The sequence below is a fragment of the uncultured Roseicyclus sp. genome (assembly GCF_937892565.1).
Taxonomy (GTDB): domain Bacteria; phylum Pseudomonadota; class Alphaproteobacteria; order Rhodobacterales; family Rhodobacteraceae; genus Roseicyclus.
Map to the genome: position 1 here is coordinate 112,234 of NZ_CALAHQ010000066.1, position 97,192 is coordinate 209,425.

Consider the following 97,192-nt stretch of genomic DNA (forward strand, 5'->3'; position numbering starts at 1 on the left):
ATCGCGTCGATGGTGGCTTCCAGCACCCCGTCGAGCGCACCGCGCCATCCGGCATGGGCCGCGCCGATCACCCCCGCCGCGCGGTCGGCAAACAGGACCGGCTGGCAATCGGCGGTCAGAACGGCGATGGCCAGCCCCGGTGTGGTCGTGACGATGGCATCGGCGCGCGGCCGATCCTCGGGCCGCTGTGACAGCGTCACGGCGGTCGCGGAATGGACCTGATGCACCGTCACCAGCCGTTCGGCGCTGACCCCCATCGCTTCGGCCACCCGGTCGCGGTTCATCGCCACGATCGCGGCCTGATCGGATGAGCCGCCGCCGCAGTTCAGACCTTCGAAGATCCCCGAGGATGCCCCCCCGCGCCGCCCGAAAAAGCCGTGCGTCACGCCGTCGAGCAGCGGCGAGGTCACGATGTCGAGGGTCGGGGTCATGGGCATGTCGGGCCGGGATCAAGGGCAGGGGGCGGCGGGCCAGCGGGTGGTGTCAGGGCCAGCACACGGAATAGGTGGCCCATCTCATCGGGGTGCGTCAACCGCTTGTGGGCAGCGATATGCAGATCAAGGGCCGCGCCGCTCAGCGATCGGGCCAGAGTTTGCGCCCGCGCGGTGATGCCCAGACGTTCCAGAAACACGCCTTGCGGGGTCAGCGCGCTGGCGCGTGCGGGCCGTGCCGCGCGGGCAAGCGGCCCAAAGGCCACATGTGCCGTCAGATCGGCCTGACCCGGCATGGCCAAGGGATCGACGGGCTGATGGGCGCGCAGCGCCTGAAACGTATCGCCAAGGCTGTCCCAATCGCCGTAATCCACGATCAGTGCCGCGCCGCCATGGGCCGCGATGCGCGCGCCGATGTCACCGGCGATGGCTTCGGCCGGGGCGCAGGTTTCCACGATCTGGCCCGGGGTCAAATGGGCTGCACGATCGGCAAGCGCCGCGATGGGGGCAGGGGGCGCCAAGCCCCAGATCAATCGATCGTTTTCCACGCCGATCATGCGTTCGCACCAATCGGCCCCGTCGGCTTTCCGGAACTGCCGGATCGGCAGGGCGTCAAAAAACTCGTTGGCAACCAAGAACAGCGGCCCCTCGGGAAGATCGGCAAGGCTGTCGTGGAACAGGGGCGCATGATCGGCCAGGGCGCGCGCCTGTGCCGCGCGCAGCGGTGCCGAGGCTTCGATCAGATGCAGCCGGGCGGCGGCGTGAAAGCCCGCCACCTTGCGCGTGGCGCGCAGCGCATCGGCCATCAGGCTGCCCCGTCCCGGCCCCAGTTCGGCCAGCACAAAGGGGGTGGGTGTGCCTTGATCGATCCAGACCTGTGCCAGCCAGAGCCCGATCAATTCCCCGAACATCTGGCTGATTTCCGGCGCGGTGATGAAATCGCCCGCGCGGCCCAGGGGATCGCGCGTGGTGTAATAGCCGTGAACAGGGTGCAGCAGCGATTCGGCCATGTAATCGGCCAGCGTGATCGGCCCCAGCCGCGCGATCCGCGCGATCAGCCCATCCCTCAGCGCCGTCATCGCGCCCGCCGTGCGTGCCACACCAGCCACAGCCCCAGCACGATCATGGGAAGCGACAGGATTTGCCCCATCGTCAGCCCCATCTGTGGCGACAGCACCAGCGCAAAGCCCACCGGATTGTCGGGTGTCACGAATTGCGCGTCAGGCTGGCGGACGAATTCCACCCCAAAGCGCGCAACCCCATAGAGCGTGAAAAACATGCCCGTCAGCGCGCCGGGTGTCTTGAGCCATCCCGCCCGCCATGCCAGCCCCAACAGCACCGCCCCCATCACCAGGCCTTCAAGCCCCGCCTGATAAAGCTGCGACGGGTGGCGCGCGCACATCTGCCCCAGTTCGGTCATCACGATGCCCACCGGGCCTGTGCAATCCTGTGCGGCCGCACCCGGAAAGATCACTGCCCAGGGCACATCCGACGGGCGCCCCCACAGTTCTGCATTGATGAAATTGGACAGCCGCCCAAGGCCAAGCCCGATGGCCACCACCATCGACATGGCATCCGCCACCGCCAGCGGCGCCACCGTGTTGGTCCGGCAAAACAGCCAGCCCGCCACCGCCACCCCGATCAGCCCGCCATGAAACGACATGCCGCCCTGCCAGATGGCCAGGATCTCGCCCGGGTTTTGCAGGTAATAGCCCGGCTGATAGAACAGCACAAAGCCCAGCCGCCCGCCAAGGATCACCCCCAGAACAACGGCGGTCAAAAGCCCTTCGACCTGTGCGGGCTGCATGGGGGCCGTGCCGTCGGGCCAAAGTGCCGGACGCTTCACCGCCTGCAAGATCAGCCACCACCCCGCCAGCAGCCCCGCGATATAGGCCAGTGCATACCAGCGCAACGCCAGCGTGACGCCGCCGATGGTGATCGAAAACAGATCGGGCGAGATATCGGGAAAGGGAATGGCGAAGGGCATCGGAACCGTCTTTCATGGGTCTGGCCATGGGTGGGCGGGGGCTGCGGCGAAGTCAACCTTGATCCGGCTGGCGTGCAGCGCCATATCGACCTTATCAGCCAAGGAGCACGCAGCATGCAGACCCGCAACAAGATCATGGAAGACATCAGCCAGCTGATGACCAACGCCATGGGTGTGGCTCAAGGCGCCAAGCAAGAGGCCGAGACGGCGATGAAATCGATGATGGATCGCTGGCTGGCCGACCGCGATTTCGTCACCCGCGAAGAATTCGACGCGGTCCGCGCCATGGCCCAGAAGGCCCGCGAAGAGAACGAAGCGCTCAAGGCCCGCATTGCGGCCCTGGAGGCCAAGGGCTGATCTTGCGCCTTTGGGGCGCGTCATCAGACGCACCGTTCGCCCGGCCTATCCTGAGAAGCACCCAACGGCACGGCCCACACTGTGCCACCCAGATCGCAGACCCCGCCCTTGCCAGTGGCGTGGCGGATGTGATGTTGCCGACAGCGCCCTTGAGCGCCCTTGCCACACGCCGCCTTCACGTCGGTTGATGTGCATGCCCCGCCACGCCACAAGCGGCACCCAACGACGCGCCCGACCCGATGCGGGTGCAAACAGCCCCCATCCCACATAATCTTGTGGATACCTCCGTCTTTCGTGGGGGCGCTCTCTGCGTCACAAAAATATTGCTTTACACAAGGGCGCAAGAATCGCACCATATCTGGTAGGCGCAGGCGCTTTGCCCGCACCTGATTGTAAAGACACCCAGCCAATAGCGGGCGTCTTGGACCCGAGGCCCAAGGCCCGAACGGCTGCAAAAACACGAGGCCTGGGCAATGTCGCATTCCGAGCAATATCTCGACATCGATGATCTGCATCCCATCGACATCGTGGAGACGCTGGCATCCCATCACGATTGGGATTTCGACCGCGTGACCGACGACCAGATCGCCATGGCGATCGAGGGACAATGGCGCACCTATTCGGTGACGCTGGCTTGGTCGGCCTATGACGAAACGCTGCGGATGATCTGCACCTTCGAGATGGAACCGCCCGCCGAGATGCTGCCCAATCTGTATGAAACGCTCAATCTGGCCAATGATCGCTGCTGGGCGGGGGCGTTCACCTATTGGCCGGCGCAAAAGCTGATGGCCTATCGCTATGGTCTGGTGCTGTCGGGTGAACAACTGGCCACCCCCGACCAGATCGCCTGCATGGTGGATACCGCCGTGCTGGCGGCCGAACGCTATTACCCGGCGTTTCAGCTGGCCTGCTGGGGCAATCGCAGCCCTGCCGATGCCTTGCAGGTCGCCATTGCACAGAGCTACGGCCGCGCCTAACCTCCGCCCCCGGAGCCAAGGGGGTGGACATGGATTTCAGCGGGATATCGCGCCGCGGGCTGGTGATGCTGGGCTGCGGCAAGATGGGGTCGGCCATGCTTCAGGGCTGGCTCAATGGCGGTCTGGCGGCATCGGCGGTCCATGTGATCGACCCCCAGCCCTCGGGCTGGCTGCAAGCGCAAGGGGTTTGGATCAACGCAGCCCTGCCCGATGCGCCTGCGGTCTTGGTGATCGCGGTCAAGCCGCAGATGATGCAGGCCGCCCTGCCGCATGTGGCACGCTTTGGTGGCGGCCGGACGTTGATCTTGTCGGTCGCGGCCGGCACGCCGATCTCTGCCTATGAGGCGGCCTTTGGCCCGGGCAGCCGCGTGATCCGGTCCATGCCCAACACGCCCGCCGCCATCGGCAAGGGGATCACCGCGATCATCGGCAACGCCATCGCCACGCCGGCCGATCTGGACATGGCCGAAGGCCTCTTGTCGGCCATCGGACAGGTGGTGCGCCTGACCGACGAGGATCAGATCGACGCCGTCACGGGCCTGTCGGGATCGGGGCCCGCCTATGTCTTTCACATGATCGACGCCCTTGCCGCCGCCGGGCAGGCCGAGGGGCTGCCGCCCGAAATGGCGATGCAACTGGCCAAGGCGACCGTAGCAGGCGCGGGTGCCCTGGCTGAACAGGCTTTGGAAACCCCTGAGCAATTGCGCATCAATGTGACCTCGCCCAATGGCACGACACAGGCCGGGCTTGGGGTGCTGATGGATGCGACCGCGGGGCTCATGCCCTTGATGCGCGCCACCGTCGGCGCCGCGACCGCCCGCAGCCGCGCGTTGAAGGGATGAGCAGCATGATCAGCTTTGACGATTTCGCGCGCGTCGACATTCGTGTGGGCACCGTCACCCATGCCGAAGCCTTTCCCGAGGCGCGCAAGCCCGCCATCAAGCTTTGGGTCGATTACGGCCCCGAGATCGGCATCAAGAAAAGCTCGGCCCAGATCACCGCCCATTACACCCCCGAGGCGCTGGTGGGCCGTCAGGTTCTGGGGGTGGTGAATTTCCCACCCCGCCAGATCGGCCCCTTCATGTCCGAGGCACTGGTGCTGGGCCTGCATGATACGGGGGGCAAGATCGTGCTGATCGCCCCGGACCAGCCTGTGCCCAACGGAGAAAAGATGTGCTGAAACTGCTTGTATCCCGCCGCCTGCCCGAGAGCGTGATGATGGCCGCCGCCGATCACTTTGATGTGACCTGCCGCCCGGTGACGACGCCGATGGATCACGCCGAATGCGTGGCAGCCTTGCGCGATTTCGACATCATCTTGCCGACCTTGGGTGATGCCTTTCGCGCCCCGGCCTTTGCCGAGGTCTCTCGGCCCCGCGCGCGGCTGCTTGCCAATTTCGGGGTGGGCTACAACCACATCGACGTGGCGGCCGCCCGCACCGCCGGGGTGGCCGTGACCAACACGCCCGGTGCCGTGACCGATGCCACCGCCGATATCGCGCTGACACTGATCTTGATGACCGCCCGCCGCGCGGGCGCGGGCGAACGGATGCTGCGCGCAGGCCAATGGGCGGGCTGGCACCCGACCCAGATGCTGGGCATGCATGTGTCAGGGCGCACGGTCTGCATCATCGGCATGGGCCGTATCGGTCAGGCCATCGCAAGGCGCTGTCATTTCGGCTTTGGCTGCAAGATCGTCTACGCCAACCGTTCGCCCAAGGCGGTCGATTTCCCCGCACGACAGATGGATATGCCGGCGGCACTGGCCGCCGCCGATATCGTCGTTCTCGCCACACCGGGCGGGGCCGCGACCCATCACCTGATGGGCGCGCCCGAATTCGCGGCGATGCAGCCCCATGCGATCTTCGTCAATATCAGCCGCGGTGATGTGGTGGATGAAACCGCGCTTGTTGCCGCCCTTCAGGCAGGCAAGATCGCGGGCGCGGGCCTTGATGTCTACGAATTCGAACCAAAGGTGCCGCAGGCGTTCATCGACATGGAAAACGTCACGCTTCTGCCGCATCTGGGCACCGCCGCGCTCGACGTGCGGGAGGATATGGGGCGCATGGCGCTGGACAACTGCATCGCTCTTGCCCAGGGGCGCGCCCTGCCCAATCCGGTCTGATCGCCCCTCTTTGTTTCTGAAGTACTCTGCGACCCGGGGGGCAAAGCCCCCCGGCGGGTCGCGGCCCGCAGGCGGCGAAACCCTCAGCCGGGGGGCTTCTCGCCGGTTGCCTCGCGGAAATGCCTGCGGCACAGGCTGACATAGCGGTCATTGCCGCCCACCTCGATCTGGGCGCCCTCGGTCAGGGCGTTTCCGTCGGCATCGATGCGGATCACCATCGTGGCCTTGCGCCCGCAATGACAGATCGTGCGCACCTCGCGCATCTCGTCGGCCAGCGCCAGCAGCGCGGCAGAGCCGGGGAACAGCTCGCCCCGGAAATCGACGCGCAGCCCGTAGCACATCACCGGCACGCCCAGATCATCGACCGCGCGCGCCAGTTGCCAGACCTGCGCGCGCGTCAGCCATTGCGCCTCGTCGATCAGCACACAGGCGCATGGGCCCATGGCAAGCCGGTCCTCGATCTTTTCGAACAGGTCGCAAGACTGGCTGTAGGTATCGGCCTCGGCCTCGATCCCGATGCGGCTTCCGATCCGGCCCCGGCCCGCGCGATCATCGAAATTCGCGGTCATCAGATAGGTCTGCATGCCCCGTTCGATGTAGTTGTAGGATGCCTGAAGCAGCAGGGTCGATTTCCCCGCATTCATGGTCGAGTAGTGGAAATAGAGCTTGGCCATGGGTTGCTTGTGCCTCAGGCGAGGGGATCGGGCAAGATGGGGGCGGCGGTGGCCTGCGCTTGACAGGGGCGGCAAACTGGCCACCTTGCCCGCAAGATCAAGGAGAGCCACGTGTCCCGCAACCCGCCGCCCTTTTCCCGGTTCGAATTTCTGATCGCGTGGCGCTATTTGCGCGCGCGCCGGGCCGAAGGCGGGGTCAGCACCATGACCATCATCAGCTTTCTGGGCATCACGCTGGCGGTGGCCGCCCTGATTGCGACCTTGGCGGTACGCTCGGGGTTTCGCCATGAATTCGTCGGCACGATCTTGGGCGCGAATGCGCATATCAGTGTCTATGACCGGGCGGAATTCGATGCTGCGGGTCGCGCGGATCGCCGGTTCGAAGATTATGGCGCCGCCGCTCTGGCCATTGCCGCATTGCCCGGCGTGGATCATGCGGCCGCGGTCATTCGCGGTCAGGTGATGGCCAGCCACGAGGGGCGCAATGCCGGGGTCGAAGTGATCGGGATCACGGCGGCGGATCTGGGCCGCGTGCCTTTGGTCGCCGCCCCCGAACGCGCGCTGGGCGATCTGGCGGGTTTCGGCACGGGCGAAGGGATCGCCATCGGCATGGGGGTGGCGCGCGAACTGGGCGTGCAGATCGGCGACAGGCTGCGGCTGATTTCGCCCGATGGTGCGCGCACCCCCTTTGGCACCAGCCCGCGGGTTTCGGCCCATGAGGTGGTCTATATCTTTCAGGTTGGTCGCTGGGATATCGACCGGGTGCGCGTCTACATGCCCTTTGAGCAAGCACAGCTTTATTTCAACCGCGACGGCGTCGCCGATGAGATCGAGGTGTTTCTCGACGACCCCGAAGCGGTCGATCAGATGGTGCTGCCGGTGATCATGGCTGGGGGCGATGTGTCGGTCTGGACATGGCGCGACAGCTCGGGGGCGTTCTTGCAGGCGCTGCAAATGGAGGACAACATCATGTTCATCATCCTGTCCATCCTGGTGTTGATCGCCACCATGAACATCGTGTCCGGCCTGATCATGCTGGTGAAGAACAAATCGCGCGACATCGGCATCTTGCGCACCATGGGCCTGTCCGAGGGGTCGGTCTTGCGGGTGTTCTTCTTGTGCGGATCCTCGATCGGGGTGGCGGGCACGCTGGCCGGTGTGGCCTTGGGCTGTGGCTTTGCGATCTGGATCGACCCGATTTTCAGCGCGGTCAACTGGATCGCGGGGGGCGGGGTCTGGGACCCGTCGGTGCGGTTGATATCCGCGCTGCCCGCGCGGCTGGAATGGGGCGATGTGGGATCAGCGGTGGCGCTGGCGCTGGGCTTGTCGTTTGTCGTGACCATTTTTCCGGCGCGGCGCGCGGCGCGGATGAACCCGGTCGAGGCGCTGCGCCATGACTGAGGCGGTGTTGCGGCTGTCGGGGGTCGAAAAGGGCTACAAGATCGGCCGCCCCGGCGAGGTGCGCGTGTTGCGCGGGGCCTGTGTCAGCATTGCAGCGGGCGAGGTGGTGGGGCTTGTCGCGCCGTCGGGCGCGGGAAAATCCACGCTGCTGCATATCGCGGGGCTGCTCGACACGCCTGATGCGGGACAGGTCGAGATTTGCGGTCAGGATCTGACGCGCGCCGCAGACAGCGCGCGCACGGCCGTCCGGCGGGGGCTGGTGGGGTTTGTCTATCAGTTTCATCATCTCTTGCCGGAATTCAGCGCGGCCGAAAACATCGTGCTGCCGCAACTGGCCAATGGCGTGAGCATGGCGGCGGCCTCGGCGCGGGCGGATGATCTTCTGGCGGCGGTGGGCCTGTCGGCGCGCAAGGCGCACAGACCGGCGGAATTGTCAGGCGGTGAACAGCAGCGCGTCGCCTTTTGCCGGGCGCTGGCCAACAGCCCGCGGCTTTTGCTGGCCGATGAGCCGACCGGAAACCTTGATCCCGACACATCCGACAGGGTGTTTGACACGCTGATGGGCTTGGTGCGCGACACGGGCATGGCCGCGCTGATCGCCACGCACAACCCGCTGCTGGCCGCGCGCATGGATCGGCGCGTCCGGCTCGAAAACGGGGTTCTGGTGCCTGCCTGAGGGCCGGCCCCCTGACGGACCGGCGTCCTCAGGTCACGACGACAGGCTCGGGGGGATATGCCCCGAAATGCGACAAGATTGCCGCAAGCACCTGTTGGCGGCGTTCGGGCGCCTCAAGCAACAGTTCATGTTCCGCGCCCTCGATGGTGCGCAGCCCGCCACCCGGCCATGCCGCCATGCGGCGTTCGATCGCCGCATTGACCACGATCTTTTCGCGGCTGGCCATCAGCGCCAGCGCCGGAACATCCGGGGCGGGGCGGTCGAGCAGCGCGGCGGTTTCGCGCAAGGCCGCGCGCAGCCACATGTTCGACGGCCCCCCCAACCGCAGTTCGCGATAGCGGGCCAGCTGGCGCGCCATGTAGTCGAATTGCGCGCGGTCGGTGGTCAGGGGGTTGTCGTCGAATTCCATCACCTTGTAGGGGCCGGTCGTGGCGGCAAAGGCCTTGCCCATGCCCATCGGCACGGCCAGTGTCAGAAGCGGGCCGCTGATCGCCCTGAGCGCGGGGTGCATCGCGATGCCCCACATCGGCGCGGAAAAGGCCGCCGCCTGCACCGGCAAGCCGTCATGAAGCGCGCGCAACCCGATGGCGCCCCCCATCGAATGGCCGATCAGGAACCACGGCTTTGGCGCGCCCAAACCTTCGAGCGCCGCGCGAAAGGCTGCGACATCGGCGCGGTAGTCATCGAAGCTGGTGACATGGCCCATGTCGGCGCGATGGGCCGGGCGGTCGGCCAGCCCCTGACCGCGCCAGTCGAAGGCCGCCATGCCATAGCCCGCAGCGGCCAGATCATCGGCCAGTCGGCCATATTTCTCGCAATATTCGGTGCGCCCGGGAAAAAGCAGGATCGTTGCCTTGGCCCCGCCCGGCCACAGCGCCATCCGAAGCCTTGTGCCATCGGCGGCCTGCACCCAAAAAGCGCGCGCATCCGCGGGCCCTTCTGCCACATCGTGGAAAAAGGGCGCGGGCTCAAGCAGGCTGGTCCGGGCGCTGCCCTTGGCCATCATCCCAGCGCCGAGCCAAGCCGCATGGCGGTGCCCATATCGCCCTCGAGCTTGAGTTTGCCCGACATGAAGGCCATCGCCGGGTTCACATTGCCCGCGAGGATGCCCTGAAAGGTATCGGCGCTGGCGGTCATGGTGACATCGGCCTCTTCGCCATCATCGGCTGCGCGCACGCCGCCGCCATCCACGATCAAGGCCCCCGCACCTTCGATCACGAATTTGGCCGATCCGTCGAACCCATCCGCCAGTTTCGCCGACAGCGCGGCAACCGCTTCATCGATCATGCTCATCTGTTTGGTCCCTTTCCGTTTCATCTGTGTCGCTCGCGCGGGATTGATATGGAATGGCTGCGCGAACATGCTACGTGATGCAGCATGCGGTCGATTGCGCGCCTTCACAATATTGCCCTTGCGGCAGCGCTTTGTGCGCTGTCGCTTCTGGCCTGTCCGAATGTGGCGCAAGCGCAGGTGCCGACCACGGCGGATGCGCTTCTGGATCGGCTTGCCACGCCTGATTTGCGCAATTGGGACGTGGTCGAGGATGAAATCATGATGGTCTGGTCGCGCTCGGGGTCGGCGGCGGGGGATTACCTGCTGGAACGCGGGCGCGCGGCCTTGGCCGATGGCGATCTGCAAGCGGCCCATGATCACTTGACCGCCTTGACCGATCACGTCCCCGATTTTGCCGAAGGCTGGAACGCGCGCGCGACGTTGTTTTTCGAACTGGATCGCTATGGACCCGCCATCGCCGATATCCAGCGGGTGCTGGCGCTGGAGCCACGCCATTTCGGGGCGCTGACCGGCCTTGGCTTCATTTTCGAAGAGATGGGCGATCTGGATGGCGCACTGGCTGCCTTTCGGGCGGCACAGGCTATACATCCCCACCGCGAGGAAATAAACGCATCCGTGGCGCGGGTTTCCCGCGCGCTGGAGGGTGCGGCGCTCTGACGCCCATCCGCCGCCGGGACAGCCACAGGGGCGCAACGCATGGATGCCAGCTTGACGGGCAAGGGCCGCATCGTGGCCGTTCTGGGCCCGACCAACACCGGCAAGACGCATTACGCCATCGAGCGGATGCTGGCCCATCGCACGGGCATCATCGGCCTGCCGCTGCGCTTGCTTGCGCGCGAGGTCTATGACCGCATCGTCGGCTTGCGCGGCCCGTCGGTGGTGGCCCTCGTCACGGGCGAAGAACGCATCGTGCCCGAACGCACGCAATACTGGGTCTGCACGGTCGAGGCGATGCCGGTGGGGCTTGGCGCCGATTTCGTGGCGATCGATGAAATCCAGCTTTGCGCCGATCCCGAACGCGGCCATGTGTTTACCGACCGGCTGCTGCATGCGCGCGGGCATCACGAAACGCTGTTTCTGGGCGCGGCCACCATGCGCGGCGCGATTGCTGCATTGGTACCACGCGCGCAATTCGTCGGGCGGGAACGGTTTTCTCAGCTGATCTACACCGGATCGAAAAAGGTCAGCCGCATGCCGCCGCGCAGTGCGATCGTCGGATTCTCGGTCGAGAATGTCTATGCCATGGCCGAGCTGTTGCGCCGTCAAAAGGGGGGCGCAGCGGTGGTGATGGGCGCGCTTTCCCCCCGCACGCGCAATGCACAGGTCGAGATGTATCAAAATGGCGATGTGGACCTGTTGGTGGCCACCGATGCCATCGGCATGGGGCTGAACCTTGATATCCGGCATGTCGCCTTTTCGGGGCTGCGCAAGTTCGACGGGCGGCGCATGCGCGACCTGTTGCCCAATGAGCTGGCGCAGATCGCGGGCCGCGCCGGGCGCTACACGCAAGACGGCAGCTTCGGCGTCACCGGCGAGGCGCCACCTTTGGACGACGAGCTTGCGCAAGCCATCCAAGATCACCGCTTTGCCCCTGTGCGCAAGCTGCATTGGCGCAATTCCGCGCTGGAATTCGGATCGGTCGAGCGGCTGATCGCCTCGCTCGAGGCGCCGGCCGAGGATGATTGGCTGACCCGCGCGCGCGAGGCGGATGACCTCATGGCGCTGAAAACCATCGTGCAGCGCGACGACATGCGCGCACGTCTGGGCACGGCGCGCGAGGTGCGCTTGCTGTGGGATGTGTGCCGCATTCCGGATTTTCGGGGCATCAGCCATGCCGAACATGCGGAATTGCTGGGACGAATCTATGATTTCCTGCATGATCTGGGCCGGGTGCCCGACGATTGGCTGGCCCGACAGGTCAAGCGGATCGATCGCGTCGAAGGCGATATCGACGCCTTGTCAAAGCGGCTCGCCTATATCCGCACCTGGACCTATGTGGCACAGCGTGATGGATGGGTGGACGATGTTGCCCATTGGCGCGGCGCCACCCGTGCCGTAGAAGACCGCCTGTCGGATGCGCTGCACGGCGCGTTGACGCAACGATTTGTCGATCGGCGGACGAGCGTGCTGCTCCGCCGGTTGAAGCAGAAGGAGAGCCTTGTGGCTGATGTGAACGACAAGGGTGAGGTAACGGTCGAGGGGCAGGTCCTGGGCCGGATCGAGGGCTTCCGCTTCCGTCAGGACCAGACCGCCGGACCCGATGAGGCCAAAACGCTGCGCCAGGCGGCGATAGCGGCCTTGCGCCCCGAGTTTCATCTGCGCGCCGACCGCTTTTACAACGCGCCCGATACCGAGTTTGACCTGACCGAACAGGGCGGGCTGATGTGGGGCGATCAGGCGATCGGCAAGCTGGTCCGCGGCGAAGAGGCGCTCAAGCCCGTGGCCGACGCCTTTGTCGACGACGAAGCCGGGCCAGAGGTGATGCAAAAGGTGCAGCGCCGCCTGCAACATTTCATCGACCGCCGCATCGCCGCCCAGTTCGAGCCGCTTCTGGCGCTTTCGCGCGATGAGGCGATCACCGGTCTGGCGCGTGGCGTGGCATTCCGCATGCTGGAAAGCTTCGGCATCGTGGCGCGCGCCGAGATCGGCGATGACATCAAATCGCTCGACCAGGATGCCCGTGGCATGCTGCGAAAGCATGGTGTGCGCTTTGGTCAGTTCACGATCTTCTTGCCGCTGTTGCTCAAGCCCGCGCCGACCCGGTTGCGGCTTGTGCTCTGGGGGCTGTGGCAGGGGCTGGACATGTTCCCCGAAAGCCCGCCGCCGGGTTTGGTGACCATCCCGCACGACACCCGCCAGCCGCAGGGCTATTACACCATGTCGGGCTACCGCCCGGCGGCCGCGCGCGCGATCCGCATCGACATGCTGGAACGGTTGGCCGATATGCTGCGCAGCAAGGACACGCGCGCAGGTTTTGAGGCGACGGCGGATATGCTGTCGATCACGGGGCTGACGCTGGAACAATTCGCCGAACTGATGGGCGGCTTGGGTTACCGTGCCGAACGCGGCGAACGGCCCAAGATCAGGGCCACGGCCACGGCCGCCGCAAGCGACACCCCCGATCCCGTGCCGACCGAGATCCCGGTCGAGCCGCCGGTGGAAACCCCGATGCCCACCCCGGTCGAGACCCCGACCGAGGCCCCCGTCGAAGTCCCGGTGCAACAGCCCGACGAAGCCCCGCAAGAGACCCCCACCGAAGTGCCGGGCGAGATCCCGGGCGAACAGGCCGCCACGGCTGTCGAAAGCGAAGTGTTTTACACCTTTACCTGGGCACCGCGGCGTCCGGCTGGCGCCGGTCGCGGTCCCCGCAAGAGCGATGCCGCCAAGCCCTCTGACGAAGGCCGCAAGCCGCGCGACGTGCAAGCCAAACCGCGCGAGGATAGCGGCAAACCCCGTTTCGACAGGGGTGAAAAACCCCGTGGCAAGGGTGGCAAACCCCCGCGCGGCAAGGGCGAAAAACCCCCGCGCGACGACGCGACCAAGACCTTTACCGCCCGGCCCGAACAGCGCGACCGGATTGACCCCGACAATCCCTTTGCTCAGGCCTTGGCCGGCCTCAAGGTCAAGCCCTGACAGGCCCCCGCCCCACCGAACGTTTGGACAAGTGGCTGTGGCAGGCGCGGTTTTTCAAGTCGCGCAGCCTTGCCACCAAATTGGTCGCTGACGGGCAGGTGCGGGTGAATGGCCAGCGGGTGAGCAAGCCCGCCACGCCTGTTGGCGCCGGCGATGTGCTGACATTCGCCCAAGGCGCCCGGGTGCGCGTGATCGCGGTTGTTGCGCTGGCCATCCGTCGTGGTCCCGCCCCCGAAGCACAGGCGCTCTATGAGGATCTGACGCCGCCGCCCGAACCGGGCATGCCCGAACCCACGCGGATCGGGCCACGCCCGACCAAGCGGGACCGCCGCGCAATTGATGCCCTGCAAGCCGAGGACGACCCTGACGGCTAAGATCAGCGCGCCGCAAGAAATCGCTTGAAAGGTGTAAACTCAAGTTTACACTCTGCCGCAGGCTGTGCAGCGTGCCCACCCTTGCAAAGGCGATTTCGCTGGCGTAGCAGACCAGACAGACAACCAGATGAGGATGTTCGATGACCTATGTCGTGACGGAAAATTGCATCGCCTGCAAATACACCGATTGCGTGGAGGTCTGCCCCGTGGATTGTTTCTACGAGGGCGCGAACATGCTGGTGATCCACCCCGATGAGTGCATCGATTGCGGTGTGTGCGAACCCGAATGCCCCGCCGACGCGATCCGCCCCGACACCGAACCAGACATGGAGCGCTGGGTGGAATTCAACCGCAAATATTCCGAGCTGTGGCCGGTCATCATCACCCGCAAGGATCCACTGCCCGACGCCGAGGCGATGGACGGCAAGGCGGGCAAGATGGATTTGCTGTCGCAAGCCCCCGGTGCGGGCGGTTGATACCCCGATTCGCGCCAGTCTTGGGGCTCAATGGCCCGATTGCATTGCCATAATTCCTGTATTTTCAGGGTTTATTCAGCCTTGCTGCGCGCTTCGCTGGAAATGTGGCCTGTGACGTGCTATGTTTCCATGCAGCAAGACGTGTCTATCCATAACCCATCGCAGGTCCGCAAACCTGTTCTGCCTTCCTCACGCATCACGACTGTCTATGGAAAGCCTCGGGTTTCCTAGGGCGTGTTGTCGCGTGATGCCGGAGGCGCAAAAGGAAACAAGAATGACGAAGGTCCGCAAGTCGCAAGAGTTCAGCCCCAATGATTTCGTCGTCTACCCCGCCCATGGGGTGGGCAAGATCGTGTCGATCGAGGAACAGGAAATCGCTGGTCTGCGGCTCGAATTGTTCGTGATTTCCTTTGCAAAGGACAAGATGACCCTGCGCGTGCCCACCGCCAAGGCGGCCGAGGTCGGCATGCGGTCCCTGTCTTCGCCCGATATCGTGTCCAAGGCGATGGATACCCTCAAGGGCAAGGCCCGCGTCAAGCGCGCCATGTGGTCGCGCCGCGCGCAGGAATACGAGCAAAAGATCAATTCGGGCGATCTGATCTCGATCGCCGAGGTGGTGCGCGATCTGCATCGCGCCGATGATCAGCGCGAACAATCCTATTCCGAACGTCAGCTCTACGAGGCAGCGCTTGAGCGGCTGACCCGCGAACTGGCCGCTGTCAAAGGCGTCGATGAGGCTGGCGCACAAAAGCAGGTGGATGCGGTCCTGACCGCCCGCGCCGCCTAAGCCGCAGCACCCGGTTTTCCTGAAACCCGCCGCATCCGAATGCGGCGGGTTTTTTCGTGTCACACGGGCATGGGTTCCTGTCTTGACGCTTGCGCGCAGGGGCTTGAGTTTCGACCGCCAAGGGCGCAGATCTGTCGCGCATCGGCACAGGGACACACGACATGAAGCGATCCACCATCAACGCCATCATGGCCGAGGCGGATGAATTCATCCGCTCGTTCGGTTTCGTCTTGCCGCCCTTTGCCTATTGGACCCCCGATCAGATGCGCGCCAACCGTGGCATCGCGCGGGCCATGATCGACGGGCGCATGGGCTGGGACATCACCGATTACGGGCAGGGCCGCTTTGACGAGATGGGCCTGTTCCTGTTCACGCTGCGCAATGGCCGTCTGGCGGATCTCCAGCGCGGTGGGGGCATGTGCTACGCGGAAAAGCTGTTGATCTCCCGGCAAGATCAGCTTTCGCCCATGCATCGCCATTATCTCAAGGCCGAGGATATCATCAACCGCGGCGGCGCGACGCTTGCGGTGCAGCTGTTCGGATCGGCCCCCGATGGGTCCTTTGATGCGGCCATGGGCGGGCGCGTGATGTGCGACGGGATCGCGCGCGATTACGCCCCGGGCGAGGTGTTGATGCTGGCACCGGGCGAAAGCGTCACGCTGATGCCGTGCGATTGGCATGCGTTCTGGGGCGAAGGCGGCGATGTGCTGATCGGAGAGGTCTCGACCGTCAATGATGACGTGACCGACAACTGGTTCCGCGAACCGATCGGCCGCTTCGCCGCCATAGACGAGGATGTGCCGCCCCTGCATCTGCTGGTATCCGATTACGCAAGCTGGCTGTGAGGGGGGCGGAAAACCCGGGTTTTCCGCACGGGAAATCCCGGGATTTCCCCGCGCGTTTTCCTTTGGGAAAACGCTACAGCGCGCGCCAGCCGATGTCGCGCCGGTAGACCCCATCGGGCCAGTCAATGCCCTCCACCATCCCGTAGGCGCGCGCGCGCGCCTCGGCCAGGGTGGCGCCGCGCGCCGTCACATTCAGCACCCGCCCTCCATCGGCCCGGATCGTGCCACCCTCGGCCCTTGTGCCGGCGTGAAACACCATGTGGTGCGAATCCTCTGCCAACTGGTCCAGCCCTGCGATCACGCTGCCCTTGGCATAGGCTCCCGGATAGCCACGGGCCGCCATCACCACGGTCATGGCGTGATCATTGGCCCAGATGACCTGCATCTCGGCCAGCCGCCCCTCGGCGCAAGCCAGCATCAGATCCAGCGCCTGTCCCCCCAGCCGCATCATCAGAACCTGTGTTTCGGGATCGCCGAAGCGGGCGTTGTATTCCACCAGACGCGGCTGGCCGTTTTCGATCATCAGCCCGGCATAAAGAACCCCGCGATAGGGGATGCCACGCCGGGCCATCTCGGCCACCGTGGGCTTGACGATCCGCTCCAGTGCCAGTTCTGCGACAGTATCCGACAGGATCGGGGCAGGGGAATAGGCGCCCATGCCGCCCGTGTTGGGCCCTGTGTCGCCCTCACCGATGCGCTTGTGATCTTGCGCCGTGCCGATGGGCAGAACCGTTTGTCCATCGCTCAGCACAAAGAATGATGCCTCTTGCCCCGTCATGAAGTCTTCGATCACCACCTCGGCGCCGGCTGCGCCAAAGGCGCCGCCCAGAATGTCGTCGATGGCCGCGTGCGCCTGTTGGACCGTTTCGGCCACGACCACCCCCTTGCCGGCCGCCAACCCGTCGGCCTTGACCACGATCGGGGCGCCGTGTGCGGCGACATAGGCACGCGCGGCCTGTGCATCGCGAAACCGCGCCCAAGCGGCCGTGGGTGCCCCGCAGGCGTCACAGATTTCCTTGGTAAAGCCCTTGGAGGCCTCGAGCCGCGCGGCCTCGGCCGAGGGGCCGAACACAAGAATACCCGCCGCCGTCAGCGCATCCGAGACACCGGCAGCCAGCGGTGCCTCGGGGCCGATGATCACGAAATCGATCGATTCCTCGACCGCGAACCCCACCACCGCCTCGGGGTCTTCGATGTCGAGTGCCGCGCATTCCGCGATGGCGTCGATGCCGGCATTGCCGGGCGCCACGACCAGCCGGTCGCATTTGGGATTTTGCAGCACCGCCCATGCCAGCGCATGCTCGCGCCCGCCCGCACCGAGGATCAGGATGTTCAACTCCGCAGCTCCGCTTGCTATGGTGGGGCTGCAATAGCGGGCCTTTCGGGGCGACACAACCAGCGGGGCGCAGGTGCGGCATGGATGATCTGATCGAGGATGCGGGCCCGGGCCCCGGCAACGCGCCGGAATTCACCGTCTCGGAGATTTCCGGCGCCGTGAAGCGTGCGGTCGAAGGCGGGTTCTCTCATATCCGCGTGCGCGGTGAGGTGGGCCGCCTGTCGCTGCCACGCTCGGGCCATGTCTATCTCGACCTCAAGGATGACCGCAGTGTGCTGGCCGCCGTGATCTGGAAAGGCACGGCCCAACGCTTGCCCCACCCCCCCGAAGAAGGCATGGAGGTCATCGCCACGGGCCGCCTGACCACATTTCCGGGTCAATCGAAATACCAGATGGTGATCGAGGATCTGCGCCCTGCCGGTGCGGGCGCCCTGATGGCGATGCTTGAAAAGCGCCGCATGGCCTTGGCGGCCGAGGGGCTCTTTGACCCCTCCCGCAAGAAGCCGCTGCCCTTCCTGCCCGAGGTGATCGGTGTCGTCACCTCGCCCTCGGGGGCGGTGATCCGCGATATCTTGCACCGGCTGCGCGACCGCTTTCCGCGGAGTGTGCTGATCTGGCCCGTGGCTGTGCAGGGCATCCATTGCGCCCCCGAGGTTGCCCGCGCCATCCGGGGGTTCAATGCGCTGCCTGTCGATGGCCCGATCCCGCGCCCCGATCTGATCATCGTGGCGCGCGGCGGCGGCAGTCTGGAAGATCTCTGGGGCTTCAACGAGGACATCGTGGTGCGGGCCGCCGCCGAAAGCGCGATTGCGCTGATTTCGGCGGTGGGCCATGAAACCGACACCACACTGATCGACCATGCCGCGGATCACCGCGCGCCCACACCCACGGCGGCGGCCGAACGCGCGGTGCCGGTGCGGATGGACCTGCTGGCATGGCTCAGCACCCAGGAAGGCATCCTGACCCGCAGCATGTCGGGCGCGCTGGCCAACCGGCGCCAGCGCCTGTCGGATCTGGCCCGCGCCCTGCCACGTCCCGAGAGCCTGCTTGACGCGGCGCGCCAACGCCTTGATCTGGCGGCCGCCGGGCTGGCCCCCGCGCTGCGTCACCGCGGGTTTCTGGCGCGCGCGCGGATCGAAGGGGCCGCGGCGCGGCTTGCGCCCGCGCTGGACCGTGCACTTGGCAAAAAGCAATTGGCGCTGGGCCAGACGGCCGCGCGCCTCAACCCTGCCACCTTGCAGGCACAGACCCGTCAAGCCCGCACCGATCTTGCGCGGCTGATCCGCGGCCTTGACCCTGCCCGCAAAATCCGCCGCCTGACCGAGGCGCGCACCCGCTTGAATGATCTGTCGCGCCGTCTTGATCGCGCAGCCACGATGGGCGTTGCCGCCAAGCGCGACAAGCTGGCAGCCCTTGACCGGTTGCACGGCACGCTTGGGCCCGCTCAGACGCTGCAACGCGGCTATGCCGTGGTGCGCGCAGGCAGCGCGGTCATCACCCGCCAGTCAGATGCCGCCCAGCACAGCGCGCTCGAGATCGAATTCGCCGATGGGCGTCTGGCGGTCACCCCCTTGGGAGCCCCGGCAAAACCCGCGTCAAGAGCCACACCGCCAAAACCCGGCCCCGATCAGGGCCGGCTTTTCTAGGCGTCTGGGCATCTTTGCCTTGACGATATTCAGCGGCGCTCTGCGCAGGCGCCACCTTCAGGTGCCGTAGGCCCGCGCGCTCCCCATGACGTCCTCGGCCGCAGCGAGCAGCGCCGCGGCAATGAAATCCAGCTCGGGCCGGGTCAAGCGCACTGGCAGGCGGACATCGCAGGCGCGCATCAGCATGCTGCGGGTGCGCGGCAGATCCGGCTGGGCGCCCGGAATGAACTGCCAGTTCCAGAAGGCGCGCGCATTGTCGGTCGACAGGCCAAAGATCTGCACCTTGACCCCGCGCGCTTCGGCGGCCGCGCCAAAGGCCTTGGCGTCCGCGTCGCTTTCAAAGCCCACCAGATTGAACTGGATGGAATCGGGGGCGCGGTCTTCGGGTGCCAAGGGTTGCGGCACGTCCAACCATGGCGAGGTGTTCAGCCGCGCGGCGACATAATCATGGTTTGCCAGCCCATCCCGCACCCGGCGCGCCAGTTCGGGAAGCTGCGGGCGGATCACGGCGGCGCTCAGGTTTTGCAGCCGCATGTTGTAGAGCGGCAACCGATTTTGCCACCGCGCAAAAGCCAGGGCCAGCTCGGGGTCGTTCTGACCTTCGGGGGCCTTGTGCTTTTTCCAGTTCTGCTCATAGGCGCCCGACATGATGACCGTGCGCGCCGCCAGATCGGCGTCATCGGTGATCAAGATGCCGCCTTCGCCCGCATTGATCATCTTGTAGGACTGAAAGGAAAAGCAGCCCATCTTGCCAAGGGTGCCGATCTTGCGGCCATGCCACAGCGTGCCCAGCGAATGGGCCGCGTCCTCGATCACCGGAATGCCGCGCGCATCGCAAAGCGCCATGATCGCATCCATGTCGGATGTGTGACCGCGCATGTGGCTGATGATGACAGCCTCGATCCCGTCATCGATCTTGGCTTCGAAATCGGCCATGTCGATGCGGTAATTCTCGCCCACCTCGACCAGAACCGGCTGGCAAAAGGCATGCACCACGGCCGAGGGCACGGCGGCAAATGTAAAGGCGGGCAACAACACCCGGGCGCCGGGTGCCAGATCGAGCGCGCGCAGGCACAAAAAGATGGCGGCCGAACAAGATGACACGGCGAGGGCGTATTTCACCCCCATCAGATCGGCGAATTCCCGCTCCAACAATGCCACCGGTGCATCCGAAGGGGCGGTATAGCGGAACAGATCTCCCGATTGCAGCAGACGGTCGATCTCGGCGCGGGCGGCCTCGGGGATCGGCTCGGCGTCGTAAACATTGGGTGCCAGCGCCATGATTTCACCTTTTTGAAAACTACTCTTTGAGAAATCTTATCCTGTCGCGCGGATGAAATCCAGTGTGGCGTGGTGGCGTCATGAAAGCTTCACAGACCCATCGCGCGCAACGGCTCGTGAAAACGCGCGTTTTCACGTGCGAAAAACTCGAGTTTTTCGCGCCCCCCGGTTGGTCTTGGGTCACATTCCCAATCGGTCGCGCAACGCGTACCATGTCATGGCCAGCGTCAGGAGCGGTGCGCGCAACCCCGCCCCGCCCGGAAAGCGTGGCACGGGCAGCGCCGACAGCGTGGTCAATCCATTTTCCTGGCCCATGACGGCTTCGGCCATCACACGGCCCGCCATGCCGGAAAGGGCCACGCCATGGCCGGAAAATCCTGCCCCTGACAAGATATTGGGCGCAACCTGCGCGATATGGGGCAGGCGCGACATGGTGATTCCCAAGGCGCCGCCCCAGACATGGGTTACACCCACGCCTGACAATTGCGGAAACAGCCGCGCCATGCGGGCCACCAGCGCCGTCTTGATGTCGCGCGGATAGGCCATGGAATAGCTTTCGCGCCCCCCGAACAAAAAGCGGCGGTCGGCGCTGAAGCGGTAGTAATTCACCACGAATTTCGAATCCGACACCGCGATGTCCTGGGCCAGAACGTCTTGCCAGCGATCAGGCAGCGGTTCGGTCGCGGCGATGAAGGAGTTGATTGGCATCACCCGCGCCGTCACCTCGGGCAAGATATCGGGCAAATAGCCGTTTCCGGCGATGATGGCATGGCTTGCGGTGACCTGACCCGTGGGGGTGGTCAAGATGATGCGCGGTTGCCGTGTGACAGACAGAACCTCTGTCATCTCGTGGATCACCACGCCTGCCGCCTCGGCGGTGCGCGCCAACGCCCGGGCATAGGCCAGCGGATGCAGATGCCCGCCCGACGCATCAAAGCCTCCGCCGACATAAAGCGGCGATTTCACCAGTGCTGCAAATTCGGCGCGCGCCATCACCGTGATGGTCTGATCGTAATGGCGCGCCATGTGATCGGCCTCGTGGCGCAGATGGTTCAAGGCGCTGGTGCTGTATTCACCATGCGCGAGCCCGGGGCGAAACGCCGCCTCGGGGGCATGGGCGTCGCAAAACGCGCGCAGTTGGGCCTTGGCCTCTTGCGACAGCGCCCAGACGGCGCGCGCCCGGTCGCGGCCTAGCTGCTGTTCCAGCCAGCTTTGGGGTTTGTTGTAGCCCGATTGCACCTGTCCGCCATTGCGCCCGGAGGCGCCAAAGCCCACGCGATGGGCCTCGAGCACCACAACCCGTCGGCCCGCGCGCGCCAGCGTCAGCGCGGCCCAAAGCCCGGTGTAACCCGCCCCAAGGATCACCACATCGGCGCTGATGGCCCCGCGCAGCGGTGCGCGCGCACCCTCAGGCGGCAGGCTTGCGGCATACCAGCTTGGCGCGTGTTCCCCTTGCCTGTCGTTGCGGTAGAGCGGGTTCATACGTTCATCAAGAGATGTTCCCGTTCCCAAGGCGAGATCACCTGCAGGAATTCGTTATGTTCCAGCTCTTTGACGGCCGAATAGACGCGGCAGAATTCCGCGCCCAACGTGTTTTGAATGGTGGTGTTCGTCCGCAAGAGCCCCAGCGCATCGCCCAGGCCGCGCGGCACGCCGCTGCGCATCTGATAGGCGTCGCCCTGAAACGGGTCCGAGGGGTCGGTTTTCTCGATCAACCCCACCAGCCCACAGGCCAGCGAGGCGGCGATGCCCAGATAGGGGTTGCAATCCATCCCCGGCAGCCGGTTTTCCACCCGTCGTGCCGCGGGTTCGCTGACCGGAACGCGCAGGCCCGTGGTGCGGTTGTCGCGCCCCCATTCCAGATTGATGGGTGCCGAGAAATCGGGAACGTAGCGGCGGTAGCTGTTCACATAGGGGGCCAAAAGCGCGATCACGGCGGGCAAATTGCGCTGCATCCCGCCGATGAAATGCAGAAATTCCGGGGTTTCCGAGCCGTCAGGGTTGGAAAAGATGTTCTCGCCCGTCGTCAGGCTGACGACCGAGTGATGGATGTGCATCGCCGATCCCGGCTCGCCTTCGATCGGCTTGGCCATGAAAGTGGCGTAGCAATTGTGCCTGAGGGCTGCCTCGCGGATCATGCGTTTGAAAAAGAACATCTCATCGGCCAGCTTGACCGGATCGCCATGGGCAAGGTTCAATTCGATCTGGCCCGCGCCGCCCTCTTGCAAGATGCCGTCGATCTCGAGCCCCATGATTTCCGCGAAATCATAGATATCGTCGATGACCTTGCCGTATTCATCGACCGCCGACATGGAATAGGCCTGTCGCGCGGCGGCGCGCCGGCCCGAGCGGCCCATCGGCGGTTCGATCTCGCGGGCGGGGTCGGTGTTGGGGGCCACAAGATAGAATTCCATCTCGGGTGCCACGATGGGGGTCAGGCCCAGATCGTTGTAAAGCCCGACCACACGTTTCAAGACATTGCGCGGCGCATAGGGGACTGGCTTGCCCATTTGGTCGGCGATGTCATGGATCACCTGCAAGGTGGTGTCGGCCGTCCAGGGCGCGGGGGTTGTGGTCGTGAAATCCGGCGTCAAGATCATGTCGGGCTCGGTAAAGCCGTCTGCCACCTCATCGGCCCAGTCGCCGGTTATGGTCTGGAAAAAGATCGAATTGGGCAGATAGAAAAAAGGCTGTCGGGCGAATTTGCTGCCCGGCATTGCCTTGCCGCGCGCGATGCCCGCCAAATCGGCCACGATGCATTCCACCTCGTCGATGGCGCGACCTTCCAGATAGGCGCGCGCGACCTCGGGCAGTTTTTCGAGCAACTCGTTGACGGAATTTGAACTCATGCACGCACCTGTTGGGCAAAGGGAATACGGGTTGCGGGCGCGCCTTGCAAAACATCGGCAAGCCAGTCGCCCATCATGGCGCTGTCGACGGGTTGGGTCAGATCGGCGCGCGCCTTGGTCAGCATCTCGCCCGGCACCGTGGTGGGGCGGTTCTCGATCAGCGCTTCGATGACTGTGGGGGGAAACTCGGGGTGGGGTTGCACGGTCAAGATACGATCGCCATGCGCCAGCACCGCATTGCGCGTAAACGCGTTGTCGCCCAGCACCGTGGCCCCCGGCGGCAGGTCGACCACCTGATCTTGATGCCATGCAAACAGCGCCACCTCGCGCCCGCCGATGCGGTAGCGCCGGTGACCGGCTGACCAGCCGTCGGCGAATTTCTCGACCCGGCCACCCAGCGCCTGCGCGATGATCTGATGACCAAAGCAGATGCCCACCATCGGCTTTTCGGCATCGCGGATGGCGCGGATCAACGCTTCGAGCGGGGGGATCCACGGGTGATCTTCATAGGCGCCATGGCGCGACCCGGTGACCAGCCATGCATCCGCATCGCCGGGGTCTTGCGGAAACTCCATGTCGACCACCGAAAAGGTCCGCAAGGTGAAGCCGCGCGCGCTGAAAAGCCGGCCAAACAGATCGGTATAGGTGCCGTCGCGCTGGGCGACTTGATCGGGAACATGGCCGGTCTGAAGAATGCCGAGGATCATGACAAAGCTCGCGATAAGGGATGACGCCAAGCTATGCCTGCCTGTGACAAGGGGCAAGGGGCGGCGGGTAGGGCTTTAGCGGATCACCTGCGGGCGAATGCGCAGGCGCTGGCGTTCGGCATTGGGCAAATGGCGGTTGAGCCGCCGGTTGATTACCGCAAAGCCCCAGATGATGCCCAGCGTCAGGATCACGAAGTAGATCGCGACGATCGGGTAGGGGACGAAGGGGTTAAAGGTGCGGTCGGCAAAGTAGTTGGCGTAATAAAGCGCGTCGCCACGTTGCTGAAACGCCGGGAAGGACGAAAAGAACACCAGCGCGGTGGCGTGGAACAAAAAGATCGCCTCATTGGTGTAGGCGGGCCATGCCAGCCGCATGGTTGTGGGAAAGGTGATGCGGCGGAATTTCTTCCAGCCCGACAGGCCAAAGGCGTCCGCGGCCTCCAGATCGCCCTTGGGCACGGCCCGCAGCGCGCCATAAAAGATTTCCGCCGTATAGGCCGAGGTGTTGAGAAACAGCACGATCAGCGCGCCCAGCCAAGCCCGCGCGAACCAGCGTGTCTCGGCCGCGATGTCCACCCCAAGCAGGGTGAATTCGAACCCGATACGCGGCAACATCACAAAGGCCTCATAGGCCATGAAGAACTGAATGAAGAGCGGCGAGCCGCGGAAGATGAAGATGAACCATTCGGCCGGCTTGCGCAGCGCACGGGTGGGGCTGGCCTTGGCCACCGCCAGCGCGACCGCGAAGACAAAGCCAAAACCAAGCGCCAGAATGCCGAAATAGACATTCCAGATCATCCCCGACCCGATCAGCACGACCTGTTGGCACAAGGTGATGTCAGCTTGCGGCAACAGCCGCTCACCGATCCCCAGCGCGCGCAGGCCATAGGCTTCAAGGGCTTGGGCGCAGATCATGCCGTGGCCTTTCTGAGCGCTTCGCCCGCCGCCGTCGCCTGTCCGCGGCTCAGCCGCTGCGTCAGCCACGCCAATGCGATCTCGGAAACCCGTGTGAGGCACAGGTAAAAGACCAACAGCCCCAGAAAATACCAAAACCGCCAGTCAGGGTGGGGATACTGATAGGATGAATTGCGCGATCCGCCCAATTCGCGCGCCCAATAGACGACGTCTTCGATCCCCAGCAAGAACAACAGCGGCGTGGCCTTGATCAGGATGAGCCAGATATTGCCAAGCCCCGGAAGCGCGTAGATCCACATTTGCGGCACCAGAACGCGCCAGAATACCTGTGCGCGCGACATGCCATAGGCTTCGGCGGTTTCAAGCTGGGCATGGGGCACGGCACGCATGGCCCCGTAAAGAACATTGCCGCAAAACGCGCCAAAGACGATGGCATAGGTGAACACCGCCAGTGCGAACCCATAGACCTCATGCACCCATTGCGGCGCATTGCTGGATGGGGTGCGCGCCTCGGGGCAGACAAGAAAATTCGCGCCTTGGCGGATCTCTTCGGGCCAGTCGGGGCAATTGATCTGGTGGCGCAGATATTCGATGGCCTGATCGAGCACGAGAATGAAAAACAGGAAAAACACGATGTCGGGCACGCCGCGCACCATCGCGGTGTAAAGCTTGCCCAGCCATGCGACCGGCAGCATCCGCGCCCGCGATGCGGCGGCGGCCCCAAACCCAAAGGCGAGGCTGACGGGCGCTGTCACGGCCAAAAGCGCAAATACCACAAGAAAGGACTGGTAGAACAGCGCATGCGCGCCATTGGTCAGGTAGCAGCTGAACCAGCGGAATGTGTCGAGCGTGGATGGATCGGTGCAGAATTCGAACATCGGGTCCCGTGGCGGGCGGCGTGCATGCGTATTTTTGGAAAGATGAAGGGCGGGGTGCGACGCTGCCCCCCGGTCGAGGAAAACGGGGGCCGGGCCCGAGGCCGGCCCCCGTCAGGTCGATCAGAAGGTTGCAGCCTCGGGGCCGAACCACTGCAAGATCAGCGCGTTGAGCGTGCCGTCTTGCTTCATCGAGGTGATCGCCGCGTCAAAACCCTCGCGGCGCGCGTCACCCTCGCGCAGCGCCATGCCGACGCCGCCACCAAGCTGCACGGGTTCGCCCACGATCATCAGATCGGCATCCTCGTTGGCGATGGGCAACAGGTAATCGCCATCGGCGAACACGGCGTCTGCCTCGCCGTTGCGGACGGCGGCGACGGTTTCATCGGGGGTGGCGAATTCGATCAGCGTGGCGCCCGACGCGGCGATATAGCCCGCCTGGATCGTGTTGGTCTGGGCCGCGACGACCGCGCCTTCGAGGGTGAAATCCTCGGACAGGGCCATGAACAGCGATTCCGCCGGCGGGAAATAGGGTTGCGTGAAATCGACGATCGCCTCGCGTTCCTCGGTGATCGACATGCCGGCGATGATGGTGTCGTAATTGCCCGAGGTCAGGTTGGGGATGATGCTGTCCCAATCATTCTTGACCCATGTGCAGGTCAGCTGGGCGCGGACGCACAATTCGTCGCCCAGATCCCGCTCGAAGCCGGCGATTTCGCCTTGGTCGTTGATGAAGTTGTACGGAGGATAGGCGCCCTCCGTGCCCATGCGCACGACGTCCTGGGCGCTTGCCGCACCCGCACAAAGTGCCAGAAGGCTGGCGGAAAGGATCAGGTGTTTCATCTTTTGGTCTCCCGGTTATGTGGTGGGTCGATCTTGCCTCAGGCCAGTGTCAGATGGCTGAGGAATTGTTGCAGGCGCCCGGATTTCGGGGCGCCAAACAGCGCGGCGGGCGGGCCTTGTTCCTCGATCCGGCCCTGATGCAGAAAGATCGTGTGGCTCGACAGGTCGCGTGCCATGCGCATGTCGTGGGTCACAAGGATCATGGTGCGGCCTTCTGCGGCCAGCGCGCGGATCACGCGCACCACCTCTTGCTCAAGCTCGGGATCAAGTGCGGATGTCGGTTCATCGAAGAGCAGCGCGCGCGGTTCCATGCACAGCGCCCGCGCGATGGCTGCGCGCTGCTGCTGGCCGCCGGACAGTTGCGCGGGCCAGGCGTCGGCCTTGTCGGCGATGCCCACTTTTTCCAGATAGCCGCGCGCGCGCGCCTCGACCTCGGCTCGGGGCTGGCCCAAGACGGTGACGGGGGCCTCCATCACGTTTTGCAGGATCGTCAGATGGGACCACAGGTTGAACTGCTGGAACACCATGGACAGGTTGGTGCGGATGCGGCGGATCTGTTCGGCGTCTGCGGGGCGGCGGCGGTGGCCCGTGCCTGTCCAGCGCACCGGTTCGCCTTCAAAGACAATCTCGCCCTCCTGGCTGTCTTCGAGCAGGTTGGCGCAGCGCAGTAGTGTGGATTTGCCCGAGCCGGACGATCCGATCAGCGCGATCACATCGCCGGCATGGGCGGTCAGATCAACACCGCGCAGCACCTCGAGCGGCCCGAAGCTTTTGTGCAGGCCGCTGATCCTTATGACCGGTTGTCTGGCCGCATCTGCCCCAGGCATGCAGGCTGTGTCCCCATGATGATCCGAGGATTTGCACCGAAGCCTTGCAGGAATGCAACTGCGATATCGGCATTGACCCTAGGGCAAGATGTCTGGCTGCCCCTTTTGCGTGCCCCTTGATCAGGGATTGGGCGGCACTGACATCGCAAGATAGGCGGCGGCATCGATCTGGACAAAGCCCCGCAGGTCAAGCGCGCTGAGGGTTTCCGCGGGCAACCCGGCCAGCGCCGCTGTCAAGGCGGCCCGGATCGGGGCCGGATCATGGGCCCTGGCGGTGATCAAGGGCAGGCCGGGCGTGGGTGAGGTGCGCGCGATTTCCAGCCCGGGATCGGTGCCCGCGTGGCGCACAAGCAAGCGCCATGTCTGGGCATCGATCGCGGCCAGATCGGCCTGCCCCTCGGCCACGGCACGCGCCGAGGCGGCATGAGCGCCCGTGACCGTCACCGCCCCAAGGTCCAGACGCTGCATGGCGGCCCATTCGTGCAGGGCGGCCCAGCCCGATTGGCTGAGCGGGTCGTTGATGGCGATGCGTGGGCGATGGGGCAGGCAGGCATCGCGCGCGATCAGAACCGAGTTGTAAAACCCCGGTGGACAGCCCGGCAGCCCATAGTCGGGCGTTGCCACCAGCCGGACATCGCGATGCAGCCCGGCACGGAACGGAAGGCCACAGGTCTGGGCCAGTATCAGTGTCGGATCGCGCCAGATCGCCCAGAGATCATCGGCGCGTGCCAGCCCCTCGGGGGCGTCGATGTCTTGGGCCCGCAGCGCATCGCGGATCGCCGCCCAAAGCGCATCTGTCGCGGCCCGCATTTCGGCGCGGTCATACATGGGCAGGGCAGCAATCATTGTGGCGTCAATCGCGGTAATGGGCGTCTTCAACGCGTTTGCGCGCCAGATTGCTGTCACGATCATTGATGCCCAGCATGGGCGCCACCATGCGCAACAGCGCGTCTTCGGCATGGTCGCGCGCGCCATCGGCCAGCACGATGAACCACATGGCCTCGATCACATGGACACGGTCCTCATAGGGGACGCAATCCTTGATCGCGCGGGTGAAGCGGACGGTATCGGGGGCGTCGGCCTCGAGCGTTTCGGCGTCATGGCGCAGCGCTTGGGCTTGGCGCGTGTCCAGCCGGTAGCGATGGGCCAATACGGCATCGATCTGGTCGCGCTCGATCTGGGCGTAATCGCCATCGGCACGCGCAATGCGCACCAAGAGCGCAGACAGCGCAAGGCGCGAGTCCTCAAAGGCAAGCGGGGCGGGGGCGGGGGCCGTCAAGCGGCGCAAGAGATCGGCGAACATGGCGCTTGGTATAGAATGCGCGGGCGAAATAGGAAAGTGCGGTGTCAGGGGATGCGGATGGTGCCTTCGGCGATCTTGACCGCCGCGCCCGCGACCCGGATCGCGCCAAGCGCGCCGCCGCTGACGTCGATGGCAAGGCGCAAGTCCGAAGGGCGGCCCATTTCGACGCCTTGCCGCAGGTGCAAGGTCGTGGTGCCCTCGGGCAGGGCGCCATTGGCCAAAAGCTGGCCGGCAAGGATCGCGGTGGCCGATCCCGTGGCCGGGTCCTCGGGGATGCCTGTGCCGGGGGAAAACATGCGCGCCCGCAGGCCGTCCGGGGTGGCGGCATAAAGATAGGCGCTGTCGACGCGAGCGGCTGCCATTGCCTCGGACCAGCCCGGCTCGATCGGGCGGGCTTTGGCCAGCGCCGCAAGGCCGGTGACGGGCACATAAAGAAAGGCAGGCCCCCCCTGCCAGACGCCGGGCGCATGAGGGCCGATATCGACAGGCCGCAGATCAAGCGCACGGGCGATCAGCGCATGCGGGGGGACGGGGGCGTGGCGCAGGGGAATTTTAGGGGCGGTGAATTCGGCCAGCATGCCGTCGCCATCGCGGGTGATGCGGACAGGGACAAGGCCCGCGACCTCTTCCAGCGTTACCAGCGAGGCGCCGCCGCTGGCCAGATGCAGGGCACAACCGATCGTGGGATGGCCGGCGAACGGGATTTCGGCGGTGGGAAAAAAGATCCGCACCTTGGCAGTATGGGCCGGGTCATCGGGGGGCTGGATGAAAAGGGTTTCCGACAGGTTGAACTGGCGGGCAAGGGTCTGCATCTGTGCGCCGGTCAGCCCGCCCGCGCCTTCGACAATGGCAAGCGGGTTGCCGCTGAAGGGTGTCGTGGTGAACACATCATAGATGTGAAAACGAAGCATGGCGGACCCCCTTGGTGGTTTGGCGCACAAGGGACCATTGCGGGGCGCCAGAGGCAAGGGGGGCGCGGTCGCGCCCGGCCAGCGCCACCCAAAGCGGCTGCATGCCGGACAAAGATCCATGGGATTGTCTGGCAAAGGCGCGAATCCTTTGACACCTTGGCCCTGTTGCAGTAGTGAATTGAACAAACGTTCAATTACCGAAGGGATTGGCGCCATGTTCCTTGGATCCATGCGGTTCGATCTGGGCGATGAGGTGAACGCCCTGCGCGAGATGGTGCACCGCTTTGCACAGGAACGCGTCAAGCCGCTGGCGGCCCAGACCGACCGCAGCAATGCCTTTCCAGATCATCTCTGGACCGAGATGGGCGCGCTTGGGCTTTTGGGCATCACCGTCGAAGAGGCGTTCGGCGGAGCGGGCATGGGCTATCTTGCCCATACCGTCGCGGTCGAGGAAATCAGCCGTGCATCGGCCTCGGTCGGGCTGAGCTACGGGGCGCATTCCAACCTGTGCGTGAACCAGATCCGGTTGAACGGGACAGAGCAGCAAAAGGCGCGCTATCTGCCGAAACTCGTCTCGGGCGAACATGTCGGCGCGCTGGCCATGTCCGAGGCAGGGGCGGGATCGGATGTGGTGGCAATGCAGCTGCGCGCCGACAAACGCCACGACCACTATGTGCTGAACGGCACGAAATACTGGATCACCAATGGTCCCGATGCCGATACGCTGGTGGTCTATGCCAAGACCGATCCGGGCGCTGGGTCCAAGGGGATCACCGCCTTCATCGTGGAAAAGACGATGCAAGGCTTCAGCACCTCGGGCCATTTCGACAAGCTGGGCATGCGCGGTTCCAACACCGCCGAACTGGTGTTCGACAATGTGGAGGTGCCCTTCGAGAATGTGCTGGGCGCACAGGGGCGTGGCGTGCGCGTCTTGATGTCGGGTCTCGACTATGAGCGCGTCGTGCTGTCGGGGGTGAACATCGGGATCATGGCGGGCTGTCTGGATGAGGTCATGCCCTACATGGCGACGCGCAAGCAGTTCGGCCAGCCGGTGGGCAGTTTTCAGCTGATGCAGGGCAAGATCGCCGACATGTATACCGCGCTCAACACCGCGCGCGCCTATGCCTATGAGGTGGCGCGCGCGTGCGACCGGGGCGAGGTCACGCGCCAGGATGCGGCGGCCTGTGTGCTCTATGCCTCGGAGGAGGGGATGAAGGTCGCCCATCAGGCCGTGCAGGCGATGGGGGGGGCGGGGTTTCTGGCCGACAGCCCGGTCGCGCGCATGTTCCGCGATGCCAAGCTGATGGAGATCGGCGCCGGCACCAGCGAGATCCGGCGCATGCTGATCGGGCGCGAGTTGATGGCGGCGATGGCATAGGCGGATGGGGCGGATGGGGCACGGGCTGATCCTTCCCTTGGTGGCGCTGGTGGCGATTGGGGCGGCCTTTGGGCTGTGGTTGGGGCTGCGCGCAGAACCGCCCGGCGAAACCGAGATCATCACGGCGCAGGCCGCGCGCTATGTGGCCGAAACGGGCGGTTCCGCCACCGATTGCGCGGCCCGACCCGCAGCTGTGCCGGGTGTGCGGCTGGTCGTGATCTGTGGGTCGGACTGGGCGGTGGCGGTCGACGACTGGGGCCGCCCCGTGGCGCCGCCCAAGCTGGGGTCTCAGCTGTGAGGGGCAGGGTGCAGCGGACAAAGCCCCGGCCCTGTCGTTTCGATCAGCTCAGCAAAAGGTGCAGGCGGCCATGAAACTTGCCACATCCCTGGTTCCCGGATCGCCCGATGCGCGCGCCAACCGTGCCGCCCATCTGGCGGCGCTGGCCGAGATCGCCCTGGCCGCGGCCTTGGCTGCGGCAGGCGGCGGCGATGTCGCGCGCGCGCGCCATCTGGCCCGCGGCAAGATGCTGCCGCGCGACCGGGTGGCCAATCTTCTTGATCCTGCGTCACCCTTTCTGGAGGTGGGGGCCACTGCGGGCCACGGGCGTCACGCGGGGGCGGCCCCCGGCGGTGGTGTGATCGCGGGTGTCGGTCTGGTCGAGGGGCGGCAGGTGATGGTCATCTGCAATGACGCCACCGTGAAGGGTGGCACCTATTTTCCGATCACGGTGAAAAAGCACCTTCGCGCCCAAGAGATCGCCGAGCAGTGCCGCCTGCCGTGCATTTATCTGGTCGATAGCGGGGGGGCGAACCTGCCCAATCAAGACGAGGTCTTTCCCGACCGCGACCATTTCGGGCGCATCTTTTTCAATCAGGCCAAGATGAGCGCCGCCGGCATCGCACAGATCGCGGTGGTGATGGGATCCTGTACCGCAGGTGGGGCCTATGTTCCGGCGATGTCGGATGTCTCGATCATCGTGAAGGGGCAGGGCACGATCTTTCTGGCAGGCCCCCCCTTGGTCAAGGCCGCAACCGGCGAGGTGGTGAGCGCCGAGGATCTGGGCGGCGGCGATGTGCATACGCGGCTGTCGGGGGTGGCAGACTATCTGGCCGAGGATGACGCCCATGCGCTGGCACTGGCGCGGCGCGCGGTGCGCTCGCTTGGGCCGGGGGGCGGGACAAGTCCCGCCCTACGGGGCCGTGACCCGGCCTATGACCCCGATGAGCTTTTGGATGTGGTGCCGGCGTCTTTGGCCACGCCCTATGACATCCGCGAGGTCATCGCGCGCATCGTTGATGACAGTTGGTTCGATGAATTCAAGCCGCGCTTCGGCGAGACCATCGTGACGGGTTTCGCGCAGGTGATGGGCATGGATGTGGGGATCGTGGCCAACAATGGCGTGCTGTTTTCCGAAAGCGCGCAGAAGGCCGCGCATTTCGTGCAGTTGTGTTCGCAGCGCAAGATCCCCTTGGTGTTCCTGCAGAACATCACCGGCTTCATGGTCGGGCGCAAATACGAGAACGAGGGCATCGCCCGGCACGGCGCCAAGATGGTGACAGCGGTCGCCACGACGGCCGTGCCCAAGATCACCATGCTGGTCGGCGGGTCGTTCGGGGCGGGCAATTACGGCATGGCGGGCCGGGCCTTTGATCCGCGCTTTTTGTGGTCTTGGCCAAATTCCCGCATTGCAGTGATGGGGGGGGCGCAGGCGGCGGGGGTTTTGGCCAGCGTCAAGCGCGACGCCTTGGAGCGGTCCGGGAAGGCATGGTCGGCGGAAGAGGAGGCCGAGTTCAGGCGCCCCACAATCGACATGTTCGAGCGGCAGTCGCATCCGCTTTATGCCAGCGCGCGGCTTTGGGATGACGGGGTGGTCGACCCGCGCAAGTCGCGCGAGGTTCTGGGCTTGAGCCTTGCGGCGGCACTCAACGCGCCCATCGAGGAGACGCGCTTTGGCGTGTTTCGGATGTAGAGGGGGCTTTGCCGTCGCGATTGTCACTCGGACCAATGGCGCGACCATGGCGACCCTTCGGCTTCCCCCGGAGTATTTGGAAAGCAAAGATGGCCCGATCGGCTGTGCGAGAAGGAGAGCGCTCATGGATGAAGCGGGGGCCCGGGCGATGGCGCAGGATTGGGTCGCGGCGTGGAATGCGCGCGATCTGGAGCGGGTGCTCGGCCATTACGCTGAGGACGTGGAGGTCTGTTCGCCCCTCGTCGTGGAGCGGCTGGGCCGGGCCGATGGCTGGCTCCGCGGCAAGGCGGAACTCCGGGCGTATTTCGCGCGCGGCATGGCAAACCCGGCACTGCGCTTCGCGCTGGTCGATGTGCGGCTGGGGGTGAATGCCGCTTGCGTGCTCTACGACCGGGAGGGGGGTGTGCGCGTGGCCGATACGGTGGAATTCGACGATGCGGGGCGGATCCGGCGGATGGTCGCCTGTTATGCGCGCGGGGCGGGGCAGGAGGGGTAAGCATGTTCGCAAAGATCCTGATCGCCAACCGGGGCGAGATCGCGTGCCGCGTGATCGACACCTGCGCGCGCATGGGGGTGGCTACGGTTGCGGTCTATTCCGATGCTGACGCGGGCGCGCGGCATGTGGCGATGGCCGATGAGGCGGTGTGGATTGGCGGGCCGCGCCCCGCCGACAGCTATCTGCGCGGCGATGCGATTATCGCCGCGGCGCTGTCGCGGGGGGCTGAGGCGATCCATCCGGGCTACGGTTTTCTGTCGGAAAACCCTGATTTCGCCGCAGCGGTCGGGGCGGCGGGGCTGGTGTTCATCGGACCCTCGGCAGATGCAATCCGCGCGATGGGGCTGAAGGATGCGGCCAAAACCTTGATGGAGCGGGCGGGCGTGCCGATCGTTCCGGGCTATCACGGGGCCAGTCAGCATCCCGAGCATCTGGCCGGTGCAGCCGATGCCATCGGCTATCCGGTCTTGATCAAGGCGGTGGCGGGCGGCGGTGGCAAGGGGATGCGCCGGGTCGCGTGCCCTGCGGATTTCCCACAGGCTTTGGACAGTGCCAGACGCGAGGCCTTGCATGCCTTTGGCAATGATGTGGTTCTTATAGAAAAATACGTCGAACAGCCGCGTCATATCGAGGTGCAGGTCTTTGGCGATGGCATGCGCGCGGTCCATCTGTTCGAGCGCGATTGCTCGTTGCAGCGCCGCCACCAGAAGGTGATCGAAGAGGCCCCCGCCCCCGGCATGACAGCCGCGATGCGCGCCGCGATGGGGCAAGCCGCCGTGCGCGCGGCGCAGGCGATCGGATATGCCGGTGCCGGGACGGTGGAATTCATCGTGGATGGGCGTGACGGGCTGCGGCCCGACCGGTTCTGGTTCATGGAGATGAACACCCGCCTGCAGGTCGAGCATCCGGTGACCGAGGCCATCACCGGCATCGATCTGGTGGAATGGCAGGTGCGCGTGGCCGCGGGAGAACCCTTGCCCTGCGCTCAGAAGGATCTGAGGATCACCGGTCATGCCGTCGAGGCGCGGCTTTATGCCGAAGATGTGGCAAAGGGGTTCTTGCCCGCGACGGGGCGGCTTGATCATCTGCGCTTTCCCGATGGGGTGCGTGTCGAAACCGGTGTGCGGGCGGGCGACGCGATTTCGCCATGGTATGATCCGATGATCGCCAAGATCATCGCGCAGGGGCCGACGCGGGCGCTGGCGCTGCGCAAGCTTTCCCGCGCCTTGGCGGGCACGCAGGTGGCGGGATCTGTCACGAACCTGGCGTTCCTGCGGCGGCTGTGTGAACATGCAGGCTTTGTCGCGGGCGAGGTGGACACCGGGCTGATTGCGCGCGATCTGTCCGGGTTGGTCGCGCTGCCCGAGCCTTGTGCACGCGTCAGGGTGGTGGCCGTGATGGCGGCGCTGGGGTTGACCGGGCCGCTGGGGCCGGTTGCGGGCTTTACGCTCTGGGCGCCTCTGCGCCGCACGGTGCGGCTGGCCTATGCGGGTGAGCCATTCGAAGCGGTGGCCGAGGTGATGACCGATGGCACCACCGGCGTCACGCTGGGCGACAGGGTGCATCGGGTTGCGCGCCGCGATGGGATATGGCGGGTCGATGATGCGTCCGTCGCGGCCGACTGCGTGGTGATCGGCTCTGTGGTCACGGTGTTCTGGGGCGATGGGTTCGCGTTTGATGTTCTTGATCCGCTTGCCGTAGACACGGCGCAAGGGGGCGGTGGCGACAGGATCGAGGCGCCGATGCCCGGATTGGTGCGCGCTGTCATGGTGTCGGTGGGCGATCTGGTGGCGACTGGCGACCGGCTTGCGGTGCTGGAAGCGATGAAGATGGAGCATGCGCTGATCGCGGGCCGCGACGGGGTGGTGGCCGAGGTGCGGGTGCAACCCGGCGCGCAAGTCGCCGCGGGCGCGGTTCTGATCGTGCTTGCGGATGTGGTGGGTGGAGCGGATGGGTGAGCACGTCGAGATCGTCGAGGTTGGGCCGCGCGATGGGCTGCAGAACGAGCCGCGGCTTATTGCGACGGCCGACAAGATCGCGCTGGTCGATGCGCTGTCGGCGGTGGGCTTTCGGCGCATCGAGGTGACGAGTTTCGTCAGCCCGAAATGGGTGCCGCAAATGGCCGACGGGGCGCAGGTTCTGGCGGGTATTCGCCGTGCGGCGGGGCTGCGCTATGGGGCGTTGGTGCCCAATCTGGCGGGTTTTGAGCGGGCCTGTGCCGCGGGGGTGGATGAAATCGCGATCTTCGCCTCGGCCTCGGAGGGGTTTTCGAAGGCCAATATCAATGTCAGCATCGCCGAAAGTCTTGCGCGTTTTGGCCCGGTTGTCGCAGCGGCGCGGGGGATCGGGATGCCGGTTCGTGGCTATGTCAGCTGCGTGGTGGCGTGCCCCTTTGACGGGGCCGTCGACCCTGTGCAGGTGGCGGATGTGGCGCATGCGCTGTTTGCGATGGGTTGCTACGAGATCTCGCTGGGCGACACCATCGGCGCAGGCCGGTCCGACAGCATCACGCGGATGCTCGATGCGGTGGCCCTGCGGGTGCCGGTTGGCCATCTGGCCGGGCATTATCATGACACGGGTGGGCGTGCGTTGGAAAACATCGACGCCTCGCTTGGCCGTGGGGTCCGGGTCTTTGACGCGGCCGTGGGCGGCCTTGGGGGATGCCCCTATGCGCCGGGCGCGCCGGGCAATGTGGCCACCGAAGCGGTGGCGCGCCATCTTGCGGCACGGGGGTATGTGACGGGGCTCGATCAGGGTGCGCTTGATGCGGCGGCGGCAATGGCACGGGGGGGGCGCGATGGACAGGCTTGATGTGCAGCTCGATGGGCGTGGGGTGGCATGGCTGCGGCTGAACCGGCCTGACAAGCACAATGCGCTGGATCAGGTGATGATCCGCGAGCTGACCGAGATGGCGGGCCGGTTGGGCGATGACCCCGCCGTGCGGGTGGTGGTGCTGACGGGTGCGGGGCGGTCGTTTTGTGCCGGTGGCGATCTGGGCTGGATGCGAGCGCAGATGGCGGCCGATGCGGTGGGCCGGGCGCGGGAGGCCCAACGCCTTGCCGATATGCTGGGGGCGCTCGACACCATGCCAAAGCCTCTGATCGGCCGGGTGCAGGGCCAAGCCTTTGGTGGCGGTTTGGGTCTGATGAGCGTGTGTGACGTGGCGATCGGGGTCGAGGGCGCGCGCTTTGGATTGACCGAGGTGCGGCTGGGGCTGATCCCGGCCACGATCGCGCCCTATGTGGTGGCCCGGATGGGGGCGGCGCGGGCGCGGCGGGTGTTTTTCTCGGGGCGGGTCTTCGATGCGGCCGAGGCGGTGGATCTGGGTCTTCTGGCGCGCGCGGTGCCTGAGGCAATGCTTGATGCCGCCATCGAGGCCGAGATCGCGCCCTATCTGGCGGCGGCCCCGGGTGCGGTCGCGGCAGGCAAGCGGCTGGTGGCGGATCTGGCATCGTCGATCGATGCGGATCAGATCGGCCTGACCGTCGCGGCCCTGATTGCGTGCTGGGAAAGCCCCGACAGCGCCGAGGGGATCGCGGCGTTCTTTGACAAGCGCAAGCCATGGTGGGAGGCTTGAGGGGGGCGCGCCGCTTGCGCGGCGCGGACGAATTTTCGTACGAAAATTCGGGTGAGGCTCTGCCTCTGTCCGTTCCGGGCAGGCCGGAGTGTTTGGAAAGCAAAGATGGTGAGGGACGCACAGGATGAAGGCGGTTTGGTATGAGCGGTTCGGGCCCGCGGATGCGGTGTTGCAGGCGGGCGAGATGGCCGATCCGGTTGCGGGTCCGGGCGAGGTCTTGGTGCGGCTGCACGCCTCGGGGGTGAACCCGTCGGATGTGAAGCTGCGCGCCGGCGCGCGGGTGGGTGCGGTCATGGCCTATCCGCGCATCGTGCCCCATTCCGACGGGGCGGGCGTGATCGCGGCGGTGGGTCCGGGCGTGGACCGGGCCCGGATCGGGCAGCGGGTCTGGGTCTGGAATGCCGGTTGGCAACGCGCCTGTGGCACGGCCGCCGAATATGTCGCCTTGCCCGCTGAACAGGCAGTGCTGCTGCCCGATCGGGTGGGGTTTGCGCAAGGCGCCTGTTTCGGCATTCCGGCGATGACGGCGTGGTATGGGGTGATGGGCGACGGGCCGGTGGAGGGTCAGACAATTCTTGTGACCGGGGGGGCGGGCAGTGTCGGGCGCTATGCCGTGCAGATGGCGCGCGCGGCAGGCGCGCGGGTGATCGCCACTGTGTCGTCGGCTCGGAAAGCCGCGCATTCCACAGCCGAGCAATGGGTCAATTACCGCGACACAGATGTCGTCGGCGCAGTGATGGAGATAACGGGTGGGGCCGGTGTGGATCGCATCGTTGATGTCGATTTTGCCGCCAATCAGGCCGCAAGCCTTGCGCTGATCAAGCCCGGCGGCACCATAGCGGCCTATGCCAGCGCCTCTGACATGGCGCCACAGCTGTCCTTTTATCCCTTCATGTTCAAGAATGTGCGGCTGCACATGCTGATCGTGTATCAATTGGCGGGTGCGCTGCGCCGCGCGGGCGAGCGGCAAGTGACCGATTGGCTTGAGGCGGGCGTGCTCAGCCATGCGGTGGTGCCCGGCGGGGGTCTGGCCGATTGCGCCGCGGCGCATGATCTTGTGGCGTCGGGTGACAAGCTGGGCACGGTTGTGCTGGACATCTGACCGGGCGGGCGTGCTAGCGTGGCGCGGGTGTCGCCGCGGCAAGCAGGCTGCCGTGCGCAAGCGGAGGGACAGGCAATGACCGGCTATCGCAACCTCAATGGCGCGATCGAGGTTGAAGACATCTCGATCACGCAAAAGCTGTTTCAGGGGCTTTTGGGGCGCGAGGATGCGATTGCCATCATCGACGGGCCGACCGGTGCCGCGCTGACGGCGGGGGTGCTGATCGACCGGATCCGGCGGCTGGCGGGCGGGCTGACCGAGCGCGGTGTGTTGCCCGGTGGCACGGTGGCGATCCTTGCGCCCAACATGCCCGACTATCCGGTGGTCTTTCATGCCGTGGCATGGGGTGGTGGAACGGTGACGACCATCAACCCCAGCTACACCGCCCCCGAGATCGCCCATCAACTGGCCGACGCGGGCGCTGTGATGCTGGTCACCACACCGGCCTTTGCCGCGGTCGCGCGCTTGGCCGCGCAGGGCACGGGCGTGCGCGATGTGGTGGTCATCGGCGGGCAGGACGGCCTGACGCTCGAGGATGTCATGGGGCGCCCCCTGATGGAACAAGCCCCCATCGACCCGACACGCCATGTTGTGGTCTTGCCCTATTCCTCGGGCACGACGGGGCGGCCCAAGGGTGTGATGCTCAGCCATCGCAATCTGGTCGCCAATGTCACACAAGCCGGGGCGGTGGCACAGATCACGCCCGAGGATGTGGCCATCGCCTTTTTGCCGTTCTTTCACATCTACGGCATGACGGTCTTGATGAACCTGTTCTTGCAGCAAAAGGCGCGGCTGGTGACGATGCCGCGCTTTGATCTGGAACAGTTCCTCGGGCTGATCGAGACGCATCGCGCCACGCGGCTCTACATCGTGCCGCCGGTGGCGCTGGCGCTTGCCAAGCACCCGCTGGTTGATCGGTTCGATGTCTCATCGGTGGTCGAGATCTTTTCGGGGGCCGCCCCCCTTGGGCCCGAGACGGAACAGGCCGTGGGCGCACGCTTTGGGGCGCGCGCGGTGCAGGGCTATGGCATGACCGAAATGAGCCCGATTTCGCACATGTCCGCGCCCGGTCACATGCGCCAGGGCAGCAGCGGGCGCGCCGTGCCCCTGACCGAGTGCCGCATCATCGACCCCGCCACGCTTGCCGATCTGCCGCCGGGCAGCGAGGGGGAATTGTGGGTGCGCGGGCCGCAAGTGATGTTGGGCTATCTCAACAACCCACACGCCACCTCCGAAAGCCTGACGCCCGAGGGATGGTTGCGCACGGGCGATCTGGCCGTCATCGATGAGGATGGCTTCATGTTCATCCGCGATCGGCTGAAGGAGCTGATCAAGGTCAAGGGCTTTCAGGTCGCCCCGGCCGAGGTGGAGGCGGCCCTTTGCGCCCATCCCGGGGTGGTCGATGCCGCCGTCGTGGGCCGACCCGACCCGGAGGCGGGCGAGCGGCCCGTGGCCTTTGTCGTGCGCGCGGCGGGGGCAGAACCGGGCGAGACAGAGTTGCAGGCCCATCTCGCAGGCTGCCTTGCGCATTACAAGCACCCCGCCGAATATCGCTTTGTCGCAAGCGTGCCCAAAAGCGCGTCGGGCAAGATCCTGAGGCGGGAGTTGCGGGCGGGGCTGTAAGGCTGACGTCAGGCGGGCCTGCACGCTTTTGCAATTATGTCTCTGCACACAATGGTGCGGCGCGTCCCGGCAGTCGGTTGACGCGGCGTGGCGGCGATGCTTTGCTATGCTCCGAAGCCAGAACCTTCCCCTCAAAAGAAAAGGCTGCAACCGCTTGAGGCAGAAATGAAACTGGATTTGCGCGAGCTTCCGGCGATGGTCGTGTCCCTGCCCGCGGAAACCCGCCGCCGCGCGCATGTCACCGATCATTTCGGAGCGCTGGGCATTTCGTTCGAGTTCATCGACGGCGTAGTGGGCGAGCGCAAGATCCGCAATGTCGCCATCGCCCATCGCAACGCTTTCGACGCCGCCAAGGGCCTGCCTTTCATGGTCTTCGAGGATGATGTGGTCTTTTGCGGCAAGGATCTGGTGCTTAGGGATGTGCCAGAAGACGCGGATATCGTCTATCTTGGCAAGAACGACGACGGCTGTCTGCCGAACGTACCGGAATATTCCGACAGATTCGGCCATCGCTCGCTGGCAAACCTAGCGCTGGCCAGCCGGCATGATGCCAGCTGGCTGCGGCTGCATTCAATGGTATCGGCCCATGCCATCCTGATCATCAGCGAGCGTGGAAACCGGGAATTCCGTGAGGCGCAGCGGATATCGAAGAACCGGATACGCCACTCGACGTGCGCTATGCCTATCTGATGCCAAGGTTGAACGTCTACACGCCGTACCTTCCGCTGTTCATCGAAAACCCGGCGCTGCAACCCGCGCAAAAGGCGACGGGGCGGCGCGTGAACATCACGCATGGTGCCTTGCCGCAGGCCAAGCTGGGCGATGTGCGCCATACGCACAAGCGTGGCGAACCCCTGAGCGTTCAGGTCGTAGAGACCGCGGCCGGACGGCTGGAATGGGATCTGATCGAGATCTGAGGCCGATCAGGCGATCAGCACCTCGAGCGGAAAGCGGTGTTCGCTCCGCAGCGCCTGTTCGACGGCCGCCTTGTCCGCCAGATCCGGGCTGGTGAAACGCAGGGTCCTTTTGTCGGGGAGCGCGGCGAGACTGGCCATGTGCCTGTCGACGTAAGGCGTTTGCCAGTCGTAATCAGCCCGTTTGCGGTGGCCGAGCGCCTTTTGCAGGTTTTTGGGATGAAAGGAGATATAGGCTGTTACATGCGGCTCTGCGAGGAGCTGGGCGATATGCGGCACAAGGTCGTATTCGCCACCCTCGATGTCGATCTTGAGAAATATTGGTTGGCCGGGGGTCGCGTGGGTTTTCAGCACGGTCTCGAGACGAGTTGTTTCCACCTCCCAACTTGTCCGTCGATCAGCGAAAAGCGCACTCGAGCGGCTGTCGCCCCCCGCCCGCTGACTGCCGAGGCGGAAGGGTTCGCCATTGGCTGAAATCGCGGTCTGGCAGATCTTCAGGCGGTGGGCCCAATCCGCGCCACGGTTCAGCTCAAGGTTTCGCGACAGACGTTCGAAGGCCACGGGGTCGGGTTCAAAGGCCACGACCTGCGCCGCGTTGTGCGCGGCATAAAGTGATGTCGGGCCGATCCAGGCGCCGATGTCGAGCATCAGCGTGTCGGGCGTGATATGGGCATCGAAGATATCGAAGGTTTCCGCTTCCCACGTGCCGCCGACGACCTTGGCCCAGAACTGTTCATATGGAGAAGGATCGACGGAAAACGTCGCACCGCGTATGGTCACCACCTGCATTCTTCACCTGCCCGCTGCCCTTGGCCCCGGCGCCCAGCATAGCATGGGGCGCCGGTCCGAGGAAGCCGCGGGGCCGCGCGTGTGCGCCTCACTGTACGCGGCGCGCCATCATCTCATGCACGGCCGCCATGCCGCGATCGACCATGGCTGTGACCTCGGCGGCATGGGTGTGCAGCGCCGCCACCAGCTCTGGGTCGTCCGTGGTCTGGATGACCACGACGCCCGCTTCGGTGATCTCGATGCTGGTGTTCAGCCTGTCGCCGCGCGCAAAGAAAATGTCGAGCGTGGGGCTTTGGATGAAGATCTGCGGGTCGCGCCCTTGTTCGACGCGTCCGATCATGCCGGCCACGTGCGAGATCAATGCCTCCATCACCTGTGGATCCTCGGACGCGGTCACGGTGCGGATACCATCGGGCAGGTTTTCGACCGTTCGGGTGATCGCCGTGAAGTTCTGGAACATCACCGCCAATTCCGCGCTTTCCTCGGGCGTGGCATCAAGCCCGCGCAGACCCGGCATATTGGCCATGTCATGCCCCATCATCCCGCCCGCGCCGTGCTGGTGCAGCCCATGGCCATGGCCCGCCATCTGGGCCAGCGCCCCGCCTTGCCAGGCCCAGACCACGGTCGCACCAAGGGCGGCGAGCAAGGAAAGCGCGAGACGTCCGGGGATCGGCATCGGTTAACCCACCTCATGATGATTGCCATTGTTATCTATCCCATGGCGGTGCCCCACGTCCATGACGGATCGGCCCGCTCCCCGATTTGCCGCACCCCGCCCGGTTGACCCCTTGCGGCATGGGGCGTAAATCAGCACCCAACGACCGGACCAACCGGGGGTCACCCCCCGCCTGAGCAGACCACCGCAAGGACGAGCCAAGGGATACCCATGACCGCGCTCATGTCAGATTATGCCCCGATCCTGATCTTTCTGGCGCTTGCCATCGGGCTGGGGCTTGTGCTGATTGTCGCCGCTCTGGTCGTCGCCGTGAACAACCCCGATCCCGAAAAGCTGTCGGCCTATGAATGCGGGTTCAATGCCTTTGACGACGCCCGGATGAAATTCGACGTGCGCTTTTACCTCGTGTCGATCCTGTTCATCATCTTTGATCTGGAAATCGCCTTTCTGTTCCCCTGGGCCGTGGCTTTTCCGGGCCTGAGCGATCTGGCGTTCTGGTCTATGATGGTGTTTCTCGGCGTGCTGACCGTGGGCTTTGCCTATGAATGGAAGAAAGGCGCGCTGGAATGGGAGTGATGACAGGCACCAATACCGCAGGTCCCGACCCCGAGGCCGCCACCGCCGCCTTGAACCGCAACCTGCAAGACAAGGGGTTCTTGCTGACCTCGACCGAGGACATCATCAATTGGGCGCGCACCGGCAGCCTGCATTGGATGACATTCGGGCTGGCCTGTTGTGCGGTCGAGATGATGCACACCTCGATGCCGCGCTATGACGCCGAACGCTTTGGCATCGCGCCCCGCGCCAGCCCGCGGCAGTCGGATGTCATGATCGTGGCGGGCACCTTGACCAACAAGATGGCACCCGCCTTGCGCAAGGTCTATGACCAGATGCCCGAGCCGCGCTATGTGATCTCGATGGGCTCCTGCGCCAATGGTGGCGGCTATTACCACTACAGCTATTCAGTGGTGCGCGGGTGTGACCGGATCGTGCCGGTGGACATCTACGTGCCGGGCTGCCCGCCGACAGCCGAGGCGCTGCTCTATGGCATATTGCAGTTGCAGCGAAAGATCCGCCGCACAGGCACCATCACGCGCTGACGCGCCGCGCGCCCTGCGCGAAGGAGACGACAGATGAGCGTCGAGGCTCTCAAGGAACTGGCCGCCCATATCGCCGAACGCAAACCCGATGCGGTGATCGCCACCCATGTCTCGGCCCATGGCGAGCTGAGCGTGCACATCACGCCCACAGCGGTGCTGGAGATGGTCGAATGGCTCAGGCAAGACCCGACTTGCCGGTTCGCCACCCTTCTGGACATCACCGCCGTCGATTGGCCCGAGCGTGATCACCGCTTCGATGTGGTGTGGCATTTCCTGAGCATGTATCAAAACCATCGCATCCGGGTGATCTGTGCCCTCCGCGAGGATCAGGTGCTGCCCTCGGTCACGTCGGTCTTTCCCGGGGCCGGCTGGTACGAGCGCGAGGTCTACGACATGTTCGGCATCCTTTTCACCGGGCATGCCGATCTGCGGCGCATCCTGACCGATTACGGCTTTCGCGGGCATCCCTTGCGCAAGGATTTCCCGACCTCGGGCTATACCGAAGTGCGCTATGACGAAAAACTCAAGCGCGTGGTCTATGAACCGGTCAAGCTGGTGCAGGAATACCGGCAGTTCGATTTCATGAGCCCTTGGGAAGGGGCCGATTACGTGCTTCCGGGGGACGAAAAGGCGAATGCCAAGAAGTGATGCAGACGGCAGCCGGACATGATAGCGTCCAGCCTGCGATGAGGTCGGTCGGAATTGTCTGGTCGACGGTGCCGGCGGGTCGCCGGGCAAAAGATGGCTTCAGGGAGCAGATGACATGAGCGGCAGCATCAAGGTCCACATGGAAATCCTCGAACAGGCGCGGGCCTATTGCGAGGCGGTGTGGTATGCGCGCACCGAGGTTTTCGAGCAGATGTGCCACGAGCGCTTTGCCATGAACCTGATCGAACCCGAAGGCCCGACCTATTGGGACAAGGCATCCTTCATCGAGCGCGTGCGCGCCCGCGCACCGGCCGAGGGGCCTGCCTCCTACGAGGTGCTCGACATCGACGTGATGGGCGACCAGATCGCGCGCGTGCATCTGACGGTCGATATTCCCGGCACGCGGTTCGAGGATCACCTGGGCTTCGTGAACATGGACGGCTCGTGGAAATTGCTGACCAAGGTCTTCCGCATCAAGGCCCGTCTGGGCTAGGGACAAGCTGACATGATGGACGGTGCCAAGGGATTTCAGGACGCTCTCACCGGCGAACAGAAGATCCGCAACTTCAACATCAACTTCGGGCCCCAGCACCCGGCGGCGCATGGCGTGCTGCGCCTTGTGCTGGAGCTTGACGGCGAGATCTGCGAACGTTGCGACCCGCATATCGGGCTGTTGCATCGCGGCACCGAAAAGCTGATGGAAAGCCGCACCTATCTGCAGAACCTGCCCTATTTCGACCGGCTCGACTATGTGGGCACGATGAACCAGGAACATGCCTGGGTTCTGGCGATCGAGCGGCTGACGGGCACCCCCGTGCCGCGCCGCGCACAGGTGATCCGTGTGCTGTATTGCGAGATCGGGCGCATCCTGAACCATCTGCTCAACGTCACCACACAGGCGATGGATGTGGGCGCGCTGACCCCGCCCTTGTGGGGGTTCGAGGAACGCGAAAAGCTGATGATCTTTTACGAACGCGCCTGCGGGGCGCGGCTGCATGCGGCCTATTTCCGCCCCGGCGGCGTGCATCAGGATCTGCCGCCTGCCTTGATCGACGACATCGACGCCTGGGCCGATGCCTTTCCCGGGGCGCTTGATGATATCGACACATTGCTGACGGAAAACCGCATCTTCAAGCAGCGCAATGTCGATATTGGCGTCGTGACCGAACAAGACATTCAAGATTGGGGCTTTACGGGCGTGATGGCGCGCGGATCGGGGCTCGCTTGGGATTTGCGGCGCGCGCAACCCTATGAATGCTATGATGAATTCGCCTTCCAAATCCCGGTCGGCACCAATGGCGACAATTTCGACCGCTATCTTTGCCGCATGGCCGAGATGCGGGAATCGACCTCGATCATCAAGCAGGCCTGCGCCAAGCTGCGCGCACCTGAAAATCAGGGCCCGGTGATGACGCGCGGCAAGATCAGCCCACCCAAGCGGTCCGAGATGAAAACCTCGATGGAGGCGCTCATCCATCACTTCAAGCTCTACACCGAAGGCTTCCACGTGCCCGCAGGTCAGATTTATGCCGCGGTCGAGGCGCCCAAGGGCGAGTTTGGCGTCTATCTGGTGGCCGACGGCACCAACAAACCCTACCGCGCGAAACTGCGCGCGCCGGGCTATGCGCATCTTCAGGCGATGGATCACCTGTGCCGCGGCCACCAGCTGGCGGATGTCTCGGCCATTCTGGGCTCGCTCGATATCGTGTTTGGCGAGGTGGACCGCTAACGCGATCTGCCATCTTTGCTTTGAAAATACTCCCGCCGGAGGCTCCGCAGGGTCAACCCGCGCCCCGGCAGACAGATCGAGGAACCGTTCCAGATGCTTCGCCGCCTTCACCCCGACCAGCCCGCCAGCTTTGCCTTCACGCCCGCCAATCAGGCCTGGGCCGAGGCGCAGATCACCAAATACCCCCAAGGGCGGCAGGCCAGCGCCATCATCCCGCTGTTGTGGCGCGCGCAGGAACAGGAAGGCTGGCTGACCCGTCCCGCGATCGAGCATGTGGCCGACATGCTGGGTCTTGCCCATATTCGCGCGCTCGAGGTGGCGACCTTCTACTTCATGTTCCAGCTTGCCCCCGTGGGCTCGGTCGCCCATGTCCAGATCTGTGGCACGCTGTCGTGCATGATCTGTGGCGCCGAGGATCTGATCGCGGTCTGCCGCGACAAGATCGCGCCCAAGGCGCATGCGCTGTCAGCCGATGGCAAGTTCAGCTGGGAAGAGGTCGAATGCCTTGGCGCTTGCGCGAATGCGCCGATGGCCCAGATCGGCAAGGACTACTACGAGGATCTGACCGCCGCGCGGTTGGCCGAGATCATCGACGAGATGGCGGCGGGCCGCGTGCCGACCCCCGGCCCCCAGAACGGGCGTTACGCCGCCGAACCCAAGGGCGGCCCCAGCACGCTCAGGGATCATGTGGCCGACCGCGATCCGCTCAATGCGTCGGCCCGGCGCGCGGTTGATCTAGGCGACACGATCAAGCGCATTGATGGCAGCGAATTGCCGCTTTTGGCGCCTTGGGGGCGGCAATCCGGTGGCTAAGCCGCCATCCTGACCGACACGCAAGCGGGACGGATCACGGGCCATGTCGTCTGACACCCCATAGCTTGCCCATCAGGCGCGAAAATGTCGCGCCCGATGGGCTCGAAACCCGGGCGTGCTCGTCTAGCTCGCCACCTGATAATCAGCATTGGAGCAGATAAGAATGGCTGAAATGACAACAAGCTACCGCTTGGGTGCGGTCATTGTCGTGTGGACGGTCGCCGCGATCCTTGGATTGACGGTGGCGTTGTTCGCGGTGGGTTTTCTGGGGCTTTGGGTGGCCGTGGGCGCCTTTGCGGGTCTGGGCACCGTGCTTGTCTCGGGCTGGATCGGCCAGATCGCTTTTGCAACCGATTTTGACGCGCTGATCGCAAAGCGCGCCGAACAGGCCCGCGCGCGCGACACCACGACCTGAAGAGGCACGCCAAACGCATCTCCCCGCGTTGAAATCACGACAGGTTTGACGATGAACGGGGGGATCGATCATGAACGCGACAACGGCGGGATCGATCAATCCTATGTTTGTCTGGGCCATGGCCTCGATGGCGGGGGTGCTTGCCATGGCCGCGCTCGTGATGCTGGGCGACAGGCGCGTGATGCAGGCGCTGTTTGCGGTGGCGGTCATCTTTCTGGCGCTGGGCCTGCCGTTGTCGATCTTGTTTCCGAACCCGTTGCCCGGCCCGCAAAGGCCGCGATCACCGGGCTGGGACATGGGCGCGCCAACGCCGCGCGCAGCAGCGCCCAAGACCGTGGCCACCAGCCCGGCGGCATCTGTCACGGTGCAACCGGCCGCGACGATTGCCAGCCAAGGCGCAACAGCGCCTGGCGCCTCGCCGGTTGCGGCTGGCCCGGGCACGCGCCCCTCTGGCCTTGATGCCCCGCGCGCGGGCGGGTCGGATGATCTTGCACGCATCAAGGGGGCGGGCCAAAACTGGAAAAACTGTGCCATTCCCTCGGGTTTTACCATTTCGACCAGATCGCGGTCTGGACCCCCGACGAAATCGCGTGGGTCGATCAGAACCTCGAAGGGTTCAAGCGCCGGGTCGTGCGCGATCACTGGGCCGCACTAGCCCGGCAATTGGCCAAAGGCGGCTGACGCGGCTTGGCCCGCAACAGGCACAAGCCACAAAGCGCGGGGCGCGTGCGGGGCCGGGGGATTGCCTTGGCGCCTCGTCTTCCGTTAGGGCTAGGTGCGCTCATGTCTTGCCGTTGGTCATCATGCCCCCGTCACCCGAACACAGCCAGATCGAACGCCGCCGCCGCGGTCAGATCCGGCTTGCCGCCAGTGTCATGGCTGCCACCATGGTGATCTGGATGGGCGCCAGTTTTCTGGGCGGCCGTCTTGGCCTGCATCCGCGCTTTGCCTTTCTGGTCGACCTTGCGGCGATTGCCGCACTGGTCTGGGCGCTGATTGTGACGTATTGGGTTTGGAAAGCGCGCCGCGACGACGCCGCAGAGCGCTGACGCCACAAGGCAGGCCCGCCAGACCCGGGTCAGGACAGATGTGAGAGACGCCAGATGCTTCAGGACAAGGACCGGATCTTTACCAATATCTACGGCATGCATGACCGTACGCTGAAGGGCGCGCGGGCGCGCGGTCATTGGGATGGCACCAAGGACATCATCGCCTTGGGCCGTGACAAGATCGTCGAGATCATGAAGGCAAGCGGTTTGCGCGGGCGCGGCGGGGCGGGCTTTCCCACCGGGCTCAAATGGTCCTTCATGCCAAAGGAAAGCGACGGGCGGCCGAGCTATCTGGTGGTCAATGCCGACGAAAGCGAACCGGGCACCTGCAAGGACCGGGAGATCATGCGCAATGATCCCCATACGCTGATCGAGGGCTGCCTGATCGCGGGCTTCGCGATGAACGCGCATGCCTGCTACATCTATATTCGCGGCGAATACATCCGCGAGCGCGAGGCGCTGCAGGCCGCCATCGACGAATGCTATGATGCGGGGCTTTTGGGCAAGAACGCCGCCCGATCGGGCTGGGATTTCGATCTGTACCTGCATCATGGGGCGGGCGCCTATATCTGTGGCGAAGAAACCGCGCTTCTGGAAAGCCTTGAGGGGCGCAAGGGCATGCCACGCATGAAGCCGCCCTTTCCCGCGGGTTCCGGGCTTTATGGCTGTCCCACCACGGTGAATAACGTCGAATCGATCGCCGTGGCCCCCACGATTTTGCGCCGGGGCGCGGAATGGTTCGCGGGCTTTGGCCGCCCGAACAACGCAGGCACCAAGCTTTTTGCCATTTCGGGCCATGTGAACGCCCCTTGCGTCGTCGAGGAAGCGATGAGCATCCCCTTTGACGAGTTGATCGAGCGGCATTGCGGCGGCATTCGCGGCGGTTGGGACAATCTCAAGGCGGTCATCCCCGGCGGCTCGTCGGTGCCGGTCTTGCCCGCGGCTGTCATGCGCGAAGGCGCGATCATGGATTTCGACTGGCTGCGCGAACAGCGATCGGGGCTGGGCACGGCGGCGGTGATCGTGATGGATCAGTCCACCGACATGATCAAGGCGATCTGGCGGCTGTCCAAGTTCTACAAGCATGAAAGCTGCGGCCAATGCACGCCCTGCCGCGAAGGCACGGGCTGGATGATGCGGGTCATGGGGCGTTTGGTAAAGGGCGAGGCGCAGGTCGCGGAAATCGACATGCTGCTTGATGTCACCAAACAGGTCGAGGGTCACACCATCTGTGCCTTGGGCGATGCGGCGGCCTGGCCCATTCAGGGGTTGATCCGCCATTTCCGCCACGAGATCGAAGACCGTATCCGCATTCGGCGCGATGGGTCGGTCGGGATCGCGGCGGAGTGACGGCGGGCGCCGGGCGGCAGGCGTCGGGTTTGGCGGCGGCATGCATGGCGGTTTTTCTGTCCGCCTGTGCGTCGGAGCCGCCGCTTTTCGTGGTGACGCAAACAGCCATGCCCGATGCCGCAGCCTTGCCCGCGTTGGTGGTGCGCCGCAGCACGGGTGCGCCATTGCTTCGCGAGGATTGGGTCGCGGCGGAAGCGGCCGCGCGCGCCCATTGTGCGGTGCAATCCATGACCTACGCCCGATTGCCGCCGTCACCGGACTACACGCAGATGCGGCTTGAAGGGGGCGCGTTCGCGTTCGTGGCGCGCTGCGTGTGACGTGCAGCCACCGCCTTGGGGCAGGTGCTTGACGCCTATCCCCGGATCGGCGAGACCAAAGCGGGCGGTGTTGCGTGATGCCCCTGCTGGCAAAGGGAACGGCCATGACACTCAAAAGCGTGCGCCCGGCGATTGCGGTCGGTTTGGTTCTCGGGCTCGCGGCCTGTGCGGCTTTGCCCGATCGCGGCCCGCGCGCCGCAGGTCTGCCCTATGACGCGCGCCTCGACACGGGCGAGTCCTGGCGCGATATCACCGTTCTGGTGCGCGCGCCCGGTGCCAGCTTGGCCGAGGCGCGTGAAAGCGCCCGTTACGAGGCCACGCGCCATTGCCTTGATCGCAGCGGCTTTTCGGCGGTCGATTGGGTGATCGATGCCGCGACAGGCGACTGGGCCGTTGCGCGCAGCCCGGCGGACGAGCCGATCGTGACAGGGCGCTGTGTCGGGCGGTAAGCGGGCCCCGCATTGATTGCACATCTTTTTCAAGATCGCTGATCTTGCAGGCCTGATATGCGCGGCAAAGCTGGGTGATTGGCCGCGCAAGCGTTGCCGCGCGTGACGATGACCTTGCGCTAGGGCAGGGTGCGGTCCCATCTGTAGAGGCAGATCACAGCCCCAAGGGTGTCACGATGATGAAGGCTACAGCACGGATCATTGCGGTTTTTCTCTGGGTGATGGCTTTTGGCCTGTTCATGTCGGTAGGCGCCGCGCGCGCGGATCGGTTTGACCCCCTGCGCGATGACGCGCGGCTGCACAATGGGCTGTTGGTGATCACCATCGGGCGCCATATCGAGCGCCGCTGCCCGACCATCGAGCGGCGCAAATTTGTCGCCAACGGCTATCTCCTGGGATTGGCCCGACATGCCATGTCGCTGGGCTTCAGCCGGGCCGAGGTTACCGCTTATGTCGAAGACGACACCGAACAAGAGCGCTACATCGCGCTGGCCCGCCGCTATTTCGCCGAACGCGGTGTTCTGAGCGATGGCGACGTCGAAGGGGCCTGTCGCGTGGGCCGCGACGAAATCGCCGCGGGATCGCCCATTGGCAGACTGCTTCGCGGGGGCTAAAAGCGGGCCAATCGCGACAGCGTCGGGTGGGATCGTCTGGACCCGATCCCAAAACCGCCCGCGCCCGAGGAAGGACCGCACCCCATGAGCGACCTGCGCAAGATCATCATCGACGGCCATGAAATCGCGGTCGATCCCGCGATGACGCTGATTCAGGCCTGTGAGCAGGCTGGGATCGAGATTCCACGCTTTTGCTATCACGAACGCCTGTCGATCGCGGGCAATTGCCGGATGTGTCTGGTCGAGGTGGTGGGCGGCCCGCCGAAACCCGCCGCGTCTTGCGCGATGCAGGTGCGCGATCTGCGCCCCGGCCCGGATGGTCAGCCGCCCGTCGTCAAGACCAATTCACCGATGGTGAAAAAGGCCCGCGAAGGCGTGATGGAGTTCTTGCTGATCAACCATCCGCTGGATTGTCCGATCTGCGATCAGGGCGGCGAATGCGATCTGCAAGATCAGGCGATGGCCTATGGCGTCGATTTTTCGCGCTACCGCGAACCCAAGCGCGCCTCGGACAACATGGATCTGGGCCCCTTGGTCAAGACCGAGATGACGCGCTGCATTTCCTGCACGCGCTGTGTGCGCTTCATCACCGAGGTGGGCGGCGTGCCCGAAATGGGCCAGACCGGCCGCGGCGAGGATGCCGAGATCACCAGCTATCTGGGCGCATCGCTGGTGTCCGAGTTGCAGGGCAATATCGTCGATCTGTGCCCTGTGGGCGCGCTGACATCGAAACCCTATGCCTTTACCGCCCGGCCGTGGGAGCTGACCAAGACCGAATCCATCGATGTGATGGACGCGCTGGGCAGCAATATCCGCATCGACACCAAGGGGCGCGAAGTCATGCGCATCTTGCCGCGCAACCATGACGGCGTGAACGAGGAATGGCTGAGCGACAAATCCCGCTATGTCTGGGATGGGCTTAGGCGTCAGCGCCTCGACAAGCCTTATATCCGCGACAACGGCAAGCTGCGCCCGGCCACCTGGCCCGAGGCGCTGAGCCTGGCCGCCGACAGGATCAAGGGCGCGCGAAAGCTGGCTGGTCTGGTGGGCGATCTGGCCCCGGTGGAAGCCGCCTTCGCGCTGAAGGCACTGGTCGAAGGGCGGGGCGGGGCGGTCGAATGCCGCATCGATGGCACCAAACTGCCCGCGGGCAACCGGGCGGCCTATGTCGGCACCGCCACGATCGAGGATATCGACACGGCAAAGGCGATCTTGCTCATCGGCACCAACCCCCGCGCCGAGGCGCCGGTTCTCAATGCCCGCATCCGCAAGGCATGGGCGCGCGGCGCGCGCGTTTCGCTGATCGGCGCGGCGGTGGACCTGACCTATGATTACGCCCATCTGGGCACCGACCGCGCGGCGCTGGCCGGCCAAATCGGTATGGCGCATACCACGGCCGCTGATCTGGACAGCATCGTGATCGTGGGTCAGGGCGCCCTGCGCGAGGCCGATGGTGCGGCCGTGCTGGCCCATGCGATGCAGATCGCGGCCGAAAGCCGGTCGGGCCTTCTCATCCTTCACACGGCCGCCGCCCGCGTGGGTGCGATGGATGTGGGGGCGGTGACCGAGGGCGGGCTTGCTGCGGCGGTCGACGGCGCGGATGTGATCTGGTCGCTCGGCGCCGACGAGGTCGACATCGCCCCGGGGCCCTTCGTGATCTATCAGGGCAGCCATGGCGACCGCGGCGCGCATCGTGCCGATCTGATCTTGCCCTGCGCCGCATGGACCGAGGAACAGGGTCTGTTCGTCAACACCGAAGGCCGCCCGCAACTGGCACAGCGCGCGGGTTTCCCGCCCGGCGAGGCCAAGGAAAACTGGGCCATCATCCGCGCCCTTTCGGCCCAGATCGGGGCCGCGCAACCTTGGAATTCGCTGGCCCAGTTGCGCCAGGCAATGGTCGCGGCCGCGCCACATCTTGCGCTGATCGACGCGGTGCCGGAAAACACAGGCGAGGCGCTGCCGCTGGGCACGTTGGGCGCTGCGGCTTTTGTCACCGCGGTGGCGGATCATTTCCTGACCAACCCGATCAGCCGCGCGTCGGCCTTGATGGCTGATTTGTCAGCCCGGGCCAAGGCACGGTCCGACAGCAAGATCGCGGCAGAGTAATAATGGGCAGGCAAGGCGGGTCTGGCGCGTTTGCCATGGGTGTCGCGGTGGTCTTTCTGGCGGGGTGCCAATCGGCCGATGACGCGGGCGCGCAAAACGCCCCGCCCCCCCGGTTCGACGGGGTGGCAACCCGATTGCTGGACAATGATCTGGTCAATTTTCAAGTGCGCCTGTCGAGGGCCGCCACCCGCGACGACGTGGCCGCTTACGCGCGGTGCGCGGCTGCGCAATACGCGCTGATCCGTGGCTTTGGCTTTGCGCGACATGTCCGCACAACCGTGCAGGAACAGGGTGGCGTTTGGGTCGGAGATGCGGTTTACACCATCTCGCCGGCGCTCCCGCGGGGGCTTTTGACACTCGACGCCGAAGTTGTGGCGGCCGCATGCGCCGAGCAGGGGATACCGACGGTTTAAGGGACGACCCATGGACGGCTTCTTTTCGACCACGCTGGGCCTGATGACGATCATGGCGGCACAAAGCCTGCTGGTGATCGGTTTTGTCATGGTCAGCCTGTTGTTCCTTGTCTACGGCGACCGCAAGATCTGGGCGGCCGTGATGATGCGGCGCGGCCCCAATGTGGTGGGCCCGTTTGGCCTGTTGCAGACGGTGGCCGACGCGCTGAAATACGTCGTCAAAGAGGTGGTGATCCCCGCCGGTGCCGACAGGCCCGTGTTCTTGATGGCGCCCATGACCAGCTTTGTTCTGGCCATCCTGGCTTGGGCGGTCATTCCCTTCAACGACACATGGGTTCTGGCCGATATCAATGTGGCCATCCTCTATGTGTTCGCGATGTCCTCGCTCGAGGTTTACGGCGTGATCATGGGGGGGTGGGCGTCGAACTCGAAATACCCGTTCCTTGGGTCGCTGCGGTCCGCGGCACAGATGATTTCCTATGAGGTGTCGATCGGCCTGATCATCATCGGGGTGATCATCTCGACCGGGTCGCTCAATTTCGGCGCGATCGTGGGCGCGCAGGATACCCAGTATGGCCTCTTTGGCTGGTATTGGCTGCCGCATCTGCCGATGGTGTTCTTGTTCTTCATCAGCGCTTTGGCCGAAACGAACCGCCCGCCCTTCGATCTGCCCGAGGCGGAATCAGAACTGGTTGCGGGCTATCAGGTGGAATATTCCTCGACGCCGTTCCTGCTGTTCATGGCGGGCGAATACATCGCCATCTTCCTGATGTGTGCCCTGATCACGCTGTTGTTCTTTGGCGGCTGGCTCAGCCCGTTCCCCTTCATCCCCGACAGCCCGTTGTGGATGATCGCCAAGATGGCGTTTTTCTTCTTTCTCTTCGCGATGGTGAAGGCGATCGTGCCGCGCTACCGCTACGATCAACTGATGCGGCTGGGCTGGAAGGTGTTCTTGCCGATGTCGCTGGGCTGGGTCGTTCTGGTGGCCTTTTTCGCGAAATTCGAACTTTTCGGTGGCGCTTATGCCCGCTGGGCGATCGGAGGCTGAGATGACCCAGATCGACTGGACCCGCGCGACGAAGTATTTCCTGCTTGGCGATATCTGGGCCGGGTTCCGGCTTGGGATGAAATATTTCTTCGCCCCGAAGGTCACGGTGAACTATCCGCATGAAAAAGGCCCGCTGTCGCCGCGGTTCCGCGGCGAGCATGCGCTGCGCCGCTATCCCAACGGCGAAGAACGCTGCATCGCCTGCAAGCTCTGCGAGGCGATCTGTCCCGCTCAGGCCATCACCATCGATGCCGAACCGCGCGAAGACGGCTCGCGCCGCACCACGCGCTATGACATCGACATGACGAAATGCATCTATTGCGGGTTCTGCCAGGAGGCCTGCCCGGTTGATGCCATCGTCGAAGGGCCGAATTTCGAATTCGCCACCGAGACCCGCGAAGAGCTTTTCTATGACAAGGAAAAGCTGCTGGCCAACGGGGAGCGTTGGGAATCGGCCATTGCCCGCAATCTTGAACTGGATGCGCCCTACAGATGAGCGATACGCCACAAAACCCGCTTGAGGCGTTGATGCGCCAGACCCAAGAGATGACCGAGGCTTGGACCAGGGCGCTCAACCCGGCGATGGGCGGCTTCAACCCCGCGCAGATGGACAAGCTCTGGCCGACTGTCCCTGCCGAGATGCTGGAGGCGTTCTTTGGCAAGCAATTCAACCCCGAGGGGCTGGATGCCAAAACCCGGCTGTTGCTGACGCTCTTGGGTCTGACGGTGCAAGGCGCGGTCGCCGAAGCCCAGATCAGGCTGACGGTGCGCCATGCCGTCGAAGCGGGCGCCACCAAGCAGGAGGTCGCCGAAACCATCGGGATCGCCGCATTGTTCGGCGGTGTGCCTGCGATGACCAAGGCCATGGACCTTGCCACCGAGGCATTGGACGGCACACAGGAGCGCTGAGATGACCATGGGTGATGCCATCTTTTACCTGTTCACCCTGTCGCTCCTGACGGGTGGGCTCTTGACCGTGATGGCGCGCAATCCGGTCCATTCGGTGCTGTGGCTGATCCTTGCGTTTTTGTCGGCGGCGGGCCTGTTCGTTCTGATCGGCGCGGAATTCGTCGCCATGCTGCTCATCATCGTCTATGTCGGCGCCGTGGCGGTTTTGTTTCTTTTCGTGGTGATGATGCTCGACATCGATTTTGCGGCGCTGAAGGCCGAAATGGCCCGCTATATGCCCTTGGGCGCGCTGATCGGCGTGGTCTTGTTGATGCAGTTGGGGCTGGCCTTTGGCGTGTGGGAGTTTTCGGCCGGTGTCGACAGCCGGCTTGGCAACCCCATTCCGCCATTGAGTGAGGCGCATAATACCCAAGCCCTGGGGCTGATCCTTTACGATCGCTATGTGCTTTTGTTTCAGGTGTCGGGTCTGATCTTGCTGGTCGCGATGATCGGGGCAATCGTGCTGACCTTGCGCCATCGGACAGATGTGAAGCGCCAGAATGTCGTGGCGCAGATGATGCGCGATCCAGCCAAGGCAATCGAGATGAAGGACGTCAAACCGGGACAGGGTTTGTGAGATTTTGACACGATTATTCGTACGAATAATCGCATGATGCGAATTTTCGTACGAAAATTCGAGCAAGGCCATGATCGGACATGGCACGAATTGGAAGGCCAAGCAGGGCGCAGATGCCTTGCGGAGGGACGAGATGACGATCGGACTTGAACATTATCTGACGGTTGCCGCCGCGCTTTTCGTGATCGGCATCTTCGGCATCTTTCTCAACCGCAAGAATGTGATCGTCATCTTGATGTCGATCGAACTGGTGCTGTTGTCGGTCAATATCAATCTGGTCGCCTTTTCGGCCTATCTGGGCGACCTGACGGGTCAGGTCTTTACCTTGTTCGTCCTGACCGTCGCCGCCGCCGAGGCCGCGATTGGTCTGGCCATCCTTGTCTGCTTCTTCCGCAACCGCGGCACGATCGCGGTCGAAGATGTCTCGAATATGAAGGGCTGAGGCACATGGAAACGATCCTCCTTTTTGCCCCCCTTGTTGGTGCGCTGATCGCGGGCTTTGGCTGGCGGATCATCGGGGAAACCGGCGCGCAGGTCGTGGCGACGGGCATGCTGTTTTTGTCGTGCCTTCTGTCTTGGGTGATTTTCCTGGGTTTTGACGGCACGACCCATACCCACAGCCTGTTTACCTGGATCGAAAGCGGCACACTGTTCACCGACTGGGCGATCCGGATCGACCGGCTGACGGCGATCATGCTGATCGTGATCACCAGCGTTTCCGCGCTCGTGCATCTGTATTCCTTTGGCTACATGGCGCATGACGACAACTTCAGGCATGGCGAAAGCTACCGGCCGCGGTTCTTTGCCTATCTGTCGTTCTTCACCTTTGCCATGCTGATGCTGGTGACCGCCGATAACCTGTTGCAGCTGTTTTTCGGCTGGGAAGGGGTCGGCGTGGCCTCCTACCTCTTGATCGGCTTCTACTACCGCAAGCCGTCGGCGGGGGCGGCCGCGATGAAGGCCTTCATCGTCAACCGGGTTGGCGATTTCGGTTTTCTCTTGGGGATCTTCGCCCTGTTCTGGCTGTCGGATTCGATCCAGTTCGACGTCATCTTGCCGATGGGCGCCGAATTCGGGCAGATGAAGATCAGCTTCCTGGGGATGGAGCTGAACGCGGCCAATACCATTGCGATGCTCTTGTTCATTGGCGCGATGGGCAAATCGGCACAGCTGTTCTTGCACACATGGCTGCCAGACGCGATGGAGGGGCCGACGCCGGTGTCGGCGCTGATCCACGCCGCCACGATGGTCACGGCGGGCGTGTTTCTGGTCTGCCGCATGTCGCCCCTGATGGAATATGCGCCTTTTGCCACCAATTTCATCATCGTGATGGGGGCCGCGACCGCCTTTTTCGCCGCGACGGTCGGCTTGGTTCAAAACGACATCAAGCGTGTGATCGCCTATTCGACCTGTTCACAGTTGGGCTACATGTTCGTGGCCGCCGGTGTCGGCGTCTATTCGGTCGCGATGTTTCACCTGTTCACGCATGCTTTCTTCAAGGCGATGCTGTTTCTGGGCGCGGGCAGCGTCATCCATGCGATGCATCACGAGCAGGACATGCGCCATTACGGGGGCTTGCGCAAAAAGATCCCCTATACCTTTGCCGCCATGATGATCGGCACGCTGGCGATCACGGGGGTGGGTGTTCCCACCACCTATGTCGGCTTTGCGGGCTTTTTCTCAAAGGATGCGGTGGTCGAGTCTGCTTATGCTTTCGGCGGGCAGTTGGGCCAATATGCGTTCTGGGCGCTGATCCTTGCCGCCGTTTTCACCAGCTTTTACAGCTGGCGGCTGATGTTCCTGACCTTTTTCGGCGCGCCGCGCGGCAACAAGCACACCCATGAGCACGCTCATGAAAGCCCATGGACGATGTTGGTGCCTTTGGGCGTGCTGGCAGTGGGCGCGGTGTTTTCGGGCGTGGTGTGGTACAATTCCTTTTTCGGCAAGACCGATGCGGTCGGCCGCTTTTTCGGCGTCCCTTATGAGGTTGCCGAGAGCCACGGCGAAAGCGATGCGGCCCATGGCACTGATGCCAAGCCCGAAGGCAAGGGCTATGCCCATTACAATCTGGTCGGCGCCCCCGGCGAGGGCGCAATCCATGCGGCGGCCGACAACACCATCCTCAACGATGCCCATGAAGTGCCCAAATGGGTCAAGTGGAGCCCGTTTTTTGCCATGATCCTTGGGCTGGTCACCGCCTATTGGTTCTATATCGTCAACCCGTCCTTGCCGCGGCGTCTGGCCGAAAACCAGCGCTACCTCTACCAGTTCCTGCTGAACAAATGGTATTTCGACGAGGTCTATGACTTTGTGTTCCTGCGCCCGGCCGGGTGGCTTGGCCGCTTTTTGTGGAAGCGCGGCGATGGCGCGGTGATCGACGGCGGGATCAACGGGCTGGCGCTTGGCCTTATTCCCTTGATCACGCGCCTCGCGGGTCGGGCGCAATCTGGCTACATCTTTACCTATGCCTTCGCGATGGTGCTGGGGATTGTCGTGCTCGTCACTTGGGTGACGTTGCGGGCGGCCGGCTGAGGAACGACCCATGGACAACCTGCTTTCCATCGTCACCTTCCTGCCGCTTGTGGCGGCGCTGATCCTGGGCGTGTTCCTGCGCGGCGAAGATGCGGCCGCCCAGCTTAACGCCAAGCGGCTTGCCCTGGCGGCCACCAGTGCAACCTTTCTGATCTCGCTGGCGCTATGGGTGGAATTCGACCCCAGCGACACCGGCTTTCAACTGGTCGAGCAAACCGATTGGCTGTTCGGCCTGACCTACAAGGTGGGCGTTGACGGTATCAGCGTGCTGTTCGTGCTGCTGACCACGTTTCTCATGCCGATCACCATCGCGTCGTGCTGGGGCGTCACGCACCGCGTCAAGGAATACATGATCGCCTTGCTGGTGCTCGAAACGCTGATGATCGGCGTGTTCGTGGCGCTCGATCTGGTGCTGTTCTACCTGTTCTTCGAGGCGGGCCTGATCCCGATGTTCCTGATCATCGGCATCTGGGGCGGCAAGGATCGCATCTATGCGGCTTTCAAGTTCTTTCTCTACACCTTCCTTGGCTCGGTGCTGATGCTGGTGGCCATGATCGCGATGTATGTCGATGCCGGCACGACCGACATCGTGGCGCTTTTGGACCATGAATTCGCTGCCGGTCCGGTCAATCTGATGGGCTGGCAGGTTGCGGGCGGCATGCAGATGCTGTTGTGGCTGGCCTTTTTCGCCAGCTTCGCGGTCAAGATGCCGATGTGGCCGGTTCATACCTGGTTGCCCGATGCGCATGTTCAGGCACCCACTGCCGGGTCCGTCGTGCTGGCCGCGATCTTGCTGAAGATGGGCGGTTACGGCTTTTTGCGCTTTTCGCTCCCCATGTTCCCGGTTGCCTCTGACATCATGGCACCGCTGGTCTTGTGGCTGTCGGTCATTGCCATCATCTACACCAGCCTTGTGGCGATGGTGCAGGAGGACATGAAAAAGCTGATCGCCTATTCCTCGGTGGCGCATATGGGCTTTGTCACCATGGGTATTTTCGCCGCCAACCAGCAGGGCGTGGATGGGGCGATTTTCCAGATGATCAGCCATGGCTTCATCTCGGGCGCCTTGTTCCTGTGCGTCGGCGTGATCTATGACCGGATGCACACCCGCGATATCGACGCCTATGGCGGGCTTGTGGTGCGCATGCCCGCCTATGCCGCCATCTTCATGCTGTTCACCATGGCCAATGTGGGTCTGCCCGGAACATCGGGCTTTGTGGGCGAATTCCTGACGCTGATCGGTGTGTTTCAGGTCAACACATGGGTGGGTGTTCTGGCCGCTACGGGCGTGATCTTGTCGGCGGCTTACGCGCTGTGGCTGTACCGCCGGGTGGTGTTTGGCGATCTGATCAAGGAAAGCCTGAAATCCATCACCGACATGACGCGCCGCGAAAAGGCGATCTTTGCGCCGCTGGTGGTCATGACCCTGCTTCTGGGCGTCTATCCCAGCCTTGTGACCGACATGATCGGCCCTTCGGTCGAGGCGCTTGTTTCCACCTATGATCTCGCTCTGGCGGCCCATGCCGCCGATGCGATGGTCGCGGCCAATGATTGAGGTGATCCGATGACCGGCGCAGATTTTGCCATCCTGATCCCCGAGATCGTGCTGTCCCTATTTGCGATGGCTGCATTGATGGGCGCTGTCTACACGTCCAAGGACGGGCTTGCGCCCGCATTGACGACCGGCACGGCGCTGGTCTTTGTCGTGATGGCCCTTTACATCGGCATCGGCGCGGATGGAACGCGCGTGGCATTTGGCGGCATGTTCGTCGATGATGCCTTTGCCCGCTTTGCCAAGATCACGATCCTGCTGTCGGCGGCGGCGGTTCTGCTGATCGGCCGTGACTACATGGAAAAGGCCGATATCCTGCGCTTTGAATATCCGGTTCTGGTCACGCTGGCGGTGATCGGGATGATGGTGATGGTTTCGGCGGGCGATCTGATCGCGCTTTACATGGGGCTCGAACTGCAATCGCTGGCGCTTTACGTCATCGCGTCCTTGCGGCGCGACAGCGTCCGCTCGACCGAGGCGGGGTTGAAGTATTTCATTCTGGGCGCGCTGTCGTCGGGGCTTTTGCTCTATGGCGCGTCGCTGACCTATGGCTATGCGGGCACCACGCTGTTTTCGGGCATCATCGAGACCGCGACCGCGGGCGAGATGCCCCTGGGCCTGTTGTTCGGTCTGGTCTTCGTGATGGCGGGGCTGGCCTTCAAGGTGTCGGCCGCGCCCTTCCACATGTGGACGCCCGATGTCTACGAGGGCGCACCCACCCCCATCACGGCCCTTTTCGCCACCGCCCCCAAGGTCGCGGCGATGGCGCTGTTTGCGCGGGTCGTTCATGATGCATTCGGCGCTGCTGTGGGCGATTGGCAACAGATCGTGGCCTTTCTGGCCGTGCTCTCGATGTTTGTGGGCGCCGTTGCCGCGATCGGCCAGACCGATATCAAGCGGCTCATGGCCTATTCCTCGATCAGCCACATGGGCTTTGCGCTGATGGGGCTGGCGGCGGGCACCGAACAGGGTGTGACCGCCATGCTGATCTACATGGCGATCTATGTCACGATGAACATCGGCACCTTTGCCTTTATCCTCAGCATGGAGAAAGACGGCCGACCGGTCACGGACATCAGCGCGCTGTCATCCTTTGCCAGCCGCGAAGGGGCCAAGGCGCTGGCGCTCTTGGTCTTGATGTTCAGCCTTGCGGGCGTGCCGCCGCTGGTGGGCTTTTTCGGCAAATACGCTGTCTTGTGGGCCGCGGTCGAGGCGGGCATGGCGTGGTTGGCCATCGCGGGTGTGATCGCCTCGGTGATCGGGGCCTATTACTACCTGCGCATCGTCTATCTGATGTATTTCGGGCAAGATCGCGCGGGGCTCGATGGCCGGATGGGCGTGGCGCAATATGCAGGCCTCATGGCGATGGCGGCACTGATCGCGCTGGCGTGGCTGCCCGGTGTCAATCTTCTTGGGCTGGAAGGGATGGCCGCACAGGCCGCCGGAACGCTTGTCCGCTGAGCTTGCCCGTTGGCCCGAAGGGGTGGGCCGTGTGATCTTGCCCACCACCGACAGCACCATGGCCGAGGCCGCGCGACAGGCCCCGCATCTGCCCGGCCCAACATGGATATGCGCCTTGGCGCAGACCGCTGGTCGGGGGCGGCGCGGGCGGGAATGGAAGATGCCGTCTGGCAATTTCGCAGCATCGCTCGTGATGCAGCCCCAAGGGGGGGCAGCACAGGCCGCGCTCCGGTCGTTTGTGGCCGCCCTTGCGCTGCGGGATGCGCTGGGCGCGGTCATGGGCCGGCCCGAAGGGCTGGCGCTGAAATGGCCCAATGATGTGCTATTGAATGGGGGCAAGGTTGCGGGCATCTTGCTGGAAAGCGTCGGACAGGGGGCGCGCATCGACAGGCTGATCATCGGCGTCGGTGTCAATCTGGCATCCGCCCCCGATCCCGCAACGCTCGCGCCGGATGCTGTGCGGCCCGTCAGCCTGTTGGGGGAAACCGGCGTTGCGATCGTTCCCGAGGATTTCCTGACCCATCTGGCGCATGGCTTTGCGCGCTGGGAACAGGGCTTTGCCACCTATGGGTTCGGCCCGATCCGCACCGCATGGTTGCGCGATGCGGCCCGGATCGGACAGATCATCACCGCACGCACGACCCGCGATGCGGTCACGGGCACCTTCGTCGACGTGGACATGGAGGGGCATCTTGTGCTGGAAACACCTACAGGCCGCCAGATCATCGCGGCGGCTGATATCTTTTTCTAACGGGGGCGGGCATGCTGCTCTGCATCGACTGCGGCAATACCAACACGGTTTTCAGCGTCTGGGATGGCGCGCGCTTCTTGTGCACCCTGCGCACCGCGACCGATCATCAGCGCACGGCCGATCAATACTATGTCTGGTTCTCGACGCTGATGGCCCATCACGCAATCCCGATCGACATCGATCAGGTGATCTTGTCCTCGACCGTGCCGCGGGTGGTGTTCAACCTGCGGGTTCTGTGCGACCGCTATTTCAATTGCCGCCCGCTGGTGGTGGGCAAGCCCGAATGCCTGTTGCCGCACCCGCCCCGCGTGGATGCCGGCACGCAAGTTGGCCCCGACCGGCTGGTCAACACGGCGGGCGCCTATCAGCGTCATGGCGGCGATCTGATCGTGGTCGATTTCGGTACGGCCACGACATTCGACGTGGTGGCCCATGACGGGGCCTATGTGGGCGGCGTGATCGCGCCGGGTGTGAACCTGAGCCTCGAGGCGCTGCACCACGCCGCCGCCGCCCTGCCGCATGTCGATGTGACCAAGCCGCAGCGGGTCATCGGCACGAATACGGTTGCTTGCATGCAGTCAGGTGTGTTCTGGGGGTATGTGGGGCTTGTGCGCGGGGTGTGTGACCGAATTCGCGCCGAACATGAGCGGCCCATGCGCATCATCGGGACTGGCGGGCTTGCCTCGTTGTTCTCGCAAGGTGATGTGCTGTTTGACCGGATCGAGGATGATCTGACCATGCATGGCCTGACGGTCATTCACCAATACAACAAGGATCAAGGCACCATATGACTGATCGGAACCGGCTGATCTACCTCCCCCTTGGTGGCGCGGGGGAGATCGGCGTGAATTGCTACGTCTATGGCTATGGGCCCATTGATCAGGAACGGCTGATCGTGGTCGATCTGGGCGTGGGCTTTCCCGACATGGATGGCCAGCCCGGCGTCGATCTGATCTTGCCCGACATCGCGTGGCTCGAGGCGCGGCGCGACCGGATCGAGGCGATCTTCATCACCCACGCCCATGAAGACCATGTGGGCGCGGTGGGCCATTTGTGGTCGCGCCTGCGCGCCCCGGTACATTGCCGGGCCTTCACCGCCATTCATGCGCGGCGCAAGCTCGACGATGCCGGGCAATCCACCGAATCGGTGCAGGTGGCGCCGGTCTGGCCCGGTACGGTCAAGGCCGGACCCTTCACGGTGCAATTCGCCCCGGTCAGCCATTCGATCCCCGAAGCCTCGGCGCTGGTGATCGACACGCCGGCGGGCCGCATCGTGCATTCGGGCGATTTCAAGATCGACCGCGCCCCGATCGTGGGCGAAGCCTTTGACGAGGATCTTTGGCGCCAGATCGGCCAGGATGGCGTGCTGGCCTATATCTGCGATTCGACCAATGTCTTTACCCGCCACCCCGGCCGCTCGGAAAGCCAGTTGCCCGAACCCATCGGGGAATTGATCGCGGGTGCCAAGGGGCTGGTCGTGGCCACCACCTTTGCCTCCAATATCGCACGGCTGAAAACGCTGGCTGATGCGGGTGTGGCCAATGGGCGGTCCATCTGTCTGATGGGGCGCGCGATGAAGCGGATGGTCAGCGCCGGCGAAGAGGCGGGCGTGCTCAGGGGCTTTCCCCGCACGCTCAGCCCCGAAGACGCGCTTGATGTCGCGCGCGAGAACCTGATGCTGATCGTGACCGGTTCACAGGGTGAACGCCGCGCGGCGTCGGCCTCGCTGGGGCGCGGCAGCTATCTGGGCCATGAGATGAAAGAGGGGGACATGTTCCTGTTCTCCTCCAAGACCATTCCGGGCAACGAAGTGCCGGTCAGCCGCATCAAGAACGCGCTGGCCGAAAAGGGCGTGGATGTGATCGATGACAGCCATGGGTTTTACCATGTCTCGGGCCATGCCAACCGCCCCGATCTGGAAGCGATGCACGACATCTTGCGTCCCAAGATCCTGATCCCCTGCCATGGCGAATACCGCCACCTGCGTGAACATGCGCAGTTGGCCCTGTCCAAGGGCATGTCGGGGATCGTGGCGGCCAACGGGTCGATGGTCGAACTGTCGGGCAACGCGCCGCGCATCGTCGAATACATCGAGGTGACCAAGACCTATCTGGATGGCACGGCCTTTGTGGGTGCGCTCGACGGGGTGATCCGTGACCGCATGAAGCTGGCGCTCAATGGCCTGGTGGCGGTGGCCGTGATCGTCGATGAGGATGATGTCTTGATCGAAGACAGCTGGGTTGCGCTGCGCGGTCTGCCCGAGGTGTCGGGCAAGGGCGCCGATCTGGCCCAGACGATCGAGGATGAGCTGGCCCGCGCCATGCCGCGCTTCGATGCCAGGACGGTCAATGATGACGACCGTCTGGAGGAAGCGATCCGGCGTTCCGTGCGCAACCTGTGCCTGATCGAAATCGGCAAGAAGCCCGAGGTGACGGTGCTGATCCAGCGTTTGATGGCGGCCTGAGCGCGGCCGCCATCGTTCCGCGATCACGCCGCCGCGTCGGCGGTTTCGGCCGGGGCCACAGCCTCGGCCTTTTTCACGCGCCGCCGCCGCTTGGGCTTGGGGGCGTCGGCGATGTCTTCGGCAATGGTCGCGGGCTGGGTCTGTGTTTCCACGACATCCGTGACAGTGTCGCTGTCTTCATCTTCGGCGACAAAGGGGCGTGGCGGGCCGCCGCGCCGTTCGTCAAAGCTTTTCGCGATGAAATCAGGCAGGTGGTCGCCCATGCCCATGGCGCGATCCCCGCCGTCGTGGCCACGGCCTCGGTTGCGGTCGTCGCGGTTGCGGTCATGGCGGTGGTCGCGCGCGGGTCGGTCAGCGCGGTCTTCGCGCTCGGGCCGCTCGCTGTGCTCGCCACGGGGCGTCTGCTCGCTGCGCTCGGTGCGCGCGGGCCGCTGTGCGGGCTCGACCGGTTCCACGGCGGCCACAGCAGGGGATGCTTCGACGCGGGGGGCGATGGCTGCGGGCTCATCGCGCTTTGCGCCACGCCCACCGCGGCTGCGCCGCGAACGGCTGCGCGGGGCGCTGTCATCCTCGGCGGTGGCGGTGCTGCCGGGGGTGGTGGTGGCAGCGGCGGCGTTGGGGGCCCATGGCGCGTCGGCGCGCGGGATCGGGCCGCCGATCAGCGCCTCGATGGCACCCAGATACTTGTCATCCGACGGCACACCGAGCGAGATTGCCACGCCCGACCGACCCGCGCGGCCCGTGCGGCCGATGCGGTGGATGTAATCTTCGGCATGGCTGGGCAGATCGTAGTTGAACACATGGCTGACGCTGGGAATATCAAGCCCGCGTGCCGCCACATCCGATGCGATCAGGAAGCGCAGCTTGCCTTCGCGGAACCCATCGAGCGTGCGGGTGCGATGCGACTGGTCCAGATCGCCATGGATCGGCTCGGCATCATAGCCGTGTTTCTTGAGCGATTTCGCAACGATATCCACATCCACCTTGCGGTTGCAGAAGATGATCGCATTGGTGCAACGTTCGGCTTCGGCATTGATGGCCGCGCGCAGCATTTCACGCTTTTCGCTGGCCGCGGTTTCGCGGTCGCGGCGCGAGGGACGAAATTCGATCAGCCGCTGTTCGATGGTTTCGGATGCGGTGGCCTGTCGCGCCACTTCGATGCGGGCGGGGTTCGACAGAAAGGTGTTGGTGATCCGTTCGATCTCGGGCGCCATGGTGGCCGAAAAGAACAGCGTCTGCCGGGTAAAGGGCACAAGGCCAAAGATGCGCTCGATATCGGGGATGAAGCCCATGTCGAGCATGCGGTCCGCCTCGTCCACGACCATGATCTTGACGTCGTTCAAGATCAGCTTGCCGCGCTCGAAATGATCCAGAAGCCGCCCCGGCGTGGCGATCAGCACATCGACGCCCTTGTCGATGAGCATGTCTTGCTCCTTGAAGCTGACGCCGCCGATCAACAGCGCCTTGGTCAGCTTTACATGCTGGGCGTAGGTGTCGAAATTCTCGGCCACCTGGGCGGCCAGTTCGCGGGTGGGGCACAGGACCAAGGATCGTGGCATGCGCGCGCGGGCACGGCCGCGGGCCAGGATCGTGATCATCGGCAGCGTGAAGCTGGCCGTCTTGCCGGTGCCGGTCTGGGCAATGCCCAGCACGTCGCGCCCTTCAAGCGCGGGGGGGATGGCGCCGGCCTGAATCGGGGTGGGGGTTTCGTAGCCTGCTTCGGTTACGGCTTTCAGAACCTTGGGATTAAGGTTGAGGTCGGAAAAGCTTGTCATATGCGTCCAGTCTGGCCGGGACAGTCCCGGCATGGGTGAGATGGAGCGCATGGTATCCGGCGCGCTCCGCGGATCGGGTGCACCCCGCGCGGATCGCGAGGCTGTGTTGCACATAGGGTAAAACCCGCGCCGCGTCAAACAAGGGCTGAGGGTCAGGGCCTGAAGGCCCTTGCAAGGTTCGGTCGGACCAACCCTTGCGCCATGCGCCGCAAGGGGCGGCGGGGCGTTTTCGCGCGGGAAAACGCGTTGGGAAAACCCTGGTTTTCCCAAGCGGAAAACGCGCGTTTTCCGCCCCCCTTGACGGCTACACCATCAATTCCTTGGTCGCGGTCAACCTGATCTGCGGGTAATCGCGCGCGACGCGGTCGATGTCCCATTGCAGGCGGGTCAGATAGACCGGGTCGCCGTCATTGTCGGTGGCCATATGCTGCTTGTTGGCCGCGCCAAAGGCCTCGACCGCGTCCTTGGGGCCATGCACCCAGCGCGCCGAGGTGAATTGCGAGCCCTCAAACCGCACGGGCAGGCCGTATTCCAGCTCGATCCGGCTGGCCAGCACCTCGAACTGAAGCTGGCCCACGACGCCCACGATGAACCCTGAGCCGATCAGCGGCTTGAAGACCTTGGCGGCGCCTTCTTCGGCGAATTGCATCAGGGCCTTTTCCATGTGCTTGGCCTTCATCGGATCGCCAGCGCGCGCCGATTGGAGCAATTCCGGCGCAAAGCTGGGGATACCCGTAACCTTGAGCGTCTCGCCCTCGGTCAGCGTGTCGCCGATGCGCAGTTGGCCGTGATTGGGGATGCCGATGATGTCGCCTGCCCATGCCTCTTCGGCCAGTTCCCGGTCGGCGGCCAGAAACAGAACCGGATTCGTGATCGCCATGGGCTTGCCCGCCCGCACATGGTGCAGCTTCATGCCCCGTTCGAAATGCCCCGAAGCCAGCCGCACGAACGCCACGCGGTCGCGGTGCTTGGGGTCCATGTTCGCCTGCACCTTGAACACAAAGCCCGCAACCTTGGTTTCTTCGGGTGCGATCTGGCGCGGCTCGGCGCGCTGGGGCTGGGGGGGTGGGCCGAATTCCCCGATGCCGGCCATCAATTCCTTGACGCCAAAGGAATTGATCGCCGAGCCGAACCAGATCGGCGTCATGGACCCTTCGAGAAAACGGTCATGGTCAAAGGCGGGCAGTAGCGCGTGTACCATTTCAAGATCTTCGCGCAGCTTGGCCAGCAGATCGGCGGGAACATGATGGGCCAGCGCCGGGTCATCGAGCCCGCTGATCTTGATTGATTCCGCAACCTTGTTGCGGTCGGCGCGGTCCATGATCTCCAACCGGTCATGCAAGATGTCATAGGCACCCACGAAATCGCGCCCCTGCCCTATGGGCCAGCTTGCGGGCGTGACGTCGATGGCCAGATTTTCCTGAATCTCGTCGATGATCTCGAAGGTGTCGCGGCTTTCGCGATCCATCTTGTTGCAAAAGGTCAGGATCGGCAGATCGCGCAGGCGGCAGACCTCGAACAGCTTGCGGGTCTGGCTTTCCACGCCCTTGGCCCCGTCGATCACCATGATTGCGGCATCCACGGCGGTCAGCGTGCGATAGGTGTCTTCGGAAAAATCGCTGTGGCCGGGCGTGTCGACCAGATTGAAGCGGTAGCGCCCGAAATCAAAGGACATGGCGGATGCCGAAACCGAGATGCCCCGGTCCTTTTCCATCTGCATGAAATCCGAACGGGTGCGCCGCGCCTCGCCCTTGGCGCGCACCTGGCCCGCCATCTGGATCGCACCGCCAAACAGCAGGAATTTTTCCGTCAGCGTCGTCTTGCCCGCATCGGGATGCGAGATGATGGCGAATGTCCGGCGTCGCGCGATCTCGGGCGGCAGGGCGGGGCGGTTTGAGGGTGTGTCCAACATGACCGCGATATAGCGATGGCCGGGGGCGGGGGCAATCGCCGCGCGTCAGACCCTGATGCCACCACTGGCGCGGGCCAGCCGCTCAACCGCATCGCGGGGATCGTTCAGTGCCCGTTCATCAATCTCAATCGATGGGTCCGCAGGCATGTCGGCGGCATGCCCGCCAAGGGCCGGTTCCATGGGTCCGCGTGCCGGGGTTTCAGACACCCCCCGCAGGCTTTCAACGGCGATGCCTTCGGCAAAGACGATTTCGCGGCGGTCAAACAAGATTTCGTAGCATTCCAGATACCCGCCCTGATCACACAGCACCGTTGTGCCATTCACCAAAAGCTCGGCCTTGATCAAGACCTCGGATCGACCGGTGCGCAATTCGTCGTGGCGTTGCCAGATGAACAGGCGGTCATGCGGGCTGAGCCGCAGATCGCGCGCGGCGTTCAAGGTGCCCGCCGTGATGCATATGGGCGCCGCATCGCCTGTGGCGCGGTGGGTTTTCTGGCCGATCCAGCGGATTGGGCGCGGGCCATGCGCGCGCGTCAGCACCAAGTCGCCCACGCGCAGCGTTTCGACCGGTACAAGCGCGCCGCTGGCCAGCGTCAGGCGGGTGCCGGAAAAAAACCCCACCGGGATGATGTCGTTGAAAGCTTCAGGTGCCGTGGCACGCGCCGAGGCGATCAATTCATATTCCGTGCCCGGCCGCAGGGGGGACAACGGCAACAGATGCAGCGTGGCGTCACCTGCGCCGCTGGTGTGGCGCAAGACCAGAACATCGATGATCGCGCCTGTGCGATCCATCAGATTGTGGCATTCCAGAATCGCTACAGCCTCGCCGGGGTTCCCCACCTCGGAGCCGGGGGCCACGCGCTGGCCGCGATCCGGGTCGTCGAAGATGGCAAGCTGTGCTGTGCGTGCATGCCGCACAAGCCGATAGATATCGCCGGGAATGGCGGCTGCCCCGATGCCGATTGCATGCCCCTGATTGGCCCCGCTCAGCGCCGGAAAGGCGCTCACGGGGTAGGTGGCAAAGCGTAATGTCGGCGGCAACCTGATCATGAAATATCTTTTGGTCAAAATGTTTAACTTTTTGATATGTTGCGCGGCCCCGTCGGTCAAGTCTGGTCGTTATTGCCCCGCGCTGCTAGGACAGCGCCATCACTGCAACAAGGAGGGATTTCATGGATCTTGGGATCGCAGGAAAGCGGGCGCTGGTGTGTGCCTCGTCCAAGGGTCTGGGCCGGGGCTGTGCAGAAGCATTGGCCGAAGCGGGTGTCGATCTGGTGCTCAATGCCCGCGGTGCCGAGGCGTTGGAGGCCACGGCACAAGATATCCGCGCCCGCTACGGTGTGACGGTGACCGCGATTGCGGGGGATATCACCAAGGACGCAGACCGCGCCCGCGTGCTTGATGCCGCTGGCGATATCGACATTCTGGTGACCAATGCGGGTGGCCCGCCGCCCGGCAAGTGGGCGGATTGGACGCGCGATGATTTCATTCGTGCGCTCGATGCCAACATGCTGACCCCCATCGCGCTGATGACCGCCTTGATGCCCGCCATGATCGACCGGGGCTGGGGCAGGGTGGTCAATATCACCTCGCAATCGGTCAAGGCACCGATCCCGCAACTGGGGCTGTCGAATGCGGCGCGCACCGGCTTGACCGGCTATGTCGCGGGCACGGCGCGTCAGGTCGCGGCCTATGGCGTGACGGTGAACAATCTGTTGCCCGGATCGCATGACACGGATCGGGCTGTGGCGTTGGAAAAGGGTGTGGCCACGGCACAGAATGTGTCGCTGGATGAGGCGCGCAAGATCCGCTGCAAATCCATCCCCTCGGGGCGCTATGGCACGATCACCGAATTCGGCGCCACCTGTGCTTTCTTGTGTTCGCAGCATGCGGGCTTTATCGTCGGTCAGAACATTCTTCTGGATGGCGGCCAGACCAGCGCGACCATCTGAAGCGAGGGCTGTGGGCTGGCTTGCCAGCCTGCGGCCCGGCTGTTAGCCCGACTTCCCGGGAGAATTGATCGGAATTCGCGCATCCATGGCACCTACCCCGCGTCTGGAAGTGGACAAGATCACCTGTCGGTTCGACGGGCGCGACGTGGTGCGCGATGTCAGCTTTACCGTGCGCGCGGGCGAGGTCATGTGCCTGTTGGGGCCTTCGGGCTGCGGCAAATCCACCACGCTCCGGGTGATCGCGGGCATCGAGCGTCAGGTGTCGGGCGCCGTGCGCGCCGATGGCGCCACCTTGTCCGATGACAAGATCCACCTGCCCCCCGAGGCGCGGGGCGTCGGGCTGATCTTTCAGGACTTCGCCTTGTTTCCGCATCTGAGCGTCGGCCAGAACGTGGCCTTTGGGCTGAAGGCATCAAGGCCCGATGTCGCGCGCCGGGTGGGGGAATTGCTCGAACGGGTCGATCTGGCCGGCTATGCCGACAAGGCGCCGCACATGTTGTCGGGTGGCGAACAACAGCGCGTGGCCTTGGCGCGCGCGCTCGCGCCGCGGCCGCGCATCATGCTGATGGATGAGCCGTTTTCGGGTCTGGACAACCGTTTGCGCGATGGCATCCGCGACGAAACCCTGCAGCTTTTGAAGGAAGAAGGGACCGCCGTGGTGCTGGTCACCCACGAACCCGAAGAAGCGATGCGCATGGCCGATCAGATCGCGCTGATGCGCGATGGTGTGATCGTGCAAAAGGGCGCACCCTACAACATCTACAACGCCCCCGCCGACAAGGCCGCCGCCGCGTTTTTCAGCGACGTCAATGTGATCCGTGGCACGGTTCAGGGCGCTTTGGTCGACGCCCCATTTGGTCAATTTCTTGCCCCCGGTCACCCCGATGGCACGGCGGTCGAGATCGTTTTTCGCCCCCAGCACGTCAAGATCGACTTTGATCGGGGTGGGCGCGGGCCGAACCCTACCCCGCAAGATGGCACGCCCGCACGTGGCGTGGTCGAGCGCGCGCGCTTCATGGGCCATGAAAGCCTTGTCGAGTTCCGCATGGATTTCGATGGCAGCCTTCTCAAGGCCACGGTGCCTGCGGTGTTCCTGCCCAAGCCCGGTGTGCCACTTTGGCTGACGGTGCGGCGCGACCGCTGCTTTGTCTTCGCGAAAAAGCGCTGATCGGGGTGGCCTGTCATGCGAATTGGGGCTTTGATCTGCCGCGCGGACGACATACCTATGGAATCTGAAAGCCGAAAGCGAGCGGCGCCGCCGGATCATGGGGGCGCGCGGGGTTAGGGAGAAAGACATGCTGAACAACATCGGACCGGCCGGCTTGTTGCTGATCGCCATTGTGGTCCTTGTTCTTTTCGGGCGCGGCAAGATCGCGGGCCTGATGGGCGAGGTCGGCAAGGGCATCACCGCCTTCAAGCGCGGCGTGAAGGATTCGACTGCGGAAATCGAGAATGCCTCGACGCCTGCCGCCGACGATGGAAGCCATGCGCGCGACGTGACGCCCGCCGCTGACCGCGACAAGGCCTGATCGCCACCCCCTTGCCCCGGGTGCCACCGGGGAAAATGCGATTTTGAACAGGGACGCGCATGCCTGATATCGGCTGGATGGAGCTTCTGGTGATCGGCGTTGTTGCGCTGATCGTGGTGGGGCCAAAGGATCTTCCGATGATGTTTCGGAAGTTGGGCCAGTTCACGGGCCGGCTGCGGGGCATGGCGCGCGATTTCCAGCGCGCCATGAATGACGCGGCCGATGAGAGCGGCATGACTGAAATCAACCGCGATATCCGTCGCGCCGCTCAGTATGCCAGCAACCCAAAAAAGGCCGGGATGAGCGCGCTCAAGGAAACGCTGGGCGATGAATTGGACCTTGATCCCACCAAATACGAAGAAGGCAGCGAAACCCGCCGTATCGCCGAAGAAAAGCTGTCCAAGGCCCGAAAGCTGCGCGATGATCTGGATGCGCGCAAATCGGGCAAGGCCGCTCCCGTGGTTGCCGACAGCGCGGTCGATGCCGCGCCAGAACCCGCACCCGTGGACCCAGCGAAATCATGAGTTCCGAAGACCAGATCGAAGACAGCTCGGCCCCCTTGATCGAGCATCTGGCCGAGCTGCGAACCCGGTTGATCCGGGCAGTGATGGCATTTGTGGTGGGCATGGTGGCGATGTTCACCGTGGCCGAGCCGATCCTTGAATTCATCTCGCAGCCTCTGGCCGAGGTGCTGCGCGCGCGGGGCGAAGATGCGCGTCTGATCTTTACCGCCCCGCAGGAAAAATTCTTTGTCCTGATCCGTATTTCGGTCATCATGGGCTTTGCCGTCAGCTTTCCGGTGATTGCGCACCAGCTTTGGCGCTTTGTCGCCCCGGGGCTGTATAAATCCGAAAAGGGCGCGATCTTGCCCTTTCTGATCGCTTCGCCCGCGCTGTTCTTGCTGGGCGCCGCTTTTGCCCATTACCTTGTCACGCCCTTGGCGATGAATTTCTTCATCGGGTTTTCCGATGCGATCCCGGCCTTGGCCAATTTGATCGCGGGCGAGGGCACCTTTGAAAACCCCAGTGCAAGCCCCGATACCGGCATTCAGACCGTGTTCTTGGGCTCTGTGCGTGAAAGCCTTGATCTGGCTTTGAAATTCATCTTTGCCTTTGGGATGTGTTTCCAGCTTCCGGTGTTGCTCACACTGATGGGCAAGGCTGGCCTGGTCACGGCCGAGGGTCTGGCAAATGTGCGCAAATGGGCTGTGGTCGGTATCTTGACGCTGGCCGCCCTTGTCACGCCGCCCGATGTGGTGACGCAGCTGATCTTGTTCACGGCTGTCTATGGGCTTTACGAAATCTCGATTGTCCTGGTGCGCCTTGTCGAACGCGCGCGCGTCCGCCGCATGCGCGCCGAAGGCATCCTCGACGAAACCGAAGAGCTTTGATCCCATGACCGATGATTTTCTGGCCCGCATCGCCGGGGCGCTGGAACGCATGGCGCCGCCGCCTGCCGCTACCCCCGATTGGCATGGGGCCACGGCTTTTGTCTGGCATGCCTCACCTGATCATCTGGCTCCTGTGCCACGGGTCAACCGGGTCGATCTGACGCTTCTGCATGGCATCGACCGGGCGCGTGACACGCTTTTGGCCAACACCGCGCAATTTGCACGCGGGCTGCCCGCCAATAACGCGCTTTTGTGGGGCGCGCGGGGGATGGGAAAATCCTCGCTCGTCAAATCCGTGCATGCTGCCTGTCTGGGTGCTGCGCCTGACCTGAAGCTGGTCGAGGTTCAGCGCGAGGATTTGCCGTCGATCGGGCGGCTTTTGACGCTGCTGCGCGCCGCCCCCGTGCGGGTGATCTTGTTTTGCGACGATCTGTCCTTTTCGCATGACGACCAGCATTACAAGTCGCTCAAGGCCGTTCTGGATGGCGGGGTCGAGGGGCGGCCCGAGAATGTGCTGTTTTACGCCACTTCGAACCGCCGCCACCTGATGCCGCGTGACATGATCGAAAATGAACGCTCCAGCGCCATCAACCCGTCGGAAGCGGTCGAGGAAAAGGTATCGCTGAGCGACCGCTTCGGGCTTTGGCTGGGGTTCCACCCCTGCACACAGGACGAATACCTCACCATGATCCGGGGCTATTGCGCGGTCTATGGTGTCGATGTGCCTGACAGCCGCCTGATTGCCGAGGCCATCGAATGGCAGGCCACGCGCGGGTCGCGGTCGGGCCGGGTGGCATGGCAATTTTTCTGCGATCTGGCCGGGCGCGAAGGGGTCGTTGTCTGATCCTGGCGTGCCGGGCATGCAGCCCGGGCGAAACCATGGGCTTTCTTTCCCCCCTTGTGCATATTAGGTGAAAGCGTCCCGTCAGCCACCGCGAAAGGCCCGTCTTCCCATGTCCTTTTTCAAGAAGCTGAAGGACCGGATGTTCAAATCCGCCTCCAAGATCGATGAGGGGTTGGAGGCGATCATCGAGGACGGGGCAGCAGAACCCGAGGCGTCAAACCTCACGGCCGCGCCCGATCCCGTGCTGGCACCCGTGCCCCAAGGCGCCCCTGCGGTCGAACCAGCGCGCCCCGACCCGTCGCCCATGCCCAAAGCGACACTGGACAACCCGATCGCCCCGCTATCGGCCCCACAGCCACCGGTGACCAAGCCCGGTCTGATCGGCCGGCTCATGGGCCGCACCGTCGAGCCGCGCCGTGCGCTTGATGACGACATGCTCGAACAGCTGGAGGAAGTGCTGATCGCCGCCGACATGGGGGTCGACACCGCCCTGCGCGTGACCGCCAACATGGCCGAAGGCCGTTATGGCAAGATGATGTCTGTCAGCGATATCAAGGGGTTGCTTGCCCAAGAGATCACCCGCGTGATGGAACCCGTGGCCCGCCCGCTGCCGATCTATCCCAAAAAGCCACAGGTGGTTCTGATCGTCGGCGTGAATGGGTCGGGCAAGACCACCACCATCGGCAAACTGGCCAGCCAGTTCAAGGCGGCGGGCAAATCCGTGGTGATCGCCGCAGGCGATACCTTTCGCGCCGCCGCCGTGGAACAGTTGCAGATTTGGGGCGATCGCGCCGGTGTGCCGGTGCTGACCGCGCCCGAAGGGTCGGACCCTGCCGCGCTGGCCTATGACGCGATGGTCAGGGCCGAGGCCGACGGCGTCGATCTGCTGATGATCGACACGGCCGGCCGTTTGCAAAACCGCGCCGATCTGATGGAGGAATTGGCCAAGATCGTGCGCGTGATCCGCAAGCGCGATCCTGATGCACCGCACAACACGTTGTTGGTGCTGGATGCCACCACCGGTCAAAACGCGTTGAATCAGGTCGAGATGTTCCAGAAAATGGCGGATGTCTCTGGTCTTGTGATGACCAAGCTTGATGGCACGGCCAAGGGCGGTGTTCTTGTGGCCTTGGCGGACCGGTTCGGCCTGCCGATCCATGCCATCGGCGTTGGCGAGCAGATTGACGATTTGCAACCTTTCGACCCCGAGGATTTCGCAAAAGCGCTGGTTGGAATTGCATGAATACGACATTCATCCACAGCCCCTGTGAATAGATTGCTCGCCTTTACCCTATGCCTGGCGCTGCGCCCGTGAGCGCGTGGATCACCGCCATCGAAGGCACCGAGGTGGCGGGCCGCGTGGCGCTGGTTCTGGCCCTGATGGCGGCGGTTTTGCACGCGGTCTTTGGCGCGCTGCAAAAAGGGCGGCACGATCCGCTTTTGGCGCGTGGCGTGATTGATGCCTTCTATTGCCTTATGGCCATGCCCTTTGCGCTGTTCGTCGTGCCATGGCCCGAGCCGCACATGTGGCCGATCTTTGCCGGGGCCTTTGTCATTCATGTGTTCTACAAATGGTCCACGCTCGCCGCCTATCGCCGGGGGGCCTATACTGTGGTCTATCCGGTGATGCGCGGCACGGGGCCGCTTTTCGCGATCATCGGCGCCTATCTCCTGTTCGGCGAGACCTTTGCGCCCCTGCAATGGCTGGGCGTGGCGGTGCTTTTGGCCGGGCTTTACGGGCTGGCCGCCTATAACATGGCCCATGTCACGCTTGATCGCGACAGGCTGGTGCCGGCGCTGGGCTTTGCGCTGCTGACGGGGCTGTTCGTGGCGCTTTACACCACCTATGACGCCTATGGCATCCGGGCGACGGCTGATCCCTTTACCTTTCTGGCGTGGTTCTTCTTCATCGATGGCTTGCTGTTTCCGGTCCTGGCGGTGCGCTTTTATCGCCGCCTGCCCGACCGCCCGCCGTCAGGGCCCTTGATCGCGCGGGGCCTGTTCGGGGCGCTGGTGGCATTTGCAAGCTTTGGCTCGATCATGCTGGCCACGCGGCTGGACAATGTGGGCGAGGCGGCGGTCTTGCGCGAAACGTCGACTGTTTTCGCAGCGCTCATCGGTTGGCTTTTCCTTGGCGAGCGGGTGGGGCCGCGCCGTTTGGCGCTGATGGGGTTGATCGCGGCGGGCGCGGTGATAGTTGAGTTGGGCGGATGACAGGAGCGCAGATGCAGCACAAACCCATCAACCCATGGCTCAGACAGGCGCTGGAACTTGGCCCCCCGATCTTGTTCTTCATCGCCTACATGCGGTTTCAGGACACCAGCCTGACCATCGGCGGGCGCGATTATGACGGCTTTATCCTTGTGACCGCCGGCTTTGTGCCGCTGCTTTTGGCGACCATCGCGATCTTGTGGAAGCTGACGGGCCGCATCAGCCGGATACAGGTCTTTACCGCCGTGATGGTGATCGTCTTTGGCGGGCTGACGGTCTGGCTGAATGACGAGCGGTTCTTCAAGATGAAAACCACGCTGGTCTATGGCTTTTTCGCCGTGACACTGGGGATCGGGCTGCTCAGGGGGCGGGGCTGGCTCAAGGTCTTGATGGGCGAGATGCTGCCCATGTCCGATCGCGGGTGGCTGATCTTGTCGCGCCGGATCGCGGCCGTGTTCGCGCTGATGGCGCTGGCCAATGAAATTGCATGGCGCACGCAAACGACCGAATTCTGGGTGACCTTCGAGACCTTTGCGCTGCCCGCCTTCTTGTTTCTTGCCTTCATGGCGCAATCGAAACTGATCGAGCGCGAAAGCCTCAGCGCGGGCGGCGCGGGGCCGAATTCTGGGGACGGGACGGCTTAGCCGGGCGGCCCGGCGCCCGCTCGGGGCCGTCGCTGCGCGGTGGCCCCGGTTTCTTGCGCAGCGGGCGTTTGGGTTTTTCCTTGGCGACCGCATGGCCTTCGACGGCGGCCTCAAGGCCCAGCTGGTCGCGCAGCACGCGGGGTTTGATTTCCTCGACCGCGCCCGCCTTGAGCTCGCCCAGGCGGAACGGACCATAGGAAACACGGATCAGCCGGTTCACCTCAAGGCCGATCTCGGCCATGGCGCGGCGGATTTCGCGGTTCTTGCCTTCACGGATGCCCACGGTCAGCCATGCATTGGCGCCCTGCTGGCGGTCAAGACTGGCTTCCATGGCCTGAAAGCGTTCACCCTCGATCACGATCCCTTTGCGCAGCGGCGCCAGATCGGCGTCGACCGGCGTGCCCTTTACCCGCACACGGTATTTGCGCAGCCATCCGGTGGCGGGCAATTCCAGCTTGCGCTTCAATTCACCGTCATTGGTCAACAGCAGCAACCCTTCGGATGTCAGGTCAAGCCGCCCCACGCTCATCACGCGCGGCATGTCCTCGGGCAGCTTGTCAAACACCGTCTCGCGGCCTTTTTCGTCCCTGGCGCTGGTCACCAGCCCGCTGGGCTTGTGGTAAAGCCACAGCCGCGGCCGTTCGGCATCGCGCAGCGGCGCGCCATCCACAGTGATCTTGTCGGCCGGCCCCACATTCAGCGCGGGGCTGTCGATGATCTTGCCGTTCACGCCAACGCGGCCCGCCTCGATCATGCGCTCCGCCTCCCGGCGGGAGGCAACCCCGGCACGGCTGAGGCGTTTGGCGATGCGCTCTGTCTCACTCATGCCTGTCGCATAGCGGTTTGACAGCGCAAGCGAAAGGCACGATCACGGGGGCCATGACGGGTTTCCTTTCTTTCATGGATGCAGCACTGGAGGAGGCGCGCGCCGCCGCCGCCGCAGGCGAGGTGCCGGTGGGCGCGGTGGTGGTGCGCGAGGGCCGCATCATCGCGCGCGCGCGCAACCGCATGCGCGAATGGATCGATCCCACAGCCCATGCCGAGATGCTGGCGATCCGGGCTGCCTGTCGGGCGCTGGGGTCCGAGCGGCTGACGGGCTGCGATCTGTGGGTGACGCTGGAACCTTGCCCGGCCTGTGCGGGGGCGATTGCCGCGGCGCGCATTGCGCGGCTCTATTACGGGGCCGCCGATCCGAAATCGGGCGGTGTGGCCCAGGGTCCGCGGGTGTTCGACCATCCTCAGGCCCATCATGCCCCCGAGATCTATGGCGGCATCGCCGAGGCCGAGGCGGCCCTGCTGCTCAAGACCTTCTTTGCGGCCCGCCGCTAGGGACCGACCCGGCTGACGGTGGCCGTCAACATTCCCATCCCGATCAAGCTGATGCCGCCCATGCGCGCGATCCATGGCAAAACTGATGGTCGCAGCAAGCGCATGCGCAACGTATCGGCCAATAGGGTATAGCCCAGAACATTGATCACGGCCAAGGTGACATAGCTTGGCACCATCACGGAGGCCTGCGTCAGATAGGAGCGCATGGGATCAAGGAATTGGGGCACGAACGCGATGAAAAAGGCGATGGATTTGGGGTTCAGGGCGGTCACTGCCACGCCATGGGCAAAGCCACGCCGCAAATCGACGCCACCCGCGGCCGGCAATGCCAAACTCGCCTTGGGCGCGCTCAGGATCAGCCGCAGGCCAAGCCAGACCAGATAGGCCACCCCCACCCATTTCAGCACGGTGAACAGCGCGGCTGACCCAAGCACAACCGCGCCCAATCCCCCCAATGTGGCGCTAAAGGTGACAAAGCCGCCCAGAACCGCGCCCGCGCCCGTTGCCAGCGCCACCCGCCGCCCCTGTGACAGCGCGATTGACAGCACCAAAAGCACCGTCGGCCCCGGCAAGATCAGGATCGCGGTCGAAGCCAGCAAAAACCCCAACCATGTCTCAAGCGCCATGATGCCCTTTGGATGGGGCAAGTACCCGGCCCGCGATGGCAGACAGCCGGGCCAGCATCGCGGGGTCGCGCGCCTCGGGCGCGGTCAGGATCGCATGGTCGAGCGCGCGGTCGCAGCCATGCGGACAGGGCGTGCGGACATCCCCCAGCAGCCCGGGCAGATGCGCCACCATCGCGCGCGCCTTGTCGGCGTTGCCTGTCAGCACGCGGATGATGTCGGTGATCTCGACGCTGCCATGATCGGGGTGCCAACTGTCGTAATCGGTGATCATCGCGACTGAGGCATAGCACAGCTCGGCCTCGCGGGCGAGCTTGGCCTCGGGCATGTTGGTCATGCCGATCACGTCACAGCCCCAGACATCGCGGTACAGCCGCGATTCGGCCGCGCTTGAAAACTGCGGCCCTTCCATCGCCAGATAGGTGCCGCCCTCATGCACGGTGATCCCCTGTGCGCGCGCCGCGCTGGCACAGGCCGCGCCCAATCGGGGGCATGTCGGATGGGCCACCGACACATGGGCCACCAGACCCGGTCCGAAAAAGGATTTCTCGCGCGCAAAGGTGCGGTCGATGAACTGGTCCACGATCACGAAATCGCCCGGCGCCATCTCTGCGCGAAACGAACCACAGGCCGAGACGCTGATCACATCGGTCACGCCCAGACGCTTGAGCGCGTCGATATTGGCGCGGTAGGGCACCGATGTCGGCGAATGCACATGACCCCGCCCATGCCGTGGCAAAAAGGCCATCGCCACCCCCCCAAGACGCCCGGTCAGGATCGCATCCGAGGGCGCGCCAAAGGGGCTGTCGACCGTGACCCAAGCCGCATCTTCCAGCCCGTCGATCTGATAGACCCCCGAGCCGCCGATCACCCCGATCCTTGTGTCCATCTGGCTAACCCCTGTTCGATCCCGACCAGCACATGTTCAAGCACCATCACAAGCACAAGCACGCAGCCCGCTTTCTTGCAAGCATCCCCTAGTTTTATTCGCAAACGACCCTATCTTTTCGGAGAAGCTTGAACTGTGACCGCGTCGGACCGGGGCGCATCGATCGGAAGGATCAATCGTATGCGTACGGTCATCTTGGTGTATTCGCGCGGTGGGCGCAGTCTGGCCACCGCACGCGCCTTGTCGGCGCGCTGTGGTGCCGAGATCAGACAGATCTTGTGCCCGCGCTATGACGGACGGCTTGGATGGTTTCGCGCATGGGCCGATCTGTTCACCGGCCACAGCCCCGATATCACCGTGACGCCCGATATCGGCCCTGCGGATCTGTTGATCCTGGGCGGTCCGATCTGGGCGGGCCGTCTTGCGGCACCCTTGCGAAAGGCCATGGAGCAGGCCGATCGCCTGCCCCCGGTGGTGGGCGTTTTCGTCACACGGATGCGCGATGGATCGACCCTGATGCTCGATGCCGATCTGAGGCATTTGTCGCAATCAGGCATCAGTCCCGAAACGCGCCTGCCGCTTTTGTCGCTGTTGCGCGGTGATGCAACGGCCGATCTTGCGCGCAAGGCGATGGACAGGTTTTGCGCCACGCTGGCCCCGCTTTTGTCCCGCCGCCCCTTGCCCGCCTTGACGCTGTCGTTCCGCGCCGCCTGATCGGGTGCAGGCTGTGGCCTGCGCCTTATTCGCCGGGGCGATCGAGCGTAAAGCTTTCGCGGATGACGGCGTAATCGCGGTATCCCAGCCGGGCAAGCAAGCTGAAACGGGTCACATCAAACACGCCGTCGATCACGCAATCATCGCGCAGATGTATGCCCATCACCTCGCCGAAGACGGCGAAATTGGCGGCACCTTGCAGCGTGACGATCTGGGTCACCCGGCATTCCAAAGCGGCCGGCGCACCCGCCACGCGCGAACAGGGAATGGTTTCGCACGCCACCCGATCGATGCCGGCATGGGCGAATTCATCCGTCTCGCGCGGCCAAGGGCCCGAGGTCTGGTTCATCGCGTCACGCATGGCATATTCGACGACATTGACGCAAAACACACCGGTTTCCCGAATATTGGCAACGCTGTCCTTGGTATCGCCCCGGTCCGGTTTGGCGCTGGTCGAGGCAAACATCACCTGTGGTGGCACATAGGCTACGGCGTTGAAAAACGAATATGGCGCCAGATTTTCCGCCCCATCCGCGCCCCGCGTGGCGATCCAGCCGATCGGCCGGGGCGCCACGATGGCGTTGAACGGGTTATGGGCCAGACCATGGCCATCCTGGGGGCGGTAGAACATGCAAGCCTTCCTTCCACGTATTTGTGCCAGACCTAGCGGCGTGATAGGGGCGATGCCAGAGCTTTGGGGCAGAAATCGCGCGCATGTATCGGCTGAGCCAAGAGACACCGGAGGACCGCTGGGAGGTCGAGGCGCTGTATGACCTGTGCTTTGCACCGGGGCGCACGGCGCTGTCTTCCTATCGGCTGCGCGAAGGGGTGCCGCCGGTGGCGCGTCTGTGCCTTGTCGCGCGCGATCCCGATGGTGTTCTGGCGGGCGCGATCCGGTTCTGGCCGGTGCGCGTGGGCCGGGCCGAGGCGTTGCTTTTGGGCCCTGTGGCCGTGCATCCCACCCGTCAGGGCGAAGGTCTGGGTGGCTTGCTGATGCATGAGGGCATGATGCGCGCCGCCGAGGATCGGTGGCCGCGCATCTTGCTGGTGGGAGATGCGCCCTATTATAGCCGCTTTGGTTTTGCCAAGCTCGAAGGGGTCGAGATGCCACCGCCCACCAACCCCGACCGCGTTCTGGGTGTGGGCGATTGGGCGGGCGTGCGGGGCAAGGTGAAACGCTGGGCCCGATAGGCAAGTTTTCCGGGGCGAAAAACCCGGGTTTTTCGCACGGCAAAACAGGGGTTTTGCCGGCGCTAGCCCCGCAGCCGCGCGCCGATCATCTCGGCTGCTTTTTCCGCGATCATCGTCACGGGGGCGTGGGTGTTGCCGCTGGTGATCATCGGCATGACCGACGCATCGGCAATGGACAATCCGCCGATCCCGCGCACCGTCAAATCCGGGCGGACCACGGCGGCCTCATCGGTGCCCATGCGCGCGGTCGACACGGGGTGAAAGATCGTGGTCGCGATATCGCCTGCCGCCTTCAACAGCGCCTCTGGCCCATCGACCTGAGGGCCGGGCTTGATCTCGACGGGCTGGAATTCGGCCATCCGCCGCGTGGCCATCAGCGCACGGGCATGGCGGATCGATGCGACCGCCACACGCTGATCGGCGGGCGCAGACAGATAGCCCGGCCGGATCGCGGGGGCGGCGCCCGCGTCAGCGCTGGTGACATGCACCGACCCCCGGCTTTCGGGGCGCAGATTGCACACCGAAACGGTCAGCGCCGGAAAGCGGTGCAGCGGCTGGCCAAAGGCATCAAGCGACAGCGGCTGGACATGATATTCGATATTGGGCGTCTCATGGTCCGGGCTGGAGCGGGTGAAGATGCCCAGTTGCGAGGGCGCCATCGCCAAAGGGCCCGAACGGTTCAGCGCATAATCAAGCCCGATCCTGAGCCGGCCAAGGGGGCTGGCATACCAGTCATTGAGGGTGCGCGCGCCCGTGATGCGGAAAATCGTGCGGATCTGCAGGTGATCGGACAGGTTTTCGCCCACGCCACGGCTGTCTTGCAGCATGTCTATGCCCAAGGGCTTGAGGATTTCGGCGCGGCCGATCCCGGACAACTCAAGGATCTTGGGCGTGCCGATGGCACCCGCCGACAGCACCACCTCGCCGCGCGCACGCGCATGATGGGCGGCGCCGTCCTGGCGAAAGATCACCCCGGTTGCGCGCTTGCCATCGAATGACAGGCGCATCACCTCGGCCCCGGTCACGATCCGCAGGTTCGGCCGCTTGCGCGCAGGGTCCAGAAAGGCGCGGCGCGCATTCCAGCGCAGACCGCGTTTCTGGTTCACCTCGAAATAGCCCGCGCCTTCATTGTCTCCGCGGTTGAAATCATCGCTGCGCGGGATGCCCAGTTCGCCCGCCGCCTCGGCCACGGCATCAAGAATGGGCCAGGCCAGTCGCTGGCGTTCCACCCGCAATTCGCCATCTGCGCCATGGTCGGCATCCGCCCCGCCATGATAACGCTCCGAGCGTTTGAAATAGGGAAGAACATCATCCCAGCCCCAGCCGATGTTGCCCATCTGGCGCCACAGATCATAATCACGGGCCTGTCCGCGCATGTAGATCATGCCGTTGATCGAGGAACAGCCCCCCAGCACGCGGCCGCGCGGATAGTTCAGGGCGCGCCCGTTCAGCCCCGGCTCGGCCTCGGTCTTGAGGCACCAATCCAGACTGGGATCGCCCATGGCATAAAGATAGCCCACCGGCACATGCACCCACAGCCGGTTGTCGCTGCCGCCCGCCTCAAGCAGGAGGACCTTGCGCCCGGGGTCGGCCGACAGCCGGTTGGCCAGCACGCAGCCCGCCGAACCCGCGCCGACGATGACCACATCCCATTCCCCGAAATCTTGCGTCAGCATGACCGTCCCCCGCAGGGCGCTTCCCCGTACCGCTCTTACCCCTAGCGCTCGGGCGGCGTCCAGTCTGCCGGTGGCACGTTGCGGCGGTGCAGCCTGAGCGCAAGCCCCAGCGCCACACCCACGCCGATGGCGACCGTCAGATCGGCCAGCACCGTCAGCAGCATGGTCAGCACCAGAAGCAACCGGTCCGACACCCGCCCCGTGGTCAGTTGCGCGCGCCAATGCTGGGGTTCCGACATGTTCCAGGCCGTGACAAGCAAAAGCCCCGCCAGCGCGGGCATGGCAAGATGACCCGCAAGGGGTGCTGCCAGCATCATCACCGCAAGAATGATCCCCGCATGAAAGACACCCGCCAAAGGCGTGCGCCCGCCCGCGCGCATATTGGTCGCGGTGCGCGCGATGGCGCCGGTCGCAGGCAGTCCCCCCATCAGTGCCGATCCAAGGTTCGCCACCCCTTGCGCCAGAATCTCGGCATTGGGGCGATGGCGACCGCCGACCATGCGGTCAGCGACCATGGCCGACAGCAAGGATTCGATCCCGGCAAGAAAGGCGATGATCAGCGCCGACGGCAAAAGATCGACCAGGCGCGCCAGCGTGATCTCGGGCAAGCGGGGCAGGGGAAGGCGATCTGGCAACGCACCAAAGCGCGTGCCAAGCGTATCGACCGGCAGGTGCAAAAGCATGACCGCCGCCGAAACCGACCCCACCGCCACGATCAGGCCCGGAAAGCGCGGAAACAAGCGGCGCAACGCCACAATCCCCAAGACCGCGCCAAGGCCTGTGGCAAAGCTGGGCCAGTCAAAGCTTGCCCGTGCCGCCCAGATCGCGGGAATGCGTTCCAGCGCATCGGCGGGCGTGCCCTGTGGCAGGGTGATCCCCATCGCGTCGGGCAACTGGCTAAGACCGATGATTGCCGCGATCCCGATGGTAAAGCCGTTGATGACAGGTTCGGGCACCAAACGCATCAGGCTGCCCGCCCGCATCACACCCGCCACGACAAGGATGGCCCCCGCCATGAACATGGCCAGCACCAACCCGTCAAAGCCATGGGTCGCAATCACGCCATGAACCACAACGATGAACGCGCCCGTGGGGCCGCCGATCTGCACCCGGCTGCCACCCAAGGCCGAAATCAGAAACCCCGCCACAATCGCGGTCACAAGCCCGGTTTCAGGTGCAGCACCCGAGGCAATGGCGATGGCAAGGCTGAGCGGCAGGGCCACCATCGCAACGGTCACCCCGGCGACAAGGTCGGCCAGCACGCTTCTGGGCGTGCTTTGGGGCAACGTGGTCAGGATCTTGGGCGTCAGCATCGGGCACGTCTGGCGGCCATGCCATCAGAGCCGTCCTCTGACATCGCATGCGCCATAGGCAGTCTTGCGGCGCGACCGCGCCAAGCGCAAGGGGCATCAGCCCAGTTGATCGAGCCACTCCATCACGGCCGGGCGCACCGATTGCGCACCATTGGCGCGGGCCGCGTTGATCACGGCGCGCGCCTCGCGCAAGTCGACCCGGCGGATCAGCGATTTGACCGGCCCGATCGACGCAGGGCGCATCGACAGCGCGCGCAGGCCCATGGCGGCGAAACATAGCGCCTCGACCGGGCGGCCTGCATCCTCGCCACAAAAGCTCAGCGGCGTATCCGTGTCGCGGCAGCGGTGCACGATCTGTTCCAGAAAGGTCAGAAAGCTGACGTTGAGCGTGTCATAGCGGCGGCGCACGCGCTCATTCTCTCGGTCGGCGGCAAAGAAGAACTGTTTGAGATCATTGCCGCCGATCGAGATGAAATCGCACCCTTCGAAAAACCGCCGTGGCGCAAAGGCAAGGCTGGGGGTTTCCAGCATCGCCCCGATTTCGAGCGTTTCGGGCAGCTTGTGACCCAGCGCCGCCTCACGGTCCATTTCGCGCAACAGGTGGTCGCGGGCCTGGGTGTATTCTTCGAGCTGCGCGATAAAGGGGAACATCACCGACAGCGGGCGCCCATTGGCCGCGCGGATCAGCGCCTGAAGCTGCATCCGCATCACGCCGGGCTTGTCCAGCCCCACCCGGATCGCGCGCCACCCCAGCGCCGGGTTGGGTTCCTCGGTTTTTTTCATGTAGGGCAGCACCTTGTCCGATCCGATGTCGAGGGTGCGGAACACCACGCGCTTGCCCTGTGCCGCATCCATGACGCGCGCATAAAGGGCCGCCAATTCGCCCCGGCGCGGCACCTTGTTGCGCGTCAGGAACTGCAACTCGGTCCGAAACAGCCCGACCCCATCCGCCCCTGACGACGGCAACGACGGCAGATCGGCCATCAGCCCGGCGTTCATCTGCAACGACAGGACCGTGCCGCACAGCGCCTGGGCCTGTTTGTCGCGGATCGAGGCGTAGCGCTCCTGCGCTTCGGCCTGCATCGCCATCTTGTCCCGAAAGGCCTTGGCAACGGTTTCCTCGGGGCGCAGATGGACGATGCCTTGCTCGCCGTCGATCAAGATCAGATCGCCGTTCAGCGCTTCGGTGGTGATCGGGCGGGCATGGATGACCAGCGGGATCGCCAGCGCGCGCGCCACGATGGTGGCATGGCTGCCGACCGAGCCTTCTTCCAGCACCACACCCTTGAGCCGGCGCCCATAATCAAGCAACTCGCCCGGCCCGATATTGCGCGCCACCAGCACCGGATCGGGCGGCAGCTCGGCGCCCGTGTCGCGGCCTTGGCCCGTCAGGCGGCGCAACAGCCTGTTGGACAGATCGTCCAGATCATGCAGCCGGTCATGCAGATAGGCATCCGACACGGTTTCCATCCGTGCCCGTGCCGTCGATTGTTCCTTTTCCACCGCCGCCTCGGCCGACAGGCCGCGCGCGATGTCTTCTTCCATCCGGCGCATCCAGCCGCGCGAATGGGCAAACATCCGATAGGCTTCCAGCACTTCGCGCTGTTCACCTTCGGCAAGGGGGGCGCGCGTCAGCATATCGTCGATATCAAGGCGCATTTGGTCAACGGCATGGCCAAGCCGGGCCAATTCCGCCTCTGGGTCGTCGCTGACAAGCCGTGTGACGACCACGCGCGGCTCATGCAGCCAGACATGGCCCATCGCGACGCCCTCCTGCGCACAGGCGCCTCGAAACATCACCTGTTGCTTGTGGCGTTCGGCCAGCGCCGTGTTCTGGTCGATAAAGGCGCCAAGCTCGGTCATTTCAGCCAGAACCATGGCCACGACCTCGAGCCCGTAGATCTCGTCGCCGGAATACTCGCGCGCATCGCGCGATTGCACGACCAGCACGCCCAAACGTTCGCCCAGGCGCTGGATCGGCACGCCCAGAAAGCTGGAATAGCGTTCCTCGCCGGTTTCGGGCATGTAGCGAAAGCCGCGTTCCGCCGGCGCATTGGCGGTGTTGATCGGCTGGGCCGAGCGTGCAACACGGCCCACCAGACCCTCGCCCATGCGCATCCGGGTCACATGAACCGCTTCGGGCGCAAGACCCTGGGTGGCGCATAGCTCCAGCGTATCGGCGTCGCGCAGCAGATAGATCGAACAGACCTCGGTCCCCATCGACGCCGCGATCAGCCGGGTGATGCGGTCCAGCCGTTCCTGACCGGCGGCCGCATCGGCCATCACGCCCTGCAGCCCGCTCAGGAGCTTGCGGCTTTCCGTTTCTGTAGCCTGTGCCATTCGCCATGCCCCACAGCATGGGCCAGATCCGGCCCAATCATTCGGGGTTCAGGGATAGCCCGTGCAGGGGGGCGCACGCAACGGTAATGGCGATGGCCGCAAATGTGGCCGCCAGATCACTGGGCCAGCAGATCGCGATAGACCTGGCGCACGATCGCGTCGCGCGCGATGCCGCGCTGTGCCAGTTCGGCATCGCTGAGCGCTTGCAGGCGCTGGATCTCGTCAAAGCGGGCCTGTGCGCCGCTTGCAAAGGCCAAGGCCTTGGTGAGGGTGGCAAAGAACGCCACCATCGCGCCAGCCGGGCGCAGGGCGAAAAGCGGTGTGTTCAGGGCTTGGGTGGTCATGGGAACCTCGGCGGATGACGGTATCTTGTGAGCTGAGATGCAAGATACGACGTCAGCGGCCGATCACCAGATTTTTTGCTGCAATGCAGCATTGCGCGGGGCGCATGCATGGCGCCCCGCCGGTCTTGTCGGATCAGGCCGCGCGGTCCAGCCCGAAGGCGTCATGCAGCGCTTGTACCGCCAACTCCAGATACTTGCGATCCACCAGCACCGAGACCTTGATCTCGGATGTGGTGATGACCTTGATGTTGATGCCCTCATCGCGCAGGGTCTGGAACATCTTGGCCGCGACGCCCGCATGGCTGCGCATGCCGATCCCCACGATCGACACCTTGCAGACATTCGTGTCGGCCACGAGCTGCGTGAAATCGATCTGGCCTGCGGCTTTTGCATCATTGAGCGCCTTTTCGGCGCGCTTCACCTCGTTCACCGGGCAAGAAAAGGTCATGTCCGTCGTGCCGCCATCCGAGATGTTCTGCACGATCATGTCCACATTCACGCTTGCCTCGGCGAGCGGGCCAAAGATCGCCGCCGCGATGCCGGGGCGGTCGGCCACCTGCGTCAGCGTCAGCTTGGCCTCGTCGCGGGAATAGGCCACTCCGGCCACCACATTGCTTTCCACGATATCCTCCTCGGGCACGACCAGCGTGCCGGCTTCATCCGACATTTCCTCAAAGCTCGACAAGACGCGCAGCTTGACCTTGTAGCGCATCGCCAATTCGACCGAGCGGGTCTGCAACACCTTGGCCCCGAGGCTGGCAAGCTCCAGCATCTCCTCAAAGGCGATGCGGTCAAGCTTGCGCGCCTTGGAGGTGATGCGCGGGTCGGTGGTATAGACCCCGTCCACATCGGTATAGATGTCGCAGCGCACCGCACCAAAGGCCGCGGCAAAGGCCACGGCGGTCGTGTCCGACCCGCCGCGCCCCAGCGTGGTGATGCGGCCCTCGGGGCTGATGCCCTGAAATCCGGCCACCACGGCCACCTTCATGCCTTCTTCGAATTTCCGCATGATGTTGGCCGAAGGGATCTCCTCGATCCGGGCCGCGGCATGGGCCGAGGTGGTCCTGAGCGGCACCTGCCAGCCTTGCCAGCTTCGCGCGGGGATATCCATTTCCTGCAGCGTCAAGGCCATAAGCCCGGCGGTCACATTCTCGCCCGAACTGACCACGGCGTCATATTCGCGCGCATCGTAAAGCGGGGCTGTCTCCTCGACAAAGCCCACCAGCTTGTTGGTTTCCCCCGACATGGCCGAGACGATGACGATCACGTCATGGCCATTGGCCACCTCGCGGCCGACGCGCTTTGCGGCGCGGCGGATGCGGTCGAGCGTGGCGACCGAGGTGCCGCCGAATTTCATCACCAGAATGGGCATGGCCCGTCCCCTTGTCAGACGCCGCGCGTCATAAGGTGCCGCGCGCGCAGCCGCAAGGGCGCTCACTGCATGCCCGCTTCATCTTTGCTTTCCATATACTCCGGGGGTCCGGGGGCAGCGCCCCCGGCGGGTCGTGGCCGCAAGGCCGCGAAACCCTTCAAAAGCTGTGCGCGCGCCCGTCCCATGTCTCGAAACAGCCGGTTCTGGCCAGATCGAGCGCCGCAAACCGCGCGACCAGCCCCGCGACCGCCTTGGCGGTCGTGATCTCGGCTGAGGCCCCGCCCATGTCGGTCTGGACCCAGCCCGGATGATAGACCCCCACGGCGATGCCGCGCGGCTTGAGGTCCGTGGCCAGATTGCGGCCCAGATTGATCGCCGCCGCCTTGGAGGCGCGGTAGATGTAGCTGCCGCCCGGGGCGCGCGTGCTTGATCCCATCTGGCTGGCGATGATGGCGATCCTGGGCGCGGTCGCGCGGGCCAGATGCGGCAGGAAGGCCTGAACGCTCAGGAAGACACCCGTCACATTCACCGCAAAGCTTTCAGCCCAGAGCGCGGGGGCAAATCCGTCGGCAAGGCTTTCATCCTTGTCCAGATAGACCCCCGCATTGCACACCAAAAGATCAAGCGCCCCCGTGCCCAGCTGCGCGGACACCGCCCCAAGTGACCGCGCATCGGTCACATCCAGCCGGGTCATCCCCGGCGCATCGCGCGCGGTTGCCGTGACTGTGGCCCCGCTGGCCTTGTAGGCCGCCGCAAGCCCCGCGCCGATGCCGCGGTTGGCGCCTGTGATCAAGACATGCATCCACGCCCCTCCTGTTGATGCCGACAGCGGTAACGGGTGGGCCAGAGAATGCAAGCCAAGCCGGTGCCGCCATCGCAGCTTGCCATGGTCGGTTCCGGGGGCAGTGTTGCACAAGGCCGGGAAACAGGATGCGCGGAGGGCCTGTAAGCCGGATTCTGTCCAAGGGGTTGCCCCCTCTGGATGGCCATTCCTCTGGACGCGCGGTTGCCCGCGTGCCTCAAGCTGCCAACCCGGATGTCTGGGGCCGAAGCCAAGCCCCGGGGTTGCCCCCGCGACATCCCTATTCGGCATTGCTCCCGGTGGGGCTTGCCGTGCCGCTCCGGTTACCCGTCGCGCGGTGGGCTCTTACCCCACCGTTTCACCCTTACTGCGCCCCGAGGGGCGCAGCGGTTTCATTTCTGTGGCGCTTTCCGTCGGATCGCTCCGCCCGGGCGTTACCCGGCACCGTGGTTTCAGGGAGTCCGGACTTTCCTCGAACGGTTGCCCGCCCGCGGCCATCCAGCCCTCCGCGCCCCTGTCAGCTACGCGTGCCGGCCTTTGGGTTCAAGCCCTCATGCGCGCGGCCATCTCGGCCATGATGGCGCAATCGCGCCCGTCGAACGCCCCGCCTGCGCCATGCCGGAACCGCAGCCGGACCGCGCTGAGCAAAAGATCATCGGCCAGATCGGGAAAGCCATAGGCCAGCGCATCCGTCCGAAACCGGCCCCGGTCGATGGGCAAGGCGCCCCGGCCTTCGGGCCAGAGCGCCAGCCCTTGGCGGGCCAGCCTGTGCCAGTCAAAGCGCGGCCCCGGGTCGATCTTGCGCCCCGGGGCCATGCACGAATGCCCGATCACCCCCGCAGGTGCGATGCCCCAACGCGCAAGGATGCCGGGCAACAGCCGCTCCAGCGCATCCATCAAGGGGGCCGCAAAGGGTGATGCCCCGTCATTGTCCAATTCGATCCCGATCGAGCGCGAATTCACATCGCCCCGCCCGCGCCATTCGCCCGCCCCGGCATGCCATGCGCGCAAACCTTCGTCGACCAGCGCCACCACCTGACCGTCGCGCCGGATCAGGTAATGGGCCGACACCTCGCGCGCCGGATCGCACAGCGCGCGCAGGGCGGCGTCGCAATCGGGCATGGCGGTGTAGTGCAAGACGACCAGCTCGGGGCGCAGCCCGTCGCGGCGGGGGCCGGAATTGGGCGACAGGCTCATGGCTCGATCGCCCCCATGCCCTGAGCCGTGGCCGTGTGGCGCTGTGGTGAACCGACCATCGGCCTGCCCCGGTTTCTCAGGCTTTCGGCAGACCTACCACCATTTCGCGGGTTTCGCGACAAAACCGGCCGCCTGTTCCAGCGCATAACCGATATTGAGCAATTCGCCCTCTTCCCACGGCTTGCCGATCAGCTGCAACCCAAGCGGCAGACCCGCGCCATCAAGCCCCGTGGGCACCGCCAGACCGGGCAGGCCCGCCAGATTGACGGTCACGGTGAAGACATCGTTGAGATACATCTCGACCGGGTCGGAATGTGTCTTGCCCAGTTCGAAGGCCGCCGATGGGGTGGCGGGTGTCAGGATCGCATCGACACCCGATGCAAAGGCATGCTCGAAATCGCGCTTGATCAGCGTGCGCACCTTGCGGGCGCGGTTGTAATAGGCGTCGTAATAGCCCGCCGACAGCACATAGGTGCCGATCATGATGCGGCGGCGGACCTCGGGCCCGAAGCCTTCGGCGCGGGTTTTCTCGTACATCTCGGTGACGCCGTCGCCCGGCGCCAGTTTCGCGCGGTAGCCATAGCGCACCCCGTCATAGCGCGCGAGGTTCGACGACGCCTCGGCCGGCGCGATGACATAATAGGCAGGCAGCGCGTATTTCGTGTGCGGCAGGCTGATGTCACGGATGATGGCGCCGGCATCGGCCAGCATCGCGCGCCCCTCGGCCCAGAGCGTCTCGATCGCGTCGGGCATGCCATCCATGCGGTATTCGCGCGGAATGCCGATGACCCGGCCCCGGATGTCGCCCGTCAGCATCGCTTCGAAATCGGGCACGGGCAGATCGGCGCTGGTCGAATCCTTGGGGTCATGGCCCATCATGGCCGCCCCCATGATCGCGGCATCGCGCACGGTTTTCGTCATCGGCCCTGCCTGATCGAGCGAGGAGGCAAAGGCCACGATCCCCCAGCGCGAGCAGCGCCCATAGGTGGGTTTCAGCCCCACGGTGCCGGTAAAGGCCGCGGGCTGGCGGATCGAGCCGCCGGTATCGGTGCCCGTCGCCCCAAGGCACAGATCGGCCGCCAAGGCCGCCGCCGACCCGCCCGACGACCCGCCCGGCGTCAGCGACCGGCTTGATCCGGTGGCACGCCACGGGTTGATCGCATGGCCATAAACGCTGGTCTCGTTCGAGCTGCCCATGGCAAACTCATCCATGTTCAGCTTGCCCAGCATGACCGCGCCCGCATCGCGCAGCTGGCCCGAAACGGTGGATTCATAGGCCGGGCGGAACCCTTCGAGGATCCGTGATGCTGCCTGCGACGCCACGCCTTGGGTGCAGAACAGATCCTTGATCCCCACGGGAATGCCGCACATGGGCGGGGCATCGCCCGCCTTGATGCGCGCATCAGCCGCCCGGGCGCGGTCCATCGCGATCTCGGGCGTCTTGTGGACGAAAGCGCCCAGCGCATCGGCGCCGTCGATTGCCGCCAGACAGGCCCCGGTCAATTCGACCGATGTGGTTTCCCCCCGGCGCAGCGCGTCGCGGGCCTTGGCGATGGTCAGTTTGGTCAGGTCGGACATGATCACTCCACCACCTTGGGCACGGCGAAAAAGCCCTCGCGCGCATCGGGCGCGTTGCGCAATACCGCCTCTTGCTGATTGCCGTCGCTGACCACATCGTCGCGCCGCGGCAGCCGCATGGGCGTGACGCTGACCATGGGCTCCACATCGCTGACGTCGAGTTCCTGCAATTGTTCGATGAAGCCGAGGATCGCGTTGAAGTCATCGGCAAGTGCTGGCAGGTCGGCGTCTTCCACGCGGATGCGGGCAAGCTTGGCGACCTTGGCGGCGGTGGCGCGGTCGATGGACATGGTCGGGGCCTCCTCGAGGAAACTAGGGGCCGTTTAGCGGCGCGCTGCGCGGGCTGCAAGGCGGCACGGATTGGGGCAGAGGGCAGAGCCGGGGTTTCGTCATCCCCTCGTCATCCCTATCTTTCAAAGTGATCGAAAAAGGAACGGAGAGCAAAAGATGAAATACACGTGGTTGGGCCATGCCGGCGTGCGGCTTGAGATCGGCGATCAGGTCTTGCTGATCGACCCCTGGGAGACGGGAAATCCCATGTTCCCCACGGACCGGCGCGAGGCGATGTATGCGGGGGCCACGGCGATCTTGATCACGCATGGCCATGGCGATCATGTCAGCGGGGTGCCGGAACTGGCCAAGGCGCGCGGTCTTGCGGTCTATGGCATGGTCGAGCTGATGGGGTTCTGGGCCGCGCGGCATGCCATCCAGACGCATGGTTTCAACAAGGGTGGCACGGTGCGGCTGGGTGATGTGGCGATCACGATGGTGAACGCGACCCATTCCTCGTCGCTGTCGGGGCCGGAGGGCCCGATCTTTGCCGGCTCCGAGGCCGGATACATCATCGCAGGCGAGGGGCGTGCGGTCTATGTCTCGGGCGACACGGATGTGATGGCCGATATGAAGATCTGGGATGATCTGCACAGCCCCGATGTCGGCATCCTGTGCGCGGGCGGACATTACACGATGGACATGACGCGCGCGGCCTATGCCGCATCCAAGCTGTTTCGCTTCAAGACCGTGATCCCCTATCACTACAAGACATTTGCGCTGCTTGAGCAGTCGGCTGATGCTCTGAAGGCGGCGATGCTGCCCGGCGTGCGGGTGCTTGACCCGGAACCGGGCGATACCGTCACCGTGTGACCGGGCGAAAAACCCGGGTTTTTCGCGTTGGAAAACCCGGGTTTTCCAGCGCCCCTGTGTGGGGTCGGCGCCATGGAAAAGGGCCGCGTCGGTCATCCCGGCGCGGCCCTTTATGCAAACGGAGCGGCAGATTACTTGATCTTGCCTTCCTTGTAATCGACATGCTTGCGCACCACCGGATCATATTTCCGGACCGTCATCTTTTCGGTCATGGTGCGGGCGTTTTTCTTGGTCACATAGAAATGGCCCGTCCCGGCAGACGAGTTCAGGCGGATCTTGATGGTGGTCGGCTTCGCCATGGTCGGGCTCCTACGGTCAGTGCGGGGCGCGCGGCAGCGGTGGCCGCGCAAAAACTCTCTTGAGACTGCGCCTTTTACCGGGCCGCGTGCGCGAGTCAACACCTCATCGCGGGGTTTTGTGCACAGGTGGCTTTGTGATGCGGCCGGTCAAGAAAAAGGGCCGGGGATGACCCCGGCCCGATCCTTGTGCCTTAGTGGCAGAGTTTATTCCTGCTGCTGGCCCATGAACATCAACAGGAACTGGAACATGTTCAGGAACGAAATATACAAGCTGAGCGAGCCGTCGATCGCGGCCTTGTCCAGCCATTCCTGATCGCCATGGGCGGCATGTGCCACATAGGTCGATTTGATTTCCTGGGTGTGAAAGGCGGTCAGACCCGCGAAAATCAACACGCCCAAAGCCGAGATCGCGAACATCATCGCGTCCGACTGCAAGAAAATGTTGACCACCATGGCCAGCACCAGGCCGATCACGCCCATGATCAGAAAGCTGCCCATGCCCGACAGGTCGCGCTTGGTGGTGTAGCCCCACAGGCTCAGGCCGGCAAAGGCGATGGCCGTCACCAGAAAGGTCTGCACGATCGAATGCGAGGTGAAGACGAGGAAGATCGAGCTCATCGACACGCCCATCACGGCCGCAAAGGCAAAAAAGCCCAGGCTGACAGCCGCCGCCGAGCCACGGCGCATCAACGCGCCCCAGCCAAACAGGATGAAGGCCAAGGGCGCGAACATGATCACCCAGCGCAGCGGGGTGGCATAGATCGCCTCGCCCAGGCCCGTCAGATACTGGCCTTCGCGTAGCGCCATGGTGGCGCCCGTGGGGTCGTTGGTCACGGCAAGATCCGCGATCGCCCATGCGGCGGCCGCGGTGATCAGCATGCCACCCGACATGGTGGCATAGACCTTGTTCATATGGGCGCGCAGGCCCTGGTCGATTTCGGCGGCGCGGGCAGCGGATACACCGGCGCGGATCGTCTGATAGTCAGCCATATATCCCTCCTGAAGATACGTCATGCGGCAGGTCCGTCGCGCAGCCGCACGCAAGACCCAGTCCTTGTGAGAACATATTGGCGAGATGACGCCGCTTTTCAAGCAAGGCTGCGCACGACGCGGGGTGGCCACGCGATAGTTTTTTCCTATTGTGTTTTGCCTGTTACAGCCCGGCTCACATCGTCACAACGATTTTCCCGGTGCTGTTTCGGCTGCGCAACAGCTCGAGGGCGTCGGCGGCGCGCTCCAGCGGGAAGGTGGCGCTGACATGGGGCCGGATGCGTCCTGCCGCGTAGAGCGCGGTCAATTCGGTCAGGCTATCGGTCAGCCGGTCTGGGGCAAAGCCCAGATACCCGCCCCAATAAAATCCCAAGACGCTGATGTTCTTGACCAAAAGCAGATTGGCAGGAATTTGAGGCACAATGCCGCTGGCAAAACCGATGCACAGGATACGGCCTTCGGGCCGGGTGGCGCGCAAGGCCGCGTCGAACGCCGGACCGCCAACGGCATCATAGACCACATCCACGCCCCCCAGCGCCTTGAGGCGGGCGCGGATATCGTCGCGGTCGCTGTCGATCAGATGATGGGCGCCCGCAGATTTGGCGATGGCCAAGCGGTCGGCGCCGCGCGCCACGGCAATCACCTCGGCCCCCATCAAGGCGCCAAGTTCCACCGCACTCAATCCCACGCCGCCTGCGGCACCCAGAACCACAAGCCGTTCCCCCACCCGCAGCCCCGCGCGATGGCCAAGCGCCAGATGCGAGGTGCCATAGGCGACCAGAAATCCCGCCGCCTCGGCAAAGGGCATGCTGTCTGGGATGATCACGGCGCGCGCCGCGTCGAAAACCCCGTAGTCGGCCAACCCGCCTTGTCCGGCAAAGACCGCAACCCGCTGTCCCAAGGCGGGCCGGGCCACGTCTGGACCCAGCGCATCGACCACGCCCGACACCTCCATTCCCATGGTGAACGGGGTTTGCGGCGTGTCTTGATACTGGCCCTTGAGCATCAGCAGATCGGCGAAATTCAGACCACAGGCCGCAATGCGCACCCGGATCTGGCCCGGCCCCGGTTCGGGCCGCGCCAGGCGCTCTAGCTGTGGGGGCGCGCCGAGTTCTGTCAGCCGATAGGCGCGCATGTTTCGATCCTTGCGATGGTGTCGGTGTGACATTAGCCGTGCGCCAAGCGCGCTGCCATCCCTGTTGCTGCTCGAAATTGAGGCAGCGCCGCCCATTTTGTCATCGAAATTCGTGGCTCCGCCCGAATTTTTGGTGTCTGCACTGAACCTCAGGCTGAACCTGATGCACAGAACTCTCCTTAAAGAATTGATCTGGCGGTTTTGCGCCCTACCTGCGCTGCGTCGCCCTATCATGGCGAGACCTGCTGTCCCTGAATTCGGGAAGGGGCATCAAGGTCAGGTTTGGCAAAAAGGAGAAGGGCGTGAAACACCCCGTCGATGTGCATGTCGGAAAGCGCGTCCGGCACCGCCGCTGGATGGTCGGAATGACTCAACAGCAGCTGGCCGAAAAGGTCGGCATCAAATTCCAGCAGATCCAGAAATACGAAACCGGCATGAACCGCATCAGCGCCTCGCGGCTGTTCGATATCGCACAGGCCGTGTCGGTGCCTGTGGCCTATTTCTTCGAAGGGATGGACGGTGCCGAAACCGCGCAGACCACCGATGCGCAGCGCGACGGCGTTCCCGGCGATATCCTCGCCGACAAGGAAGCGTTGGAGTTGATCCGCTCCTACTACGCCATTCCCGAAAACCAACGTCGTCGCTTGTTCGAACTGGCACGCGTGTTGTCGGACGCGGCAGCCTAGCTTCGTGTGATGGCTTGACCCCGGTCAGGGGATCGTGTCCCTTCCGGCATGCGTTCAGACCCGCAGCCGCCGGAGGCCCAGCATGACGGATCCCCTGACAGGTGCAGCCCCCGCGCGCCTTGCCCTGACCGATCCCTCCGATCTTGTTGCCACGGCGCATGCCATGGCGGATGCTGCGCGTGCGGCGATCTTGCCTCATTTTCGCACCGCCACGCTTGTTGCCGATGACAAGGGCGTTGGGCGTTTCGATCCGGTGACCCTTGCTGACCGCGCTGCCGAGGCCGCGATGCGCGCCGTTCTGGCGAACCGCCGCCCCGATGATGCGATCCTGGGCGAGGAAGAAGATTACCGCCCCGGCACCAGCGGGCTGACATGGGTGATCGATCCCATCGATGGCACGCGGGGCTTCATCTCGGGCACGGCCAGTTGGGGGGTGTTGGTCGCACTGTGCGATGCGGCGGGGCCGATTTATGGGCTGATCGATCAGCCCTATATCGGCGAGCGTTTCGAAGGTGGTTTTGGACGATCGCATGTGACCGGTCCGATGGGCCGGGCACCCTTGATCGCCCGCGCCACCGCCGATCTGGGCGCGGCCACGCTGTTTACCACATTCCCCGAGATTGGCACCGCCGCTGAGCGTGCAGGGTTCGAGGCCGTGCGCGACCGCGTCAAGCTGACCCGCTATGGCATGGATTGCTACGCCTATGCGCTGGTTGCCGCCGGTCAGGTCGATCTGGTGATCGAAGCGGGGCTGGCCTCCTACGACATTGCAGCCCCCATCGCGGTGATCGAAGCGGCGGGCGGCGTCGTCACCGACTGGCAGGGCCGCCCCGTGCATCGGGGGGGGCGTGCGCTGGCCGCGGCCAACCCTTTGATCCATGCCGCAGCGCTTGCGATCCTCAAGACCATCCCCGACGCCTGACGC

At 64.4% G+C, this 97,192-nt stretch carries 104 protein-coding genes, 1 other RNA gene and 1 pseudogene (1 of these 106 cut by a window edge); 66 read left to right on the forward strand and 40 right to left on the reverse strand.

All coding sequences use genetic code 11. From position 1 onward, the window contains the following. The 3 genes in view from pgeF to lgt are tightly spaced (each overlapping or abutting the next) and all read right to left on the reverse strand, a layout consistent with a single transcriptional unit that may run on beyond the window. Positions 1-431, reverse strand: partial view of a peptidoglycan editing factor PgeF gene (pgeF, locus tag Q0094_RS08805; protein ID WP_297618254.1) — the 5' portion only. 331 nt of this gene lie to the left of the window's left edge; the window shows 431 of its 762 coding nt (coding positions 1-431); it begins with the start codon at positions 429-431; the stop codon falls past the left edge of the window. Further along, the gene (locus Q0094_RS08810) at positions 428-1,510 is read right to left on the reverse strand and encodes an SAM-dependent methyltransferase (protein ID WP_297617943.1); all 1,083 of its coding nucleotides are present in this window, start codon (positions 1,508-1,510) and stop codon (positions 428-430) included. The genes pgeF and Q0094_RS08810 overlap by 4 nt, the downstream gene beginning before the upstream one ends. Continuing rightward, positions 1,507-2,418: a prolipoprotein diacylglyceryl transferase gene (lgt, locus tag Q0094_RS08815; protein ID WP_297617946.1), complete on the reverse strand. Its 912-nt coding sequence runs from the start codon at positions 2,416-2,418 to the stop codon at positions 1,507-1,509. The genes Q0094_RS08810 and lgt overlap by 4 nt, the downstream gene beginning before the upstream one ends. A gap of 114 nt (positions 2,419-2,532) precedes the next feature. Between lgt and Q0094_RS08820 the strand changes: the two genes are divergently transcribed. The 5 genes from Q0094_RS08820 to Q0094_RS08840 all read left to right on the forward strand — a co-directional run bounded on the left by Q0094_RS08820 (position 2,533) and on the right by Q0094_RS08840 (position 5,876). Further along, on the forward strand, positions 2,533-2,775 hold the full coding sequence (locus Q0094_RS08820) for an accessory factor UbiK family protein (protein WP_297617949.1): 243 nt from the start codon (positions 2,533-2,535) through the stop codon (positions 2,773-2,775). Positions 2,776-3,248: 473 nt separating this feature from the next. Beyond that, positions 3,249-3,752, forward strand: a complete 504-nt coding sequence (locus Q0094_RS08825) for a YbjN domain-containing protein (RefSeq protein ID WP_297617952.1) — start codon at positions 3,249-3,251, stop codon at positions 3,750-3,752. A 29-nt stretch (positions 3,753-3,781) separates the two neighbouring features. Continuing rightward, a complete protein-coding gene (gene proC, locus Q0094_RS08830; RefSeq protein WP_297617962.1) occupies positions 3,782-4,594 on the forward strand; it encodes a pyrroline-5-carboxylate reductase in 813 nt (270 codons plus the stop codon). Next, the gene (locus tag Q0094_RS08835; RefSeq protein ID WP_297617965.1) at positions 4,591-4,932 is read left to right on the forward strand and encodes a tRNA-binding protein; all 342 of its coding nucleotides are present in this window, start codon (positions 4,591-4,593) and stop codon (positions 4,930-4,932) included. The genes proC and Q0094_RS08835 overlap by 4 nt, the downstream gene beginning before the upstream one ends. After that, entirely contained in the window at positions 4,929-5,876 is a 948-nt protein-coding gene (locus Q0094_RS08840) for a D-glycerate dehydrogenase (protein WP_297618257.1), read from the forward strand. Before Q0094_RS08835 ends, Q0094_RS08840 begins: the two co-directional genes overlap by 4 nt. A gap of 83 nt (positions 5,877-5,959) precedes the next feature. Here the strand turns inward: Q0094_RS08840 and Q0094_RS08845 are convergent, their stop codons facing one another. Beyond that, positions 5,960-6,550, reverse strand: coding sequence for a thymidine kinase (locus Q0094_RS08845; protein ID WP_297617968.1), 591 nt, complete (start codon positions 6,548-6,550; stop codon positions 5,960-5,962). 111 nt (positions 6,551-6,661) lie between these two features. Here Q0094_RS08845 and Q0094_RS08850 point away from each other — a divergent pair, with 111 nt between their 5' ends. Continuing rightward, on the forward strand, positions 6,662-7,951 hold the full coding sequence (locus tag Q0094_RS08850) for a lipoprotein-releasing ABC transporter permease subunit (RefSeq protein ID WP_297617971.1): 1,290 nt from the start codon (positions 6,662-6,664) through the stop codon (positions 7,949-7,951). Further along, a complete protein-coding gene (locus Q0094_RS08855; protein ID WP_297617973.1) occupies positions 7,944-8,627 on the forward strand; it encodes an ABC transporter ATP-binding protein in 684 nt (227 codons plus the stop codon). Before Q0094_RS08850 ends, Q0094_RS08855 begins: the two co-directional genes overlap by 8 nt. Before the next feature lie 28 nt (positions 8,628-8,655). On the opposite strand, the gene Q0094_RS08860 is transcribed toward Q0094_RS08855, so the two are convergent. Both Q0094_RS08860 and Q0094_RS08865 read right to left on the reverse strand, forming a co-directional pair. Continuing rightward, entirely contained in the window at positions 8,656-9,630 is a 975-nt protein-coding gene (locus Q0094_RS08860) for an alpha/beta hydrolase (RefSeq protein WP_297617974.1), read from the reverse strand. Then, entirely contained in the window at positions 9,630-9,920 is a 291-nt protein-coding gene (locus Q0094_RS08865) for an SCP2 sterol-binding domain-containing protein (protein WP_297617976.1), read from the reverse strand. Before Q0094_RS08865 ends, Q0094_RS08860 begins: the two co-directional genes overlap by 1 nt. 84 nt (positions 9,921-10,004) lie before the next feature. Between Q0094_RS08865 and Q0094_RS08870 the strand changes: the two genes are divergently transcribed. From Q0094_RS08870 to Q0094_RS08895, 6 genes are all read left to right on the forward strand, one after another. Next, the gene (locus Q0094_RS08870; RefSeq protein WP_297617978.1) at positions 10,005-10,577 is read left to right on the forward strand and encodes a tetratricopeptide repeat protein; all 573 of its coding nucleotides are present in this window, start codon (positions 10,005-10,007) and stop codon (positions 10,575-10,577) included. A gap of 39 nt (positions 10,578-10,616) precedes the next feature. After that, positions 10,617-13,553, forward strand: coding sequence for a helicase-related protein (locus Q0094_RS08875; protein ID WP_297617981.1), 2,937 nt, complete (start codon positions 10,617-10,619; stop codon positions 13,551-13,553). Positions 13,554-13,576: 23 nt separating this feature from the next. Beyond that, complete coding sequence (locus tag Q0094_RS08880) at positions 13,577-13,927, forward strand: RNA-binding S4 domain-containing protein (protein WP_297617983.1); 351 nt, start codon at positions 13,577-13,579, stop codon at positions 13,925-13,927. 140 nt (positions 13,928-14,067) lie between these two features. After that, on the forward strand, positions 14,068-14,403 hold the full coding sequence (gene fdxA / locus Q0094_RS08885) for a ferredoxin FdxA (protein WP_297617986.1): 336 nt from the start codon (positions 14,068-14,070) through the stop codon (positions 14,401-14,403). Positions 14,404-14,677: 274 nt separating this feature from the next. Further along, positions 14,678-15,190, forward strand: a complete 513-nt coding sequence (locus tag Q0094_RS08890) for a CarD family transcriptional regulator (protein ID WP_297617989.1) — start codon at positions 14,678-14,680, stop codon at positions 15,188-15,190. A gap of 161 nt (positions 15,191-15,351) precedes the next feature. Next, complete coding sequence (locus Q0094_RS08895; protein ID WP_297617992.1) at positions 15,352-16,035, forward strand: D-lyxose/D-mannose family sugar isomerase; 684 nt, start codon at positions 15,352-15,354, stop codon at positions 16,033-16,035. 73 nt (positions 16,036-16,108) lie between these two features. Here the strand turns inward: Q0094_RS08895 and purD are convergent, their stop codons facing one another. Next, entirely contained in the window at positions 16,109-17,371 is a 1,263-nt protein-coding gene (purD, locus tag Q0094_RS08900) for a phosphoribosylamine--glycine ligase (RefSeq protein ID WP_297617995.1), read from the reverse strand. 80 nt (positions 17,372-17,451) lie between these two features. Here purD and xseA point away from each other — a divergent pair, with 80 nt between their 5' ends. Further along, positions 17,452-19,017 (forward strand): exodeoxyribonuclease VII large subunit, encoded by a 1,566-nt coding sequence (gene xseA / locus Q0094_RS08905; RefSeq protein WP_297617998.1) that lies wholly within the window; start codon positions 17,452-17,454, stop codon positions 19,015-19,017. A gap of 57 nt (positions 19,018-19,074) precedes the next feature. On the opposite strand, the gene Q0094_RS08910 is transcribed toward xseA, so the two are convergent. The 11 genes from Q0094_RS08910 to Q0094_RS08960 form a co-directional block, all read right to left on the reverse strand. Continuing rightward, on the reverse strand, positions 19,075-20,298 hold the full coding sequence (locus tag Q0094_RS08910) for an aminotransferase class I/II-fold pyridoxal phosphate-dependent enzyme (RefSeq protein ID WP_297618020.1): 1,224 nt from the start codon (positions 20,296-20,298) through the stop codon (positions 19,075-19,077). Between the two features lie 180 nt (positions 20,299-20,478). After that, positions 20,479-21,780 (reverse strand): FAD-binding oxidoreductase, encoded by a 1,302-nt coding sequence (locus Q0094_RS08915; RefSeq protein ID WP_297618021.1) that lies wholly within the window; start codon positions 21,778-21,780, stop codon positions 20,479-20,481. Beyond that, positions 21,777-23,147, reverse strand: coding sequence for a glutamine synthetase family protein (locus Q0094_RS08920; RefSeq protein WP_297618026.1), 1,371 nt, complete (start codon positions 23,145-23,147; stop codon positions 21,777-21,779). The genes Q0094_RS08915 and Q0094_RS08920 overlap by 4 nt, the downstream gene beginning before the upstream one ends. After that, entirely contained in the window at positions 23,144-23,884 is a 741-nt protein-coding gene (locus tag Q0094_RS08925) for a type 1 glutamine amidotransferase (protein ID WP_366940254.1), read from the reverse strand. Before Q0094_RS08925 ends, Q0094_RS08920 begins: the two co-directional genes overlap by 4 nt. Positions 23,885-23,929: 45 nt before the next feature. Next, on the reverse strand, positions 23,930-24,769 hold the full coding sequence (locus tag Q0094_RS08930; RefSeq protein WP_297618029.1) for an ABC transporter permease: 840 nt from the start codon (positions 24,767-24,769) through the stop codon (positions 23,930-23,932). Continuing rightward, positions 24,766-25,647 (reverse strand): ABC transporter permease, encoded by an 882-nt coding sequence (locus Q0094_RS08935; protein WP_297618030.1) that lies wholly within the window; start codon positions 25,645-25,647, stop codon positions 24,766-24,768. The genes Q0094_RS08930 and Q0094_RS08935 overlap by 4 nt, the downstream gene beginning before the upstream one ends. A gap of 120 nt (positions 25,648-25,767) precedes the next feature. Next, entirely contained in the window at positions 25,768-26,487 is a 720-nt protein-coding gene (locus Q0094_RS08940; protein ID WP_297618032.1) for a transporter substrate-binding domain-containing protein, read from the reverse strand. Between the two features lie 38 nt (positions 26,488-26,525). Continuing rightward, positions 26,526-27,314 (reverse strand): ATP-binding cassette domain-containing protein, encoded by a 789-nt coding sequence (locus tag Q0094_RS08945; RefSeq protein WP_297618033.1) that lies wholly within the window; start codon positions 27,312-27,314, stop codon positions 26,526-26,528. Positions 27,315-27,434: 120 nt separating this feature from the next. Further along, a complete protein-coding gene (locus Q0094_RS08950) occupies positions 27,435-28,160 on the reverse strand; it encodes a PhnD/SsuA/transferrin family substrate-binding protein (protein ID WP_297618035.1) in 726 nt (241 codons plus the stop codon). Positions 28,161-28,167: 7 nt separating this feature from the next. Further along, positions 28,168-28,617 carry a TerB family tellurite resistance protein gene (locus Q0094_RS08955; protein WP_297618037.1) on the reverse strand — a complete coding sequence of 150 codons (450 nt, stop codon included), beginning with the start codon at positions 28,615-28,617 and terminating at the stop codon, positions 28,168-28,170. A gap of 44 nt (positions 28,618-28,661) precedes the next feature. Next, the gene (locus Q0094_RS08960) at positions 28,662-29,528 is read right to left on the reverse strand and encodes a PhzF family phenazine biosynthesis protein (protein ID WP_297618040.1); all 867 of its coding nucleotides are present in this window, start codon (positions 29,526-29,528) and stop codon (positions 28,662-28,664) included. 214 nt (positions 29,529-29,742) lie between these two features. Here Q0094_RS08960 and Q0094_RS08965 point away from each other — a divergent pair, with 214 nt between their 5' ends. From Q0094_RS08965 to Q0094_RS09015, 11 genes are all read left to right on the forward strand, one after another. After that, on the forward strand, positions 29,743-30,906 hold the full coding sequence (locus tag Q0094_RS08965; RefSeq protein ID WP_297618042.1) for an isovaleryl-CoA dehydrogenase: 1,164 nt from the start codon (positions 29,743-29,745) through the stop codon (positions 30,904-30,906). A gap of 13 nt (positions 30,907-30,919) precedes the next feature. Then, complete coding sequence (locus Q0094_RS08970; protein ID WP_297618044.1) at positions 30,920-31,204, forward strand: hypothetical protein; 285 nt, start codon at positions 30,920-30,922, stop codon at positions 31,202-31,204. A gap of 70 nt (positions 31,205-31,274) precedes the next feature. Beyond that, the gene (locus Q0094_RS08975) at positions 31,275-32,876 is read left to right on the forward strand and encodes a carboxyl transferase domain-containing protein (RefSeq protein WP_297618046.1); all 1,602 of its coding nucleotides are present in this window, start codon (positions 31,275-31,277) and stop codon (positions 32,874-32,876) included. Between the two features lie 124 nt (positions 32,877-33,000). After that, positions 33,001-33,372, forward strand: a complete 372-nt coding sequence (locus Q0094_RS08980) for a nuclear transport factor 2 family protein (protein WP_297618048.1) — start codon at positions 33,001-33,003, stop codon at positions 33,370-33,372. A gap of 2 nt (positions 33,373-33,374) precedes the next feature. Further along, positions 33,375-35,330, forward strand: a complete 1,956-nt coding sequence (locus Q0094_RS08985) for a biotin carboxylase N-terminal domain-containing protein (protein WP_297618050.1) — start codon at positions 33,375-33,377, stop codon at positions 35,328-35,330. Next, complete coding sequence (locus Q0094_RS08990) at positions 35,323-36,183, forward strand: hydroxymethylglutaryl-CoA lyase (RefSeq protein WP_297618053.1); 861 nt, start codon at positions 35,323-35,325, stop codon at positions 36,181-36,183. The genes Q0094_RS08985 and Q0094_RS08990 overlap by 8 nt, the downstream gene beginning before the upstream one ends. Next, positions 36,170-36,949, forward strand: a complete 780-nt coding sequence (locus Q0094_RS08995) for a crotonase/enoyl-CoA hydratase family protein (RefSeq protein ID WP_297618055.1) — start codon at positions 36,170-36,172, stop codon at positions 36,947-36,949. The genes Q0094_RS08990 and Q0094_RS08995 overlap by 14 nt, the downstream gene beginning before the upstream one ends. 124 nt (positions 36,950-37,073) lie before the next feature. Further along, complete coding sequence (locus Q0094_RS09000; protein WP_297618059.1) at positions 37,074-38,051, forward strand: NADPH:quinone reductase; 978 nt, start codon at positions 37,074-37,076, stop codon at positions 38,049-38,051. A gap of 75 nt (positions 38,052-38,126) precedes the next feature. Continuing rightward, positions 38,127-39,674, forward strand: coding sequence for an AMP-binding protein (locus Q0094_RS09005; RefSeq protein ID WP_297618062.1), 1,548 nt, complete (start codon positions 38,127-38,129; stop codon positions 39,672-39,674). A gap of 165 nt (positions 39,675-39,839) precedes the next feature. After that, positions 39,840-40,364: a hypothetical protein gene (locus Q0094_RS09010; protein ID WP_297618065.1), complete on the forward strand. Its 525-nt coding sequence runs from the start codon at positions 39,840-39,842 to the stop codon at positions 40,362-40,364. Then, positions 40,364-40,591 (forward strand): hypothetical protein, encoded by a 228-nt coding sequence (locus Q0094_RS09015; protein WP_297618069.1) that lies wholly within the window; start codon positions 40,364-40,366, stop codon positions 40,589-40,591. The genes Q0094_RS09010 and Q0094_RS09015 overlap by 1 nt, the downstream gene beginning before the upstream one ends. Positions 40,592-40,597: 6 nt before the next feature. Here Q0094_RS09015 and Q0094_RS09020 read toward each other — a convergent pair whose 3' ends face one another. Beyond that, the gene (locus tag Q0094_RS09020) at positions 40,598-41,377 is read right to left on the reverse strand and encodes an FkbM family methyltransferase (protein ID WP_297618072.1); all 780 of its coding nucleotides are present in this window, start codon (positions 41,375-41,377) and stop codon (positions 40,598-40,600) included. 88 nt (positions 41,378-41,465) lie between these two features. After that, a complete protein-coding gene (locus Q0094_RS09025; protein WP_297618077.1) occupies positions 41,466-42,023 on the reverse strand; it encodes a hypothetical protein in 558 nt (185 codons plus the stop codon). A 240-nt stretch (positions 42,024-42,263) separates the two neighbouring features. Between Q0094_RS09025 and Q0094_RS09030 the strand changes: the two genes are divergently transcribed. The 26 genes and pseudogenes from Q0094_RS09030 to Q0094_RS09155 all read left to right on the forward strand — a co-directional run bounded on the left by Q0094_RS09030 (position 42,264) and on the right by Q0094_RS09155 (position 64,389). Further along, positions 42,264-42,629 (forward strand): NADH-quinone oxidoreductase subunit A, encoded by a 366-nt coding sequence (locus tag Q0094_RS09030; RefSeq protein ID WP_297618081.1) that lies wholly within the window; start codon positions 42,264-42,266, stop codon positions 42,627-42,629. After that, complete coding sequence (locus Q0094_RS09035) at positions 42,629-43,153, forward strand: NADH-quinone oxidoreductase subunit B family protein (RefSeq protein WP_297618263.1); 525 nt, start codon at positions 42,629-42,631, stop codon at positions 43,151-43,153. The genes Q0094_RS09030 and Q0094_RS09035 overlap by 1 nt, the downstream gene beginning before the upstream one ends. A 33-nt stretch (positions 43,154-43,186) precedes the next feature. Beyond that, positions 43,187-43,801, forward strand: a complete 615-nt coding sequence (locus Q0094_RS09040) for an NADH-quinone oxidoreductase subunit C (RefSeq protein WP_297618085.1) — start codon at positions 43,187-43,189, stop codon at positions 43,799-43,801. A gap of 115 nt (positions 43,802-43,916) precedes the next feature. Continuing rightward, a complete protein-coding gene (locus Q0094_RS09045; RefSeq protein WP_297618088.1) occupies positions 43,917-44,294 on the forward strand; it encodes a nuclear transport factor 2 family protein in 378 nt (125 codons plus the stop codon). Positions 44,295-44,306: 12 nt separating this feature from the next. Beyond that, positions 44,307-45,530, forward strand: a complete 1,224-nt coding sequence (locus Q0094_RS09050; RefSeq protein ID WP_297618091.1) for an NADH-quinone oxidoreductase subunit D — start codon at positions 44,307-44,309, stop codon at positions 45,528-45,530. A gap of 93 nt (positions 45,531-45,623) precedes the next feature. Continuing rightward, positions 45,624-46,322 (forward strand): annotated as a pseudogene (gene nuoE / locus Q0094_RS09055) (NADH-quinone oxidoreductase subunit NuoE); the annotation flags it as partial. Between the two features lie 184 nt (positions 46,323-46,506). Then, positions 46,507-46,758 (forward strand): hypothetical protein, encoded by a 252-nt coding sequence (locus Q0094_RS09060; RefSeq protein WP_297618094.1) that lies wholly within the window; start codon positions 46,507-46,509, stop codon positions 46,756-46,758. Between the two features lie 70 nt (positions 46,759-46,828). Then, positions 46,829-47,413, forward strand: a complete 585-nt coding sequence (locus Q0094_RS09065; RefSeq protein ID WP_297618097.1) for a hypothetical protein — start codon at positions 46,829-46,831, stop codon at positions 47,411-47,413. Positions 47,414-47,561: 148 nt separating this feature from the next. After that, on the forward strand, positions 47,562-47,807 hold the full coding sequence (locus Q0094_RS09070) for a DUF5337 domain-containing protein (protein WP_297618100.1): 246 nt from the start codon (positions 47,562-47,564) through the stop codon (positions 47,805-47,807). A 54-nt stretch (positions 47,808-47,861) separates the two neighbouring features. After that, the gene (nuoF, locus tag Q0094_RS09075; protein ID WP_297618102.1) at positions 47,862-49,157 is read left to right on the forward strand and encodes an NADH-quinone oxidoreductase subunit NuoF; all 1,296 of its coding nucleotides are present in this window, start codon (positions 47,862-47,864) and stop codon (positions 49,155-49,157) included. A gap of 44 nt (positions 49,158-49,201) precedes the next feature. Then, positions 49,202-49,474 carry a hypothetical protein gene (locus Q0094_RS09080; protein WP_297618105.1) on the forward strand — a complete coding sequence of 91 codons (273 nt, stop codon included), beginning with the start codon at positions 49,202-49,204 and terminating at the stop codon, positions 49,472-49,474. A gap of 104 nt (positions 49,475-49,578) precedes the next feature. Continuing rightward, positions 49,579-49,923: a hypothetical protein gene (locus tag Q0094_RS09085; protein WP_297618108.1), complete on the forward strand. Its 345-nt coding sequence runs from the start codon at positions 49,579-49,581 to the stop codon at positions 49,921-49,923. Between the two features lie 179 nt (positions 49,924-50,102). After that, on the forward strand, positions 50,103-50,537 hold the full coding sequence (locus Q0094_RS09090; RefSeq protein ID WP_297618111.1) for a DUF5333 domain-containing protein: 435 nt from the start codon (positions 50,103-50,105) through the stop codon (positions 50,535-50,537). 84 nt (positions 50,538-50,621) lie between these two features. After that, entirely contained in the window at positions 50,622-52,643 is a 2,022-nt protein-coding gene (gene nuoG / locus Q0094_RS09095; RefSeq protein ID WP_297618114.1) for an NADH-quinone oxidoreductase subunit NuoG, read from the forward strand. 35 nt (positions 52,644-52,678) lie between these two features. After that, complete coding sequence (locus Q0094_RS09100; RefSeq protein WP_297618116.1) at positions 52,679-53,056, forward strand: hypothetical protein; 378 nt, start codon at positions 52,679-52,681, stop codon at positions 53,054-53,056. Between the two features lie 10 nt (positions 53,057-53,066). Then, on the forward strand, positions 53,067-54,104 hold the full coding sequence (gene nuoH / locus Q0094_RS09105) for an NADH-quinone oxidoreductase subunit NuoH (RefSeq protein ID WP_297618119.1): 1,038 nt from the start codon (positions 53,067-53,069) through the stop codon (positions 54,102-54,104). A gap of 1 nt (position 54,105) precedes the next feature. After that, complete coding sequence (gene nuoI, locus Q0094_RS09110) at positions 54,106-54,600, forward strand: NADH-quinone oxidoreductase subunit NuoI (protein WP_297618122.1); 495 nt, start codon at positions 54,106-54,108, stop codon at positions 54,598-54,600. Continuing rightward, entirely contained in the window at positions 54,597-55,013 is a 417-nt protein-coding gene (locus tag Q0094_RS09115; RefSeq protein WP_297618125.1) for a carboxymuconolactone decarboxylase family protein, read from the forward strand. Before nuoI ends, Q0094_RS09115 begins: the two co-directional genes overlap by 4 nt. 1 nt (position 55,014) lies before the next feature. Continuing rightward, the gene (locus Q0094_RS09120; protein WP_297618129.1) at positions 55,015-55,629 is read left to right on the forward strand and encodes an NADH-quinone oxidoreductase subunit J; all 615 of its coding nucleotides are present in this window, start codon (positions 55,015-55,017) and stop codon (positions 55,627-55,629) included. Between the two features lie 133 nt (positions 55,630-55,762). Then, positions 55,763-56,071: an NADH-quinone oxidoreductase subunit NuoK gene (nuoK, locus tag Q0094_RS09125; RefSeq protein ID WP_297618131.1), complete on the forward strand. Its 309-nt coding sequence runs from the start codon at positions 55,763-55,765 to the stop codon at positions 56,069-56,071. 5 nt (positions 56,072-56,076) lie between these two features. Beyond that, a complete protein-coding gene (gene nuoL, locus Q0094_RS09130; RefSeq protein ID WP_297618133.1) occupies positions 56,077-58,161 on the forward strand; it encodes an NADH-quinone oxidoreductase subunit L in 2,085 nt (694 codons plus the stop codon). Between the two features lie 10 nt (positions 58,162-58,171). Beyond that, entirely contained in the window at positions 58,172-59,716 is a 1,545-nt protein-coding gene (locus Q0094_RS09135) for an NADH-quinone oxidoreductase subunit M (RefSeq protein ID WP_297618136.1), read from the forward strand. A 9-nt stretch (positions 59,717-59,725) separates the two neighbouring features. Next, the gene (gene nuoN / locus Q0094_RS09140) at positions 59,726-61,174 is read left to right on the forward strand and encodes an NADH-quinone oxidoreductase subunit NuoN (RefSeq protein ID WP_297618139.1); all 1,449 of its coding nucleotides are present in this window, start codon (positions 59,726-59,728) and stop codon (positions 61,172-61,174) included. Further along, positions 61,164-61,925, forward strand: a complete 762-nt coding sequence (locus tag Q0094_RS09145; RefSeq protein ID WP_297618142.1) for a biotin--[acetyl-CoA-carboxylase] ligase — start codon at positions 61,164-61,166, stop codon at positions 61,923-61,925. The genes nuoN and Q0094_RS09145 overlap by 11 nt, the downstream gene beginning before the upstream one ends. Positions 61,926-61,936: 11 nt before the next feature. After that, on the forward strand, positions 61,937-62,716 hold the full coding sequence (locus Q0094_RS09150) for a type III pantothenate kinase (protein ID WP_297618145.1): 780 nt from the start codon (positions 61,937-61,939) through the stop codon (positions 62,714-62,716). Further along, complete coding sequence (locus Q0094_RS09155; RefSeq protein ID WP_297618148.1) at positions 62,713-64,389, forward strand: ribonuclease J; 1,677 nt, start codon at positions 62,713-62,715, stop codon at positions 64,387-64,389. The genes Q0094_RS09150 and Q0094_RS09155 overlap by 4 nt, the downstream gene beginning before the upstream one ends. A gap of 23 nt (positions 64,390-64,412) precedes the next feature. Here the strand turns inward: Q0094_RS09155 and Q0094_RS09160 are convergent, their stop codons facing one another. From Q0094_RS09160 to Q0094_RS09170, 3 genes are all read right to left on the reverse strand, one after another. Next, entirely contained in the window at positions 64,413-66,164 is a 1,752-nt protein-coding gene (locus tag Q0094_RS09160; RefSeq protein WP_297618155.1) for a DEAD/DEAH box helicase, read from the reverse strand. Between the two features lie 304 nt (positions 66,165-66,468). Further along, positions 66,469-68,076, reverse strand: a complete 1,608-nt coding sequence (locus Q0094_RS09165; protein ID WP_297618158.1) for a peptide chain release factor 3 — start codon at positions 68,074-68,076, stop codon at positions 66,469-66,471. A gap of 45 nt (positions 68,077-68,121) precedes the next feature. Beyond that, a complete protein-coding gene (locus Q0094_RS09170) occupies positions 68,122-69,126 on the reverse strand; it encodes a Hint domain-containing protein (protein WP_297618161.1) in 1,005 nt (334 codons plus the stop codon). A 122-nt stretch (positions 69,127-69,248) separates the two neighbouring features. Between Q0094_RS09170 and Q0094_RS09175 the strand changes: the two genes are divergently transcribed. From Q0094_RS09175 to Q0094_RS09215, 9 genes are all read left to right on the forward strand, one after another. Continuing rightward, positions 69,249-70,028: an SDR family oxidoreductase gene (locus Q0094_RS09175; protein WP_297618165.1), complete on the forward strand. Its 780-nt coding sequence runs from the start codon at positions 69,249-69,251 to the stop codon at positions 70,026-70,028. 85 nt (positions 70,029-70,113) lie between these two features. Then, positions 70,114-71,196 (forward strand): ABC transporter ATP-binding protein, encoded by a 1,083-nt coding sequence (locus Q0094_RS09180; protein WP_297618168.1) that lies wholly within the window; start codon positions 70,114-70,116, stop codon positions 71,194-71,196. Positions 71,197-71,323: 127 nt separating this feature from the next. Continuing rightward, positions 71,324-71,557 carry a twin-arginine translocase TatA/TatE family subunit gene (locus Q0094_RS09185; RefSeq protein ID WP_297618266.1) on the forward strand — a complete coding sequence of 78 codons (234 nt, stop codon included), beginning with the start codon at positions 71,324-71,326 and terminating at the stop codon, positions 71,555-71,557. A gap of 59 nt (positions 71,558-71,616) precedes the next feature. Beyond that, positions 71,617-72,081, forward strand: a complete 465-nt coding sequence (tatB, locus tag Q0094_RS09190) for a Sec-independent protein translocase protein TatB (protein ID WP_297618171.1) — start codon at positions 71,617-71,619, stop codon at positions 72,079-72,081. Next, complete coding sequence (gene tatC / locus Q0094_RS09195; RefSeq protein WP_297618174.1) at positions 72,078-72,947, forward strand: twin-arginine translocase subunit TatC; 870 nt, start codon at positions 72,078-72,080, stop codon at positions 72,945-72,947. Before tatB ends, tatC begins: the two co-directional genes overlap by 4 nt. 4 nt (positions 72,948-72,951) lie before the next feature. Beyond that, positions 72,952-73,791, forward strand: coding sequence for an ATP-binding protein (locus tag Q0094_RS09200; protein ID WP_297618177.1), 840 nt, complete (start codon positions 72,952-72,954; stop codon positions 73,789-73,791). 109 nt (positions 73,792-73,900) lie between these two features. Beyond that, positions 73,901-75,034 carry a signal recognition particle-docking protein FtsY gene (gene ftsY / locus Q0094_RS09205; protein ID WP_297618180.1) on the forward strand — a complete coding sequence of 378 codons (1,134 nt, stop codon included), beginning with the start codon at positions 73,901-73,903 and terminating at the stop codon, positions 75,032-75,034. Between the two features lie 68 nt (positions 75,035-75,102). Beyond that, the gene (locus Q0094_RS09210; RefSeq protein ID WP_297618182.1) at positions 75,103-76,005 is read left to right on the forward strand and encodes an EamA family transporter; all 903 of its coding nucleotides are present in this window, start codon (positions 75,103-75,105) and stop codon (positions 76,003-76,005) included. Between the two features lie 11 nt (positions 76,006-76,016). Continuing rightward, the gene (locus tag Q0094_RS09215; protein WP_297618184.1) at positions 76,017-76,646 is read left to right on the forward strand and encodes an inner membrane-spanning protein YciB; all 630 of its coding nucleotides are present in this window, start codon (positions 76,017-76,019) and stop codon (positions 76,644-76,646) included. On the opposite strand, the gene Q0094_RS09220 is transcribed toward Q0094_RS09215, so the two are convergent. Continuing rightward, a complete protein-coding gene (locus tag Q0094_RS09220) occupies positions 76,600-77,472 on the reverse strand; it encodes a pseudouridine synthase (protein WP_297618186.1) in 873 nt (290 codons plus the stop codon). The genes Q0094_RS09215 and Q0094_RS09220 overlap by 47 nt on opposite strands. Before the next feature lie 53 nt (positions 77,473-77,525). Between Q0094_RS09220 and Q0094_RS09225 the strand changes: the two genes are divergently transcribed. Continuing rightward, complete coding sequence (locus Q0094_RS09225; RefSeq protein ID WP_297618188.1) at positions 77,526-77,975, forward strand: nucleoside deaminase; 450 nt, start codon at positions 77,526-77,528, stop codon at positions 77,973-77,975. On the opposite strand, the gene Q0094_RS09230 is transcribed toward Q0094_RS09225, so the two are convergent. After that, a complete protein-coding gene (locus tag Q0094_RS09230) occupies positions 77,972-78,601 on the reverse strand; it encodes a LysE family translocator (protein WP_297618190.1) in 630 nt (209 codons plus the stop codon). The two genes, Q0094_RS09225 and Q0094_RS09230, sit on opposite strands and share 4 nt — an antisense overlap. After that, the gene (locus Q0094_RS09235; protein ID WP_297618192.1) at positions 78,591-79,487 is read right to left on the reverse strand and encodes an S-methyl-5'-thioadenosine phosphorylase; all 897 of its coding nucleotides are present in this window, start codon (positions 79,485-79,487) and stop codon (positions 78,591-78,593) included. Before Q0094_RS09235 ends, Q0094_RS09230 begins: the two co-directional genes overlap by 11 nt. 180 nt (positions 79,488-79,667) lie before the next feature. Here Q0094_RS09235 and Q0094_RS09240 point away from each other — a divergent pair, with 180 nt between their 5' ends. Further along, complete coding sequence (locus Q0094_RS09240) at positions 79,668-80,201, forward strand: hypothetical protein (protein ID WP_297618195.1); 534 nt, start codon at positions 79,668-79,670, stop codon at positions 80,199-80,201. Between the two features lie 25 nt (positions 80,202-80,226). Here the strand turns inward: Q0094_RS09240 and Q0094_RS09245 are convergent, their stop codons facing one another. Beyond that, positions 80,227-80,832, reverse strand: a complete 606-nt coding sequence (locus Q0094_RS09245; RefSeq protein WP_297618198.1) for a flavin reductase family protein — start codon at positions 80,830-80,832, stop codon at positions 80,227-80,229. 83 nt (positions 80,833-80,915) lie between these two features. Between Q0094_RS09245 and Q0094_RS09250 the strand changes: the two genes are divergently transcribed. Next, positions 80,916-81,392, forward strand: coding sequence for a GNAT family N-acetyltransferase (locus tag Q0094_RS09250; protein WP_297618201.1), 477 nt, complete (start codon positions 80,916-80,918; stop codon positions 81,390-81,392). Positions 81,393-81,454: 62 nt separating this feature from the next. Here Q0094_RS09250 and Q0094_RS09255 read toward each other — a convergent pair whose 3' ends face one another. The 10 genes from Q0094_RS09255 to gatC all read right to left on the reverse strand — a co-directional run bounded on the left by Q0094_RS09255 (position 81,455) and on the right by gatC (position 92,304). Next, a complete protein-coding gene (locus Q0094_RS09255) occupies positions 81,455-83,068 on the reverse strand; it encodes a GMC family oxidoreductase N-terminal domain-containing protein (RefSeq protein ID WP_297618204.1) in 1,614 nt (537 codons plus the stop codon). Between the two features lie 41 nt (positions 83,069-83,109). Next, complete coding sequence (locus tag Q0094_RS09260; protein ID WP_366940255.1) at positions 83,110-84,381, reverse strand: SulP family inorganic anion transporter; 1,272 nt, start codon at positions 84,379-84,381, stop codon at positions 83,110-83,112. Positions 84,382-84,477: 96 nt separating this feature from the next. Next, a complete protein-coding gene (gene ptsP, locus Q0094_RS09265) occupies positions 84,478-86,721 on the reverse strand; it encodes a phosphoenolpyruvate--protein phosphotransferase (RefSeq protein WP_297618205.1) in 2,244 nt (747 codons plus the stop codon). Between the two features lie 116 nt (positions 86,722-86,837). Continuing rightward, positions 86,838-87,065, reverse strand: a complete 228-nt coding sequence (locus Q0094_RS09270) for a hypothetical protein (protein ID WP_297618208.1) — start codon at positions 87,063-87,065, stop codon at positions 86,838-86,840. A gap of 133 nt (positions 87,066-87,198) precedes the next feature. Then, positions 87,199-88,437 carry an aspartate kinase gene (locus Q0094_RS09275; RefSeq protein WP_297618211.1) on the reverse strand — a complete coding sequence of 413 codons (1,239 nt, stop codon included), beginning with the start codon at positions 88,435-88,437 and terminating at the stop codon, positions 87,199-87,201. Between the two features lie 157 nt (positions 88,438-88,594). After that, a complete protein-coding gene (locus Q0094_RS09280; protein WP_297618214.1) occupies positions 88,595-89,239 on the reverse strand; it encodes an SDR family NAD(P)-dependent oxidoreductase in 645 nt (214 codons plus the stop codon). Between the two features lie 128 nt (positions 89,240-89,367). Further along, positions 89,368-89,749: RNase P RNA component class A (rnpB, locus tag Q0094_RS09285), an RNA gene on the reverse strand. A gap of 33 nt (positions 89,750-89,782) precedes the next feature. After that, the gene (locus Q0094_RS09290) at positions 89,783-90,436 is read right to left on the reverse strand and encodes an N-acetylmuramoyl-L-alanine amidase (protein ID WP_297618217.1); all 654 of its coding nucleotides are present in this window, start codon (positions 90,434-90,436) and stop codon (positions 89,783-89,785) included. A 93-nt stretch (positions 90,437-90,529) separates the two neighbouring features. Next, positions 90,530-92,014 (reverse strand): Asp-tRNA(Asn)/Glu-tRNA(Gln) amidotransferase subunit GatA, encoded by a 1,485-nt coding sequence (gatA, locus tag Q0094_RS09295; protein ID WP_297618220.1) that lies wholly within the window; start codon positions 92,012-92,014, stop codon positions 90,530-90,532. A gap of 2 nt (positions 92,015-92,016) precedes the next feature. Further along, on the reverse strand, positions 92,017-92,304 hold the full coding sequence (gene gatC, locus Q0094_RS09300; protein WP_297618222.1) for an Asp-tRNA(Asn)/Glu-tRNA(Gln) amidotransferase subunit GatC: 288 nt from the start codon (positions 92,302-92,304) through the stop codon (positions 92,017-92,019). Positions 92,305-92,461: 157 nt separating this feature from the next. Here gatC and Q0094_RS09305 point away from each other — a divergent pair, with 157 nt between their 5' ends. Next, on the forward strand, positions 92,462-93,157 hold the full coding sequence (locus Q0094_RS09305) for a metal-dependent hydrolase (RefSeq protein ID WP_297618224.1): 696 nt from the start codon (positions 92,462-92,464) through the stop codon (positions 93,155-93,157). 131 nt (positions 93,158-93,288) lie between these two features. On the opposite strand, the gene rpmG is transcribed toward Q0094_RS09305, so the two are convergent. The 3 genes from rpmG to Q0094_RS09320 form a co-directional block, all read right to left on the reverse strand. Next, entirely contained in the window at positions 93,289-93,456 is a 168-nt protein-coding gene (rpmG, locus tag Q0094_RS09310; protein ID WP_297618225.1) for a 50S ribosomal protein L33, read from the reverse strand. Between the two features lie 204 nt (positions 93,457-93,660). Then, the gene (locus tag Q0094_RS09315; RefSeq protein ID WP_297618274.1) at positions 93,661-94,446 is read right to left on the reverse strand and encodes a Bax inhibitor-1/YccA family protein; all 786 of its coding nucleotides are present in this window, start codon (positions 94,444-94,446) and stop codon (positions 93,661-93,663) included. A gap of 175 nt (positions 94,447-94,621) precedes the next feature. Next, positions 94,622-95,581 (reverse strand): NADPH:quinone oxidoreductase family protein, encoded by a 960-nt coding sequence (locus Q0094_RS09320; RefSeq protein WP_297618228.1) that lies wholly within the window; start codon positions 95,579-95,581, stop codon positions 94,622-94,624. A gap of 302 nt (positions 95,582-95,883) precedes the next feature. On the opposite strand from Q0094_RS09320, the gene Q0094_RS09325 reads away from it, so the two are divergent. Next, positions 95,884-96,267: a helix-turn-helix transcriptional regulator gene (locus tag Q0094_RS09325; RefSeq protein ID WP_297618231.1), complete on the forward strand. Its 384-nt coding sequence runs from the start codon at positions 95,884-95,886 to the stop codon at positions 96,265-96,267. An 82-nt stretch (positions 96,268-96,349) separates the two neighbouring features. Beyond that, entirely contained in the window at positions 96,350-97,189 is an 840-nt protein-coding gene (locus Q0094_RS09330) for an inositol monophosphatase family protein (RefSeq protein ID WP_297618234.1), read from the forward strand. Positions 97,190-97,192 lie beyond the last annotated feature (3 nt).

Excerpts from the sequence above, each read along its gene's own strand:
- Q0094_RS09225 (WP_297618188.1), top strand. The coding sequence starts at position 77,526 with ATGACGGGTTTCCTTTCTTTCATGGATGCAGCACTGGAGGAGGCGCGC.
- Q0094_RS09080 (WP_297618105.1), top strand. The coding sequence starts at position 49,202 with ATGGCGGTTTTTCTGTCCGCCTGTGCGTCGGAGCCGCCGCTTTTCGTG.
- nuoK (WP_297618131.1), top strand. The coding sequence starts at position 55,763 with ATGACGATCGGACTTGAACATTATCTGACGGTTGCCGCCGCGCTTTTC.
- nuoF (WP_297618102.1), top strand. The coding sequence starts at position 47,862 with ATGCTTCAGGACAAGGACCGGATCTTTACCAATATCTACGGCATGCAT.
- Q0094_RS08940 (WP_297618032.1), bottom strand. The coding sequence starts at position 26,487 with ATGAAACACCTGATCCTTTCCGCCAGCCTTCTGGCACTTTGTGCGGGT.
- nuoN (WP_297618139.1), top strand. The coding sequence starts at position 59,726 with ATGACCGGCGCAGATTTTGCCATCCTGATCCCCGAGATCGTGCTGTCC.
- fdxA (WP_297617986.1), top strand. The coding sequence starts at position 14,068 with ATGACCTATGTCGTGACGGAAAATTGCATCGCCTGCAAATACACCGAT.
- Q0094_RS09255 (WP_297618204.1), bottom strand. The coding sequence starts at position 83,068 with ATGCTGACGCAAGATTTCGGGGAATGGGATGTGGTCATCGTCGGCGCG.
- Q0094_RS08980 (WP_297618048.1), top strand. The coding sequence starts at position 33,001 with ATGGATGAAGCGGGGGCCCGGGCGATGGCGCAGGATTGGGTCGCGGCG.
- Q0094_RS09290 (WP_297618217.1), bottom strand. The coding sequence starts at position 90,436 with ATGAGCCTGTCGCCCAATTCCGGCCCCCGCCGCGACGGGCTGCGCCCC.
- tatC (WP_297618174.1), top strand. The coding sequence starts at position 72,078 with ATGAGTTCCGAAGACCAGATCGAAGACAGCTCGGCCCCCTTGATCGAG.
- Q0094_RS08810 (WP_297617943.1), bottom strand. The coding sequence starts at position 1,510 with ATGACGGCGCTGAGGGATGGGCTGATCGCGCGGATCGCGCGGCTGGGG.
- Q0094_RS09090 (WP_297618111.1), top strand. The coding sequence starts at position 50,103 with ATGAAGGCTACAGCACGGATCATTGCGGTTTTTCTCTGGGTGATGGCT.
- Q0094_RS09215 (WP_297618184.1), top strand. The coding sequence starts at position 76,017 with ATGCAGCACAAACCCATCAACCCATGGCTCAGACAGGCGCTGGAACTT.
- Q0094_RS08825 (WP_297617952.1), top strand. The coding sequence starts at position 3,249 with ATGTCGCATTCCGAGCAATATCTCGACATCGATGATCTGCATCCCATC.
- Q0094_RS09085 (WP_297618108.1), top strand. The coding sequence starts at position 49,579 with ATGACACTCAAAAGCGTGCGCCCGGCGATTGCGGTCGGTTTGGTTCTC.
- xseA (WP_297617998.1), top strand. The coding sequence starts at position 17,452 with ATGGATGATCTGATCGAGGATGCGGGCCCGGGCCCCGGCAACGCGCCG.
- Q0094_RS09040 (WP_297618085.1), top strand. The coding sequence starts at position 43,187 with ATGAGCGTCGAGGCTCTCAAGGAACTGGCCGCCCATATCGCCGAACGC.
- Q0094_RS09165 (WP_297618158.1), bottom strand. The coding sequence starts at position 68,076 with ATGTTGGACACACCCTCAAACCGCCCCGCCCTGCCGCCCGAGATCGCG.
- Q0094_RS09120 (WP_297618129.1), top strand. The coding sequence starts at position 55,015 with ATGACCATGGGTGATGCCATCTTTTACCTGTTCACCCTGTCGCTCCTG.
- Q0094_RS08870 (WP_297617978.1), top strand. The coding sequence starts at position 10,005 with ATGCGGTCGATTGCGCGCCTTCACAATATTGCCCTTGCGGCAGCGCTT.
- rpmG (WP_297618225.1), bottom strand. The coding sequence starts at position 93,456 with ATGGCGAAGCCGACCACCATCAAGATCCGCCTGAACTCGTCTGCCGGG.
- Q0094_RS08935 (WP_297618030.1), bottom strand. The coding sequence starts at position 25,647 with ATGTTCGAATTCTGCACCGATCCATCCACGCTCGACACATTCCGCTGG.
- Q0094_RS08995 (WP_297618055.1), top strand. The coding sequence starts at position 36,170 with ATGGACAGGCTTGATGTGCAGCTCGATGGGCGTGGGGTGGCATGGCTG.
- Q0094_RS08860 (WP_297617974.1), bottom strand. The coding sequence starts at position 9,630 with ATGGCCAAGGGCAGCGCCCGGACCAGCCTGCTTGAGCCCGCGCCCTTT.
- Q0094_RS09320 (WP_297618228.1), bottom strand. The coding sequence starts at position 95,581 with ATGCGCGCCTATCGGCTGACAGAACTCGGCGCGCCCCCACAGCTAGAG.
- Q0094_RS09185 (WP_297618266.1), top strand. The coding sequence starts at position 71,324 with ATGCTGAACAACATCGGACCGGCCGGCTTGTTGCTGATCGCCATTGTG.
- Q0094_RS08955 (WP_297618037.1), bottom strand. The coding sequence starts at position 28,617 with ATGTTCGCCGATCTCTTGCGCCGCTTGACGGCCCCCGCCCCCGCCCCG.
- Q0094_RS09000 (WP_297618059.1), top strand. The coding sequence starts at position 37,074 with ATGAAGGCGGTTTGGTATGAGCGGTTCGGGCCCGCGGATGCGGTGTTG.
- Q0094_RS09065 (WP_297618097.1), top strand. The coding sequence starts at position 46,829 with ATGAACGCGACAACGGCGGGATCGATCAATCCTATGTTTGTCTGGGCC.
- Q0094_RS08895 (WP_297617992.1), top strand. The coding sequence starts at position 15,352 with ATGAAGCGATCCACCATCAACGCCATCATGGCCGAGGCGGATGAATTC.
- Q0094_RS09260 (WP_366940255.1), bottom strand. The coding sequence starts at position 84,381 with ATGCTGACGCCCAAGATCCTGACCACGTTGCCCCAAAGCACGCCCAGA.
- gatC (WP_297618222.1), bottom strand. The coding sequence starts at position 92,304 with ATGTCCATCGACCGCGCCACCGCCGCCAAGGTCGCCAAGCTTGCCCGC.
- Q0094_RS09155 (WP_297618148.1), top strand. The coding sequence starts at position 62,713 with ATGACTGATCGGAACCGGCTGATCTACCTCCCCCTTGGTGGCGCGGGG.
- Q0094_RS09180 (WP_297618168.1), top strand. The coding sequence starts at position 70,114 with ATGGCACCTACCCCGCGTCTGGAAGTGGACAAGATCACCTGTCGGTTC.
- Q0094_RS09240 (WP_297618195.1), top strand. The coding sequence starts at position 79,668 with ATGCGTACGGTCATCTTGGTGTATTCGCGCGGTGGGCGCAGTCTGGCC.
- Q0094_RS08910 (WP_297618020.1), bottom strand. The coding sequence starts at position 20,298 with ATGGCGCTGGCACCCAATGTTTACGACGCCGAGCCGATCCCCGAGGCC.
- Q0094_RS09305 (WP_297618224.1), top strand. The coding sequence starts at position 92,462 with ATGAAATACACGTGGTTGGGCCATGCCGGCGTGCGGCTTGAGATCGGC.
- Q0094_RS09220 (WP_297618186.1), bottom strand. The coding sequence starts at position 77,472 with ATGAGTGAGACAGAGCGCATCGCCAAACGCCTCAGCCGTGCCGGGGTT.
- Q0094_RS08820 (WP_297617949.1), top strand. The coding sequence starts at position 2,533 with ATGCAGACCCGCAACAAGATCATGGAAGACATCAGCCAGCTGATGACC.
- Q0094_RS08960 (WP_297618040.1), bottom strand. The coding sequence starts at position 29,528 with ATGCTTCGTTTTCACATCTATGATGTGTTCACCACGACACCCTTCAGC.
- nuoH (WP_297618119.1), top strand. The coding sequence starts at position 53,067 with ATGGACGGCTTCTTTTCGACCACGCTGGGCCTGATGACGATCATGGCG.
- nuoL (WP_297618133.1), top strand. The coding sequence starts at position 56,077 with ATGGAAACGATCCTCCTTTTTGCCCCCCTTGTTGGTGCGCTGATCGCG.
- Q0094_RS09115 (WP_297618125.1), top strand. The coding sequence starts at position 54,597 with ATGAGCGATACGCCACAAAACCCGCTTGAGGCGTTGATGCGCCAGACC.
- Q0094_RS09175 (WP_297618165.1), top strand. The coding sequence starts at position 69,249 with ATGGATCTTGGGATCGCAGGAAAGCGGGCGCTGGTGTGTGCCTCGTCC.
- tatB (WP_297618171.1), top strand. The coding sequence starts at position 71,617 with ATGCCTGATATCGGCTGGATGGAGCTTCTGGTGATCGGCGTTGTTGCG.
- Q0094_RS09070 (WP_297618100.1), top strand. The coding sequence starts at position 47,562 with ATGCCCCCGTCACCCGAACACAGCCAGATCGAACGCCGCCGCCGCGGT.
- Q0094_RS08950 (WP_297618035.1), bottom strand. The coding sequence starts at position 28,160 with ATGATTGCTGCCCTGCCCATGTATGACCGCGCCGAAATGCGGGCCGCG.
- Q0094_RS09135 (WP_297618136.1), top strand. The coding sequence starts at position 58,172 with ATGGACAACCTGCTTTCCATCGTCACCTTCCTGCCGCTTGTGGCGGCG.
- nuoI (WP_297618122.1), top strand. The coding sequence starts at position 54,106 with ATGACCCAGATCGACTGGACCCGCGCGACGAAGTATTTCCTGCTTGGC.
- Q0094_RS08970 (WP_297618044.1), top strand. The coding sequence starts at position 30,920 with ATGGGGCACGGGCTGATCCTTCCCTTGGTGGCGCTGGTGGCGATTGGG.
- Q0094_RS08845 (WP_297617968.1), bottom strand. The coding sequence starts at position 6,550 with ATGGCCAAGCTCTATTTCCACTACTCGACCATGAATGCGGGGAAATCG.
- Q0094_RS09230 (WP_297618190.1), bottom strand. The coding sequence starts at position 78,601 with ATGGCGCTTGAGACATGGTTGGGGTTTTTGCTGGCTTCGACCGCGATC.
- Q0094_RS09170 (WP_297618161.1), bottom strand. The coding sequence starts at position 69,126 with ATGATCAGGTTGCCGCCGACATTACGCTTTGCCACCTACCCCGTGAGC.
- Q0094_RS08835 (WP_297617965.1), top strand. The coding sequence starts at position 4,591 with ATGAGCAGCATGATCAGCTTTGACGATTTCGCGCGCGTCGACATTCGT.
- Q0094_RS09245 (WP_297618198.1), bottom strand. The coding sequence starts at position 80,832 with ATGTTCTACCGCCCCCAGGATGGCCATGGTCTGGCCCATAACCCGTTC.
- Q0094_RS09050 (WP_297618091.1), top strand. The coding sequence starts at position 44,307 with ATGATGGACGGTGCCAAGGGATTTCAGGACGCTCTCACCGGCGAACAG.
- ptsP (WP_297618205.1), bottom strand. The coding sequence starts at position 86,721 with ATGGCACAGGCTACAGAAACGGAAAGCCGCAAGCTCCTGAGCGGGCTG.
- Q0094_RS09035 (WP_297618263.1), top strand. The coding sequence starts at position 42,629 with ATGACAGGCACCAATACCGCAGGTCCCGACCCCGAGGCCGCCACCGCC.
- Q0094_RS08855 (WP_297617973.1), top strand. The coding sequence starts at position 7,944 with ATGACTGAGGCGGTGTTGCGGCTGTCGGGGGTCGAAAAGGGCTACAAG.
- Q0094_RS09010 (WP_297618065.1), top strand. The coding sequence starts at position 39,840 with ATGAAACTGGATTTGCGCGAGCTTCCGGCGATGGTCGTGTCCCTGCCC.
- lgt (WP_297617946.1), bottom strand. The coding sequence starts at position 2,418 with ATGCCCTTCGCCATTCCCTTTCCCGATATCTCGCCCGATCTGTTTTCG.
- Q0094_RS09315 (WP_297618274.1), bottom strand. The coding sequence starts at position 94,446 with ATGGCTGACTATCAGACGATCCGCGCCGGTGTATCCGCTGCCCGCGCC.
- Q0094_RS09280 (WP_297618214.1), bottom strand. The coding sequence starts at position 89,239 with ATGCATGTCTTGATCACAGGCGCCAACCGCGGCATCGGCGCGGGGCTT.
- Q0094_RS08890 (WP_297617989.1), top strand. The coding sequence starts at position 14,678 with ATGACGAAGGTCCGCAAGTCGCAAGAGTTCAGCCCCAATGATTTCGTC.
- Q0094_RS08945 (WP_297618033.1), bottom strand. The coding sequence starts at position 27,314 with ATGCCTGGGGCAGATGCGGCCAGACAACCGGTCATAAGGATCAGCGGC.
- ftsY (WP_297618180.1), top strand. The coding sequence starts at position 73,901 with ATGTCCTTTTTCAAGAAGCTGAAGGACCGGATGTTCAAATCCGCCTCC.
- Q0094_RS08965 (WP_297618042.1), top strand. The coding sequence starts at position 29,743 with ATGTTCCTTGGATCCATGCGGTTCGATCTGGGCGATGAGGTGAACGCC.
- proC (WP_297617962.1), top strand. The coding sequence starts at position 3,782 with ATGGATTTCAGCGGGATATCGCGCCGCGGGCTGGTGATGCTGGGCTGC.
- Q0094_RS09020 (WP_297618072.1), bottom strand. The coding sequence starts at position 41,377 with ATGCAGGTGGTGACCATACGCGGTGCGACGTTTTCCGTCGATCCTTCT.
- Q0094_RS08920 (WP_297618026.1), bottom strand. The coding sequence starts at position 23,147 with ATGAGTTCAAATTCCGTCAACGAGTTGCTCGAAAAACTGCCCGAGGTC.
- Q0094_RS09100 (WP_297618116.1), top strand. The coding sequence starts at position 52,679 with ATGGGTGTCGCGGTGGTCTTTCTGGCGGGGTGCCAATCGGCCGATGAC.
- Q0094_RS09200 (WP_297618177.1), top strand. The coding sequence starts at position 72,952 with ATGACCGATGATTTTCTGGCCCGCATCGCCGGGGCGCTGGAACGCATG.
- Q0094_RS09150 (WP_297618145.1), top strand. The coding sequence starts at position 61,937 with ATGCTGCTCTGCATCGACTGCGGCAATACCAACACGGTTTTCAGCGTC.
- Q0094_RS08875 (WP_297617981.1), top strand. The coding sequence starts at position 10,617 with ATGGATGCCAGCTTGACGGGCAAGGGCCGCATCGTGGCCGTTCTGGGC.
- Q0094_RS09330 (WP_297618234.1), top strand. The coding sequence starts at position 96,350 with ATGACGGATCCCCTGACAGGTGCAGCCCCCGCGCGCCTTGCCCTGACC.
- Q0094_RS09250 (WP_297618201.1), top strand. The coding sequence starts at position 80,916 with ATGTATCGGCTGAGCCAAGAGACACCGGAGGACCGCTGGGAGGTCGAG.
- Q0094_RS09275 (WP_297618211.1), bottom strand. The coding sequence starts at position 88,437 with ATGCCCATTCTGGTGATGAAATTCGGCGGCACCTCGGTCGCCACGCTC.
- Q0094_RS09060 (WP_297618094.1), top strand. The coding sequence starts at position 46,507 with ATGGCTGAAATGACAACAAGCTACCGCTTGGGTGCGGTCATTGTCGTG.
- Q0094_RS08985 (WP_297618050.1), top strand. The coding sequence starts at position 33,375 with ATGTTCGCAAAGATCCTGATCGCCAACCGGGGCGAGATCGCGTGCCGC.
- nuoG (WP_297618114.1), top strand. The coding sequence starts at position 50,622 with ATGAGCGACCTGCGCAAGATCATCATCGACGGCCATGAAATCGCGGTC.
- Q0094_RS09270 (WP_297618208.1), bottom strand. The coding sequence starts at position 87,065 with ATGACCACCCAAGCCCTGAACACACCGCTTTTCGCCCTGCGCCCGGCT.
- Q0094_RS08930 (WP_297618029.1), bottom strand. The coding sequence starts at position 24,769 with ATGATCTGCGCCCAAGCCCTTGAAGCCTATGGCCTGCGCGCGCTGGGG.
- Q0094_RS08915 (WP_297618021.1), bottom strand. The coding sequence starts at position 21,780 with ATGAACCCGCTCTACCGCAACGACAGGCAAGGGGAACACGCGCCAAGC.
- Q0094_RS08975 (WP_297618046.1), top strand. The coding sequence starts at position 31,275 with ATGAAACTTGCCACATCCCTGGTTCCCGGATCGCCCGATGCGCGCGCC.
- Q0094_RS08865 (WP_297617976.1), bottom strand. The coding sequence starts at position 9,920 with ATGAGCATGATCGATGAAGCGGTTGCCGCGCTGTCGGCGAAACTGGCG.
- Q0094_RS09030 (WP_297618081.1), top strand. The coding sequence starts at position 42,264 with ATGACCGCGCTCATGTCAGATTATGCCCCGATCCTGATCTTTCTGGCG.
- Q0094_RS08990 (WP_297618053.1), top strand. The coding sequence starts at position 35,323 with ATGGGTGAGCACGTCGAGATCGTCGAGGTTGGGCCGCGCGATGGGCTG.
- Q0094_RS09160 (WP_297618155.1), bottom strand. The coding sequence starts at position 66,164 with ATGACAAGCTTTTCCGACCTCAACCTTAATCCCAAGGTTCTGAAAGCC.
- Q0094_RS09045 (WP_297618088.1), top strand. The coding sequence starts at position 43,917 with ATGAGCGGCAGCATCAAGGTCCACATGGAAATCCTCGAACAGGCGCGG.
- Q0094_RS09015 (WP_297618069.1), top strand. The coding sequence starts at position 40,364 with ATGCCAAGGTTGAACGTCTACACGCCGTACCTTCCGCTGTTCATCGAA.
- Q0094_RS09235 (WP_297618192.1), bottom strand. The coding sequence starts at position 79,487 with ATGGACACAAGGATCGGGGTGATCGGCGGCTCGGGGGTCTATCAGATC.
- Q0094_RS09005 (WP_297618062.1), top strand. The coding sequence starts at position 38,127 with ATGACCGGCTATCGCAACCTCAATGGCGCGATCGAGGTTGAAGACATC.
- gatA (WP_297618220.1), bottom strand. The coding sequence starts at position 92,014 with ATGTCCGACCTGACCAAACTGACCATCGCCAAGGCCCGCGACGCGCTG.